A 112,505-nucleotide genomic window follows, 5' to 3' on the forward strand; every position below is an offset into this window, starting at 1 on the left:
ACCGTTCTCGGTGCACGGCCCATCGGCCAGCACCTGACCACGCTCCACCCGCTGACCCTCGTCCACAATCGGACGCTGATTCGAGCACGTGCCCTGATTCGACCGGTTGAACTTCCGCATCCGGTAGGACTTGCGCGTGCCGTCATCGGCCATCACGGTGACGTAGTCGGCGGAGACCTCCTCGACCACACCCGCCTTCTCGTTCACCACGACGTCGCCCGCGTCCACGGCGGCGCGCAGCTCCATACCGGTGCCCACGATCGGGGCCTCGGAACGGATCAGCGGCACGGCCTGACGCTGCATGTTCGCACCCATCAGGGCGCGGTTGGCGTCGTCGTGCTCGAGGAACGGGATCATCGCCGTCGCGACCGACACCATCTGACGCGGCGAGACGTCCATGTAGTCGACCTCGGTCGCAGCGACGAGCTCGTTCTCCTCGTTGCCCCGGCGGCACAGCACCCGGTCCTCGAGGAAGCGGCCGTCGGCGTCGACCGGCGAGTTGGCCTGGGCACGGACGTGCCTGTCCTCCTCGTCGGCGGTCAGGTAGCGGACCTCGTCGGTCACCCGGCCGTCGACCACCTTGCGGTACGGCGTCTCGATGAAACCGAACGGGTTGACCCGCGCGTACACCGACAGCGAGCCGATCAGGCCGATGTTCGGGCCTTCCGGGGTCTCGATCGGGCACATGCGGCCGTAGTGCGACGGGTGGACGTCACGAACTTCCAGGCCGGCGCGCTCACGGGACAGACCACCCGGGCCCAGCGCCGAGAGACGGCGCTTGTGGGTCAGGCCCGACAGCGGGTTGTTCTGGTCCATGAACTGCGACAGCTGGGAGGTTCCGAAGAACTCCTTGATCGCCGCGACGACCGGGCGGATGTTGATCAGGGTCTGCGGCGTGATCGCCTCGACGTCCTGAGTCGTCATCCGCTCGCGGACCACGCGCTCCATCCGGGACAGACCGACCCGGATCTGGTTCTGGATCAGCTCGCCGACGGTGCGCAGGCGACGGTTGCCGAAGTGGTCGATGTCGTCCACTTCCACCGGGACCTCGACGCCACCGGGGGCGGTCATGGCCTTGTCGCCCGAGTGCAGGCGCACCAGGTACTCGATGGTGTTGACGATGTCTTCCTTCGTCAGCACCGAACCGACGACCTGCTCGCCCACGTGGATGCCGAGCTTCTTGTTGATCTTGTACCGGCCGACGCGCGCCAGGTCGTAGCGCTTCTCCTTGAAGAACAGGTTCTCCAGCAGGGTCTGCGCGGACTCCTTGGTCGGCGGCTCGCCCGGACGCAGCTTGCGGTAGATGTCCAGCAGCGCCTCGTCCTGACCGGCGGTGTTGTCCTTCTCCAGGGTCGACATCATGATCTCGGAGAAGCCGAAGCGCTCGACGATCTCCTCGGTGGTCCACCCCAGCGCCTTGAGCAGCACGGTGACCGGCTGACGGCGCTTGCGGTCGATGCGCACACCGACGGTGTCGCGCTTGTCCACGTCGAACTCCAGCCACGCGCCGCGCGACGGGATGACGCGCACGCTGTGCAGGTCCTTCTCCGTGCCCTTGTCGACGCTGTGGTCGAAGTACACGCCCGGCGAACGGACCAGCTGTGAGACGACGACGCGCTCGGTGCCGTTGATGATGAACGTGCCCTTGTCGGTCATCATCGGGAAATCACCCATGAAGACCGTCTGGCTCTTGATCTCACCGGTGTTGTTGTTGATGAACTCCGCCGTGACGAACAGCGGAGCCGCGTACGTCATGTCCTTGTCTTTGCACTCGTCGATCGAGGCCTTGACCTCTTCGAAGCGTGGATCGGAGAAGGACAGCGACATGGACCCGGAGAAGTCCTCGATCGGGGAGAGCTCCTCGAGCACCTCCTCGAGGCCACCGACTAGGCCGACGTCGCCGCGAGCGGCCGCGCGCTCGCGCCAGTCGGGCGAACCGATCAACCAGGCGAACGATTCCGTTTGTAGGTCGAGAAGCCCGGGCACCTCCAAGGGTTCACGGATCTTCGCGAAAGACACCCGCAACGGGGCTCCGGGGATTCCGGCAACTGCCTTGGTCTGGGTGGAGACTGCCAAGATGCGTCCTTCCAGCACCTCACGCGCGTCGCGTGGTGGTCCGCGACCGTCGCTTGTCTGCTACGAATTCCGCTGGTTACGACCCGAACGAAACTCGAACAGGCACCAACGGAAGTAACACCGGAAGGGTGGGACTTACGTGTGCGAATCGAGGTATGGACAGGAGGCAGCCAGCGCAACGTCCAAACCTACACCCAAGTACACGGGGGTGTCAAAGTACCACCCGTGTGATCGTCCGCATGGCTGGCGCGCCGGGCCGAATTCGCTGGCTGCGTCGTGAGCCGCGGTGCGCTGGAAGCCACTGTGACAGCTGCCGCTGTTGTGAATAGCGTGACGGTTCGGGCGAAACTCGTCAAGTGGCAGGCCCGGCCGGAGCACCGACGAGATCGCCTGCCGCGCTGCGTCATCCCGGCCATTGCGGCGGCCGTTACTGGTCCACGATGTCGCTGGCCAGCCAGCGACCGTCCACCTTTTGCATGTGCAGGACCACGGGCCCGGCCACGCTCTGCTGCGCTACGCCGTCCTTGGTGGCGCTGACCACCAGATTGACGATCAGCTCCGCGCGATCATCGGTGAGCAAAGTCACAGCAATCGGATCGGACTTCGCGTCGGCGCTGGTCTGCGCCTGTTTCACCGCCGAAATAGTGGTGTCGGCGTACTTGTCCAAATCGGCGAGCATCTTTCCGGTGAGCACCTGCTTCGCGGTGTCCCGGTAGCCGTCGATGTTCTTCACGTCGTAGGCGTAGACGGTCCGCAGGGCATTGTCGGCGGCGGCCCGCACTTCCTGGGTGGCCTCGTTGTCCACATATGCCCGATTCGACGTGTCGACCCCGGGCCGCTGCGCGGCAACCCACGCGAAACCGCCCAGCAGGAGCGCCGCGATCAGCACGGCAGCGGTCACACCCCAGCGCGGGCGTCCCGCCTGCGACCGCTCGGGGCGATCGGTCTTCCGCTTCCGCGGCACGAACCCCCGCCGACGCGACGATCCGGCGGCGTCAGGGCGTCGATCGGTGCGTACGGCCCCCGGATCGGCGGCGGGCCGGGAGGAGCCCGCCACGCGTGGTTTACGGGCCGCCGCGGGCCGCTCGATCCGCGTGGACCCGGCCCGCGCCGGTTCCGTGGCGGGCCTGCGCTTGGAAGTGACGCGGTTGACCGGTCGGCGAGACGTCATGGTGTCCTCCTACGATCCCGGCTTCGGCGCGGCGGGCGGCTGGTCGGCGGGCGGGGCGGCCGCCTGCTGGGCGGGGCCGCCGCTCAACAGCACCGGCTGGCCGAGCGAGGAGATCTGCTCGGCCTTCCAGACCGCGCCGTCCTTGGCCAGGTCGACGGTCCAGCTGTAGCGATAGTCGGCGGGCGGCTTGTCCTTGCCGTTCTCCGTGACCTGCAGCACGACCAGCGCCGATGCCTTGTCCTCCTCGCTGTTGAGCGAGGTGAGCGCGGCTCCGAGCACCTTCGAGGTCATCCCGATCCCGGTCTGCTGGGCGAGCTTCTCGGCCTGGTCCTTGTTCTTCGTGGCCGAGTCCAGCAGCGGGCCGGTCATCGAGGACCTGGCCAGCGCCAGCGAGCCGGGCACGTCGTCCATGTTCATCGAGGTCATGTTGAGCGCGGCTTGACGCGCGGCGTCCAGAGCGGTGTCGCGGGCGTCGGCGCGCGGGCCGTCGGTGAGCGCGGCGCGCACCCAGCCGGCGCCGAACCACGCGGCAGCGATCACCGCGACCACCAGCAGTGCGGACGAGGCGGCCAAGGCCACCCGGCCGAGGGTGGACGTGCCACGCGGGTGCTCGGACTCGGCCCCGCCCCGGTCGGCAGCGGCCTTCCGATCGCCTGCGTCCGGCTCGGCGGAGGGGGCGGGCGTGTCCGCCGCTGCCTTCGCCGTGTTCGGCCCTGCCTTCGCCATGTCCGGTCCCGCCTTCGCCGTGCCCGGTCCTGCCTTCGCCGTGCCCGAGGCTTCCTCCGACACCGAATCGGATCGCTCGGTCGGATCGGCGGTCACGACAGCGCCCCGCCGTCGCTCGGCTCGGTCGCGCTCCAAGGCCACGTGCCCGTGGTTCGCTCGGTCCAGTCAGTCACGCGAGACACCCTAACGTCATTGCTCCTGGTCACCGCTTGGGCGTGACCCCCAGCAGGGTCGACAACTGCACGGCGACCGGAGTCAGGTTCAGCTTTTCCGGATCGGTTTTGGGGTTGGAGTCCCAGGGCTGCACGATGGCCGGGTCGGCGTACTCGGCTCGCTCGCCACCGCGGACGGCGGTCGGATTACCGAACGGCACCAGACATTTGGCGTCCTTGTTGAACGGGAATTCGTCGCGCGTGTCGTCGAAGTCCGGGTTCTGCGCCTTCATCTGTTCCAGAATTCGGTACGTGCCCTCGTAGCCCACGGTACAGGTGGGCGGATTGTTGGTCTCGAGCACCAAGCCGAAGTGGCTGGTCCCGTCGCCGGGCGCGGTGGAGGAGCCACCGATCGACAGCTGCGGGAGCATCTGCAGCAAGGGTTTGATCGCGTAGAACTTCGGCGAGATCGCCTGCAGCAACAGCCGCAGGTTGGCCAGGTCCTGGGTGAGCGAGCCGCCGCTCTCCTCGATCAGCGCGCCGAGTTGCTCGCCCGCGTCGGTCCCGGTGCCGATGAGCCTGCGCACGTCGGGATCGCTGGAGCGCAACTGGTCGGTGAGCCTGTCCAGGCCGTCGCTGAATTCGCGGATCGCGGTGGACTGCTCGGCCTGCGTGCCGAGGGCGACGCGGCCGTCGCGGATCAGCTGGATGGTCTGCGGCAGGGTGGCGTGGAAGGTCTCGGTGAACTGGTTCAGCGAGTCGATCAGCACTTGCAGATCGTCGCCCTTGCCGTCGAACGCCTTGCCGAGTTCGCGGACCGTCGTGTTGAGCGCGTTCAGGTCCACCGAACCCGAGAAGGTGTCCACACTCGACAGCAGCTCCTCGACCGACACCGGCAGGGTCGCCGAGGTGATCACGGAGTTGTCGCGCAGGTACGGGCCCGCTTCCGAGTCGGGCTGCAGGTCGACGTACTGCTCGCCGATCGCGGATCGGTTGGCGACCACGGCTTTCGCCGAGTCCGGGATCTTCGGCGAGCTCGAGTCGATGACGAGGTCCATCACGACGCCCTCGCCGGTGAGTTCCAGCGCGCCGACCCGGCCGACCGGCACGCCGCGATAGGTCACCTCGGCGCCCTTGTAGATGCCGCCGGTCTGCGCCGCCCGCAGCTTCACCGTGTACTCGTTGAGCCCGAACAAGTGGTCGAGCCGGATGTACTTGCCGCCGACGTACACCACGCCGAGCACCGCGATCACCACGAACGCGATGAGCTGCCACCGCACCAGACGGGTCATCGCGGACCACTCCCTACGCCGAGCTGCTCGAGGATCGCCCCGACCGGACCGGGCGGCACGCCCGGCGCGGGCGGCTGCGCCATCAGCGGCGGCAGCGGCAGGATCGACACCGTCGGCCAGCCCGGACGCGGGCCGTTGCCGTTGTAGTACGGATTGGTCGGGTTCACCGGCACGGGCGGACCCACCGGCGGGATGTACACCGGATCGGGTTTACCCACACCGAGATTTCCGAGCGTGACGCCGATCTGCTGGTCCACCGACAACCACGTGTTCACACTGCCGCCGAAGGTGCTCTCCAACGCCGAGTCGGGGAACGGGTAGGTCGGGATCAACGGAACGGCCGCGACCAGATCCGGCGCCGAACGGCCCAGCTCCTGCAGCGTCGGCCGCAGCGCCGTGAGGTCGCGGATCAGGTCGTCCTTCGAGGTGTTCAGCACGTCGAAGCCGGCCTCGCCGAGCCGGTCGAGCTGGGCGAGCAGGCCGACCAATTGCGGGCGCTGCTCTTCCAGGATCTTGATGCCCTGCGGCAACTGGTCGAGGATCAGGCCGATCTGCTCGGTCTGCCTGCTGACCCTGCTGCTGAGCACGTCCAGGCCGTCCAGCGCGCGGGTGATGTCGTCCACCTGCTCGTTCAGGCCGCCGATCAGCGTGTTGGCCTGCTCGATCAGCGAGCGCACCCGGTCTTCCCGGCCGCCGATGGTCTTGTTCAATTCGGTGACGATCGGCTGCAACTGCGCGACGCCACCACCGTTGAGCAGCAGCGACAGCGCGCCGAGCACCTGTTCGACCTCGGTGGCGTGCCGGGTGCGGTCGACCGGGATCACCGAGCCGTCGGCGAGCCGGGTCGGCTCCGGATCGGCGGCGGGCCGGGAGAGTTCGATGAACTTCTCGCCGAGCAGGTTCGACTGCCTGACCTCGGCGCGGGCGTTGGCGGGCAGGGCTACCGACGAGTTGACCAGGGTGCGCACAGTGGCGGTCCACTGGTCCTTGCCGATGCTGATCTTCTCGACCCGGCCCACCGGCACACCCTCGACCTTGACCGCCGACTGCGGCACGAGGTCGAGGACGTCGTCGAACTGGATGTCGATGTGCATCGGGTGCTCGCCCACCTCGGCGCCGCCGGGCAGCGGCACGCTGTAGATGCCGTCGGCGGCGCACGAAGTGACCAGCGCGGCGGACAGGCCCAGCGCCACAGCCGCGCCGAGCCCCCGTACGACGGAACGGACTCGAATGCTCATCGCTCCCCTCCCTGGGACGGCGGAAGCCGGTCCGACGGCGTACCGGGCACGGTGCCCGGCACCGGGTCGCGCTGCTGGTTCTCGCCGCTGAGGATGCCGAACGGCAGGTTCAGCGTCGGCGTCTGCACCCCGGCGGTGACCTGGTCGGTGATCTCCTTGCAGTGGTCGAGAATCGGCCGCATCTGCCTGCCGAGCGCCTCGAACTTGGGATCGCCCGGCATCAGCTTGGACAGGTCGAGCATCTTGCACACCGCACCGAACGGGTCCTGCAGTTCCGGGAAGTTGGCGCGCATGTCGAGGGTGCCCGATTCGGCGTTGTGCACGTTGATCAGGTTGCTCAGCGCCACCGGCAGGACCGGCAGCAAGGCGGCCACGTCGTTGCGCTGATCGGACAGCGTCTGGGTGAGCTGGATCAGCCCTTCGGCATTGCTCGCGATCAGGTCGCGGTTGTCGTCGACGAAGCGGGCGACGTCGCCCAGCGCGATCGACAGCAGATGCAGAGCCGCGCCGAGATCTCGGCGCTCGTCGGCGAGGAAGGTCGACAGGTCGGCCAGCTGGGTGTTGAACTGCCGCACCTGCTGGTCGTTCTGGGCCAGCATGGTGATGAAGGCCTGCAGGTTCTTGACCGTGTCGAAGATGTCACCGCGCGCGTCCGACAGGTAGCGGGCCGCCCTGGACAGCTGGGTGAGGCTGTTGGCAAGCGCCTCGCCGTTGCCCGCCAGGTTCGCCGCGCCGGTGCGCACCAGCTCGTTCACCGCGCCCTCGGCGTTGGCGCCGTTCGGGCCCAACGCGTCCGAGAGTTCGGTGATGCTCTTGTACAGCTGGTCGACCTCGACGGGCGTTGCCGTGCGCTCGCGCGGAATGGTCGCCTCACGCGCCATCTTCGGGCCGTCGGTGTAGGCCGGGGTGAGCTGGATGTAGCGGTCCGAGACGATGGAGGGGGTGATCTGGGCGGCCCGCGCGCCCGCGGGCACGTCGTACTTGCGGTCCACGCTCATCACGATCTTGACCTGATCGCCCTGCGGCTGCACCGAATCCACCGAGCCGACCGGCACGCCGAGGATTCGCACGTCCGAGCCCTCGTAGATGCCCACCGAACGATCGAAGTACGCGGTGATCTTGGTGGTGGTCATCCGGTTGAACAGCCACCACAGCACCACCGCCACCAGCACGGCGAGGACGACGACCAGCGCGATGCCCACCTTGGCGCCTCGGCCGGAGCCGCGCACCGCACCGACGGGATCGCTACGCCAGTTGTCCGCCACGTCAGTTACCTCCCAAAGTACGGATCGGCTGACGGTAGCCGGGGATTTCGGGCAGCGCGGGCGGCAACACGTTGACGATCACCGCGTCGAACCAGCGGCCGGTGCCGAGCACGCTGGCGTAGAGGCTGTAGAACGGCGCAGCGAGTTCCAGCGTCTTGGAGATGTTCTGCTGGTTGGCGTTGAGCAGATCGATGGCGGCGCGCAGATTCGTCAGCGCGGGCCCGATCTGTTCCTCGTTGTCGTGCACGAGCGCGCTCAGCTCCGCCGAAACCGTCTGGGCGCCGGACAACAACTGCTTGATGGACTGCTGCCGGATGTTCAGCTCGGCGAGCAGCTGGCCGCCGGAGGCAAGCAGCCGCTCGAACTCCGCGTTGCGATCGGCGAGAATCTGCGTGGTCTGCCTGGTCGCGGCGAACAGCTTCTTCAGCTCCTGGTCGCGTTTGGCCAGCGTCTCCGACAGCCGGGCGACGCCGTCGATGGAGCCGCGAATCTCCGGCGGCGTAGTCTCGAACGCCTCCGACAGCACCTGCATGCTCCTGGCCAGCTGGGCGGTGTCGATCTGATCGATGGTGCGCGCCGCATCGGTGAAGGCGTCCACCACGTCGTACGGAGACACCGTGCGCGAGAGCGGAATCCGCGAACTCGGATCGGCGGGCTTGGAGCCCCGCGGGTCGAGCGCGAGGTACTTCTGCCCGAGCAGCGTCTTGATCTGGATGGACGCGGTGGTCGCGTCGCCGATCCAGGTGTCCTTGGTGCGGAAGTCCACGAGCACACGGTTACCGGCGAGCCGGACATCGGACACCGAACCGACCTTCACGCCCGCGACCCGGACTTCGTTGCCCTTCTTCAGACCCGCCGCCTCAGTGAATTCGGCGGTGTACTTGGTCCCCGCGCCGATGATCGGCAATCGATCGAGGTAGAACGCCGAGATCGTCACCAATAGCACCACGGCGATGCCGAGCGCGCCCAGGAACGCCGGGCTGCGCTTGCCGAGCAGAGAGCGGTCGTCCATCAGCGAGCCTTCCCATGGCAGCGCGGCGCCGCGTTCGTGTACAAGGGCTGGTTGATCGTCGGCATGCCGGCGGGCAGGTTCAGCTGCGGTGCGTCGACCGCGCCCGGCCCGACGACGATGTCGATGCCGCACAGATAGAACTGGAACCAGGAGCCGTAACTGGCGGCGCGACCGAGCTTCTCCATCTTCAGCGGCAGGTTGTACAGCGCTTCGTTCACCTCGTCCTGACGCTCGTCGAGCGTGCCGGCCAGCTGGCTCAGGCCCGCGATCGAGCCCTGCAGCGTCGGGCGCACCGGCACGAGCAGGTCCGATGTCGCCGAGGTCAGGTTGGCCAGCGAGGTCACCGAGCGACCGATCGTGTCGCGTTCGGCGTTCAGCCCGCTGATCAGCGCCTCGGTGTTGACGATCAACTGGTCGAACTGGTCGTCGCGCTGATTGACCGTGTCCAGCACGGCGGTCAGATTGCGCGTCAGCTCACCGATCACGGCGTCCTTGTCCGCGATCTTGTTGGTCAGGTTCGCCGTGCTGGCGACCAGATCGCGGATGGTGCCCTGCTCGCCCTGGAAGACCTGGATGATCTCGAAGGACAGCTTGTTCACGTCCTCGGCGGTCAGCGTGCGGAACAGCGGACGGAAGCCGTTGAACAGCGTGGTCAGATTCAGCGCGGGCCTGGTGCGCTCCAGCGGGATGGTGCCGCCCTCGTTCAGCTTGCGACCCTGCTCCCCCGTCCCCTGCTCCAGCGCGATGTAGCGCTGGCCGACCAGGTTGCGGTACTTGATCGTGGCGGTGGTCGAGGCGGGCAGCCAGTCCCGATCGGTGAGATCGAATTCCACCTCGGCCAGGCGTTTGTCCACGATCGAGACGTCGGTGACCTTGCCGACCCGAACGCCCGCGATGCGAACCTCGTCGCCGGGGTTGAGCGCGGTGACGTCGCTGAACCTGGCCTTGAATCCCGTGCCGCCGCCGCTGTAGTTGGCGATGGACAGCGCGAGCATGGTGGTCACGAACAAGGTCACCACGACGAAGATGATCAGCTTGGTCAGCGACCCGCCCAGGCCGCGCAGATGCTCCTTCATCGGACGCTCACCTCGCTTCCGCGGAACGCGGGCGCGCCGGCCCGGGTCACCCAGCTCGGCACCTGATCCGGGGCGACGCCGTTGGCCGCGCCGTAGATCGCGCCGAGTGACTGCTGCTCCATCGGCGAACCCGCGATCGTCGGCATCTTGCTCGCCGGGTGGACGCCGAACTGCGGTGGCTGCAAGTGGCCGATCTCCTGGTCACCGGGGTTGCGGCTGGGGACGGCGTAGGAGCCGTCGTTGTTCGGACCGCCGGTGTACTGGCCGGGATCGACACCGAGCGGCATCTCCGGGATGCACCACGGCCCCCTGGTGTCCAGCCAGCGCGGCTCGTCCTGGTTGGGCAGGTACTTGCCGCGGGGGTTGGTGAGTTCGATGGTCACCCGGGAGCCGGGCTGGTCGGTGCCCTTGCCGAAGATCCGGTCGATGCGCGGCTTGAGCTGCGCGAAGTTCGCCAGTGAACAGGCGTAGTTCGGCGAGTAGTAGGCCAGTTGCTCCAGCGCGGGACGCGCGTCGGCGGCCACGTCGATGATGTTGTCGCGGTTGGCGATCAGGAACTCGGTGGTGGTGGCCGCGGTCGGCGTCAGCGTCGCGTACAGGAGGTCGATGTCGGTGCGCCGCTGCACGATCGTGGCGTTGGTGGTGCGCAGATTGTCCAGGGCCTGGATCAGCTGCGGCGCCGCGTCGGAGTAGGTGGCCGCCACCTCGGCGAAACTGCGCAGGTCCGCCTGCAGGTCCGGCAGCACGACATTGACCTGGCGGAAGGCGTCGTCCAGCTTGTCCACGGTCTGGCCGAGCGCGAAGCCCTGACCGGCGAGCGCCTGCGACAGCGCGCCGAGGGTGGCGGCGAGATCCTGTGGCGGGATGGCCTGCAGCAGCGGCAGCAGGTCGTCGAGCAGCTTGCTCAACTCGACGGCGTTGCCGCTGACGTCCTGGCGCAGCGTCACGCCGTCGGTCAAATGCTGCGGGCTGGGGTCCTCTGGGATCACCAAATCCACGTAGCGCTCGCCGAACAGGGTCTTGGGCAGCAGGCGCGCGGTCGCGTTGGCCGGGATCTGCTGCGCCTTGTCCGGGTTGATCGCCAGGTTCAAGGTCACCTCACCGCCCTCGGACTTGCTCGAGCGCACCTCGCCGACGTTGATGCCGCGCACCTTCACGTCCGCGTTGCGGGTGAGCGCGTTGCCCACGCTGTCGGTGATCAGGTCGACGTGCACCGTCCGCACGAACTGCTTGTTGTAGATCGCGATGGTGACCCACAGGAACAGCGCGACCACGACGAAGAAAGCGATGCCCAGCACTCGAGTTCGCAGCTTTTCGGTCGAGCGCCAGGTCTGGATGCGGCTCATCCGGCCACCCGCACCGTGGTGGTGGTGCCCCAGATCGCGAGGCTGAGGAAGAAGTCGAGCACGTTCACCAGGACGATCGCGGCGCGGACCGCGCGACCGACCGCGACGCCGACACCCGCGGGTCCGCCGGTGGCGTGGAATCCGTAATAGCAGTGCACCATGATGATCACGAACGCGAAGACCAGCACCTTGAGGAACGAATAGAGCACGTCCTCCGGTGGCAGGAACAGACTGAAGTAGTGGTCGTAGGACCCGCTGGATTGCCCGTTGAACCAGATGCTGATCATCCGCGACGCCAGGAACGTGCCGAGCAGGCCGACGATGTAGAGCGGGATCACCGCGAGGAACCCGGCGATCACCCGGCTGGTGACCAGGAACGGCACGCCGGGCACCGCCATCACTTCGAGCGCGTCGATCTCCTCGGAGATCCGCATGGCGCCCAGCTGCGCGGTGAAACCACAACCGACCGTCGCCGAGAGCGCGAGCGCCGCGACCAGCGGCGCGATCTCGCGGGTATTGATGTAGGCGGTGAGGAAGCCGGTGAGCACCGAGCTGCCGAGCGCGTCGAGTGCCTTGAAGCCCTGCAGGCCGACGACGACGCCGACGGAGCCGGACATGAACACGATGACGCCGATGGTGCCGCCGATCACCGCCAGCGCGCCGGTGCCGAAGGTGACCTCGGCGAGCAGCCGCATGACTTCCTTGCGGTAGTGCACCGCGGTCCGCGGGATCCACGCGATGGCGCGCGTGTAGAACGACATCTGCTCGCCGGCACGGTCGATGACGTTGAGCGGCATGCGAGCGACTTCACCCGCCCGGCGCAGAGACTTGGCGACCGGGGTGCGGTATGACGTGGCCATCGGTCAGGCGCCCTTGGCCGGGACGACCTGTAGGTACACCAGGGTCAGGATGAGGTTCACGAAGAACAGCACCATGAATGTGATAACCACGGATTGGTTCACCGCGTCACCGACTCCTTTCGGGCCCCCCTTGGGATGCAAGCCCTTGTACGCGGCGATGACACCGGCGAGCAAGCCGAAGACCGCCGCCTTGATCTCACCGATCCACAGGTCCGGCAGCTGGGCGAGGGCGGAGAACGACGCGAGGTAGGCGCCGGGTGTGCCGCCCTGCAGCAGCACGTTGAAGAAGTACCCGCCCGCGATGCCGACCACCGAGACCAACCCGTTGAGCAGCAGCGCGACCAGCATCATGCCGATCACGCGCGGCACCACCAGCTTTCGCACCGGATCCACGCCGAGCACTTCCAGTGCGTCGATCTCCTCGCGGATGGTGCGCGAGCCGAGGTCGGCGGCCACCGCCGACCCGGCCGCGCCCGCGATGATCAGGGCCGTGACGACCGGAGCCGCCTGCTGGACGGTTGCCAGCACACTGGTCGCGCCGGTGAAGGATTCCGCGCCCAATTGCTTGATCAGCGAACCGGTCTGCAGTGCCACGACCGCGCCGAACGGAATCGCGACCAGCGCGCTGGGCAGGATCGAGACACTCGCGATGAACCACGACTGCTCGATGAACTCCCGCCACTCGAAGGGACGACGGAATGTCTTGCGCAAAACGTCGATGAGCAGCGCAAATATATTGCCGGCCTGGGCAAACCCCGACTCCAGGGGAGTTCGCAATCGCGCCAGGGTCGAATTCACGATCGCAGATGTTACCCGTTAGTTGTGTTGTGTCGCACGGTGGTGTCGTACGTGCCGCCCTGATAATTAGCCAGGTCGCCGCTGTTGTACGCCATCACCTGCGTGTCGTCGTTCTCCGCAAGTGATTCGCGGATCGCGACCTGGGCGGCGTGCGGCAGCGTGTGCATGATCTCGCGCACGCGCTCCTTGCGCCGCAGCACCCCTTGGCGCACCGGCATACCCGGCGTCGCGCGCATCTGCGGGATGATCCCCTCGACCTCTTCCGCGCCGCCGTGATGGTGCCCGGCGTCCACCAACGCCTGCTCGCGCGCCATCTGCGCCTCGTCCTTCTCCTCGGACATGCCGATCGGGCCGATCATGCGGCCGTTGAGGAACTGCTTGACCACCGGCTCCTCGGAGGTGAGCAGCACCTCGCGCGGACCGAACATGACCAACTGGCGACGGAAGAGCATGCCGATGTTGTCCGGCACGGTGCGCGCGAGGTTGATGTTGTGCGTGACGATCAGGATGGTGGCGTCGATCTGGGCGTTGATGTCGATCAGCAGCTGAGACAGGTAGGAGGTGCGCACCGGGTCGAGACCCGAGTCGGGCTCGTCGACGAGGATGATCTGCGGATCCAGCACCAGGGCGCGGGCCAGCCCGGCGCGCTTGCGCATACCGCCGGAGATCTCGCCGGGCAGCTTGCCCTCGGCCCCGAGCAGACCGGTCAGCTCCAGCTTCTCCATGACGATCTTCTTGATCTCGGATTCGCTCTTCTTGGTGTGCTCGCGCAACGGGAAGGCCACGTTGTCGAACAGATGCATCGACCCGAACAGCGCGCCGTCCTGGAACAGCACGCCGAAGAGCTTGCGGATCTCGTAGAGCTCCTTGTTGGAGCAGGTGGTGATATCGGTGCCGTCGATGTAGATGGAGCCGCGTTCCGGGCGCAGAAGTCCGATCAGCGACTTCAGGAACACCGACTTACCGGTGCCGGACGGGCCCAGCAGCGCGCTGACCTCGCCCGAAGGCAACGTCAGAGACACGTCCTGCCAAATTCGCTGTGAACCGAAAGACTTGGTTACACTCTCGGTCCTGACCTCGACGCCCACGCCAACCTCCACAATTCTCAGCGAGCTGCCCCACCGGCGAACCGCGCGCTCGGTCATCGCGGTGCGTCACGTCACAGTGGGTTCGGTCACTGTAACTCATGGGACAGATCGGGCACACCCCAACCTGACTGCGTAGTAACTCCGCAATCCTTTCGGTATCGCCGATAGCGGCCAGGTTGCCAGAAAACGCAAACGGGCGGTCCCCCAAAGGAGACCGCCCGTTCGGCGTGTTTCGGTCGTGAATTACTTGACCGAGACCTTGGCGCCGGCCTCTTCCAGCTTCGCCTTGGCGGCCTCGGCGGCCTCCTTGGCGACCTTCTCCAGGATCGGCTTCGGAGCGCTCTCGACGAGGTCCTTGGCTTCCTTCAGGCCCAGGCCGGAGACGATCTCGCGGACCACCTTGATGACCTGGATCTTCTTGTCGCCCGCGCCCTCGAGCACGACGTCGAACTCGTCCTGCTCCTCGGCGGCCTCGGCCGGAGCGGCGGCACCGCCGACAGCGGCGACGGCGACCGGAGCAGCGGCGGTGACCTCGAACTTCTCCTCGAACTTCTTCACGAAGTCCGACAGCTCGAGCAGGGTCATGTTGCCGAAGGTCTCGAGCAGTTCGTCAACGTTGGCCATTGTTGTTTCCCTTTCGGTAGTCGATGTCTATGCGGGCGAGTCGTGCCGCCCGGTCTTACTCGGCGGCAGATCCGCCTTCTTCGGCCTGCTTCTTCTCCTGCAGCGCGGCGGCCAGGCGGGCCACCTGCGAGGCGGGAGCGTTGAACAGACCGGCGGCCTTCGCGAGGTTGCCCTTCAGCGCGCCGGCCAGCTTGGCCAGCAGCACCTCGCGGGTTTCCAGGTCGGCGATCCGCTCGACCTCGGACACGGACAGCGGAGCGCCGTCCATGTAGCCGCCCTTGATGATGAGCGCCTTGTTGTCCTTCGCGAAGGTCTTCAGGGCCTTGGCCGCGTTGACCGGCTCACCGGTGATGAAGGTGATCGCGGTCGGTCCGACGAACAGGTCGTCGAGGCCTTCCACGCCCGCCTCCGCGGCGGCCCGCTTGACCAGGGTGTTCTTGGCGACGGAGTACGTGGCTTCGGCGCCGAGCGCGCGCCGCAGCTCGGTGAGCTTGCCGACCGACAGGCCACGGTATTCCGTGACGACGGTGGCCGTCGAGCTCTTGAACTGCTCCGCGATCTCCTCGACCGCGGTGACCTTCTCGGGTTTTGCCATACTTCGCCTCCTCTCTGATTGGTCGGTTCGTATACGCGAACTACCGATCAGGGGCCGGCGACAAAACAAACGCCCCGAACGCAGAGCGTTCCGGGGCGCAACAGAAAACCGAGCCGGGACAGACCCGGATCAATTCCCAGCCTCGGCTCTCCCTGCGTGGGCCGCCGGCAATGTCGCCGGACCTTCGACCGAGCCCATACGGGATCGGCGACCAACGGTCTTCGGTAGAACGGATTGGGTAGCGATCGAACTCGTCGATAACTGCCGTCCAATGTACCTGCATGGGTTCCCATCTGCCAAAACGACCTCGGCGAAAACCGGATGGAAACCGGCCCACCGTTCGATCGCTGTGTCGCGACTCACATTCGAACGCAACTGTGGCCGACGTCGCCCAAGAAAAGTGTTACTCACAGTCACAGTTAGTGTTTAGGCTCCGAACTATGGCAACTTCCATAGTCGATCCACCGAAGGTGCTGGAACGACGCACCGCCCGCTTCGCCGCCTTGGCCGTGATCTGCCTCGCGGAACTCCTGGTCGTCCTCGACAACACCATCGTCAACGTGGCGCTGCCCTCCCTCGGCGTCGACCTGTCCACCGGCATCAGCGGCCTGCAATGGGTGGTCGACGCGTACACGCTGACCTTCGCAGGACTCTTGCTCGCTTTCGGCAACCTGGGCGACCGGTACGGCCGTCGGCGCGTGATGACGATCGGCCTGGCCGGTGTCGCCGTCATGTCGATCGGCGGCGCACTGTCGGACTCCATGGGAGCGGTCATCGCGGCCCGCGCCGCCATGGGCGTCTTCGCCGCCGCCGTCTTCCCCGCGACGCTCGCGCTGATCATCAATATCTTCACCGAACGAAGGGAGCGCGCGCTCGCCGTCGCGGCGTGGACCGCCATGGCGGGCTTCGCGATCGCCATCGGCCCCATCTCGGGCGGCTGGTTGCTCGAGCACTTCACCTGGCACGCGGTGTTCTGGATCAATGTGCCGGTCGCGCTGGCCGCCTCGGTCGCGACGCTGATCTGGGTGCCCGAGTCGCGCTCGTCCCGGGTGGGCAGACTCGACGTGCTCGGCATAGTGCTGTCCATCACCGGAATCACGTCGCTCGTGTGGTCGATCATCGAGGCGCCGCGACACGGCTGGCTGTCGATGACGACGCTGGGCACCGCCGCACTCGGCGCCCTGCTGCTCACCGGTTTCGTCGCCTGGGAATTGCGCACCGCCACACCGATTCTCGACCTGCGACTGTTCCGCGATCGCCGATTCTCCCTGCCCGCGCTGGCAATCGCGGTCGGCTACTTCTCGATGTTCGGCTTCCTGTTTCTCATCACCCAATATTTCCAAGGCGTACGGGAATACACCCCGCTCGAATTCGGCATCGCCTCGTTGCCGTTCGCGTTCTCGGTGGCCGCGGGCGCTCCCATCGCCACCCTTCTCGCACAACGGCTCGGCGCCACGCCCGTCATCGTGTTCGGTCTGCTGCTGACCGGAGTGGGTCTCTACCTCGGTGGTCAGGTGACCGTGGACAGCGGCTATCTGACCGACGTGCTGCCGTCGATGGTCTCGATGGCGCTCGGCCTGGCCATCGTGCAGGGCCCGGCCACCGAATCGATCATGAACTCACTGCCGTTGAACGAGGCGGGCGCCGGATCCGCGGTCAACGACACCACCCGGGAGATCGGCGGCACGCTCGGCGTCGCCGTGCTCGGCTCGATCGTGGCCTCGTACTACAGCAGTCGCATCGCGCCGCGCATCGACGCCGTGCCTGCCGGGCTGATGAACGACGACGAGAAGGGCCTGGTGAAGGCCAGCCTGCTCAGTGTCATCGAAATGCGTAAACGTCCGCTGCCGCCGTTCTTCGAGACCCAGCGCGAGAATCTGATCGTCGCGATGAAGACCGCGATGCTCGAAGGTTCGCACGCCGCGTCGCTGGTGGCCGCGGGCGCGGTCGCCGTGTGCGCCGTGCTCGTGGCGATCTTCCTGCCGTGGGGCGCGCAGCCCGGCGAGCCCATGCTGCTCGGATGGCGGAAATCACCCGATGCACAGGGTGAATCAGCACTGTAGCGCCGATCGGACATCGTCTCCGGGCCGGAGAATGCCGCGGCCCTCAGCCGGGTGCGGAGGCAGGGCGCGCCGGTACACGATCGACGTCGTGTGATCCGTGTACCGGCACGTGGCGTTCTCAGGGTCTCGCGCGCTCGGCATGCCGTACGAGCGCGCGCAGCACGGCGGAAGCACCGGACCGGAATTCGGCGGCGGCGATCAGTCCGTCCGGGCCGACGTCGTCGCGCAGCACCGGCACTCGCGCGCCGACGTCGGGATCGATGTCGGCGCCCACGTATCCCAGCACACTGCGCAGGGTCGCGGTCGCGCCGTCGCCACGCCCAGCGGGCGCGACGGTGAGCCACGAGACCGGCTTGCGGTGGAGGTCACCGGTGCCGACGGTCCAGTCCAGCAGGTTCTTCAGGCTGCCCGGCAAGGTGCCCGCGTATTCCGGGGTGCACAACAGCACGGCGTCGGCACGCGAAAGTTGTTCGCGGAGCGCGACGACCGACGAATGAGTGGTGCCGTCGTCGTCCGGGTTGAAGGCGGGCAACTCCGCGAGGCCGTCGTACCAGCGGGTTTCGACGCCTTCCTGGGCAATCGCCGCGACCGTCCGCAGAGCGGCGGAATTCGTGGAGGCGGCGCGAGTGCTGCCGGAGATCAACAGAACAACGGTCACACTGAGCCCAACGACGGCGCGGGGCTGTTTTAGTCCGTATACGCATTCAGTCCGTATACGCCTTCAGTCCGGATACGCATTTAGTCCGGATACGCACAACGGCGGGAACGCGTACGCGTTCCCGCCGTTGTGGTCAGCTCAGCTGCTACTACTTACGCTTCCTCTTCGAGGAGGTTGCGGGTGCGGTTCGGGTCCACCGGGATGCCCGGTCCGGTGTTCGTCGAGACCGTCACCTTCTTGACGTAGCGGCCCTTGGCGGTCGACGGCTTGGCGCGCAGGATCTCGTCCAGCGCGGCGCCGTAGTTCTCCACCAGCTTGGTGTCGTCGAAGGACGCCTTGCCGATGACGAAGTGCAGGTTGGCCTGCTTGTCGACGCGGAAGTTGATCTTGCCGCCCTTGATGTCGTTGACGGCCTTGGTCACATCGGTAGTGACCGTGCCCGTCTTCGGGTTCGGCATCAGGCCGCGCGGGCCGAGAACGCGCGCGATCCGGCCGACCTTGGCCATCTGGTCCGGGGTGGCGATCGCGGCGTCGAAGTCCAGCCAGCCGCCCTGGATCCGCTCGATCAGGTCCTCGGCGCCGACGGCGTCGGCGCCCGCGGCCTCGGCCTCGGCGGCCTTCTCGCCCGCCGCGAACACGATGACGCGAGCGGTCTTACCGGTGCCGTGCGGCAGGTTGACCGTGCCGCGGACCATCTGGTCCGCCTTGCGGGGATCCACACCCAGACGCACGGCGACCTCGACGGTCGCGTCGGTCTTGGTGGTGGCGGTCTCCTTCGCCAGGCGCGCGGCGGCCAGCGGGGAGTAGAGCTTGGAGCGATCGACCTTCTCGGCCGCGGCGAGGTACGCCTTGCTTCGTTTTGCCATGATTCTCTGTCCTGTTCGATCGGCGGTGCTACCGGGGCTCTCCGTGGTCACGCAGGCTTCCGCCTCCGAGCCCGTCGCTCGCGCCGCTGTGTTGGTAGTTCAGACGTGGTTATCGGGCCTGGCCGGCCCTCCCACCAGGGAGCGATTCCGCTCAGCCTTCGACGGTGATGCCCATCGAACGCGCGGTACCCGCGATGATCTTGGCCGCCTGCTCGAGGTCGTTGGCGTTCAGATCTTCCTGCTTGGTCTTGGCGATCTCGCGCACCTGGTCCATGGTCACCTTGGCAACCTTGTTGCGGTGCGGCTCCGCCGAGCCCTTCTGCACGCCTGCGGCCTTGAGCAGCAGCTTGGCGGCGGGCGGGGTCTTCAGCTTGAAGTCGAACGACCGGTCCTCGTACACCGAGATCTCGACCGGGATGACGTTGCCACGCTGCGACTCGGTCGCGGCGTTGTACGCCTTGCAGAACTCCATGATGTTGACGCCGTGCTGACCGAGCGCGGGGCCGACCGGAGGGGCCGGGTTCGCCTGGCCGGCCTGGATCTGAAGCTTGATGATCCCGGCGAGCTTCTTCTTCTTGGGGGGCATCTTTCTTTCCTAGGTGTTTGTTGTCCTTGCTCTTTGCAAGTCTGGTGTTGCGATCCTCGCCCGGGCAGATTCACCCGACCGCTGACAGAGCTGGTCTAGATCTTCGCTGGTCTAGATCTTCGCGACCTGGGTGAACGCCAGCTCGACCGGGGTCTCGCGGCCGAAGATCGACACGAGCACCTTGAGCTTCTGCTGTTCGGCGTTGACCTCGGAAATGCTGGCGGGCAGCGTCGCGAACGGGCCGTCCATGACGGTCACCGACTCGCCGACCTCGAAGTCGACCTCGATGACCGGCTTCGGCGCGACTTCGCCGCCCGCGGACTCCGCGGACGCCGAGGCGGCTGCCGCGGCCGGCTTCTTCTGCTGCTGCGCGGCGGGGACCAGGAACTTCACCACGTCATCGATGGACAGCGGCGACGGGCGCGAGGTGGCGCCGACGAATCCGGTGACCCCGGGAGTGTTGCGCACCGCGCCCCACGACTCGTCGTTCAGCTCCATCCGGACCAGGATGTAACCGGGCAGCACCTTGCGGTTGACGTGCTTGCGCTGCCCGTTCTTGATCTCGGTGACCTCTTCGGTGGGCACCTCGACCTGGAAGATGTAGTCCTCCAGGTCCAGGTTCTGCACGCGGGTCTCGAGGTTGGCCTTCACCTTGTTCTCGTAGCCGGCGTAGGAGTGGATGACGTACCACTCGCCGGGGGCGCGCCGCAGCGCGGCCTTCATCTCGGCGACGGGATCGGCGGGCTCGGCGTCGACGGCAGGGGCGGACTCAGCGGGCTCCGATTCCTCGACCGCGGGCTCGTCGGTCGCGAACTCCTCGACGGAGTCGGTGGGCTCGGCCACCGCGTCGTCGGCCGGGAACTTGTCGTGTGTGTCGTTCTCCGGGGTGCTCACTGGGGCACTCGCTTCCTGTGTCGTCACGTACATCCTCTGCGTGCCGGGCCGGGCGCGCGGCGAAATCACTGCCACCGTGTCCGCCCCGGGATCGGCTACCGGCGTCGGCGTTGTTCAGCTAGCCGAACAGCCAGTTGACACCCTTGATGAACGCCAGATCCAACCCGCTGATGAACGCGACCATGAAAATCACGAACACCAGAACAACGCTCGTATAGGTGACCATCTGCTTCCGGTTGGGCCAGATCACCTTGCGCAGTTCCGCGATGACCTCACGCAGGAACTTGATCAAACGCTTGAACGGATTACCCGACTTGCGTTCGGCCCGATCGGTCTTGGTTGCCTTTCGCGGACGGTCGAGCGTGGCGACCGTGCCCGTGTCGACCTGAGAAGACGCAGCGCGAGTCCGCCGAGCAGACCGCTTCCCGCTCGGCCGTGTCGCCGCGGCGGTGTCATCGCCTTCGTCGGCGGCATGTGCGCCGCGGCGAATGTCCCGCTCGTCGCTCACGCCTTCTCCTCGCTGCGCTCGGTGCCGCCGTGCGCGATGCGCGCTGTGCCAATGGCTCGCTCGCTACGCTCGCTCACGTCGATCCTCTCTCGTCGCTGGCAATCAGGGCAGGGGCGACAGGACTTGAACCTGCAACCTGCGGTTTTGGAGACCGCTGCTCTGCCAGTTGAGCTACGCCCCTTCGGTTGGACATGGTGGCCGTCGGCCGTCCAACCACTGTTCGTTATTCAGTTGTGCCCTGGTGTCACACAACACGCGCGCCACTCCGGCAGTTGCCGGCCCCGTCGGTGCTCCTCGCGGATCACCTGGAACCAGCCCCTCAGAGCAGCGCGCAGCGGCTGGCGACCCCAGAAACCTGAGTGTACGTTACCGTGCGCGCCATTAGCCAATCCGGGTCGCTGTAGCTGGTCAGGCCAGCTGCACCGTCGCGGTGGCGCGGCCGAAGATCTTCTTTCCCGCCGCCTTCGCCACGATCGCCACGACCGCGGTCCTGCTCTCCGGATCGACCGATTTCACCTTACCGGTGTACTCGACCTCGGCGGCCTCGTCGGTGCCCACGTAGACCGGGCTGGTGAAGCGGACGTTGTACTCCTTGACCGCGCCGGGATCACCGAGCCAGGAGGTGACGAATCCGCCACCGAGGCCCATGGTGAGCATGCCGTGCGCCACGACGTTCTCCAGGCCGACCAGCTTCACCACCTCGTCGCTCCAGTGGATCGGGTTGGCGTCGCCGGAGACGCCCGCGTAGTTCACCAGATCGCCGCGGGTGAGCCGGACGGTCCGCGCGGGCAGCTCGTCGCCGACCGAGACCTCCTCGAAGCGAATGGCGTGCTTGGTGCGTACCGCCTCCGCCACGGGCGCGACCGGTGCGGCCGCCTGGGTCGCCGCGGGCGTGCTGCGCGGGCGATGCCCCGGGGCCTCCTCGCCGATGCCGTGCATCAGCACGTTGCGGACGGCGGCGTTGAGGTTCGGGTCGATGTCGGCGCCGCTGCGGCCGACGAGGGTGGTGTAGGTGGTGAGTACCAGCTCGTCGTTCTGCGCGGTGACGATGTTCTTGGTGACCATGATGTCGCCGCCGAAGGCCTGGCGGAACGAATGCAGGTAGACATCGCAGGTGAGCTGGTCGCCGACCTTGATCGGGCGATGGAACTCGAGGATCTGGTCGGTCTGCATGATCTGGCTGAGGTCGTAACCGGTGACGACCTCCTCGAACAGCTTGCGCTGGGCCAGGATCCCGACCAGGGAGATGAAGGTGACCGGCGCGAGCAGGTTGTCGTACCCGTACTCCTGCGCCACGTCCTCGTCCCAGTGCACCGGGTGGTAGTCCTGCACGGCGCGGGCGTACTCACGCACCTTCTCGCGGCCGACTTCGTAGTAGTCGTCGACGCGGTAGTGGTGACCGACCATCGCCGCGGCGTTTCCGGCGGGGTCGAGGGCCTCGCCCGTCTGGACCGCTTCGTCTGTACCGGTGTTGATTGTCACGGGAGGACTGTACCTATCTGACCCCGTCACCCGGAGTCTGCGGAGCGCTCACCACCGCACCCGTACCGTGAAAATGCGTCAGGGCCGGACAACTGTCCGGCCCTCGCGGTGCCACGGCCCGAGATACCGGGATGCGACTCCCGGCGCTACACCACGCGGTAGTTCACGCGTGGGGGACTAGCGGGATTCGCGGTGTGCCCGGTGTGTGCCGCAGTTCGGGCAGAACTTCTTCAGTTCCAGCCGATCCGGGTCGTTGCGCCGATTCTTCTTGGTGATGTAGTTGCGGTGCTTGCACTGCTCGCAGGCCAAGGTGATCTTTGGCCGGACATCGGTGGACTTCGCGGCCACGATATGCCTTCTTTCCGGTACCTGATGGTCTTGTATCGGTTGTGGTAGCGATGGCCGGACTTGAACCGGCGACACAACGATTATGAGTCGTTTGCTCTACCGACTGAGCTACACCGCCACGGCGTCGCATTGCCATGGTGCCGAGCCCGCACTACGGGAGCGATGCCGAGTCGGTCACCACCGGCAATCCGGCGAGCCCCCTAACGGAATCGAACCGTTGACCTTTTCCTTACCATGGAAACGCTCTGCCGACTGAGCTAAGGGGGCATGACTACTTCCGCACCGAGCTCCGAACGCTCGACCCCAGCGCGGTGAAGTCTTGAACGAGGTTACACACTCACCGGTCTCAGCACCAAACCGCGTGGTCAAAGGGATGTTTTCGACCGCGTTGGCGCGGCATTTTCGCAGCCCGTCCGCGACTTACCCGCCAGCAGCCGATACTTGCGACTGCGAAACGACCACCACATGAGCGTCGGGCGACGAACACACTCGATCAGCGTGCGCCGACAAAACGCGCGATGGCCGTTCTGGACACTTGTCGATCCGATCGAAGCGACGCTCGGCGAGCCCGTCGGAATCGAAACCAACGTGACCAACGCAACCACAAGAGGGGCGAAGGACCGCCGGGCGGGGCGGGGAGGTCGGACCCCACGGGACGATACAAAGCGAGCCCTGTACGCGTTTTCTGCGTACAGGGCTCGCCTGGTGAGCGGAGTGGCAGGTGTAGGATTCGAACCTACGTAGGCTTTCACCGACAGATTTACAGTCTGCTCCCATTGGCCGCTCGGGCAACCTGCCGTTCGCGCATTGTTTCGCGCGCTGAGCAGAATACATCGAACCCGCACCCTGAATGCAAACCGGCTGGCTATCGGCCGTGCGGCGCGACTACCCTCGGGTCTCCGGGTAGAACTGACGGGGGCTGGAAGCGTCCGGTTCAGCTCACCCGTCGGACCGTCAGAACAGGAGCGCAGCGTGGCTGATTCGTCTTTCGATGTTGTGAGCAAGGTCGACCGGCAGGAGGTCGACAACGCCCTGCATCAGGCGGAGAAGGAGCTCAACACCCGCTACGACTTCCGCGGCACCGGCGCGTCGATCGAATGGTCCGGCGAGGACAAGATCGTGCTCACCGCGGAGGCGGAGGAGCGCGTCAAGGCCGCGCTGGAGGTGTTCAAGGAGAAGCTGATCCGCCGCGACATCTCGTTGAAGGCGTTCGACGCGGGCGAGCCGGTCTCCTCCGGCAAGGTGTACAAGATCACCGGTTCGCTGGTGCAGGGCATCGACTCCGAGCACGCGAAGAAGATCTCCAAGAAGATCCGGGACGAGGGCCCCAAGGGCGTGAAGGCGCAGATCCAGGGTGACGAGCTGCGGGTGAGCAGCAAGAAGCGCGACGATCTGCAGGCTGTCATCGCACTGTTGAAGGGCGAGGATTTCGGGATCGCGCTGCAGTTCGTCAACTACCGCTGACCGCAGGCACGCGGCGCGGCCGGTCGGTCGCGTTCCGTGGTCCACAGGGAGTTCTCCGCACGCTGCCGCTGATGCCATGCGGGGTCGGGCGGGTCGAGGCATGGGGCGTACTGCGAGAGCTGGAATCGTTCCCGAGGCGTCGGAGACGCCGGAGATTCAGTACCGGCGCGGACCGCCCGCCATCTCCTCCAGCCGGGCGATGCGTTCGTTCATCGACGGGTGGGTGGAGAACCAGCGGGTGACCTTCTCACCCGGACGGAACGGGTTGGCGATCATCAGATGCGACTGCGCCGCCAGCCGGGGCTCCGGCGGCAGCGGGGCGCCCTGGACGCCGCGCTCGATCTTCCGCAGCGCGGACGCGAGGGCCAGCGGGTCGCCGGTGAGCTCGGCGCCGGACTGGTCGGCCTGGAATTCGCGCGAGCGCGAGACGGCCAGTTTGATCAAGGTCGCGGCGATCGGGCCGAGCAGCGACACCAGCAGCACGGCGAGAATGTTCGGGCCGCCGCCATTGCGGTTGCCGCCGAACATGGACATGTACATGGCCAGATTGGCCACACCGGAGATGACAGCCGCGAGCGCGCCCGCGATGGAGGAGATGAGGATGTCGCGGTTGTAGACGTGCGAGAGTTCGTGACCGAGCACGGCCCGCAATTCCCGCTCGTCGAGAATCTGCAGGATGCCGCTGGTGCAACAGACCGCGGCATGGCGGGGGTTGCGACCGGTGGCGAAGGCGTTGGGTGCGTTCGTGGGGCTGATGTACAGCCGCGGCATCGGCTGGCGCGCGGCGGTGGCCAGCTCACGCACGATCCGGTACATGACCGGGGCCTCCAGCTCGCTGACCGGCTGCGCGTGCATCGCCTTCAACGCGATCTTGTCGCTGCTGAAGTACGCGTAGGCGTTCATGCCCACCGCGAGCACGATCGCGACGACCAGGATCGTCGGGTTACGGAACAGCGCACCGATCAGCACGATCAGGGCCGAAAGGCCCACCATCAGCCCGAAGGTCTTCAGTCCGTTCGCAAACCCGTGCCCGTGCATACGTCTCCCTTGCCGCTCCCCCGTTCACCGAGTCGCCTTACAGCAGCTCAACGATAGAAGCTTCAGGCAAAGTTCCGGTGAATCCCGCACCGCGACGAAACCGGCCCACGGAATTCGTCCTCGCCCGCATACGGCGAGCTTCGAGCCACTGCGACTCCGTGCATCCAGCGAGTCGCAAGCGCCTGCACACCGGACGAGGCGCATCGAACAAGTCCTACCGGCCCCGCACAGCGCGAGTCTTACGAGCGCGTTCGCGGCCCGGCTCGCCCACCAGTGACCGCGACGCAGTCGCTAGCGGCGGTCGCTCGGGCGCAAGCCACAGAGCGGCCGCGAACCCGCCGCGCCCGCGCGGCCGAGAACACAGCTCATCCCACGCGTTCGATGGTGTAGCGCACCAGCCGCTCGAGCGCGTCGTTGGCGGGGCCGCCGGGCAGCGCGGACAGCTCGGCGTAGGCGAGGTCGGCGTAGCCCTGGAGCTTCTCCTTGGCCAGTGCCATGCCACGCGAATCGGCCAGCAGGTCGATCGCCTCTTCGACCTCGTCGTCGGTTTCCAGCGGGCGGGCGAGCAGCTTGCGCAGGCGGTCGCCCTCGGCACCCTCTTCGCGCAGCGCGTACAGCACCGGCAAGGTGTGCACGCCTTCACGCAGATCGGTGCCGGGGGTCTTGCCGGACTGTTCGGAGGCGGAGGAGATGTCGATGATGTCGTCGGAGATCTGGAAGGCGGTGCCGACCGCGTCGCCGAGGCGGGCCAAGCGCTCGACGTGCTCGGGGTCCGCGCCGGAGAAGGTGCCGCCGAAACGACCGGAGGCGGCGATGAGCGAGCCGGTCTTCTCCCACACCACGCGCAGGTAGTGCTCGACCGGGTCCTGGGACTCGCGGGCGCCCATGGTCTCGCGCATCTGGCCGGTGACCAGTTCGGCGAAGGTCTCGGCGATGATGCGCACCGCGTCGGGACCGAGGGTGGAGGTGAGCCGGGACGCGTGCGCGAACAGGTAGTCGCCCGCGAGGATGGCGATGTTGTTGCCCCACCGCGAGTTGACGCTCGGGGCGCCGCGCCGCATCGGGGCCTCGTCCATCACGTCGTCGTGGTACAGCGTGGCCAGGTGCACGAGCTCGACCACGGTGCCCGCGGTGACGAGGGCGGGATCGGTGGGCCGCGGGCCGAGCTGCCCGGTGAGGATGGTGAACAGCGGACGGAATCGCTTTCCGCCGGCCTTGGCCAGGTGCAGCGCGGCTTCCTGGAGGAATTCCGCACCGTCGGACAGCTCGTCGACCAGGAGTTTCTCCACCTGGGCCAAGCCGGAGCGCACCGTGTCGGCTAGCCCGATGTCGCCGAGGTCGACCCCGGCCACGACCGTGCTCACGTCGCCTCCGGCTCCGCCGTGCCCGCCGTGCGCCGTGTCCATGATTCGCTCGCCGCGCTCGCTCATGGCCGATGTGCTCATTTCTTCTCCCAGCGATGCGTCCGACCCCACGGTAGAGAACCTAGCGTGTCCCCGTCGGATGGCCCATGAACACCGTCACTCTGTGGATATTCGGTCACGGTCGCATCGCCTCGCTCGTACTCGTCCGTGACGCGCGCGTGACCGCCGTCGACATGGGCGAGACGGCCCTGCGAGTATGGACCGCATGGGTTCACCGGAAGCGAGTCCCGCGAGCGACCAGGACGCGTTGCCCAGCCGGGCCGAGGTGCTGGTCGTCGGCGCGGGCCCGGCCGGATCGGCGTCGGCAGCCTGGGCGGCGCGGGCGGGACGAGACGTGGTGCTCGTCGATTCCGCCGTCTTTCCCAGGGACAAGACCTGCGGTGACGGGCTGACCCCGCGCGCGACCGCCGAACTCGAGCAGCTCGGCCTCGGCGAGTGGGTGCGCGCGCACATCGTCAACCACGGCCTCCGGATGACCGGCTTCGGCCGCGAGGCGCTGCTGAGCTGGCCGGGCGGTTCCTTCCCGACTTACGGGAGCGCGGTTCCCCGAACCGAACTCGACGACAAGCTGCGCGAGACGGCGGTGAAGTCCGGCGCGCGCATGGTGGACGGTACGAAGGTGGTCGATGTCACCCGCGAGGGTGACCGGGTCACCGGTGTGACGGTGCGAACGGCCGACGGTACGCGGACGATCGCGTGCCGCACGCTGGTGGTCGCCGACGGAGTGCGTTCGCCGGTCGGGCGGCTGCTCGGCCGCACCTGGCATCGGCAGTACGCCTACGGCACCGCCGCGCGCGCCTACATCAAGTCCGGCCGCAGCGACGACCAGTGGATCACTTCGCATCTGGAGCTGCGCGACGCCGCAGGTGAGCTGGTTCCCGGTTACGGCTGGGTGTTCCCGCTCGGCAATGGTGAGGTCAACATCGGCGTCGGGTCGCTGGCCACGGAGCGGCGGCCCTCGCATATCGCGTTGAAACCGCTGCTCGCGCACTACACGGCGCTGCGCAGGGAGGAATGGCAGTTCGAGGGCTCGCTGCGCGCGGTGGCCTCGGCGCTGCTCCCGATGGGCGGCGCGGTGTCGAACGTCGCCGGACGCAACTGGGTGCTGATCGGTGACGCCGCGGGCTGTGTGAACCCGCTCAACGGCGAAGGCATCGACTACGGCTTGGAGGGCGGTCACCTGCTGGCCGATCTGCTGGACGAGCCCGACCTCACCGAGATCTGGCCGCAGGTGCTGCGCGCCCGCTACGGACGCACGTTCTCCGTCGCCCGGCGGATCGCGGGCCTGGCCACCCATCCGCGCATGGTGCCGCTGGGCGGTCCCCCGGTGATGCGTTCGAAGTACTTGCAGCGCACGGCCGTCCGGGTGATGGGCAACCTGGTGACCGACGAGGACGTCGACTTGACCGCGCGGGCGTGGCGGATCGCGGGCCGGACGTCGATGCGCCTCGATGAACGTCCGCCGTTCGCTTAGGGAGGGTGACGGCGCGATGGGCGAACAACGAGCGCGCGGATTGCCCGCGCTGTATCTGCTCCCGCATCTGCGCCGAGCCAGAGACCTCGCCGACCGGCACTACGCCGACCCGCTGAATCTGGACGAGCTGGCCGCGGCCGCCGGGGTGTCCAAATACCACTTCCTGCGCGCGTTCGCCGCGGTCTACGGCCTGACCCCCGCCGCATACCTGGCCGAGCGGCGCATCGAACGCGCGCAGGATCTGCTGCGGGCGACCAACCTCACGGTCACCGAGGTGTGCATGCTGGTCGGCTACAGCAGCCTCGGCTCGTTCAGCAGCAAGTTCCGCCAGCTGGTCGGGGTCACGCCGTCGCAGTACCAGGGGAAATTCGCGGACGGCGCGCCGCGCATCCCCGGTTGTTTCGTCTTCATGCACGGGCTGTCGGACCGCGAACCGCCCAGCTGAGCGAACGGCGCAATTTCGGAGAAGCCCGCGGACCGGCGTCGGCCATAGCCTGGCCGCATGACGACGATTACGAACGTTTCCCTGGTCACGATCTACGTCACCGACCAGACCGCGGCCAAGCAGTGGTACATCGACAAGCTCGGGTTCGTCGAGACCAGCGACGTCACCATGGGCGACAACGGTTTCCGCTGGGTCACCGTCGCGCATCCCGCCCACCCCGAGCTGGAGATCACGCTGATGCTCCCGGGCCCGCCGCTGGACGAGAACTACGCCGAGGCCGTCCGGCGCGCGCTGGCCAACGGCACGCACGGCTCACTCGGCCTGCGGACCGAGAACTGCCAGAAGACCTTCGAGGAGCTCACCGCCAAGGGGGTGGAGTTCGTGCAGCCGCCCGCCGAACGGCCCTACGGGACCGAGGCGGTCATCCGGGACAATTCCGGGAACTGGCTGGTCCTGGTGGAGCGGAAGGAGTACTCGCCGCAGGATTTCGCCTAGGACGCGGCGGCGTTGCCCCGGCGCCAACCGGGGCAACGCGCCTGCTCAGGCGGTCGGCTTCGCCGACAGCCACTCCTCGATGAATTTGCGCTCGCTGTTGAGCACCCGATGGTGCAGCTGTTCGGCGAGCGGCTCGATCGCGCCGCCGACCAGGGGTACCTTCACCTGCACGGTGCCCACAACCTCGAGTTCGGAACCCTCGGCGGTGGAACGGATCTCGTAGGCCCCGGACATCGCGGTGTTGATGCCACCGGTGCTCGCTTCGAAGCTGCCCTTGGCGACCTCGCCGACCAGCGGCTGCCAGTTGTCGGTGCGGGAGAAGGTGAGCTCGCTCTTGAGCACCTTGCGGACCAGGGTGGGTACCTTGTCTTCCGCGGCCTTTTCGGTCATATGGATACGAATGGTGCCCGCGCCGTCGGGATGGGACAGGTCCAGCGTCGCGGTCGGGGCGTCGGCGAAACGGGCCCGCCAGACGTCGTCGGTGGTGAGTGCCCGGTGGAGATCTTCGACCGGGACGGTGTAAGGCACGGTGAAGCTGAATTTTCGGGACATGGCCGCCACCGTATCCGAGCCGCTGGGTAGCCTGTGGCGGTGTCGGAAACCAGTCAGTCCAGCGGGCGGCCGATCCGCCTGCGGCGGGCCGGGATCGGAGTGCTGATCGCCGCGACGGCGGTGAGCGTGCTCGTCGGCCTGCTGGTGCTGGCCGCGTGGCGCAACGACTATCTGATCAGCTCCGACAAGGGCAGCACCACGGCCGAGGTGCTCTCGGCGGGGCGGCTGCGCTCGGCGGTCATGTACGTCACACCGGACGGCGAGACGCACAACCCGAAGGTCGGCGTCCTGTATCCGACCAATCTGACCGCGGGTGAGCGGATTCGCGTGGAATACAGCCGCAGCGATCCCGACCTGGTGCGCGTGGAAGGCCGGGACGTGCGCGTGGCCATTCCGCCCGCGTTGTCGGTCATCGTGGTGGTGTGGCTGCTCGCGCTGCCCACGCTGTGGTTGCTCTCCCGCGCGAACAGACGCGCAACCGCGCCGGTAGGCCGGCCCGCTCCGCAGGGCTGAATTCCCCATTCGCCTTCCTCATCCGCGCGGGAGTCGTCGAACAGCCCGGTCTGCCGCCGCGCGCCCCCGACAGTTCGCCGGATCTTTCCATGTCCTTCACTTCGGCGTGAGGACGCGGCGCGGTGCGCCGTTCAGGCTGGGAGCGTGCGTGTAGCGATCGTCGCGGAGTCGTTTCTGCCGAACATGAACGGCGTCGTCAACTCCGTGCTGCGGGTGCTGGAGCATCTGGACCGGCACGGGCACGACGCGCTGATCATCGCGCCGGACACGCCGCGCGGGCAGCCCGCCGCCGCGCGCGACTACGGACGTTTCCCCGTCCACCGGGTGCCCGCGGTGATGGTGCCGAAGGTCAGCTCGCTGCCGGTGGGGCTGCCGCAGCCGGGCATCGTCTCGGCCATCGAGGACTTCGACGCCGACGTGGTCCACCTGGCCTCGCCGTTCCTGCTCGGCGCGGGCGGTCTCGGCGCGGCGCTGCGACTGGACTTGCCGACCGTCGCGGTGTACCAGACCGACGTCGCGGGCTTCGCCAAGAGCTACGGCCTCGGCCTGGCGAGCCGCGCCGCCTGGGGCTGGACCCGGCGCATCCACGAGGGAGCCACCCGCACGCTCGCACCCTCCCGGGCCGCGGCGGAGGACCTCGCGCGGCACGGCATCCCGCGCGTGCACCGGTGGGGGCGCGGGGTCGACATCGCGCGGTTCACCCCGAGCGCCCGCTCCGAGGAGCTGCGCGCCGCCTGGCTCGCCGGCCGGGACCGCCTGCTGGTGGGCTTCGTGGGGCGGCTCGCGCCGGAGAAGCACGTCGAGCGGCTCGCGGTGCTGGGCGCCGACCCCGACATCCAGCTGGTGATCGTCGGCGACGGGCCGGAACGTCAGCGGCTGGCGCGCCGCATGCCGACCGCCGTGTTCACCGGCGAACTCGGCGGCGACGAGCTGGCCCGGGCGTACGCCAGCCTGGACGTGATGGTGCACGCCGGCGAGCACGAGACGTTCTGTCAGGGCGTGCAGGAGGCGCTGGCGTCGGGCATCCCGGTGATCGGCCCGGACGCGGGCGGTCCGCGCGACCTGATCGCCCACTGCCGCAACGGCTATCTGCTTCCGGTGGATCGGTTCGAAGAGTTGCTGCCCAGCGCCATCGGGGGACTGCACGATCCACAGCTGCGCGCCCGGTTCGCCGGGGCGGCCAGGAAGTCGGTGCTGTCGCGGACCTGGCCTGCCATCTGCACCCAGCTGATGGGCCACTACGCCGAGGTGACCGGGACGCGGATTCGGTTGCCGCATACGGCCTGAACCCCGTCGGGCGTGATGCGCGCCACGCTCGGTTCGTAACAGACCGCGAGTTAGGGTCTTGGCGTGGCGAAAACGCAATCGAACCGGGCCTCGTTGGACAAGCAGCCGCGGGAAGTCGCGTCGATGTTCGACGGCGTGGCCCGGCGATACGACCTGACCAACACGGTGATCTCCGCGGGGCAGGATCGCTACTGGCGCTGGGCCACGCGCAAGGCCCTGGCGCCGCGGCCGGGCGAGCGATTGCTCGATCTCGCCGCCGGTACCGGCGTGTCCACGCTGGAGCTGCAGAAATCCGGCGCCTGGTGCTTGGCGGCCGACTTCTCCAAGGGCATGCTCAGCGCGGGCCGGTTCCGGGACGTGCCGATGGTGGCGGCCGACGCGATGGCACTGCCGTTCGCCGACGACTCCTTCGACGCGGTGACCATCTCGTTCGGACTGCGCAACGTGGCCGACACCGATCTCGCCCTGCGTGAGATGCTGCGGGTCACCAAGCCCGGCGGCAGGCTGGTGGTGTGCGAGTTCTCCGCGCCGGTGCTCCCGGTGTTCCGCACCGTCTACCTGGAGTACCTGATGAAGGCGCTGCCCAAGGTGGCCCGCGTGGTGAGCAGCAACCCCGACGCCTACGTCTACCTCGCCGAATCCATCTCCGAATGGCCGAACCAGCGCAGGCTGGCGATGCGGATCGCGGCGAACGGGTGGTCGTCGGTGAAGTGGCGCAACCTCACCGGGGGCGTTGTGGCCCTGCACCGGGCCTACAAGCTCGGCTGAGCGGAGACTTCCATCACACCTCACCGCCGGTTTCGGGAGCGGTGAGGAGGAATGTCACCTGGCGATAACGCGAGGTAAATCCGGCGCAATCGGCGGTCCGCATGATCGGAGGCATGACCGATCCAGTCACCGGCCGCGGCGACGGCACTGCCCGAACGGCGTGCTCGTACTGCGGCGTGGGCTGCGGGATGACGGTGTCGACCGCCGCCGACGGCGCGGGCAAGCCGGTTATCGCCAAGGTCAGCGGCGACAAACTGCACCCGGCGAACGCGGGCAGGCTGTGCACCAAGGGGGCGACGCACGCGGAATTGATGCGCACCCCGGGGCGGATGGAGACCGCCTACCGGCGCTCCGAGCGCGGCCAGGTCCCGGTGCCGTTCCCGGTCGACGAGGCGGTGCACGAGGCGGCGACCCGGCTGCGCGCGATCCTGGACGAGCACGGGCCGGACGCGATCGCGCTGTATGTCTCCGGGCAGATGTCGCTGGAAGCGCAGTACCTCGCGACCAAGCTCGCCAAGGGCTATCTACGCACGGTGCACATCGAGGCCAACTCGCGGCTGTGCATGGCCAGCGCGGGGACCGGATACAAGCAGTCGCTCGGCGCGGACGGGCCGCCTGGCTCCTACGACGACTTCGAGCACGCGGACCTGTTCTTCGTCATCGGCGCGAACATGGCCGACTGCCATCCGATCCTGTTCCTGCGAATGGCCGATCGGCTCAAGTCCGGGGCAAAGCTGATCGTGGTCGACCCGCGTCGCACCGAGACGGCCGCGCGCGCGGACCTCTTTCTGCAGATCGCTCCCGGCACTGATCTCGCGCTGCTGAACGGACTGCTGCACCTGCTGGTTGCCAACGGTGACATCGACGCGGAGTTCATCGCCGAGCACACCGAGGGCTGGGACGCGATGCCGGAGTTCCTGGCCGACTATGCGCCGCAGCGGGTGGCGGAGATCACCGGGCTGGCCGAGGCCGACATCCGCACCGCCGCCCAGTGGATCGGCGCGGCGGGCGAGTGGATGTCGCTGTGGACGATGGGACTCAACCAGTCCACGCACGGCACCTGGAACACCAACGCGCTGTGCAATCTGCACCTGGCCACCGGAGCCATCTGCCGTCCCGGCAGCGGGCCCTTCTCGCTCACCGGGCAGCCGAACGCCATGGGCGGGCGTGAGATGGGCTACATGGGGCCCGGCCTGCCCGGCCAGCGCAGCGTGCTCTCCGCCGAGGACCGCACGTTCGTGGAGACCGTGTGGGAGCTGGAGCCCGGCACGCTGCGCACCGAAGCAGGGCCCGGCACGGTGGAGATGTTCCGCGAACTGGCCGAAGGGACGATCAAAGCGGCCTGGATCATCTGCACCAACCCCGTGGCCACCGTGTCGAACCGGAAGACGGTGATCGCGGGGCTGGAGGCGGCCGAACTGGTGATCGCCCAGGACGCGTACACCGAGACCGCGACCAACGCCTACGCCGACCTGCTGTTGCCCGCCACGCTGTGGGCGGAGGCCGACGCGGTGATGGTGAATTCCGAACGCAACCTCACCCTGCTGCAGCAGTCGGTGCCGCCCACCGGTGACGCGCGACCGGACTGGCGGATCATCGCCGACATCGCCACCGCGATGGGTTTTCCCGGTTTCGAGTTCGCCACCAGCGCCGAGGTGTTCGCCGAGATCAAGCGGTTCGCGAATCCCGCCACCGGCTACGACCTGCGTGGCGTGAGCTACGAGGCGCTGCGAGACGGGCCGGTGCAGTGGCCGTGCTCGGATCCGGAGCGCAGGCGCAATCCGATCCGGTATCGCAACGACGGGGTCAGCCAGACGCTGTTCGTGGACGAGAACGGCCACCGGCCCCGGCTGGCCTTCGCCACACCGAGCCGCCGCGCGGTGTTCTGGCCGCGACCGCACCTGCTGCCGGAGGAGATGCCGGACGAGGACTACCCGTTCCTGCTGAACACCGGCCGCCTGCAGCACCAGTGGCACACGATGACCAAGACCGGCAAGATCGACAAGCTGACCAAGCTGAACGGCACGCCGTTCGTCGAGGTGCATCCGGCCGACGCCGAACGGCTCGGGCTGCGCGAAGGCGACCAGCTCGAGATCGCCTCGCGCCGGGGTCGGGCCGTGCTGCCGGTGCAGATCAGCGACCGCGTGCGGCCGGGCGATTGCTTCGTGCCGTTCCATTGGAACGACGAGCAGGGCGAATACCTCACCATCAACGCGGTCACCAACGACGCGGTCGATCCGGCCTCGCTGCAACCGGAGTTCAAGGCGTGCGCGGTGGCGCTGCGCCGGGTGGCCGCCGTACCGCGACCCGAGACTCCCGCCGAGCGGCCCGCGGGGTCGGCGCACCCGTTGGCGGCGGTGCTCGGCCTCGACAGTCACACCGCACCGACGCTCAGCGAGACCGAGCGGATCTACCTCAGCGGCTACCTGGCCGCGCTGCAGGCGATTCCGGTGACCGGCCTGCCGGTGCTGCCGGAGTCGGCGCCGATGTCCGCGCACAGCAGGCTGTGGGTCGACGGGCTGCTGGCAGGCATGTACTCGCGCGGTGCGACGGGTCCGGCGCCCGCGGTCGACGAGGGCGACACCGCCCGCGCCGTCACCGTGCTGTGGGCCTCGCAGACCGGCACCGCGGAGGAGTTCGCGGCCACCGTCGCGGCGCATCTGGCCGGGCACGGCTTCGCGCCGCGACTGCTGGACCTGGACTCCTGCGAGCCGAGCGCTATCCACGGCGACGTCCTGGTGGTCAGCAGCACGTTCGGCGACGGCGGGCCGCCGGACAACGGAGCCGATTTCTGGGAGAGCCTGGCCGACGGCGCCGTGCGGCTGACCGGCGTGCGATACGCGGTGTTCGCCCTCGGCGACTCCTCCTACGACGACTTCTGCGGCTACGGCCGCAAACTCGACGAGAAATTCGCCGAACTGGGCGCGACTCGGTTGCTCCCGCGCGTCGACAGCGAACCCGACTACGAAGACGCGGCGCAGCGCTGGCTGGATGAGGTGCTCACCGCGTTCGGCGACGGGCATGCCGAGCAGCCGGTCTCTCCGGTGGATCTTCCGCACGGTGGCACCGGTCCGCGGCCGGCCGCGCCCCGTGGTGGAGTCGCCACGATGGAATTGCCGAGCGCCGCACCGGCACTCGGCCGTCTCCGCACCGCGGCGCCGTTCACCCGCACCGCGCCGCTGCGCGCGCCGCTCGTGCGCAACGATTTGCTGTCGGCCGGAGGCTCACCGAAAGAGGTGCGCCGCTTCGGATTCGATCTGCGCGGCCTGGACGCCGCGTACGAGGTGGGTGATTCGCTGGGCGTCTGGCCGGTGAATTGCACCTCGTTGGTCACCGAATGGCTGGCCGCCACCGGGCTGGACGGTCGCCGTGTCGTCGAGGTCGACGAGCGCGAGATACCGCTGGCCGAGGCGCTGCGTACGCACTACGACATCACCAAGGTCGGTCAGGACCTGCTCGGCTTTCTCGCCGAACGAAACCACAGCGGCAAGCTCGCCAAACTGCTGCGCCGGGACAACCGCAACGAGCTGGCGAATTACCTGTGGGACCGGCAGGCGGTGGACGTGCTGCGCGACTTCCCGGTGCGGGCCGATCTGGTGGAGTGGCTCGGCACGCTGAAGAAGTTGCAGCCGCGCCAGTATTCGATCTCGTCGAGCCCGCTGGTCAGCCCGGATGAGGTGGAGCTGACCGTCGGCATCGTGCGCTACGGCGACCCGGCGGCCACCGGATCGGCCGCGCGGCGCGGCGGGGTGTGCTCGACCTTCCTCGCCGACCGGGCCCATACCGACGTCACCGACGCGGCCGTGCCGATCTTCCTGCAGCGCGCACCGCATTTCCGCCCCCCGGCCGACCCGACCGCACCGATGATCATGGTGGGCCCCGGCACCGGCATCGCCCCCTTCCGCGGGTTCCTGCACGAGCGCAGGGCCCTCGGCTGCACCGGGCGCAACTGGCTGTTCTTCGGCGATCAGCATGCGACGCAGAACTTCTACTACCGCGCCGAGCTGGAGGACATGTTCCGTTCCGGTTTCCTGACCCGGCTCGACCTGGCCTTCTCCCGCGACCAGCGGGAGCGGATCTACGTGCAGCACCGCATGATCGAACACGGCGCCGAGCTGTGGTCCTGGCTGCGCGAGGGCGCCCACTTCTACGTCTGCGGCGACGCCAGCCGCATGGCCAAGGACGTCGACGAGGCGCTGCTGCGGATCGCGCGCATCCACGGCAAACTCGACGAGGACGGCGCGCTGGCGTTCAAAAAGCAGCTCGTCGCCGAAAAGCGTTACGTCCGAGACGTCTACTGATTCAGCGAGACCACCGCTCCCCCCTGACAACTCGATGATGTGATCGCAACCACAGCAGGGAACCAGGCCACAGCTAGCGCCGTCGAACCTATTGATCGAGCTGGAGAGTTCTGTTCATCGACTACAGAACGGGCCTGCTTCTACGGTCACCTCGAGTTCCGGTCTCGACATCGCCCGTTCGGCGGGCGTCTATCAACACGATCAGGGGGGTTCCATGAATATCCGAGCTTCGCTCACCGCACTTGCCGTCACTGTCACCATGGCAGGTTTCACCTATGCTTCGGCGACGGCACACGCGGCACAGGTGTGGGGTGCCTGCGGAGTGTCGTCCGGACAGGGCAAAGTGGAAGCGACCTACACAGCAAGGCAACACTGAAGTGTGGCACGGATGGCTGGGGGTTCCGCCACATCCAGGGGCGACACCTGCAAGACTGGCAAAATAATCTAGCCGACGTCGAGCGGAAGAATTGGCGCGATATCGCCGATCTCGCGATTGCTAAATCCCTCGACACACCCGACCGGACCGGCCCGGCGGGAGGCGGCAAGACCTGCTACTCAGGTCAGATCTATCTTGTCAACCACGTCACCGGACAGATCGCGAAAACTGTCGAACCCACCATTATCGTTGGCAGTGACGGAGCGATTATCACTGCCTCCCCGGGAGGGAAAGCTTGCCGTGGATGAGCCGACATACGACGAGCTGACGGGTTCTGTCGTTCGAGCAGGGGCATGGGAAGGATTGACAATCACAATGCGGGATGGCGTCCCGTACATCGTTGAACGCGACGGCACCGCACTGACGCCGCCGGTCGCCGTGCAATTCACTCCGGACACACTGCTCCGGTACTACCGGAAGATCGCGGAGGCCGCTTCGCACGGAAGGCCGGAATCCCCTTGGGAGTGGTGGATGGACTTGATGTCCACCCACCTCGGCGAGGCGATATACGACCTGGACCGCGTGGGCGGTCCGGCCGTGATCACGATCGGTGAGTTCGGCTTCACCGCAATGCCGATACAAGTGGATTGAGGGGTTCCCGGCCACCCGCGCTCACACCGCGGGTGGGTTCAGGCGGGTGAAGTCCGGGAGGCGGTAGTACGGGTAGTAGGGGTAGGGCGGGGTGGTGGCACTGGCTTTGTCCAGGCGGGCGATCTGGTCGGCGTCGAGTTCCCAGCCGATCGCGCCGAGGTTCTGGCGCAGTTGCTCCTCGTTTCGGGCGCCGACGATGACGGTCGCGACGGTGGGGCGGCGCAGCAGCCAGTTGAGGGCGATCTGCGCGACGGTCTTCCCGGTTTCGGCGGCCAGCTCGTCGAGCACGTCGACCACGTCGTAGAGCTTCTCCTCGTCCACCGGAGGGCCGGCCTCGGCGGTCCGGTGCAGACGGCTGCCCTCCGGAAGCGGTTGGCCGCGCCGGATCTTTCCGGTGAGCCTGCCCCAGCCCAGCGGACTCCAGACGACCGCGCCGACGCCTTGGTCGCGGCCCAGCGGCATGAGTTCCCACTCGTAGTCGCGCCCGACCAGCGAGTAGTAGACCTGGTGTGCGACATACCTGGTCAGACCGTTTCGATCCGCTGCGGCAAGGGATTTCATCAATTGCCAGCCCGCGAAGTTCGACGCGCCGACATAGCGGATCTTGCCCGCGCGCACCAGATCGTCCAGCGCGGCGACGACTTCCTCCACCGGGGTGCCCGCGTCGAAGGCGTGCAGCTGGAACAAATCGATGTAGTCGGTGCCCAGCCTGCGCAGCGACCCCTCCACCGCGCCGATCAGCCTGGCCCGGCCGGAACCGGCGTCCCACGGGCCCGCGCCGGTCGGCAACGTCGCCTTGGTGGACAGCAGCACCCGGTCGCGCCTGCCCTTGACGGCCGCACCCAGCACCTCCTCGGACGCGCCGTCGGAGTAGACGTCGGCGGTGTCGAACATGCTCACGCCCGCGTCCAGGCTGAGGTCGACCAGCCGTCGCGCCTGCTCGGCGTCGGTGTCGCCCCACGCGCTGAACAGCTCGCCGCGACCGCCGAAGGTACCCGCGCCGAAGCTCAAGGCCGGGACGTGCAGACCTGATGCGCCGAGTCGCCGGTACTCCATTTGCGTGTCTACCGTCTGAACGTTCACAGGACGGCCCTCCTAAAGGGTCTATAGTTCCATTAACAATTGGAACAGTACACCCGGCCACGCGTAAATGAAACTGGAGACCCGTTATGGAACACGAAGAGTCCGCGCCAGGCTCGGTTCGCCCTGGCGGACGGACCGCACGGGTCCGCGAGGCCGTCTTGCGCGTCGCGGGCGACCTGCTGGCCGAACGCGGCTTCGCCCACCTGGACCTCGCCGAGGTCGCGGCGCGCGCCGAGGTCGGCAAGACCACCGTCTACCGCCGCTGGCGCACGCCGACCGGCCTGATCGCCGACCTGCTGGTCGACATGGCCGAGCAGTCGCTGCCGCACGCCGACACCGGCTCGCTGCTCGGCGATCTCACCGCGAACGCACGCCTGGTCGCGCGGACACTGTCCGAGCCACGCCAGGGCAGGCTCTTCCGCGCCGTGATCGCGGCCGCCACCTGCGACGAGTCCGCCGCGGTAGCCCTGCGCCGCTTCTACGACGTCCGGCTCACCGAATGGTCGGCCTGTATCGAGGCAGCCATGGCGCGCGGCGAAGCACCGGATGGCACCGACGCGCGCGCGGCACTGTCCGCGGTGTCCGCCCCGCTCTACTACCGGCTGCTCGCCAGCGGCGATCCCATCGACGACGCCGCCGCGGATATGGCGGCCCGCGCCGCGGTCGATGCCGTGACCGCAGGCACCTTCGTGACTCCGGAGCCTTGACCCGGACTACCGGCTAGCCCAGCACCGCTCCTCGATCTTCCGCGGTCCAGTCGGCGCGGCGGCCGGTGAAAGCGAGCACCCGCTCCAAGACGGACGCTTCGGCCGTGACCGGCTGCACCGGCCCGAAGAGACCGGGCACCCCTTCGGCGGGTGTGTCGCGCAGCATGTCCAGCAGGATCGCCAGATCCTCCGCGGCGCAGGTGAACGGCCGACCTGTGGCCTTCGCGAGATCCCAGCCGTGCACGACCACCTCGTCCAGGGCGATCCTGGCCATCACCGGAGCGGGCTCGCTCACCCCGCCCGCCTCCGTCACGCCCTCCCAGGCCGCCGGCTCCCGCCACGCCGCTACCAAGGCATCGAGCTGGGCGGGAATGCGCTCGCGCCAATCCGGCGACAGCGTGCGCTCGGACGGGGGAGCCGGTGGGACCGAACCGCCGACAGCCTCTTTGGTAGCAGCCTGGCGAAAAGCTTCGGCCAAGTCGCTGACATGCGCGAGCAGCTCGCCCACAGTGGTGTCGGCGCACGGCGTCGGCGCCGTGAGCTGATCATCGGTGATGCGGCCGACCACGGACGACAACGCGGTCGCGGCCGGTTCGAAATCGAATTCCGGATTCATCGAATCTCCTGAGCCGGGAACGTCTTCAAACGTGCAGACGCCCCGGCGCCGCGGAATTCATCGGTATCGAGTGAACGCGCCGCCGAACCCGCACCGCGGGGTCGAAGCGCGGGTCAGCCGTTCGATGCGATGCGGTCGGCTTGCCCGCGATGAACGGCGAGCGCGATACGCAGGAAGTCGAGGATCAGCGCGAGCTGGTCGGTGTCGTAACGATCGAGAGCCCGCGCTCCCGCCCGGCCCACCGGCTCGAAGATCCGCTCCGCCATCTCTTCCGCGGCGGCGGTGGCGGTCACCAGCACGCGGCGCCGATTGGCCGGATCCTGGCCGCGCGCGACGAATCCCGCACGCTCCAGGCGATCGATGACCGCGGTGGTCGCCGCGGGGCTGAGTTTCAACGCGGCGCTCAGTTCTCCCGCGGGCAGCGGGCCGCGACCGAGCACCACGTCCAGGCACCGCAAGTCGGTGCGGTTCACGCCGAGGTGGGCGGCGACCACCTCATCGAAGACGTCGAAGCTCTGCTGGAGCAACCGCAAATGCGTACCGATTTCGCCGACGAGGTCATCTTTCGACATTCGAAACTTTCTGTTACCGTACATTTCGTTGATCGAAATGATAGCACGAACGGGGAACCACCATGAACGAAACCATCCGCCGCACCGCCACCGACGAGGCCCGGATCCGAGCCCTGTTCGAGGACCTGATGCAGGCGTGGACCGACAATGACGCCGAGGCCTACGCCGGGTTGTTCACCGACGACTCCGACTACGTGTCCTACGACGGCACGCGTGCGACCGGCCGCGCCGAGCACCAGCACAATCACGACAAGCTCTTCCGAGGCGTGCTGGCAGGCTCCGCGCTGGTCGGCGAACTGGAATCGATCCGCTTCGTCACCCCGGACGTGGCGATCCTGCACGGCACCGCGTCGGTACTGATGCCGTGGCGCTCGCGACTGCCCGAACGCAGGCGTTCGCGCCAGACGCTGGTGCTCGTACGCGCGTCCGAGGGGTGGCGGGTGACCGCGATCCACAACGGTCGGGTCCGGCCGGTCACGGTTCCCGAACCGGACTCCTTTCCGTCCGCGATGTCTCGACTGATGAGCCGCGTCGCGCGCACGATGGGGCTTGGCCGTCGGTCTGCTCGGTAGCCGCGCGAAATGGCGCCGCTGTTTCCGCAACCAACTCGTAGCGGTGAAAAGCCCTGGAAAAGCGGACAATTGAAAGATGAAGGGTGATCGAGTGGAGATCGTCGTCGACGTCGGCGACGGGTCTCGCAGTTACGAGATCGCGGCTACCCGGGCGGGGCGGCGGGTCGAGGTACGGATCGCGCGGGGCGTGGTCGAAGTCAGCGAGGTGACGCGATCGGGGACGGCGGTGCGAACCGCGCGGTTCATGGCCGGGCGAACGCTCGCGCTGGTCGAGCATCCCGCGAACGGCACGGCGGCGCAGGACGACGAAGTCCGGCAACACTGACCCACAGATGCTTGCCGTGCGGCCCGGCCGCGGGCATCCTCGATGCTGTCGGAGTCGATCGTCCGCCTCGATTGCGGCGTGCCACGACGGGTATGCCGAGCGAGAGGCCTACGTGGAGAGGAGCGCACGATGTCAGATCCCCTTGCCGACGCGGTCCCTGAGGCCGATCTCGCCGAGCAGTCCGTTCCCGCCTATCCGGAGCAACTGGTGCCTGCCGACGACTTGGCGGAACAGGAGGACACCGTCGGACGGGCGATCCTGGAGCGTGACATCTTGGAGGCGAACCCGGCGGACGTGATCGAGCAGTCCATCGCGGTGCCGATCGATGACGACCCCGAGGACGAACTCGGGTACTGACCGCTCGCTCGGTCAGGGCTGGATCTTCGCCCGCACCGTCGCGTGCAGTTCGCGCAGGCTGGACCGTTCGGTGGCCACCTCGAGCACTCGCGTGCCATGGGCGTGCCCGGTCAGCTCGACGGCCAGCTGCTGTGGATCCACCTGCCGGTGCGGGATGCGGTAGGCGGCGCACAGCGCGGCGAGATCCATGCCGTGCGGTGTGCCGAAGACCCGCTCGAACACACCCGCGTACTGCGGGTCCCCCTGCTCGAGCAGCTCGAAGATGCCGCCGCCGTCGTCGTTGGCCACCACGATGGTCAGATCGGCAGGCCGCGGTTCACCGGGCCCGATGAGCAGGCCGGACGCGTCGTGCAGGAAGGTCAGGTCACCGATCAGCGCGATGGTGCGCCCGTCGTGGTGCAGCGCGGCGCCTACCGCGGTGGACACCGTGCCGTCGATGCCTGCGACGCCACGATTCGACAGCACCTTGACTCCCGGCCGCGGGTGCGACACCAGCGCGGCATCGCGCACCGGGTTGGAGGCGCCGAGCAGGAGCTGATCACCGTCGTGCAGCGCGTCCATCACGACCGCGGCGACGTGCAGCCCGGTGGGTTTCGGGTGCCGTGCGAGTTCGGCACGCACCACCTGATCGGCTTTCGCGTTCAGTTCGCGGCAGTGCTCCAGCCATCGCGCGCTGGGTGTGCCGGTGGTGACCGCGCGGGTGCCGGTGCCGACCACGTTGCCGGACACATCGGGCCAGCGCGGCCCGGTGGTCAGCGCGTACACGCGGATGTCCGGATCGGCGAGCACCTTCGATACCTGACGGTGCAAGGTGGGGCGGCCGGTGATGATCGCCTGTTTCGGCCGCAGCAGCGGCAGGGCGAGCGGGTGCAGAGCGGGACCGTGCATCGGCGCGGTGGGCTCCGCGACGGTCGGCAGATCCGCCAGCTCCGGCCGCAATCCGGCCCCGTGACCGGAGATGACGACCGTGTCCGGGGTGAGGTCCAGATCGAGCGGCACGTCCAGGGTCGCATACTGGGTCTCGGTCCAGGCGCACTCGCCCGCGCGACCCGTGGGAGCCGACTCCCCCGGCGCGAGGTCGGGGACCAATGGCTCACGCAGCGGCACGTCGAAATGCACCGGGCCCGCGTTGCCGGAGCGGGTGCCGCGCGCCGCGGCGAGCACCCGGCAGACCGCCGAGCGCCACTGGCTGTTCTGCTGACCGTAGGGCGGATGATCCGCGTCGCCCGCTTCCTCCTCGGCGAGACCGAGCGAGATCGTGGCGCGGACCTGGCTGCCGAACAGGCCGAACTGCTCGATGGTCTGGTTGGCGCCGGAGCCGAGCAGCTCGTAGGGCCGGTTGGCGCTGAGCACCACCAGCGGAACCCGCGCGTAGTTCGCCTCCAGCACGGCGGGCCCGAGGTTGGCCACCGCGGTGCCCGAGGTCATCACGACCGGGACCGGGAGCCGGCTCGCGATCGCGAGCCCGACGGCGAGGAAGCCCGCCGTTCGCTCGTCGATGCGCATGTGCAGTCGCAGCCGCCCGGCCGCGTCGGCAGCCTGCAGGGCGAAAGCCAGCGGAGCGTTCCGGGAGCCGGGGCACAGGACGACATCACGCACGCCCCCGCGCACGAACTCGTCGACGACGACCTGCGCTTGGGCTGTAGACGGGTTCACATCTCCAGACTGGCAGACAGTCAACTAGAAGTCCCCGCCGGGAGGCTCGCAATCACACTGTGTCCTCGGACACTGCCCATGCCCGCACACAGTGGCGGGCCCGCAGCGGCGATCAGTCGCATACGTCAGCAGGGGCAAAGCTTCAGCAGACACGGACCCACCCCACGCAACCACACCGGCTCGACCACCGGTTTCGAGCGAAGCCGGACTGCGCAGTGATCGTTCGCGGCCCGGCTCGCGTTCGAGTGGCCACGGCGAAAGTCGGGTCACTCGAACGCGAGCCATGAGGGGCCTCGCGAACACGCAGCGCCGCAGGCGCCGCGGAAATCAGCCGGCGTGCTTCTCGATCAGGTCGCCGACCCGCGGCAGCGCCTCGACGACGTGCTTCTTCGCCGAGGAGCGCATCGAGGAGTACACCTTCTGCAGGGCAGGGCGAGTGGACGACTCGGCCCGAGCGTCGGTGACGGCGAGCAACGCCTCGGCGACCTCGTCGGACTTGGCGACGAGCAGATCGGCGAACTTGCCGGAGCCCGACGCGGCGTACTCCTGCCAGAACGGCTCCAACTGTGCGACGAGCTTGGGCGCCAACGACTCCAGCGCATCGGGCACGATGGACGGGCTGATCTTCTTGACCGCCGCGTAGCCACCCTTCACAGCCAGGCCGGACGCACCACCCTTGTCCGAGACCTCGGCGTCGAGAACCTCGACGGCGTCGGCAAGGAAAGCCGGGCGCTTCGCGTCGTCGAGCAGGGATTCAGACAGTGCTGCAACCACTTTCAGGTTCCTCCGGATCGGGTATCGATGAACGAGCGAGGGCAACTATACGCACCCGCGCCAGCATTCACCCGGCTATGGCTGCCACGGCAGCAACTCCACCATCAGACCTTCACAGTCGGCGAGCAAATCGCCCTGCTCATCGAGCAATTCGGCGGTGATGAAAGTCTTGCGCCCTTCGATCCGGTCGACCCGCCCGCGAACGGTCAGCTGCGTTTCCAGCGGAGTGATCTTGCGGTAGTTCACGTGCAGGTACGCGGTGCGGCTGATCGGCCGGCCCGCGTAGTGCACGATCATGCCGAGCAGGTCGTCGAACAGCAGCGGCAGCACGCCGCCGTGCGCGGCTCCGTTGCCGCCGAGATGGAAGCGGCGGAACACACCCGTCATCTCGATACCGTCCGGCCCCGCCTCGACCACTTGCCACGGCAGCAGCAGAAGACTTCCGCGGCCCGGCAATTCGACGGCCCGGCCCGCCGGTCCCTGCAACTCCGGTGCGCGGTAGGGCTCGAGCAGCTCGATCAGCTCGCGAGCTTTGGCCTGCGCGGCCCCGAAGACGTCGTCCGGCGCGTCCACGGACACCGCGAGATCCTGCAACGTCCGCATGGCGTCCACGAATCCGCCGAAGTTCGGCCCGACCCGCGCGGGCGTGACCTTCGGAAACCCGCCGTGCTTCTCGTACCGGGACCCGTCCACCGCACTCCGGTCGATAACCCGTTTCACTCGCTCGCTCATACCTGCACGGTAACGCGTAGTTTTACACCGTCAAATCGAAGGTCCGCACCCCCACCGTCCAACCACCGGCGGGCGCGGCGAACACTCGATCCCACCGGCCGACTCCCCCCGCAACCACATCGGCCCAACCCCGAATCGCGGGCGAGCACGCCCCGTTCGCGGCCCGGCTCCCTCCGAGCCCCCCGCGTAGGCGATAACCGCAGATCCCCGACCTGACGGTCAGCCTCCGGCTGCCGGGCCCGACACCCGAGCCCGACCACTAACGCGCCCGGCTCACCCAACCCAGGTTCGGGCGAAGTGAGACCGAGCATGCCCCGGCTCGCGGCCGAGCAGCCACCGCGTAGCCGGAAACCGCGAGCACCGACCGACCTGAGCGCCGACCGACCTGACGATCACCCTCCGGCTGCGTGCCCGATGCCGTGAGCTCGCCTACCGACGCGCCCAGCTCACCCCCACCCCAGGTTTCGAGCGAAGCGAGACCGAGCATCCGCCGTTCGCGGCCCGAGCCACAAGGGGGCCGCGAACACGCCGCGCGAAGGCGCGGCAAATCAGACCCAGCAATAATCACAGGCGTGACGTTCAATCCGAAGCTGTGGCGGCCCGTTCCGGGATTCGAGAATCTGACCGACATCACCTATCACCGGCATGTCGAGCAGGGCACCGTGCGTGTCGCTTTCGATCGGCCGGAGGTGCGCAATGCCTTCCGCCCGCATACGGTCGACGAGCTCTACCGGGCTCTCGACCACGCCAGGATGACCCCGGACGTCGGTGCGGTCCTGCTCACCGGCAACGGGCCGAGCCCCAAGGACGGCGGCTGGGCCTTCTGCTCCGGCGGTGACCAGCGCATCCGTGGCCGCAGCGGCTACCAGTACGCCAGCGGCGACACCGCGGACACGGTCGATCAGGCCCGTGCGGGCCGACTGCACATTCTCGAGGTGCAGCGGCTGATCCGCTTCATGCCGAAGGTGGTGATCGCGCTGGTGAACGGCTGGGCCGCGGGCGGCGGGCACAGCCTGCACGTGGTCTGCGATCTCACCCTGGCCAGCCGCGAGCACGCCCGCTTCAAGCAGACCGACGCCGACGTGGGCAGCTTCGACGGCGGCTACGGCAGCGCGTACCTGGCCAAGATGGTCGGGCAGAAGTTCGCCCGCGAGATCTTCTTCCTCGGCCGCCCGTACACCGCCGAGGAGATGCACCAGATGGGCGCGGTGAACAAGGTCGTCGACCACGCCGAGCTGGAGGACGTCGCCCTGGAGTGGACCGCCGACATCAACGGCAAGTCTCCGCAGGCACAGCGGATGCTGAAGTACGCGTTCAATTTGCTGGACGACGGACTGGTGGGCCAGCAACTGTTCGCGGGCGAGGCGACGCGGATGGCCTACATGACCGACGAGGCCGTCGAAGGCCGCGACGCGTTCCTGCAGAAACGCGAGCCGGACTGGACCCCCTACCCCTGGCATTTCTGACATGGACATCCTCAGCAGCCGGATCATCCTGCGGCCCGCCGATTACGAGGCCACGCTCGCGTTCTATCGGGAGGGGCTGGGGCTGGCCATCGCGCGGGAGTATCCCGGCGGAACGGTCTTCTTCGCCGGACAGTCGCTGATCGAGGTGGCCGCGCACGGCGGTTCGGGAAGATCGTCGTCTTTCGAGGGCGCCATCTGGCTCCAGGTGCGCGATGTGTCCGACGCCGCGGCCGAGCTGGCGCTGAAGGGCATCAGGATCGAACGAGCCCCGGTCGAGGAGCCGTGGGGCCTGCACGAGATGTGGGTGCGCGATCCCGACGGTGTGCCGATCGTGCTCGTCGAGGTGCCGCCGTCACATCCGATCAGGCGAGATTCGCGCTGGTCACCACCGGAGTGACCGTTCCGTTCGGTAGTTCGGCGAGCCGCGCCGAGTTGCCAACGCGACACCCGGCGAGGACGATAACGCTCGGACGGCCACCCGACCGCCGACGTCCGGGCCGGCTGTGTCCGTGTCCCGTCCGACGAGTGAATCGCAGTCTCGATGCCTGTCGTACTTGAGCCCCGATCCGTCCGAGTGGCCGCTGCGTGGTTGCGCGGCTCCGGCACACCGACCCGTTCCGCGCGCGGCGGCGCGGGCATGACACGATCCCTACCGTGAGGGAGCGCACCGAGCGAGCCATGGGCACAGCGGCTCTGGGCACGACCGAGCCGGGCGAACGGCGAGGCACGGCATGAGTAAGACACTGCGAACGTTGCTGATGCCGACGGGGTCCGGTCTCGGCGACGTCATGCCCCATCTCAGAGGGGCGCTGGAAGGTAACGGGGCCGCCTGGCTGCCCATTCCCGCCAGCGACCGGCGCGAGGCGAGACGACTGAGCGACGCCCTGTCGCCCGGCGAGCCGATCGATGACGAGATCGCTCTGGTGGTGACGACCTCCGGCACCACGGGCGTGCCGAAGGGCGCGATGCTCAGCACGGCGGCCCTGCGCGCGAGCGGCACCGCGACACACGAGCGGCTCGGCGGCCCCGGCAACTGGTTGCTGGCCCTGCCGACCCATCACATCGCCGGTATCCAGGTGCTGCTGCGCAGCATCCTGGCCGGGACCGAACCCACCGTGCTGGACGTGTCCGGCGGATTCCTGCCCGAGGCCCTGGCGGGCGCCATCACGGGTATGCGCGGCGAACGGCGCTACACGGCCCTGGTGCCGACCCAGTTGATCAAAGCGCTCGAATCGCCGGTCGCCACCACCGCGCTGGCCCAGCTGGATGCCGTGCTGGTCGGCGGCGCGGCCACGCCCCTGCCGGTCTACGAGCGCGCGCGAGCCGCCGGCATCACCGTGGTACGCACCTATGGCATGAGCGAGACCTGCGGCGGTTGCGTATACGACGGCGTGCCGCTGGAGGGCGCGAAGGTCCGGATCGAAGAGGGCCGGGTCGTGCTGGGCGGCGCCATGATCGCCTCGGGCTACCGCAATCAGCCCGACCATCCCGCCTTCGCCGAACCGGGCTGGTTCCGCACCGAGGACGCGGGCACCTTCGACAACGGCGTGCTGAGCATCACCGGACGGCTCGACGAGGCGATCACGACCGGCGGCTTGCTGGTGATCCCGCAGGTCGTCGAGGCTGTGCTGATCAACCACCCGGCGATCAGCGAGGTCGTGGTCCTCGGCCTGCCGGACGAACGCCTCGGCCAGCGCGTCGCCGTAGCGGTGATCCCCGCCCCCGGCGCGACGCCCGACCTGGCCGACCTGCGCGAATACGTGTCCGCCGAACTGGACTCCATCGCCGCCCCCCGCGAACTCGCCGTCCTCGCCGAGTTCCCCCTCCGCGGCCCGGGCAAGCCCGACCGCGCCAAACTCCGCGAATACCTATTGGCCGAATCGACCCACTAGCGCCCACCGAGCAGACGTGACCCGCTCGGCCCCACGCCCATAGGAGCGACGAAGCGGCGACCGCGCGTACGCGAGCCATGAAGGTGCCGCGAACGCCCGACACCGAGGCACTGGCAACTCCAACACGCCCTGCCTCGCGTCCGAGCAGCCACCGCGCAGCCCGACTCGACCGTCAGCGGCTCCGGGCCAGGCACCCTGAGCCCCGAGCCCGGACACGACGCGCCCCGCTCACCCCAACCCAACTTCCGAGCGAAGCAAGCCGAGCAACCGCCCCAGCCCGACCCACCTCGAGCCGCCACCACGCAGTCGGCAACCAACGATCACCGATCGCCCTGGCAACCCTCCGCCCCGCGCGCGACACCCCCAGCTCAACGACACACTCGACTCACCCCAACCCCGAATTCCAAACCAAGCGCGACCGAACATCCGCCCCCGCCCAACCCACCTCCGGGCAGGCGGCAACCGCCGATCAACGCTCGAACTGACGATCAGCCCTCCCGCCGCGTGCCCGATGCCGCGAGCTCGCCTACCAACGCGCCCGGCGCACCCCAACTCCAGGTTTCGAGCGAAGCGAGACCGAGCATCCGCCGTTCGCGGCGCCGCAGGCGCCGCCAGATGACAGAGCCGTGCAAGAGCTGTGCAAGGCCGGGCGGCCACTGTTGTCGGCATGACTTCATTCGCACCAACTTCAGCGCTCGCCGTCGAGGCGGACGGCCTGGTCAAGGTGTTCGGGGAGCAGCGGGCCGTCGATGGGGTGAGCCTGGCGGTGCCGCAGGGCTCGGTGTACGGCGTGCTCGGTCCGAACGGCGCAGGCAAGACCACGACCATCCGCATGCTGGCGACGCTCCTGCGACCGGACGGCGGCAGCGGTCGCATCTTCGGCCACGACGTGGTCGCGGAGCCGACGGCGGTCCGCTCGCTGATCGGCGTCACGGGCCAGTACGCCTCGGTCGACGAGGACCTGACCGCCACCGAGAACCTGATCGTCTTCTCCCGCCTGCTCGGCCTGAGCCGGGTCGATGCCCGCCGTAAGGCGGTCGAGCTGCTGGAGGAGTTCGATCTCACCGAGGCGGCGAACAAGCCGCTGCGCAACTTCTCCGGCGGTATGCGCCGCCGCCTCGACCTGGCGGCCAGCCTGATCGCGACGCCGCCGCTGCTGTTCCTGGACGAACCGACCACCGGCCTGGACCCGCGCACCCGCGCCCAGATGTGGGAGACCATCCGCCGCTTGGTCCGCGAGGGCGCGACGGTGCTGCTCACCACGCAGTACCTGGACGAGGCCGACCAGCTGGCCGATCGGATCGCGGTGATCGACCGCGGCAAGGTGATCGCCGACGGCACCGCCGACGAGTTGAAGGCCTCGGTGGGCGGTTCCTCACTGCACCTGACCCTGGTCGATCGCGATCAGCTGATCGAGGCACGCCGCATCATCGGCGATTTCCTCGGTGTCGAAGCGCAGATCACCCCGGAGGCCGGGCGGCTCACCGCTCCGTTGACCGATGCGGGCGTCACCGCCGATCTGCTGATCCGCCTGCGGGAGTGGGAGATCGGCGTGGACGAGATCACCGTGACCAAGCCGAGCCTGGACGAGGTCTTCCTCACCATCACCGGTCACCCGGCCGAAGACTCCTCCGACGAGTCCGAGCAGAGCGCGGCATGAGCGTCAGGCCCGGAGGCGGCAGCTTGCGTGACCACGGAGGACCCGCTCACGCCGACAACGAACACAGCATGAACCTCAAGCCCGGAGGCGGCAGCCCGCGTGACCACGGAGGACCCGCTCACGCCGACAACGAACACAGCATGAACCTCAGGCCCGCAAGCGGCAGCCCGCGTACCCACGCAGGGCCCACGCAAGCCGAAAGGAACAGAGCATGACCACCATCACCGCGACCGAGGCGCGCCGTGCGACGCCGAAGGCGATTCCCGAAGCGAGCAATCGCATACCGCCCGGCCAGGCCGTGTCGAATTCGTTCACCATGGCCTACCGCGGCCTGTTGAAGATCAAGCACAAGCCCGAGCAACTGTTCGACGTGACGATCCAGCCGATCCTGTTCACCGCCTTGTTCGCCTACATCTTCGGTGGCGCGATCGGCGGCAGCGTGCAGGACTACCTGCCGGTCCTGATCCCGGGCATCCTGGTGCAGACCGTGGTGCTCACGTCGGTCGTCACCGGTACCCAGTTGCGCGAGGACATGGACAAGGGTGTCTTCGACCGATTCAAATCCCTGCCGATCGCGCGGATCTCGGCGCTGGCGGGTGCGCTGCTGGCGGACATGGTGCGCTACGTCATCGCGACCGTGCTGACCATCGTCGTCGGCGTCGCCATCGGCTACCGCCCGGAGGGCGGCGTGCTCGGGGTCGTCGCTGCGGGCCTGGTCATCGTGGTCTGCTCGTTCGCGATCAGCTGGATCTGGGCGTTGGTCGGCGTCACCGGCAAGAGCGCGGCGGGCGTGCAGGGCATCTCGATGATGATCATGTTCCCGCTGACCTTCATGTCCGGCGCCTTCGCGCTGGTGAGCACGATGCCGGGTTGGATGCAGGGGCTCAATCACGTGAATCCCGTGTACTACATGGTGAACGCGTGCCGAGGACTGATGAACGGCGCGGCCTTCGGCGGTGACCTGGCCTGGTCGCTGATCGGCTCGCTGGTCGTCATCGCGATCTTCGCACCGCTCACGGTCAAGGCGTACATGCGGCGGGCCTGATCCCCACGCACGAGAGCAGGCCGGGTAACTGTGGCTACCCGGCCTGCTCGGGCGGTATCCGGCCCGACAGCTCCACACCTCGCAGTACAGCCTTCGCGAAACACGAGCACGAGCACGAAGACCGTCCGGTGGTGGTCAGTGGCGATCGGCCAGTCCTTGGAGCATTCGCATGATGCGGTCCGCGGAGTCGCTCCGTCGCAGGTGAACGACGTGGCGGCGGGCTTCGGCGACTCGGTCGGCGCCCAGCTTCGCGGTGGCCGCGTCGAAGTGCCGTCGCCAGCGCAACGACGGGAAATCCTGACGGCCGAAGACGTTCGGAGCGAGCACCAGCAAGTCGAGCCCCACGGCGGCGTCACGGTCGACCGCGATGAGATACGAGCCGATCGCGCAGGCGACGGCGCCGATCTGCGGCAGGTCCCGGTATTGGGTCATCATCGGCACGGTGAGTTCGGCCACCTGCGCGGACAGCGTCGCGCTCGTGTCGGTGCAGCCATGGAGCGCCTGCGCGGCGAGTGCCGCCGCGGCCAGCATCAAGGCGCCGGGGCCGGGGCCGAGGGCGCTGTCGGGCCAGCCGAACAGTTCGAGCGCTCGCTCGTAGCAAGCGAAACCGCCCGCGGCGTCACCCGCCGCGAATGCGACTTCGGCCGCGCTCTGCATCACGGTGGACAGCGTGCGATTCTGTCCGAGGGACGAGCTGTCCAGGTCGGACGTGCCGAACGCGAGGTCGAGTTCGCGGCGGGCCTGCTCCAGCTCGCCGATGCCGACCAGCGAGGCCACCAGCAGGCTGCGGATCTCCACGGTGTCCTCGTAAGCGCCGAGCCGCTGCAGCAGGTCGAGCGCCCGGCGGTAATAGGTCACCGACTCGGCGTACTGGGCGATCTGTCCACAGGCCTGTCCGAGGTGCCTGGACACCATGGCCACGCTCCAGACGTTCTCGTGCCCGAAAGCGTCCAGCGCCTTGACCGCGTCGATGGTGGAGCCGCGCACGTCGCCGTTGTTCTCCCGGATGTTGGCCCGCAGCAACAGCGCCGTGGCCCTGGTCTCCGGATCGGCCGAATGCGCCGCCTCGGCGAACAGTCTGCTGAGCCCGCGCCCGTCGGCTCTGGTGAGCACGACCCGGCCGACGAATAGGTTTCTCTCGCTGATTTCGGCCTGGTGAAGGAGCAAACGGCGCACCCGCAGACGCAGCTGGGCGAGTTCCCGCACAGTGCCGTTGGTGTAAGCGAGATGCAGGAACATCATCTGGTAGGTGACGAGCACGAGGTCCGGACGCGGACCCTCCGGGCCGAAGCCGACCGCCTCTACTTCGATGACCCGCTCGGCCCAGGCGATCACTTCCAGGTGCGATCCGCGGATCATCCACAGCGTGGCCACGACCGGGAACACCGTGTACGCCGTTGCGGCGTCCCGCCGTTCGATGCCACAGCGCAGCGCGGCGAGCAAGTTGTCCAGCTCCGCCGCCACGGAGAGCGCGAGGCGGACTTGATCACCGGTCGCATACCGGCTCGCGGCGTCATCGCCGTAGTTCCTGGCCCACCGCATCATCCGGGTGTCGACCGAGTCCGGCTCGCCCGCGATGGCGGCCAGCTGTTCCTCACCGAATTCTCGAACCGTCTCCAGCATGCGATAGCGGGTGCCGAGCATTTCGTCGTCCAGCACGGTGAGCAGCGATTGGTTGACCAGACCATCGACGGCCGCGGCCACATCGGTCACGTCGGCTGCACCCGCGACCGCCTCGGCGGCCGACAGGGTGAAACCGGCCGGGAATCGGCACAACCGGCGCAGTGTCGCCTGCTGCTCGGTGTCCAGCAGGTTCCAGCTCCAGTCGATCACCGCGTGCAGCGTGCGGTGCCGTTCGGGCGAACTGCGATCCCCGTGGCGCAGCAGCGCGAACCGATCGGCCAGCCGCTCGTTGATCTCCTCGACGCTCATCACCCGGACTCGGGCGGCGGCCAGCTCGATGGCCAGCGGCAGCCCGTCGAGGGTGTGGCAGAGCTGGGCGACGACCTCCGGGTCCAGCCGGACCGTGGGGCGAACCGCTCTGGCGCGCGCGGCGAACAACTCGGTGGCGGGTGAGCCTGCCGGATCGATGGTCAGCGGCGGCAAGGGATACACGGTCTCGGCGGTGATCGTGAGCGGCGAGCGGCTCGTGGTGAGCACGGTCAGCCGGTGCGCTGCGCCGATCAGGTCGGCGACCACCACGGCGACGGCGTCGATCAGGTGCTCGCAATTGTCCAGGATCAGCAGCATCGAGCGCGCCGACACCGCGTCACGCAACCGCTTGCGCAGATCGATGGTGTGCCCCGAGCGCAGCGCCGCAGTGTCGAAGGTGACCTCGCTGAGCCCGAGCACCGCGGCGATCGCCGCCTCGATCTCCACGCGGGCGTCGCCGCCCTCGGCACGTACCGACGCCAGCTCGACCAGCGCCACCGGGCGGGCGCCCGCCACCCGCGCACCGAGCTCGTTGACGACCCTGGTCTTGCCCGCGCCGCCCGGGCCGAGCACGGTCACCACTCGGGAGTCGCGCAGCAGGGCGGTCAGCGCGGCGAGATCGTCCGTCCGGCCGAGCAGCGCGTTGGGCGCGGCGCGCAGACCTATCGCGGTGGCCTGCGGTTCCGCCGCGACGGTGGCACCGGCCAGAGGCGTCGAATCGGCCGCGAACCCGCTGCGCGGACCTCCGTTCGCCGACGGCGGCACGACGCCACCCACTGCGGGTCGCGACCGCCCGATCGGCTCTCCGCGCAGGATCGCCGTGTGCGCCGCGGAAAGCGCCGGGCCCGGATCGGCGCCGAGCTGGTCGGCCAATCGGGAGCGGAAAGCCGCGAAGGATTCCAGCGCCTCGTTGGCCCGTCCCGCAGCGGCGAGCAGACGCAGCAGGGACAGCTGCGCGGGCTCGTCCAGGGAATCGGCGGTGACCCGCCGACGAGCCAGGCGCAGCGCACCGTCGATATCGCCGCCGTCCTCGCGTGCGGCGAGTTCGAGTTCGTCGAGTTCGGCGAGCCGCCGCCCGGCCGCGGCGCGCAGCTCGTCGGCGAGGTCGCCCGACGGCAGATCGGCGCCGGGGTCGCCGCGCCACAGCGCACGCGCCCGCGCGATCTCCGCCAGACACCCGGGAAAGTCGGCCGCGGCGTGCAGTCTGCGCGCGTGCGCCGCCCGCTCGCCTACTGAGGACAAGTCGACCTGGTCGGCGCCGAGGGTCAGCCGGTAGCCCGCAGGGCCGATTTCCAGCGCGCCCTCCGGCAGCGCCGACCGCAGCCGGGAGACCTGGGTATGCAGCGCGTTCATCGGCGACCGCGGCGGCTGTTCGCCCCAGACCTCCTCGATCAGGGCGTCCGCGCCACGGCTGCGACCGGGTCGCAGTGCGAGGGCGGTGAGCAGGAGCCGGGAGCGAGCGCCCGGCAGCGGTGTCAGAGCACCGTCGCGGCGCAGCGCGACCTCGCCCAGCAAGGCCACCACGACCGATTCGCCTGCGGGCGTCGTCACTGCTCGACTGTGGCCGTGCGGGCCGTTGTGCTCCGGAAACATCCCGCGGTCATCGTAGGCGAGCAGGCCCGACGGGGCCGACACGATTTCTTTGCCGCGATCAGGAGCGGTCGGTCGCATAGTCTGACCCCCATGGCTGAGTTCGAGGTGGTCCGGTCGGCTGTGATCACGGCCGCTCCCGAGCGCGTGCACGGGCTGATCAACGATTTCCACGAATGGGTCAAGTGGTCGCCGTGGGAGGACCTCGACCCGCAACTGCAACGCAGCTATTCCGGCGCGGACTCCGGTGTCGGCGCGCGCTATGCCTGGAGCGGCAACCGCAAGGCGGGGGCGGGCAGCATGGAGATCATCGGCAGCGCCGACCGCGAGATCGGCGTGCGCCTGGAGTTCCTGAAGCCGATGAAGGCGACCAACATGGTGACCTTCGCCCTGGACCCGGTCGAGACCGGCACCGAAGTGACCTGGCGGATGACCGGACAGCAGACCGGCCTGATGGGCTTCATCGGCAAGATCATTCCGATGGACAAGTTCATCGGCAAAGATTTCGAGAAGGGACTCGCACGGTTGCAGGAGGCGGCGGCCACAGAAACGGCCTGACCGCCGCGCGCCCCATCAGGCGTACCTCCGCCTACGCTCCGGCCATGCGCGGACTGACGACGGACTACGTCCGACCGCGCCCATTATGCGTACCTCCGCCTACGCTCCGGCCATGCGCGGACTGACGACGGACTACGTCCGACCGCGCCCATTATGCGTACCTCCGCCTACGCTCCGGCCATGCGCGAACTGACGACGGACTACGTCCGACCGCGCCCATTATGCGTACCTCCGCCTACGCTCCGGCCATGCGCGGACTGACGACGGACTACGTCCGGCTGGGCCGATTATGCTGCGGACATGGCTACTGCAGCGCAATGGATCGAGGGCGCGCGACCCCGTACCCTGCCGAACGCGATCGCCCCGGTGCTCGCCGGGACCGGCGCCGCCGCGTCCGTCGGCGGTGCGGTGTGGTGGAAAGCGATTCTCGCGCTGCTCGTTTCCCTGGCGCTGATCATCGGCGTGAACTACGCCAACGACTATTCCGACGGCATCCGCGGCACCGATGACGTCCGAGTCGGCCCGTTGCGTTTGGTCGGGCAGAAACTGGCCTCGCCCGCCGCGGTGAAGACCGCCGCGATCGTCAGTCTGGTCATCGCCGCCGTCCTGGGTCTGGTGCTGGTGTTCACCAGCGCGTGGTGGCTGCTGCTCGTCGGCGCGGCCTGCCTGGCCGGGGCCTGGTACTACACCGGCGGCAGCAACCCGTACGGCTACAGCGGATTCGGTGAAGTGGCGGTGTTCGTCTTCTTCGGCTTGGTCGCCGTGCTCGGCACCCAGTTCGTGCAGGCGGGCCGGATCGACTGGGTGGGTGCGCTGCTCGCGGTCTCGGTGGGCGCGTTCTCCAGCGCCGTGCTCGTCGCGAACAATCTGCGCGACATCCCCACCGACACCGACTCCGGAAAAGTCACGCTCGCCGTGAAACTCGGCGACCCGCGCACCCGCACCCTGCACCTGGCGCTGCTGACGGTGCCGTTCCTCGCGACGCTGGTGCTGGTGGCCCGCACGCCGTGGGCACTGGCCGGGCTGCTGGCGATCCCGCTCGCCGTGCGCGCCAACGCGCCGGTGCGCGGCGGCAAGGGCGGCCTGGAACTGATTCCGGCCCTGCGGGATTCCGGCTTGGCCCTGCTGGTGTGGTCGGCGGTCACCGCGCTGGCGGTCGGGCTGGGCTAGCGCAGGCGAGTCCGGCCTTCGACCGACGCGACCACCTCGGCCCGAACGCGGCTTTCGCGCGAAGCGAGACCGAGCGTGGTCCGTGCGCGGCGTGGGGAATCAGTCCGCGTCCGGCACCAGAATGCCCAGCACCCAGTTCACGATCGAGACGATGATGCCGCCGAGCACCGCGGCCCAGAAGCCCTCCACGCGCAGGCCGTAATCGGTGAACGCGTCGGTGATCTCGGCGGTCAGCCACAGCATGAACGCGTTGATCAGCAACAGGAACAGGCCGAGCGTCACGATCACCAGCGGTAGTGACAGCAACTTCACAATCGGCTTGACCAGTGCGTTCACCACCGTGAACACCGCGGCGACCGCGAGGACGACGGCGATCTTGGCGCCGGTGCCGCCTTCGGGCGCAAGGATGTCGATCTTGTCGACCCAGAAGGCGGCCAGCCAGATGGCCGCCGCGTTGATGATCAACCGAATCACGAGCTGCATGGGCCAATGCTAGGCCCAGGGTGCGAGGACGCGCCGCCGGAAAGACCGACTGGGACAGTGCATGCCCGCTCGCTCAGGCCGCGCGGTCCAGCAAAGTGTGCACTTCAGGGCGCAACTGGTCGATCGCGGCTGCTCCGCCGAACAGGCGCTCGGTGGTCTGGTTGGGCGCCCGCAGGATACCGAGCAGGATGTGCCCGGATTCGATGGTCTTGTCCTTGCGGCCGAGCGCCTCGCGCAGCGACAGCTCGAGCACCTTCTTCGCGTCTCTGGTGAACGGGATGTGCCGGTAGTCCCCGGCACGGCCCCAGCCGAACAGCCCGCGCCTCGGCTCGGGTGCGGCGCGCTCGAGCGCGTCCTCGCCGAAGTGGGCCTCCAGCGACTCCCGCACCGCGTCGAGGTCGATACCGATGGACCGCAACGCCTCGGCGTCCTCGGCGCCGAGCGGATCGCCCTTGCCCTGCTCCGCGAGCGTGCGCAGCACGCCTGCATGGGTGAGTCCCGCGCCGGCCAGCAGTGCCGTGAGCTCCGGCTCGCCCTGCGCGAGCAGCCCGAGCAGCACGTGCTCCACATCGATGGTCGACGAGCGCAGTTCCCGCGCGTCCTCCTGGGCGACCACGATCGCCGTGCGCGCCGACCTGGTGAACCGTTCGAACATCAGCGGCTCCTGTCTCTCCGGTTGTATTTCTGGTGGACCGCCTGCTTGCTGACCTCGAGCGCTTCCGCGATCGCCTGCCAGGACCAGCCCTGGGCACGGGCGTTGGCGACCTGGATCGCTTCGAGACGTTCGAGCAGCCTGCGTAGCGCGAGCACCGCGCGCAGCCCGACCTTGGGATCGGGGCTGCCCGCGGCGGCCGCCAGAGTGGTTGCTTCCGTCATGACGTCAATTTTGATTGACGCGCCCGCCTGGTGTCAACAAAAATTGACGAACCAGGACGCGGCACGGCCCGCTTCCACTCTCCGCGAACAAAGAAGACGCGCCTGGGCGCGGCAGGTCAGCCGTCCCAGACGCCGGTCGCCAGGAACTTCTCCAAGATCGCCGTCGGCTCGGCGAGGTTCAGCCCCTGCGAGGCGACCCACTCGTCGTCGAAATACGTTCCGGCATACCGATCGCCGCCATCGCACAGCAGCGTGACCACGCTGCCGCTGCGTCCTTCGGCGATCATCTCGGCGATCAGGGCGAACACGCCCCACAGGTTGGTTCCGGTCGATCCGCCCACTCGCCGGCCGAGCCGCCCGCTGGCGAACCTCGCGGCGGCGATGGACGCCGCGTCGGGCACCTCGAACATGCGGTCCACCACCTGGCCGACGAACGACGGCTCCACCCTGGGGCGGCCGATGCCCTCGATCCGGGAGGGCATTCCGGTCTGGTAGGCCGCGTCCCCCGTCTCGTATCCGCCGAAGAAGGCGGAATTCTCCGGATCGACCACGGCCAGCTTCGTCGCGTGCCTGCGGTAGCGGATGTAGCGGCCGATGGTGGCGCTGGTGCCGCCGGTGCCCGCCCCGACCACGATCCACTCCGGCACCGGATCGCTCTCCAGGGCCATCTGCTGGAAGATCGATTCGGCGATGTTGTTGTTGCCGCGCCAGTCGGTGGCGCGCTCGGCGTGGGTGAACTGGTCCATGTAGTGGCCGTCGCATTCGGCCGCCAGCCGCGCCGCCTCGGTGTACATGTCCGGCGGGCGCCGCACGAAATGGCAACGTCCGCCCTGCGCCTCGATCAGCGCGATCTTCTGCGGCGAGGTGCTCGCGGGCATCACCGCGACGAAATCGAGGCCCAGCAGCTTCGCGAAGTATGCCTCGCTGACCGCGGTGGAACCGGAGGACGCCTCCACCACGGTCGTACCCTCGGTGACCCAGCCGTTGCAGATCGCGTAGAGGAACAGCGAGCGGGCCAGGCGGTGCTTGAGGCTGCCGGTGATGTGGGTGGACTCGTCCTTGAGATACAGCTGGACGTTCCACTCGGCGGGCAGCGGGTAGCGCAGCAGGTGGGTATCGGCGCTGCGCTGGGCGTCGGCGTCGATCAGCCGCACCGCGTTGTCGACCCAGTCGCGCGGCGCGGCGTGATCGCAGGATTTCACGAAGGCGTGCCCGAGCCGGGCGAGCTGGGCGGCTGATCACCGCGCAGCCGCGCGCGCAGTTCGGCCTTGTCGCGCCGTCTGCGCTCGTCGACCAGGGCGATGTCCTCGTTGACCTTGACCCGCAGCCGTTTGAACAGGGTCAGCGACAGCGGCATCGCGATGATCAGAGCGAACAGGGCGGCGACCACCAGCGGGATGTCCACCGACACCAGTCGCGCGGCCAGCACGATCACCGCGGTGAGCACCACCACGAGACCCAACCTCGCGACGGTGTACAGGGCTAGATTGCGGGCCAGCCTGCGTCCTGCGCCAGGGGTTTGCTGTCCGGAAGCACCTTTTGGTGGAGTTGCGTCACGCACATCCCTCAGCCTATGCGAAGCTGTTGCCCGCCCCCGGTGCACGCCCATAGCCGAGGGTGGGGCGCACATCCGTTTTGTCTATTACCTCCCCTTTACCAACTGTAGGTGGTTCGAGTACCTAGGGGTTTCAGTGCGACGATGGCGCCATCTGATGAGGGAACTGTCGAGAACGGAGAGGTTTGCTATGACTGCGATCACCGTCGGCGGCCAGGACACCCTGCTGACTCCGGGCCAGGTTGCTGCCCTGTTCCACGTCGACCCCAAGACCGTGACGCGCTGGGCTCATGCCGGGCGCCTCGGGTCGTTGCGCACACCGGGCGGACATCGCCGGTTCCGCGAATCGGAAGTACTCCAGCTGCTCAAGTCGCTGACCACCGAGGCGACCGCACGCTGATCGCAGGCCGCGCGGGCCCGTCGTGCTCGGGTCCGCGCTCGCCCGCAGACCATTTTCGCGTCTGCGGTGTGCTGGAGTCACGTCCGCGACTACCCTCGTAACCAGGAGGTGAGCGACGTGACGTACCTGTTGGCACTCATCGCGGTGGTGGCAATAGCGGTGTTGTGCTGGAAGGCGTTCGGCCCCGAGCGGACTGGACCCACTGCCCCGCAGACGCGTTCACCAGAGCGCAAACGCGTCATCGGACCCGACGACGACCCGGAGTTCCTCTGGCGACTATCTCGCCAGCACCGAGACGGCGAGTCCGGTTCCGCCGAGCGCTGATCGTTCGCATCACCCGCGCGAAAGCACGCGCCGAGCGGCATCCGGCGCTCGCGCGTTCTCCGCTCAGCACGTTGTGCCGAGCATCCGGTCGTGGCGCCGTCCTGGCGGCACGACGATCGAGACCCCGGTACGTGTGGGGCAGGCGCGCTGCGGTGCGCCTGCCCCACACGATCCGCGAGCTATCGATCAGGGCTCGCCGTTGACGACCGCCATCAGCGCGTCCATGAACGGTTGCCCGCCCTGGATGGCTCCACCCGCGATCGCGCCGACGACCAGGCCGATCGGGCCGGTGATGATGCTGAAGAAGCCCAGGCCGATCAGGGCTCCGAGCAGGCCGCCGAGCAGTGCGCCACCGACCACGCCGACGACGTTCTTGTTCAGTTCCGCGATCAGCCGGTTCATCGAGCTGATCGGCTGCATCTCGCCGATCTCCTTGGCGTCGGCCACCGGGGTGAGCGCGAGACGCCGTCCGCTGTCGCTGATTTCGTGCGCGACAGACAGCTTGCTGCCGGAAACCTCGAAGGTCAGCGGCACTTCCGCGACCACGGCTCCGGTCTCGGAGGTCAGCTTGATCTTGGTGCCGTCATCGACCACCGCGAAGGTGCCGTGCTCGACGGCGGTGCTGATCGCACCGGTCTCGCGGGAGACCGTGGTGCGGTAGTCGACTCCTTGCTCGACACCAACTGTCGTGATCTCTCGATCCGGTTCTACGGGTTGCGCGTTCGCGGCGCCCGCGGTGATGCCCACTGCGGCAACCGCACCGAGCGTTATGGCGGCAATAGTGCCGAACTTCATTCTGGAATTCCTTCTCAGCAGACACCCGGCTCCGGAGGCCGGATGGCGTGTGACTGTACAGCGCCCGTGACTTGTTTCCAGACCTGGCGGCCGGCACACACGATCGAGAAGGTTCGTTATCCGATTGTGATCACTCCTGCCGATGGCGGGGCCACGCAGGTGAATTTCCGGGACGGATCACCGGTTCCGGGAAGGAGAACTCGACGCGGACGCGCCCCGTAGTGTATGCATGGCGTGGTCTTCAATCCGCAAGATTCACAACTTCGGGTCGCTAGGTGGGTTCGAAGGGTTACAGCTCTGGAGGACGTGACGTGTCGCGCCAACGTGTCCGTGCCGGTATCACCCTGGCCGCCTTCATGGTCGGGACCGGACTGGCGGCCGCCCTCGTGGTCTTCGCCGCGGTATCGATGACCGACCCCGCCGACGAGCCCGCCAAGGCCGCCCAGACCGCTGACGCGCCGATCGCATCGGCGCCCCCGTCGACCACCGAGGAGCCGCTGCCGACCACCACGGAGGCGCTGCCGACCACGTCGGCGATGCGCGGCGCGTCGAACAAGAGCGCCACCAGCCTCCAGGTGAACATCGGCGACTGCGTGTCGTTCGGCGGCGCGGGCGGGATCGACAAAACCGCTTGTGGCAGCGGGAACTCCCTGTACAAGGTCATCGAGAAGGCGCCGGCGAACAGCACGTGTCCCACCGACGCCGACCGCACCTACAACGACACCTTGCACGGCGCGGTGCAGGCAGCGCTGTGCCTGGATATCGACTGGGTGGTCGGCGGCTGCATGGAGCTGACCCCCGACCATCCCAAGCGACTGGACTGCGCCGCCCCCACCCCCGGCGCGGTCCGGGTGATCGACGTCAAGCAGAACACCGTCGACGTCAACGCCTGCGGCTCGGCCGACAGCGGGATCGTCTACCAGCAGCGCCATTTCGTCGTCTGCGTCGCCCGGCTCTGACCTTGCCGAGGACTCGTTCGCACACGCCGTTTCCAGCCGCCGGACGCGAGGTGCCGCGCGACAGTCCTTAACAGACTTGCGAACCCCGCGGCAAGGTTCCGCGTGACAGCCTCACTGCCACCGGGTTTTTCGGCGCGTAATCAGCGTGATGATTGCGTGTCCGATCACGGCGCGGATCGATCGCGCTGTCGCGGCCGAATTTCGAAGCGTAGCCCGATAACGTTCGCGCCGATCGGTTTTGGCGCTGTTCCGCTAATAAAAATCAAATAGTTCCGCGAAATAACGTTCGGGCGCGTGTCGAGGCGGCGCCAGCTGTCCGTTTCCGGTCGTGTCGCCGGGCGGGTTGGCCGATACTGGGAGCGTGCGGAACAAGCTGTGGGGTGGGGTTCTGATCGTTCTCGGTATCACCGGGATCGGGCTGGGGATCTGGCTGTTCATGTCGCTCGGCTTGGACGAGGGTGACAAGCTGGCCAGCGTCGTCGGGATGTTCGTCGGGGTCGTGGCGCTGGGTGTTTCGATCTATGGCGTGGCCCTGGCCCGCCGCGATACCGGAGCGGCGGCAGCCCGATCGACCGGCGGGACCTCCATCACCGGGTCCGTCATCGGGGGCGGCGTTTCCACGATCACCGATGTCGCCGGGCCGGTCACCATCCGCCGACGCACACCTCCGCCCGGGGCGGTACCGCCGCCTGCTCCCGGCGCACCAGGCCGCCCGAGGAGGCAACCGGCTGACGATCTGACGATCACCGACAGCACGGTGGCCGGCCGGGTCGACCGTATCCGTGGTGCGGGTTCGGTCGAAATGGACGAATGAAGCTGCGCTGGTGGCGCGATCGTCACCCGGGGCAACAGCTCGCCAACAGCAGCGTCGGCGGCAGCGTCATCGCCATCCGGCATGTCGTCGGTGACGTCACCATCACCGATCGTGCCGTGGACTCCGGCCACCGGTACTGGTGTGAGCCGTTTCCCCGCGCGGAGAAGCTACCGGTAGGCCAGGCGCGGGCCCAGCCGTCGCTGCTGCTGCAGCCGCGCTACAGCGTGGTCCGGTTCCTCGGCCGCGACAGCGAACTCACCGAGCTCGACCGCTGGCTGGCCGCACCCGAGCCCATCGCGGTACATCTGGTGCACGCCGCGGGCGGTGAGGGAAAGTCCCGGCTGGCCGGTCGATTCTGCGAAAACGCCACCGCCGCCGGGTGGGCCGCGTGGCGGGCGATCCACACCACCGAAGCGAGCGGACTGCCCGGCGCCATCGCGTTGACCGACCGCAACGCGGTGCTCCTTGTGGTCGATGACGCACACCGCTGGCCGGTCGCCCACCTGGACTCGCTGGTCACCAATCTGCGCGCGGTCACCGCCACCGGCGGTGTGAAGGCGCGGGTGCTGTTGCTGGCACGCGCTACCGGGTACTGGTGGTCGACCCTGTCTTCTCGCTTGCTCGAACTCGGCGTCGCCGTCGGCGTGACGGCACTCGCGCCCTTGGGGTTACGGTTCGACCGCGCGTCGGTCTTCGATAGCGCGGTCACCGGATTCTCCCGAGCGTTGCAGCTGCGCGACTTGCCCGCCAACCGCTACCGGGTCGGCATCGATCTCGGCGACCCCCGGTTCGATTCGGTGTTGTCCATCCATATGGCGGGGCTGGCGGCCATCCATTCCCGCATCCGCAACGTCTCCCCTGGCCACGACCCCGCAGCGGTGTCGGCCTACCTGCTGGGTCTGGAATACACCGACTGGGCCGACCGATTCGCGCGAAAACTCATCACCACCAGCCCCGAGGTCATGCGCCGCGTGGTCCACCTGGCGACCATCACCGGCGGTATGTCCCACTCCGACGCCCGCGCCCTGCTCCTCTCGGCCGGGCTGGCGGTCGATGAAGCTCACGCCGGGCGGATCGTCGACGACCACAGCCTCTGCTATCCCCCGACGACCAGCGTGCTGACCCCGCTGCAACCCGACCGGCTCGGCGAGGACTTCCTCGCGCTGAACACCCCGGGTAAACCGGACCGCACCGGCGACGCACTACCCGCCGACCCCTGGACCGTCGACGCCGCACACCAGCTCATCCGCCGCCGCGACGGCGCCGTCACACCGTGGGTGAGCGCCGGGATCGTCCGACTGGTCGAAGCCGCGGGCCGCTGGCCCCACCTCGCACCCACACTGCTGTACCCGAGCCTGCACCGCGACCCCACCCTCGCCGCCACGACAGGAGGCGCGACGCTGACCCGGCTGGCCGACCTCCCCGGCATCGCACCCGACATCCTGACCGCCATCCAGCAGTACCTCACCGACAACCCCGGCCTCGACACCACCACCGCCGCACGAGCACTCGACATCGCGCTGCTTCCGCACCGCATCACCTCGACCACCGACCCGGCCGAGCGAGCCGACCTCTACCGGCGGTACTCCTGGCAGCTGCGCGCCGCCCATCGATACCACGAGGCACTCAGCGCCGCCGAGCACGCTGCCGAGCTCTACCGATCGTTGAACGACACCGACCCCGACCACTACGTGCCGTTCCTCGCCGCAGCGCTCTCAATTCTCGGGACCCGACTGGGTGATGTGGGTCGCCAGCATGAGGCACTCGGCGCGGCGCAGGAAGCTGTCGCCCTTTACCGGCGCCTGGCGGAAGCCCGTGCCGAGACCTACCTGCCCGAACTCGGGAACGCGCTGACCCAACTCGGGATCCGTTTGGGTCGGCTGGGGCGCAACCACCAAGCACTCGGTGCCGCACAGGAGGGCGTCGACCTCTACCGACGCTTGGCCGAGGCCGACCCCGCCCGCCACCTGCCCCGCCTCGCCAGCCCGCTGAACAACCTCGCCTCCCGGTTGGGTGCGCTCGGCCGCCACTACGAGGCACTCGACGCGGTTCAGGAAGCCACCACCCTCTACCGGCAAATCGCCGAGGCCGACCCCGACACCTTCTTGCTCGATTTCGCCAGGTCGCTGAACAACCTCGGGATCCGGTTGGGCGAACTGGGCCGCCACCAGGAGGCACTCGACGCGGCACAAGAAGCCGTTTCCCTCTACCGGCAGCTGGTCGAAGCCGATTTCGACGCCCACCTGCCCGGCCTCGCAGAGGCATTGATACAACTCGGAATCCGTTTGAGCCGGCTTGGCCACCACCACGAGGGGCTCGAAGCCTCGCAGGAAGGCGTCGGCCTCCACCGACGCCTGGCGAATGCCAACCCGGAGACCCACCTCGCCAAACTCGCGGAAGCCCTGACAGAACACAGCTTGGGGTTGGGACGGCTGGGCCGCCATCACGAAGCACTCGAGACCGCGCAGGAGGGGGTCGTCATCTACCGACGGCTGGCGGAATCCAGCCCGGACACCCATCTATCGGATCTGACCAGCGCGCTGAACAATCTCGGAATCCGGTTGGGCGAGCTCGGCCGCCGCCACGAGGCACTCGATGCCGTCCGGGATGCCGTCGCCCACTACCGACAACTGGCCGCAGCCGCCCCCGACACCTACTCGCAGAATTTCGCCAGGTCACTGAACAATCTCGGAATCCGGTTGGGCGAGCTCGGCCACCACCACGAGGCACTCGAAGCCACACAGGAAGCCGTCTCCATCAACAGACGCCTGACCGAGGCCAACCCGGACACTCACCTACTCGAACTGGCCAAGTCGCTGACCAACCTCGGAGTCCGGTTGAGCCGGCTGGGCCGTCACTACGACGCACTCGAGACCGCGCAGGAAGCCGTCACCATCAACAGACGCCTGGCCGAGGCCAACCCGGACACTCACCTGCCAGAACTCGCCGAATCACTTCTGTTCTTCGCCGAGAACACGATCAGAGCCGAAGAGCAGCTACAGCACGGGCTCTCCGCCGTCCAGGAAGCGGCCACATTGCTCGAGGCTCAGGTCGATCAGGTGCCCGAGGCATACCGATCCCGGCTCGTGCAAGCCCGCCGAGCCCGCAGCGATCTGCTCCAGCAGCTGTCCACCGAATGGCGCGCGCCGTAACCGTCGGAAGACACGCCGCGCGGCCTCGATCTTCTTCCCCGCTTGCCACCTGCACGACGGAAATCACCAGGTACCGTCGCAAGTGGGTAGCCATCGGCGGAGGAGTACGCCATGAACGACATCCCCCCTAACGAAGTCGGGCGCAGGCTGCGTGAAATACGCGCGTGGCGCGGGCAAAGTCTCGAGGTGGTCGCGGGGCTGGCCGGTATCAGCTTCGGATACCTCGGTCGTCTCGAGCGCGGGGAGCAAGCGCTATCCAATCGCGCCACGCTCGAGGCGCTGGCGCGGGCGCTGCGCGTCTCACCGTCGGAGTTCTATCCGGCAGCCGGACAAGCTGGTTCACGTGCCGAAGGGAACGAGTCCGCCCATGCCGGAGTTGTCGCGATCGAACGCGCGCTCGATGTCTACGAACTCGGCGACGACCCCGGCGGCGTGGTTCGTGAATGGCCTGCCATCGCCGCCGATCTCGAGCGCTTGGCCGAAATGGCGCAGGTGACCTCGGACTTCACCGGACAAGCTGAACTCGTGCCCGCACTGTTGGGCGAGCTGCACGCGGTCTACGCCCGATCGCCGGAATACCGTCGCAACGTCCTGCTCGGCCTGATCACTTGCTACGCCTCGGCCATGTGGGTGACCAAGCGTCTCGTGGGCCGTGGTCTGCCGTTGCTGGCTGCCAAAGCCGCGCAGGAGTGCGCCGCCATGCTGGAATCCCCGGCGTGGTCCGGGTTCACCGTTTGGCTACGCGGTGATGCTACGGGCGGTCTGTCCCGGCCCGAGCAGTATCGGCGCGCGGTGCGCTGCATAGATGAACTCAGCCCGCGGCTGGACGACTTAAACGTGTTGCAAACGTCCGGGATGTTGCATTTGTCGGCCGCACTCGCCTCGGCGGTGCAGGGCGACCGGTCCACCGCCGACACGCATCTGGACGAAGCCTCCGCCTTGGCCGCGCGCATGGACACCGAGACCGGGTCGTTCGGGCGCTTGTGGTTCGGCGCACCGAACATCGGAATCTGGCGCGCGTGCATCGGCATGGAGTTCGGCGACGGCGTGAAGGTGGCCGAGCAAGCGCGCGGGGTCGATGTGCGCACGATCCCCAGCAGGTCCCGACAAGCCGAGTTCTACATGGAGATCGGCCGCGCATTGCTGACCGATCCCGCCAAGCGTGAGCAGGGTGTGCGACTACTGCTCCGAGCAGAAGACCTTGCACCGCAACGTGTCCACGCCGATCTCCTGGCCCGCGAAGCTGTGGCCGACGTGCTACGGGCCGCACGCCGCGACGCCGGAGGACGTGACCTGCGCGGCCTGGCATGGCGTCTGGGAATCGCTCCCGACCACGCACCAACGAACTGATCGAAATCCTGCGGTTTGTCCTTGATGGACAAAACCGTTGTGGCTCAGCTCATAACGTCTCCCCCGGCCCCGACGCCGGGGTGAGCGGGCCGATTCCTCATCTCGGCCGCGCCAGCGCAGTAGGGACCGCTGGCTGGGGTTGATGCCCTCGGCGTCGGGTGCTTTCCAATCGGATGGCAGGGAGGCGCAGGGGAATGAATGCCGGCAGGGGGCAAGGATTGTATTCGGCGGGGATGGCCGAGCTGGAACGGATGGCGGCGTTCCTGAAAGACGAGTCGACGCAGTTCCGTGGGGCGTTGACGGACGCGCGAGGTCCGCTGGCGATCGGATTGCGGTGCTCGGCGGTCCCGGGTGCCGATGCGGTGGGCGATCAGACGACGATCGAGACGTTGGCGCGGCGGCATGGGTACACGCTGGCTTCTACGTATGTGGCTGCCCCGCAAACGGTGCCGTTGGTTGTCACCGCGAGTGTGTTGGAAATGGTGCACGTGACCCGAGCGGGCGCGGTGATCGTTCCTGGGATGGCGCATCTGGGCGGGTCGGTCCCGGTCGAGTTCACCCGGGTGTGCAGTGTGATCATGCCGGGGCATGTGATGCTCGGCCGAACTTTGTATCCGCCTCCACCAACGTCCGACGACAACACGGACGCGGAGGCGCAGAGGTGAGCGCGACGGGCGTAGGGAGCTTCGATCTTACGACCCCGCACGGGCGATGCGCTTTCTACAAGATGGTCTGTCAGCTCCCGGCCGAGATCGAACCCGAAGCCCTCGGCCGAATCGTCGTGCGGGCGGGTTCGATTGTCTGGGGTGTGTCGGCGCCAGAGCCATTGGGGCGGGCCGTGAGCGACCAGCTACGCAGCGGCGGGCACAGCCTCGGCCCGATCATCACGCACCCGCATTCCCGGACCTGGACCTTTCTCGTGCGGCCCGACCTGCCCGACGACCCCCGAATCTTCGCGGGCCTGTTCCGGGATCGAGTGAAAGTGATCCGCGACGGCGGCTTGATCGCGCTCCCGTCCCCGGCCGTCAGCACCACCAGCTACCGGACGTGGCTCGAGGCACCCCGCGACACCTACCGGCCCTCGGGACGGCTGGTCGTCGAAGCGGCGCGCGCATGCCTGCTCACACGAGCGGTCAGGACAAGCAGATGAACCGGCGCGCAGCTCTGGACAGCTCTCCCCGCTGCGGTTCCAGCCACCGCACCGGGATCGGCCCGATCACACCAGCAGCCACCCGAATCGCGGTGTCATGAGCGGCCACACCCGATCTCCGCACCCAGAGGAACCCGACGTACACCTGTCGGTATACCTGCACGACCAGCGAATGGACTTCGCAGCATGCCTGACCGCCGCACTCGTATTCGTCCAAGACTGGAACGCCCGCCACCGCCCCGGCGCGGTAACCGTCCTCCCTGGCAACCCGACCGGCCTCCCCCGCCTCCCCAACGAACGGCTCTACCTCGAATCCTGACCAGCCCGGTCCGAGGCGGCCCTCGGTTCATCCCATTCGTTTCAGCGCGCCCTTGCGCCCTTGGTCCCCACAGCGGGGGAGCGAAGTGGCCAGCGTCACTCGAGAAAACCGATCGAGGTGGAACCGAAATCGTGACCGATCCGTCGAAGAATGTTGAGAGCACACCTTGGAAGACATGGATGGTCCTGATGTCGACTCACCTCAGCGAGGCCGTCTACAAGGCGGGGGTACTGGACCAGCCGTGCGTCATCGTGATCGATAAGGCTGGATTTTGGGCCGAGCCAGCGTAGCCGCACGGGTACCACGCTTTTCGCCGATCACCCGTGATGGCCTCGCCGAGCGGCCTCATGCAGGTCGCGGCGTTCAGGGGCAAGCCATGAGTGCCGCGTCCCACAGCTCACTGTTGCGGCGTCGGTACTAGACACTGATCATTGCCATGTTTCGGGGGAGTGTGCACATTTACGGCACGATGAGCGACGCGGTTCGGATCGTCGGGATCTATGCCAAGCGGATGGCGCTGCAAATCGGTGACGAGCCGACGTATTTCGCGGTCGATGAGGATTGGTTCGACTCGTTCCGACTTGTCGCGCAATGGCTGGAATACAACGAAGACCTGACGACCGATGATCTTCCGGAGGGGCGGAAGGTGCTGGAGATCAGTTGTATTTTCCGGTCGGCAGTGGACAGGCAGCCGAATCGGTTTGTCGAGAGGACGATCGACGCCGTGGTCGAGGAGTTCTTTCGCGACGGTGGGCGGCCGGAGTCGGGGAATCCGGAATCGATTCCGTGGGCGAGTTCGTCGGGTGAGCTGGACGAGGACGAAGTCGAGCGGTTTCGGAAGCGCTTTCCGGGTGCGCAATTGGGTTGAAGTCGCTTAGCCGAGGCTGGTTTTCGAAGGTCCCACCCACACCGAACAACCTCACCAACGCTTTCGACCGCGATCCCGGCGCGGCTCCCTCCGTCCCCGGAGAAGCGCTGATCCAGGAGGGCTCAGGATGAGGAGAGACCTACAAGCACCGGTTCAGGCATGAACATCGGCGACGACAGGCCCCTACGGCGGAATAGGGCGGCGTCCTGCTCGCGATTCGGCTTCACTTCGATCGCACGCACGTGTCCATAGCGACCGCTGGTCTCGTCGCGGAACTGGTAGGTCGGCACCACCTGGAGATCATCCGCAGTTGCGAATGTCGTACCGCCCCAGCTCAGGACGACGAGATCGGTTTCCCCGACGGTTCCCTCGACCCGGTACAGCGGCGCGAACCTGTGGGCGAACATACCCCGCCGAACGGACACCGATGTGACTTCGAACAGGCCAGCGGCGCGACCGCTGTCGATGGTCGATAGCGCGGCGGGCCACGGCTCAGTAGCGCCGATGGGCGTGAAGTCGTGGTTCTGCCGGAAATCATGCCTGTGGTCGAACTCCGCGAGGGACGCCTGCCTGTCGACCACGCCACAAATCTGCGTCAGGTCGGGGCGGGTGAATCCACGTGCGGCCATGTAGAAACCGATCAGGTTCGACGGTAGATCCTCCTGGGCGTACGACGACTGTCCCACCAGGTCGGTCCACGCCTGCTGCGCCTCGAAGTCGACCGACAGCCGCTTGAATATCGCCAGCGCGACCTGCAGCACTTCCTCACCGGACAGTGCGCGCAGCAACCGCACCTGTACCGAGGCGCTCGAAAGAACCGTTCCGAATTCGGACACCATGGTGGGGCTGGAGAATTCTCCCCTGGATGCGGTGCCGAACGCGTCCGAGGCTTGGCGTACTCGGCCGATCAGATCGGCTGCCAGGTGCGGCGATGCGTGGTCCCAGTCGATCCACCCGCACCGCGTCGAGAAGTCGTACCGGCCTTGTTCGACCCCGGTTCGGCGCGGCACTCGCTGCACTACCGGCACCGCCGCGCTGAACAGGCCCGCGGTGGCCCGGTTACCAACGGCACGCTGAAGCCCGGCTACCCAGTGCTGCCGGCCGACGGGATTGTGTGCGACCTGAGGGTCGGTCAGGCGATCAGGCGCAGACCGCCGCCTCGCACGCTCATGGGTCACGGGTGAAATGTATGTGCATTCGCCCATCGCCGCAGGTACCCGATAGCCATGCAGGTGGACAACGATCTCTGCCCGATCGGGCGACGATGATCGACGTTCACGGAGTCTGCCCTAGAGGGGCCGCAGCCCAGCTCCATCAAAATTCGAGTTCGGTCCAGGGGATGGTGATCGGGAACGGGAAGTCGAACTCGATTCCCTCCGGGTTCTGGTGGGTCCACTCGGCGGCGAGAATGTAGTTGGCGGCGCGGAGTGGGTGGACCCCGTCCGGGAGCTGTGCATGGCCGGCGTCGAGGCCGTAAGCGCGAACGGTGGCGATCGCGCTGATCTCGCGGGCCAACGTCACCGAACGGGTTAGTTCAACCCCGCGTACGAGTGCAACCCGCTGATCACCATGTTGATGATGAACAGGTTGAACAGCATGGCGACGAAGGCGGCGATGTTGATCCAGGCGGCCTTGGTGTCGCGCCAGCCAGAGGTGGCGCGGGCGTGCAGGTAGGCGGCGTAGAGGACCCAGGCGATGAAGGAGCAGGTTTCCTTCGGGTCCCAGCCCCAGAAGCGGCCCCAGGCGGCCTCGGCCCAGATGGCGCCGAGGATGACGCCGGCGCCGAACAGCGGGAAACCGATGATGGTGGTCTTGTAGGCCAACCGGTCCAGGGTGCGGGCGTCGGGCAGGCGGCGGGCGATGGCGCCGAGGATGTTGTCGGACTCCTGGCCGTCCGGCTGGCGCAGGCGGTACAGGAAGAGCATGCTCGCCACGCCCGCGAACAGGAACACACCGCTGCCGATCGCGACGATGGTGACGTGCAGCGGCAGCCAGAACGACCGCAGCGCGGGCACCACGGGCGCGGCGTCCGCGTAGAGCACGGTGCCCGCGAGGAACAGCAAGAGCAGCACCGGCACCAGCACGAACGCCCAGATACCCCGGTAGCGCTGATCGCGCAGGAACACCACGCCCACGACCACGGCGGCGGCCGTGGCCATGGTGACGAACTCGTACATATTGCCCAGCGGGAAGCGGTCGGTCGCGAAGCCGCGCAACACGATCGCGCCCACGTGCAGCGCGATGGCGACCATCAGCACCGAGAACGCCATATTGCCCAGCCGCTCCGACAGCGGCCGCCGCGCGGGCTCGGCGACGCGTCCCGGCCCCTGCGGGGTCGACCCGCCGCCCACGGTCACCAGCTCGCGCTCGGCGACCTGGCGGCTGCGCGCCGTCGCGTACTGCCAGATCAGCAGCACCAGCACCAGCGCGTACACCACGATCGCCGTCTTGAACGCGAAATCGCTGTACCTGGCGATGGTCTCGTCGATCGGCATGGTCACTCTCCCGTGGTCTCGGCGCCCCGCGCCGCAGTGGTCCCGGCGTCCGTGTCGAGCAGGCGGGCGCGCAGCCGGTCGAACTCGCCGCCCCAGCCCGCCTGGTCGGTCCTCGCGAGCCCGCCCATCTCTACTACAGTGCGTCGTTTGTCAACGGTACCGGCTGCGTCCTCGGCCGGGTACACCCGCACCCAGATCCGGCGGCGCTTGACCAGCAGCGAGACCAGCAGGCCCGCCATCATCAGCAACGCGCTCACCAGCACCCACTGCTGGGCGGGGTCGTGCGAGACCTGCAGATTCACGAACTCCTGCGCGCCGTCGAAGGCGACCTTGGTGCCGTTCGGCAGGGTGGTCGACTCGCCGGGGCGCAGATTGACCCTGGCCTCCTTGGTCAGGCGCCCCTGTTTGACCTGCTCCGGGTCGAGGGCGAACAACGACTGCGGCTTCCCGGTGTCCAAGCCGGTGTCACCGCGATAGATGTCGACCGCGACGGCCGGATCGTTCATCGCGGGAAACGCCGAGGTCAGCAGCGATCCGTGGAACATCGCGGTGGGCGCGAACAGCCCCTCGATCGCGATCTGGTTCTTGCGGCGCTCCTCGTCGGTGGCGTACATGCCGCCGGGCGGGTCGATCCGCAGCACGCCGCTGGACAGGAACGTCGACGCGTCGTCGGGACGCCACTGGATGGACTCGGTGCGGGTCTGGCCGTTCGGGAAGGTGACCGTGAAGGTCGGTGCGTAGCCGTGGCCTTGCAGGTAGAGCCGGTCGCCCGCGACGCGCAGAGGGTGGTTGACCTGCACCTGGGTGTCGCGCCAGATGTTGCTGCGCAGGTCGTCACCCGCCTGGTAGGCGAGGTTCGCGGTGAACATCTCGGCTTGCCCGTTGGTCAGGTAATCGGCCTGGAAATCCTTGACCCGGACACAGATCGGCGTCATGCCGGTGCCGTCGTTGACGTTGCCCGCCTTGAACGAGTCGAACACCGCGGGTGACGTGGTGCAGAAGCCGGGTCCGTTGTTCGCCAGCACGATGACGCTGCCCTCGTAGCCGAACAGCTTGCCCGCCGCGATGGCGACCAGCAGTCCGACCAGTGCGAGGTGGAACACCAGGTTGCCGAGTTCGCGGCTGTAGCCCTTCTCCGCCGACAGCGCCACTTCGCCCTCGCGGGGGCCGGGACGGACCTCGGTGCGCCAGCCGCGCAACTGCGCGCGAGCGTGATCGATCACCGCCCCGGGCGATTGCTCGACGCGGTCCGAGTAGTGGTGCGGCAGCCTGGTCAGATTGCGCGGCGCCCGCACCGGCGGGGTGCGCAGGGCGCGGTAGTGGTCGACCGTGCGCGGCAGGATGCAACCGACCAGGGAGATGAACAGCAGCACGTAGACGGCCGTGAACCAGAAACTGGAGAACACGTCGAACAGTTCGAAGCGGTCCATCCACGGGCCGAGCGTGGGCCGGTCGGCGATGTACTGCTCGACCTTCTGCTCGTTGAGGTTCCGCTGCGGCAACAGCGCGCCGGGAATCGCGGCCAGGGCGAGCAGGAACAGCAGCACCAAAGCGGTGCGCATGCTGGTGAGCCCGCGCCATGTGTTGCGCAGGAACGCCCAGGCCCGTCCGGCGAGTGATCGGCGCGGGGGCCGCGCGGGCGTGTCGATCGTGGGCTGGTCGGTCACGGTCATATCGGCAAGGTCACCTCGGAGACGAACGCATCGCGCACCCAGGCGACGAACAGGTCCCATGCCCCGGTGACCAGCGCGGCGCCGACCGCGACGAGCAACATGCCCCCGACGATCTGGATGGTGCGGGAATTGCGGCGCAGCCAGCCGACCCCCCGCAGCGCGCTCGCCGACCCGAACGCGAGTACGACGAACGGCAGACCGAGACCGAGGCAGTAGGCGACGATCAGGGCGACCCCGCGCACGGCCGTCGTCCCGTCGGTGCCCGCGGCCACCGCCATGACGCCCGACAGCGTCGGGCCGAGACAGGGGGTCCATCCCAGCGCGAACACCCCGCCGAGCAGCGGCGCGCCCACGATGCTGGTGAGCCTGCGCGGCTCCATCCGGGTGTCGCGCTGCAAGGCGGGCACCAGGCCGATGAACACCAAGCCCATCAGGATCGTCACGACGCCACCGATGCGTTGCAGCAGTTCCCGATTCACGTTGAGGGTCTGGATGACGCCGAACACCGTCGCGGTGGCGAGCACGAAGACCACCGTGAAACCGGCGACGAACAGCCCCGCCGCTGCCGCGACCCGCATCCGTCCGGTGCGCAGCGATGGGGCGGCGGTCACCGCGCCCGCCCGCGCGGAGCCGGTTGCGGTGGCCTCGGCGACGGTGGCGGGCGGCGCCTCCGCACCGACCAATCCGGCCAGATAGGACAGATATCCGGGCACGAGCGGCACCACGCACGGCGAGGCGAACGACACCAGACCCGCGAGCAGGCACGCGCCGAGCGCCAGCAGCAGCGGCCCGGAGGCCGCCGTCTGCTGGAACGAATCACCGACTCCGGCGAGCACCATCACAGGTCCTCACCGGTACACAGCGCGGTGTGCTCGGTGTGCTCGCAGGTCACACCGATTCCTCCCGCGTGTCCTCCGCCGATCGGGCGCCGTGGCGCAACGACACCTTCCGCTCGGTGGCGGCGGGTTCCTCGGCCCCGTCGAACACGGCGAAGTCCAGCAGGGAGTCGGCGGCGACGCTGCGCGGCACGGTGGCGATACCCGCCCACCGGTCGTCGACGGCCCATCCGCCGCCGATACGTCGGGCGCCCTGCCGTGGCCGACAGGCGCGCAGGTGGCGGGTACGGCGGTCGCGATTCACTGTGATTCCTCCGCGGCGATGCTTTCGATTACTGGTTGTAGATCCTCGGCGAGCAGGGACCGCAGGAAGACCGCGGCGACCCGGTGTTGCCGGTCGAGGACGAGCGTGGTGGGGATGACACTGGTCGGGAAGTTCCCGCCGAGCGCCAAGAGCGTGCGCATCGACGGGTCGTAGATGGACGGGTAGCCGACCTTGTTGTCGACCACGAAATCTTGGGCCTTGTCCTGTTGCGGATCGCGGACGTTGATCCCGAGGAAGGCGACACCCTTGTCCTTGGTCGCCTCGTAGACCTTCTCCAGGGCGGGCGCCTCCGCGCGGCACGGACCGCACCACTGGCCCCACAGGTTGAGGACCACGACCTTGCCCGGGTAGTCCGCGACCGAAATCGTCTTACCGGCCGTCATCAAGTCCGGACCGGCCAATTCGCCGATGGTGCCGCGGGCGGCGGGCGGGTCGTAGCGGATGTCGGTCTTGCCGCCGGGCGAGACGAATTCGAAGGTGCCGCCCGAGGCCACCGCGTCCGAACCGGTCGAGCAACCCGCGAGCGCGGCGACGAGCGCCACGCACGCGAGCAGCACCGGCAGCACCCGCCCGGTGCGTTTCACGGGCGGGTCACAGAACGCGGTGGAGCGGATCATGCGCCGTGTACCGAGGGGTCCGAGCCGCCCGCGGGCTCGGAGTAGACGATGTCGACGAGGGTGTCGCCCTGGTAGACCAGCGAGGTCAGCGACGCGAGCGAGCACTGCCGCTGGCGCGGATCGTGCCACAGGCGCTGCCCCTGGAGGAATCGCCGCAGCGTCCACACCGGCAGCTGATGCGACACCAGCACCGCCTCGCGCCCGGCCGCTTCGACGCGGGCTTTGTTCACCGCCGCCAGCATGCGATGCGCGATCTGCAGATAGGGCTCGCCCCAGGACGGGGTGAAGGGGTCACGCAGCTTCCACCAGTGCCGCGGCTTGCGCAGCGCGCCGTCGCCGACGGAGACGCGCAGGCCCTCGAAGGTGTTGCCCGCCTCGATGAGGTTCTCGTCGGTGCGCACGATCACGTCGTGCTGGGCGGCGATCGGCTCGGCGGTCTCCTGGGCGCGCTGCAGCGGGGAGGCGATGACCAGCGCGATGTCGTGATCGGCCAGGGTCCGCGCGACCGCGGCGGCCTGCGCCCGCCCGGCCACCGAGAGGCTGAAGCCGGGCAGGCGGCCGTAGAGGATGCCGTTCGGGTTGTGCACCTCGCCGTGCCGCAGCACGTGCACGATGGTCTCGACCGGTGCGGTGCCGCCGTCGTGCACCCGCTCGGTGGTGTGGGTCCGGCCGTCGGCGCGTTCGACCGGTTCGGTCCCGCTGGCCTCGTCAGCGGCCGAAGCGGTCCTGTCCCCCTTGTCCCCCTTGCGCGCCGCGACGACCTGCGCGTCCGAGGCCGCGGCGGCCGCGGCGAACTGAGCACCCGCGTCGACCAGGCTCGATTCCGCGAGTTCGGCGGTCGCGGTCCGAGCGCCTGCGCTCGCGGCGGCGAATTGCTCACCCGCGTCGATCACGGTCGCGTCCGCGCCGGGATCGATGGCCGGCGCGGCGGCCACGGCGGTCGCGCCGTTCGTCACGGGCACATCCGGCTCGGCGGACGGCTTGGCTAGCTCGCGCCGGGCGGCATCGGGCTGATCGAGGTCGGAGGTCACGCGCGGGATCCTTCGGGGGTGGCGGCCGCCGCCGCGTGCGCGGCGGCGGGCAAGGCGGCAGCGATACGGTCGAACGCGTCCTCGTCGAGCGCCGCGGAAACGAACCATGCTTCGAACGCGCTCGGCGGCGCGTACACGCCGCCGTCGAGCAGGGCGTGGAAGAACGCTGGGTAGCGCCAGGTCTCGCTCGCCTTGGCGGCGGCGTAGTCGGTGACCGGGCGTTCGGCGAAGAACACGCTCACCATATTGCCCGCGAACTGGACCTGGTGCCGGACCCCTGCGGTGGTCAGTGCGGAGGTGAACAGATCACCGAGCCGCTGTGCGTTGTGATCCAGCGCCGCGTAGACCGCGTCGTCGGCCGCGCGCAGCGTGGCGAGGCCCGCGGCCACCGCCACCGGGTTACCGGACAGCGTGCCGGCCTGGTAGACGGGCCCGAGCGGCGCGAGGTGGTTCATGATCTCGGCGCGTCCGCCGAACGCCGCGGCGGGCAGGCCGCCGCTCATCACCTTGCCGAAGGTGTAGAGATCGCCCGCGACGCCTTCCCGGCCGAACCAGCCCGCACTGCTGACGCGGAAGCCGGTCATCACCTCGTCCATGACGAGCAGCGCACCGTGCTCGGCGGTGAGCGCGCGCAGGCCCGCGTTGAATCCGGGCAGCGGCGCGACCGCTCCCATGTTGCCCGCCGCCGCCTCGGTGATCACGCAGGCGATCGCATCGGGGTTCGCGGCGAACGCGGCGGCGACGGCGTCGAGGTCGTTGTAGGGCAGCACGATGGTGTCGGCCGCCTGCGCGCCCGTCACGCCGGGTGAGGTGGGCAGTCCGAGCGTGGCGACGCCGGAGCCCGCGTCGGCGAGCAGCGCGTCGACGTGGCCGTGGTAGCACCCGGCGAACTTGATGATCTTGGTGCGGCCGGTGCAGCCACGGGCCAGCCGGACCGCGCTCATGGTGGCCTCGGTGCCGGAGTTCACCAGCCGGACCCGTTCCACCGGGGCGACCCGCCGCACGATCGCCTCGGCGAGCTCGATCTCGGCCTCGGTCGGCGCGCCGAAGGACAGGCCGCCGCCCGCCGCGCGGCGCACCGCCTCGACGACCGCGGGATGCGCGTGGCCGAGGATCATCGGCCCCCAGGAGCAGACCAGGTCGACGTACTCGTTGCCGTCGGCGTCGACGAGCGTGCAGCCCTCGGCCGAGGCGATGAATCGCGGTGTGCCGCCGACGGATCGGAATGCCCGCACCGGAGAGTTGACGCCTCCCGGAATCACCGAACTCGCCCGGTCGAAGAGCTGAGCGGAAACCGGCACCGCTGCACTGGTCACGCGCGGAGAAGAACTCACGTGTTCCAGTCTCTCAGCACCTGGAAATCGATTCGACGACAGGGTGTAGTGCAGTGATGCAGGCCGCAGCCGCCCGGCAACACGCCGAGGTGAGGTTCGCGCGAATTTCGATCGCTGAACGGTTGCCGGTGCGTAGTCTCAGCTCACATTCGTCCATCGTTCGGGAGGGTCTGCATGCGGATTGCCATCGTCAGCGTGGGTGTGCTCACCGTCGTCGCGGGGGCCGTCGTGGCACTCGGCGCCGGGTCCGCCGCCGCGCAGCCGTTCGATCAACTCGATCAGGCGCGGCTGGCCATCCCGCTGGACCACACGGCGACCACCGCGCTGGCAGGCGGACCCATTCCGGCGCTGATCACCATGGTCGTCCCGCCCAACCGGATCGGCGCCGGGCTGAAGAGCGATTCCGTGATCCACCGCGACGAGCGCGGGGCGGTGCACGCCACGTTGCGCCAAGTGGTCCTGGAAGCGGCCGGCCATCCCGACGGGACGGTCACCGTCTATCTGAACGCGCCCGGCGCCCGCAACGGTCGCGTGCTGGACATTTACCAGCACTGGAACTGAGCGGGCGCCGCGCGGCTACCTCAGGCGTACATGCAAGGGACCTGCGCCGACATGGTGTGCAGGAAGCACATGAACCCGTTGTAGGGGCCGGCGGAACCGGTATCCGGCACGAGGATCGGCGCGTCGACCGGGCTCACGTCCTCCAGTGGCAGTCCCGGGCTCGCGCCGGCGGGCCCGGCCCCGATCCCGAGGGCGGCAGCCACGGCAAACGCGGCACAGATCTTCACGGCGAACCGGTTCATCAAACACTTTCCTTCATCGACGCACGTTCCAACTACGGCCGAAATACTAACGGCCACAGGGCCATTCCAGCCAAAGCGCGCGGTCGACGGGCGTCGGGCACCGGACGGCGCGCGGTTGCACGGTAACCCGTCGGCGCGCCGGACGCAGCGGTTCGCAGGCAATCCGTGGCTACGTGATGCCCAGACAGAATGCGGCGAACCCGGTGGTCACCAGGCACGCCAGCGGCGCGGGCAACGCGTGCAGCAACGGTGCGGGCGGTGTGGCGGCGAAGACCGGTGTCACCGGGACAGGCTCTGCCGCAACGGCTTCGGCGGACGCGGTGGCGGGTGCGAGCGCTGCCGCGCCGACCACACCGGCCGCCACCGCGCCGAAAAGTGTTCGCTGGACAGTTGGTTTCATGTGATCGGCGTTCCCGCCATCCGCCGGATCAAACGGCTCGGGCGGACTCGCGCCGAGTGGACTCCCGCCGATCAGGCGACAGCCCGGGCACCACGCAGACCGCGCACGAGCCGGGCTGCCGCGTCGATGGCCAGGACCCCGGCCACCGCGACGAGCACAGTGGCCAGCAGCCACCAGGGCGCTACGTAGCGGGTGGCGGTGAAACCAGGCGCGTCGCCCAACGGCGGGAAATCGGTGGTGTGCACACCGGCGCGTGCGCCGAGTACCGCCCCCACGAGCGCGAGCACGATCAGATCCAGTTCCACGAACACCGCGACTACCCAGCGTCTCAACGGTCCACTCCGTCCGCACTGCGCTCGAGGGCTTCGGTCAACGCCGTGCGCAGCGCCCGGTGGTCTTTCGCCCAGGCCTGCACCAGGCTGCCGTCGGCCAACCGCAGCCCGATTCCGGTGCGGCGGCGCGGCACACCGGTCAGCTCACCGAGCGCCCGCGCCGACTCCCACTCTTCGTCGTCCCAGGAGTCCTCGTCGCGTTCCGGAAGGACGTCGGCGATCGAGCTCAGCGGCAGCGACTCGGTGCCCGAACGCAGCGTCTCCGGCGTCAACTCGACGCTGACGTGCCGCTTGCCCGCAACCACCTGCAGCGCGACGAAGCCCGCGATCAGCGCGGCGCAGAACAGCAGGGCGAACCAGTGCATGGAACCACCCGTGACGAGTTCGAGAGCGAGAACGGCCAGGCACAGAATCGGCCCATAGGCGACCGCGCGCCAGCGGGCGCCCGGTTCGGTGAACAAGACGGTCACGCCGGCCCCTCGGCGACAGCGGGCGGCAGCACGACGGAAAGCGAGATCAGCGAGTCAAGCCGGGCAGCAACAGCACGGCGACGGTCAGCACGGCGAACAGAATCAGCAGGCTCAAGACGGCCAGGTCCCGCCGAATGCTGTGCGGCTGCTGGATCACCACTCGCATCGATGCCTCCGATCCTCCGGAGCCATCTGCCGAGTTCCCGCACGTAATGCGAGACAACGCATGACAAACGACTACCGGTTCCCACGTCCACTGTGACAACCCTCACCATACATGCCGGACTGTCTCGGACAAACTGAGAACGCGTTCCATCCGCGGCTCAGGGCCTGCCCGGCAGGAAGTACTTGGTGGCCTCCGGCCGATGGGACAGATAGATGGCGCCGACCGCGAGCACGGCCTGCACGATCGATGCGCCGCCCGCGACGAGCGAAGCCGTTCCGGTCACCGCGTCGATGGCGAACAGCGCACCGACGCCGATCACCAGGACCCACGCGCCGACCACCGTGAGCACGGTGCGCGCCCACGGCTTGCCGCGTCCGAACTGGTGCACGACGACCAGCGCGAGCGCCGCGACGCCCAGCCCGAGCAGCACGACCACCACGTAGACCAACGACACCATCAGCTCGGCGCTGGCCAGCGTGACCTGCGGATCCTGCACTCTGGCCTGCTCGAAGACCTCCTCGGCGAAGGTGCGCCGCCGATCCAGCGCGGCGATGATCGAGGCGATCAACTGCACCACGCCGAACCCGATGACACCCCACCACAGCTGCCGCGCGGTACCCACGTCCTCCGGCATCGGAGGCCGAACCGGGCCCGCGGCGAACGGTCCCGCCATATTCGTCACGACAGCCAGTGTGCGGCCTCGGTCGCCCAGTAGGTGAGCACGATGTCCGCACCCGCCCGGCGGATACCCAGCAGCGACTCGAGAATGGCGCCGCGGCGATCGATCCAGCCGCGCTCGGCGGCGGCGGTGATCATCGCGTACTCGCCGGAGATCTGGTAAGCGGCGACCGGGACCGTCGAGTGATCGGCGACCTCTCGCAGGATGTCCAGATACGACATGGCGGGCTTGACCATCACGATGTCCGCGCCCTGGGCAAGATCCAGCTCCAGCTCGCGAAGCGCCTCCCGGCGATTGGCCGGGTCCTGCTGGTAGGTGCGCCGGTCGCCTTCCAGCGAGGAACCGACGGCCTCCCGGAAGGGGCCGTAGAACGCCGAGGCGTACTTGGCGGAATAGGCCAGGATGCCGGTGTCGATGCGACCGGCCGCGTCCAGGCCCTGCCGGATCGCGCCGACCTGGCCGTCCATCATGCCGCTTGTGCCGAGCAGGTCGGCGCCCGCCTCGGCCTGGGCCAGCGCCATCTCGACGTAGCGGTCCAGTGTCGCGTCGTTGTCCACCGCGCCGTCGGCGGCCAGTACGCCGCAGTGGCCGTGGTCGGTGAACTCGTCCAGGCAGGTGTCGGCCATGACCACCGTCGAGTCGCCCACCTCTTCGGCGAGCGCGCGCAGGCCGCGGTTGAGGATGCCGTGCGGATCGGACGCGGCGCTGCCGACGGCGTCCTTGTCCTCCGGACGTGGCACGCCGAACAGCATGATGCCGCCGACGCCCGCCGTGACCGCCTCGACAGCCGTCTTGCGCAGCGAATCCAGCGAGTGCTGCGCCACGCCCGGCATGGAGCCGATGGGGCGCGGCTCCGCCAAGCCGTCGGCCACGAACATCGGCAGCACCAATTGCCGTGGTTCCAGTGTGGTTTCGGCCACGAGACGACGCAAAGCCGGGGTACGGCGCAACCGCCGCGGGCGGTCCATTCCGGTCATGAATCGCACGATACGCCCGGTCCGGTCGGCTGTCGCGAGCACCCGGGGCCTGCGCCGGAGCCTCCGACCCAGCCCTCTGGGACAGCTGTCGCGCGGCGGGGCGGATATGGCGCTCGCCGCCTTCGTTCACCCGGACGCTGCCGTTGTCGGCCTGGTGCGCGTCGACACGTGGAACTCCGTCCTGCGCGATGCGGAATTGCACGGTGCCCGCCGTCGCCGATCGGCCATGTCATCCGAGTGATAACGGTGTGTGAAATCACACTTGGTCCCCCGCCCGAAGGCGCATACTCCGACTAGGGGCGAGACCCGCTGGGGGACAGCATGACCGATCCACACATCGATATCTCGCTCGCCAGAGCCGCCGACTTCGAGTCGTGGGTGGCGGTACTGCTGGCGGACTGGTGGCCGGTGCTGACCGCCGGTGTGCCCCCACCCCCGGCCGCGCTGCGCGCCTGGCGCGCCACCGACGCCACCGGGAGGAACTTCAGTGTGGAGTTCCTCGCGCGGCAATCGGCCGAGCCCGAGGTGATGCCCGGCGCGCACGTCGCCTTCGCCACGCTCGGCATCCGTCCCGACGAGCCGGAATGGATGCGCAGCCGGGGCACGCACCTGGTCGGCGGCACCGAGGACGCCGTCGTCCAACTGCGGTACTCCGACACCGCCCGGACCGTCTTCGTCCGCCTGCAGAGCAGGCCGTGCCAGGTGACCGAAGAGGCGGGCCTACGGCTGCGCGGCGGGGCGCAGATCAGCGTGCCGTTCCCGAACACCACCTCGGGCCCCCTGGACGTGCGGGTGGCCCGCAACAGCGCGCGGCATCTGCTCGCCCGGCACAGCGCACGGCATTCCACCCCCGCCGACCCCTTGCAGCTCGGGCCGCCGCAGCGGGTCGCCGACATCGGCTGGGCCTTCATCTTCCCGTGGTCGACCACCAGCTGGTATCTCGACGGCTCCGTTCCCGTCCTCCCGCCGGGCAGCCGTGGGCCGATCGTGGTCGTCAAGGACACCGGACACACCTGGCTGCTGGACAGCCTCCGCAACTACGACGCACAGCTGACCGACTACGCGCACGAGTACGGGTACCGCGCCCCGGTCGAACAGGCGCGATGATGGGCGGCGTGATCGTCGCGGAGTCGCGAGGCGGGGTGCTGACATGACCGAGCCACCGAGCGAGATGGAACTGCTCGCCATGCAGCGGCGCGCCGAGGCGCTGTGGGACGCGGGCGACGCGGCGGGCGCCGAACACTGGCTGCGCCGGGCCGCGGCGGGCGGCAGCGTGCCCGCCATGGGGATGCTCGGAGCGCTGCTGGGGGCCGACGGCCGGGTCGGCGAGGGCATCCGCTGGCTGGAGACCGCCGCCGCGCGGGGCAACGAGCCCGCGGGTGTGCAGCTGGGGCTGCTGCACGTGGAGCGCGGCAATCTCGACGAGGCGGAGCGCTGGTTGCGGCCCGCCGCCGAGCGGGGGTTGCCCGAAGCCCTCTGCAATATGGGCGTTCTCGCCAATCGGCGCGGGCGCGACGAGGAGGCCGAGCAGTGGTACGAGCGCGCGGCCAGCGCCGGAAACCCCACGGCCATGCGCAGTCTCGGCCTGTATCTGGCGCGCCGCGGCGAATTCGACCGCGCGATCGACCTGCTCACCGAGGCCGCGCGCCGTGGAAGAACGGACGCGATGGCGGTGCTCGGTGCGCTGCATCTGGACCGCGGCGAGCAGGCCGAGGGCGAGCGGTGGCTGCGCACGGGCGCCGAAGCAGGCGACCCGGACTCGATGTTCCACCTCGCGCTGTTGCTGCGGGCAACGAACACGCCTTACCTGGCAGGTGATTTCGCCGATCCCGAGGTGCTGCGCGCCGCGGCCGCCATCGCGACCGGCCGTACGCCCGCGCAGCGGGAGGCCAGGCAGTGGCTCGAACGCGCCGCCGCACTCGGGCATCCACAGTCGCTGCGGCTACTGCACGATCTGTGAACCGACGGCTGCGGGGCAGGCGAAAACCTTTGTGGCCAGCCGAATTTGTCGGTGCCCCCGAGTAGAATCGAAGGTACGTTCGAGGGGGCTCGTCCGCCCCCGATCGCCACGGGAGGGATGCCAATGCGCACACCGCAAACCGTTCTCATCGACCGCCCCTACACCCCGCTGCAGAAGCGCCCGCTGCCCGCGGGCCGTCCCCGGGCGTGGTACGTCCTGCACAACCGGCGGCTCAAGGCGATGCGCCTGGCGATCGCACTGCTCGACTCGGGCGTCTACGCACCGAGCTACGCCACGAACAAGCGGATCAGGCACACCGCCGAGGTGATCGGCATCCGACCGCCCTCCGACGCCACCTGCACCATGGTCCGCACGCTGATGCGCAAGCGGTACTGAGATCCGCTGGGGCCGCCGCCCGCTGTGTACCGCACCGAAACGCCCGGACCGGGCGCAGTCGGATCCAGATCAGCGGGCGGCTGCGCTCAGCTCCGGGTGGGGCATGGCACGGCGGCAACCCCCACCAAGGCAGGATTCACCCCAACCCGCGTACCGGTCCCGTCACGGGGATCTCATCAGCGCATACCTGGCGGACCTCATGTCGTACGTAACCACCAGCGGCAGCCGCCGTACACGAGCGACCCGGGACGGCATAAGCCGTACACGGCAGCCACCTCGGATCCCGACCACACCGGCACCACCACGTCTTTCGAGCGAAGCGAGACCGAGCATGCGCCGTTCGCGGCCCAGCTTGCGTCCGAGTGGCCGTCGCGTACGCGACGAAGGAGCAAGCGGCGGTCGCTCGGACGCAAGCCATGAAGGGGCCGCGAACACCCAGCGCCGCAGGCGCTGGCAAAATTTACCGACTGCGGCGGCTCTTCTTGCGCGGAGGCGGCAGGAGCCCTTCGGCGCGCAGCCGGGCCGCGTGCTCGGCCAGTGCCTCGACCAGAGGACCGACTTGGGCCACCTCGGGCTGCACGTCCACGCGCAGGCCGAACTCGATGGCGGTCTCGGCGGTCTTCGGGCCGATGCACGCCACGATGGTGCGCGCGTGTGGCTTGCCCGCGATGCCGACCAGGTTGCGCACCGTGGAGGACGAGGTGAACAGGACCGCGTCGAAGCCGCCGGTCTTGATCATCTCGCGGGTCTCCGCGGGCGGCGGCGAGGCGCGCACCGTGCGGTAGGCCGTGACGTCGTCGATCTCCCAGCCGCGGTCGCGCAGCCCCTCGGCCAGCGTCTCGGTGGCGATGTCGGCGCGCGGCAGCAGCACCCGGTTCACCGGGTCGAACACGTCGTCGTAGGGCGGGAAGTCGGCCAGCAAACCTTCGGAGGACTGCTCACCGCTGGGCACCAGTTCGGGGTTGATGCCGAACGAGCGCACCTTGTCCGCGGTGGCCTCGCCGACGCAGGCGATCTTCACGCCGGAGAAGGCCCGCGCGTCCAGACCGAACTCGGCGAACTTCTCCCACACCGCGCGCACCGCGTTGGTGGAGGTGAACACGACCCACTGGTAGCGTCCGTCGACCAAACCCTTGACCGCGCGCTCCATCTGAGCGGGGCTGCGAGGCGGCTCGACCGCGATGGTCGGCACCTCCATCGGGATGGCGCCGTGCGTGACCAGTCGCTCGCTCATCTCGGCGGCCTGGTCCTTGGTGCGCGGCACCAGCACGGTCCAGCCGTACAGCGCGCGCGACTCCCACCAGGACATCTTCGAGCGCTGCGCGACCACCTTGCCGATGGTCACCACCAGCGGGCCGACCAGCTCGGAGGCCGCGCTGTTCAGCGTGGCCAAGGTGGCCTCGATGGTGCGCTGCTGGCGGGTGGTGCCGCGCACCGTCACCGCGACCGGAGTCTGCGGCGCCATGCCGTGCTCGACCAGGGCGCTCGCGGTCTCGGCGAGATGCCCCGAGGTCGCGTGCAGTACGAGCGGGCCGGGAGCGGCCGCCAGCGCCGCCCAGTCGACCTCGCCGCGCACGTCCGCTTCGGTGTGCCCGGAACCCAGCGCGATGCCCGCGTAGCTGGGCACCGCGGAGCCGTTGGGCAGGCCGGGCAGCACCTCGAAGACCATGTGCGACCGGGTGACGGCGTTGACCTCGGCGATCACCGAGTCGGTGGTCAGCGGGTCGCCCGCGACCACGCGCACCACGTCGTGCCCGGCACGCGCCTCGGCGATCAGTGTCTTGGCCACTTCGGCGGGCTCGCCGAGCGCGGGGCGCACGTCGACGGGGCGCTCCCCGTCGGGACCCGGCTCGACCGCGGTGCCGATCAGGGCGAGCACGCCCTTGTCGACGTCCGGATCGGTGAACGCCAGCGTCGCCCGTCCGATCACCTCACGGGCCCGGACCGTGAGCAGCGCCGGGTCACCCGGACCCGATCCGACGAAAAGGATGCGACCGGGGTGCTTCTTCGTCACTCGGCTCATGCCTGCACCTCGCTTGCGTTCGGCTCCGGCATAACCGAGGGCACGGTGCCTGTGCTTCGCTCGCTCATGACTCCGTCACGAGCGAGGGCTCGGCTGTGCCTGTTGTTCGCTCGCTGGCGCTCGCTCATCGGCTGTTCTCCATTGGGCTGGGGTTGGGCAAGTCTGTGGCGGGCGAACTCACCGCCCGGGTGGGGGAACCGTCGTCCGGTTCGGCGGCGAGCAACTCGCGCGCACCCATGTCGAGCAACTCGCGGGCAAGCGCGCGGCCGAGCTCCGCGGCGTCGGCCGGGGCGCCGACCACCGACGCCCGCAGCACGTCGGATCCGTCGACCGCCGCCGCGCACGCGCGCAGCGACAGTTCGTCCACGATCCGCCCTTCGTCATCGAGTGATTCGACGACCTCGGCGAGCGCACCGATCGGCGCGGTGCAGCCCGCCTCCAATTCGGCCAGCAGCGACCGCTCGGCGATGACGGATGAGCGGGTGGCCGCGTCGTCCAGGCCGGAGAGGATCTCCACCAGCGCGGTGTGGTCACTGCGGCATTCCACCGCGAGAGCGCCCTGGGCGGGCGCCGAGAGCATCTGCACCGGCTCCAGCGACTCGGTGACCGCGTCCAAGCGGTCGATGCGCGCCAAGCCGGCTCTGGCCACCACGACGGCGTCCAGTTCACCCTCGCTGACCTTGCGGAGGCGGGTGTCCAGGTTGCCGCGGAGGGGGACGACGTCCAGGCCGAGCCCGAGCGCCCGCAACTGGGCCGCGCGGCGCGGCGCCGAGGTGCCGACCTTCGAGCCTGCGGGCAGTTCGCCGAGCACCAGCCCGTCGCGCGCTACCAGCGCGTCGCGCGGGTCCTCCCTGGGCGGGATGGCGGCGATGGTGAAGCGCGGGTCCTGCGCCGTCGGCAGATCTTTGTAGGAGTGCACGGCGATGTCGATCGCGCCCGCCGCGAGTTCGTCGCGTAGCGCGGAAGTGAACACGCCGACGCCGATCGTCTGCACCGGGTCCGACGACAGGTCACCGGCGGTCTTGATCACGACCAGCTCGGCAGGCTGCCCGGCCGCGATCAACGCGTCGCGCACCGTGCCCGCCTGGGTGAGCGCGAGCAGGCTCCCCCGGGTGCCGATCCGCCACGGCGTGCGGGTGCCGTCCGCGGTCGCGTTGCCTTCTTGGTGCACCATGGTCATGCCGTCTGCCCCTGTTCCTCGCCACGATGGCCCGCGGTGAAGTCGTCGGCCAGCGCGATGTCTCCGTCGGCCAATGTGATCTCGGCGCGATCGCCCGCGAGCGCGGTGATCTCCATCGGCGCGGCGACCGCCTGGGCCGCACCGGGCTTCAGTTCGAACAATTCGCGCAGCGCCTCGGCGTAGCTGTCGCCGCCCGGCGTCGACGCGAGCTGCTTGACCCGCACCGTCGGCGCGTGCAGCAACTTGTCGACCACCCGGCGCACCGTGCGCGCGACCTCGTCGCGTTCCGGGTCGGCCAAGCCGGGCAGCCGCGAATCCAGCCGGAGCAGTTCGGCCTCCACCACCTCCGCGGCGCGCTGGCGCAGCGCGGCCACCGTCGGGGTGACCTCGGCCATCCGCTGTCCGGCAAGATATTTGGCGAGCTCGTCGGCGACGATCGTCCGGGCGGCCGCGGTGTCGTCGGCGGCGGCGCCCGCCGCCGGATCCCGCTGCAACGTCTCGATGTCGATGAGGGTGACGCCGGGCAGCCCGGCCACGGCGTGCTCGACATCGCGCGGCAAGCCGAGATCGCAGAACACCAGCGGACGCTCCACGGTGGCGAACTCCTCGCCCCGCTCGCGCTCGGTGAGTGCGCGGTGGGTGTCGGCCAGCGTCACGACCGCGCCGACCGCGCCGGTACAGGTGACCACCACGTCGGAGGCGGCCATCGCCTCGGTGAGCCGCGACAGCTCCATGACCTCCGCCTCGACGCCGTGCGTCCGCGCGGTCTCCGCGAGTCTGCGCGCTCGCCCGATGGTGCGGTTCACCACGATGATCCGGCCGATCCCGGCGCGCGACAGATGCGCGACGGCGAGACCGCCCATCGCGCCCGCTCCGACCACCGCGGCGGTGCGGCCGGCCAGCGGGCCGAGCACGTACTGCGCGCGATCCAGCGCGACCGACACCACCGACGCGCCAGCGCGGTCGATCCCGGTTTCGGCGTGCACCCGCTTGCCGACCCGCAGCGCGTGCTGCGCCAGTTCGTGCAGGGTCCGCCCGACCGCCTGCTGCGCGTCGGCGGAGGCGTAGGCGCCGCGGATCTGGCTGAGCACCTGCTGCTCGCCGATCACCATCGAGTCCAGCCCGCTGGCCACCGCGAACAGGTGCTCGGCGGCGGCCTCGGAGTAGCGGACGTAGGCGTGCTTGGTCAGGTCGGGCATCGGCAGCCCGGAGTGCTTGGTGAGCAGGTCACCGATTTCGGCGAGACCGCCGTGGAAGGCGTCCACCACCGCGTAGACCTCCACCCGGTTGCACGTGGAGACGATCATCGCCTCGGACACGTGACTGGAGGCGAGCAGACGGTCGATCAGCTTGGGCCGGTCGGCATCGGTGACGGCCACCTTCTCCAGCACCGGTACCGGCGCGCTGCGGTGCGAGATGCCGACGAGGAGAACGCTCATGGTGTGACCACCGATCCCTTGCTGCTTGGCTCCGTTGCCGTATGCGGGGTTGTCGAGTGCTGGAGTGCCGGATGCGCGGGCGCGGCGTGCGCCGTCGGCAGTCGGTGCGCGATGCGACCCGAGCCGGCGTGCGCGACTTCCGGCAGCGGGGCCTGCTCCGCGTTGCGCACCCGCTCGAACGACAGCATCTGCATCTCCACGGCCAGGTCGACGCGACGGACCTCGACCGTCGCGGGTGCGACCAGCTCACAGGGAGCGAAGCTCAGGATCGACTGGAGCCCGGACGCGACGAGCCGGTCGCAGACATCCTGGGCCGCGTCGTCGGGAACGGTGATGACCGCGATGGTCGGCTCCAGCTCGGCGACCGCGTCCGCCAGCTCGGCGACGTCGCGCACCACCAGACCGGCGACCGGCATGCCGATCACCTCGGGGTGGCTGTCGAACATGCCGACCACGGTGAAGCCGCGCCGCCGGAACCCGCCGTAGCCGACCAGGGCCCGGCCCAGATTCCCCGCGCCGACCAGCACGACGCGGTGGCCCTGCGACAGGCCGAGCACGGCTTCGATCCGGGAGCGGAGCTTGGCCACGTCGTAGCCGACGCCGCGAACGCCGTTGGGACCGAGGAAGGAAAGGTCCTTGCGCAATTTGGCCGAATTGACACCCGCCGCGACAGCCAGTTCCTCACTAGATACGATGGCAACACCGTCGTCGGCCAACATGGCGAGAACCCGAAGGTAGGTAGCCAGCCGCGCGACGGTGGCCTGCGGGATGTCCTTCTGCAGAGCCCTGCCGGAGACGCCGCCTGGCGCCTCATGCTGCTCTGTCACGTCGTCGGCTCCTCGTTCCGGGCCTCGGCACCGGTTCGTCGCTCGACCCCTCTGACCCGCGGGCGGTCCGGTGCCATGGTGTCGAAGTTTCGGATTTCGGGGCGGCTCCGCAGCCTCGGCATGCGGGTCGCGTGCCACCACCGTAACTGCTTGTGAAGCCCTGCACAAAGTCGGTGAAATTGGCCTCATTTTCCGCTGCGACCAGCACAGCGGCCGAATCGGACGGAAAACGCCGTACCTCAGCGCGTCAGGTCCACCCGCAATCGGGTCTCGTCGACATCGAAATAGCTGTGTTCGCGGCCGTCGAGCAGGACGACGGGAAGCCGGTCGCCGTACTCGGCGCGCAGGCCAGGGTCGGTAGCGGCGGCTTCGTCGACGTCGACGGCGCCGGGTTCGATACCGAATTCGGCGCAGATCACGCGCAGCCGTTCCAGTGCCGTCGCACACAGTCCGCAGCCCGCGCGAGTCAGCAATGTCACCGAATGTGTGGGATTGGTCATGACCGATATTTAATCCGCACCGCGGAGATCACACCGCCTCGGTGCGCGCCACGCGAATGTGTCGCGCGCCGCCTTCTGCCGTGACTGTCACCCGATCCGGCTACTGTTGACATGGTTCGCGCGACGGGCGGAGGTACTGGTGCCGGAACGATCGAAGGTGGCGAGGGCCGGATTCATCGCGGGACGATTCGGTGAGTTTCCGGCGCGATGGAATCTGAGCCAGATGGGCCAAGGTCTGCAGGACCAGCTCGCCCGTATCTCGCGCAGCCCCTTCGGCCCGAGTGAAGAGGAATTGCGGGCCAATCTCGCCGGTGAGGCGAGCGCGGACGCCGCGCTGACCCTGCACGACGCGGAACTCGCCGCGGGCGAGGCGGCGCCACCGGGCCCGGAGGCGCCGCGCGACTTGACCGCCGCCGCGTTTTTCGACGTCGACAACACGATGGTGCAGGGCGCGTCGATCGTGCATTTCGCGCGAGGTCTGGCGGCGCGCAAGTACTTCAAGACCTCCGATCTGGTGGACGTCGCCTGGAAACAGGTGAAATTCCGGGTCACCGGCAAGGAGAGCAGCACCGATATGGCCAGCGGCAAGGAGAAGGCGCTGGCCTTCATCGCCGGGCGCTCGACCGCCGAACTGGCCGCGCTGGGCGAGGAGATCTACGACGAGATCATCGCCGACAAGATCTGGCCGGGCACCCGCGCGCTCGCGCAGATGCATCTGGACGCGGGCCAGCAGGTGTGGCTGGTGACCGCCACCCCGGTGGAGCTGGCCCAGGTGATCGCGAAGCGGCTCGGCCTCACCGGCGCGCTGGGCACCGTGGCCGAGAGCGTGGACGGCACGTTCACCGGGCGACTGGTGGGCGACATCCTGCACGGGCTCGGCAAAGCGCACGCCGTGCGCACGCTGGCGATCCGTGAGGGCCTGAACCTCAAGCGGTGCACCGCGTACTCCGACAGCCACAACGACGTGCCGATGCTCTCGCTGGTCGGCACCGCCGTGGCCATCAACCCGGACTCGGACCTACGCGAAGTCGCCAAGAACCGCGGCTGGGAGATCCGCGACTTCCGGACCGGCCGCAAGGCCGCCAAGATCGGCGTGCCCACCGCCCTGGCCCTCGGCGCGGCAGGCGGCGCGGTCGCAGCCGCGGTCACCCGCCGCCGCGACGGCCACTGACCAGGCGGCCCCAGCAACCGAGCATGCGCCCGTTCGCGGCCGCGCGGCCGAAAACCCAACTCAACCTGTGAAGACGTTGCGGCGCTTGGTGAGCAGCTTGTAGAGCGTCTGCTGGATCGTCTCGCGCACCTGATCGGTGACCTCGAACATGGTCATCGGGTCGTCGGCGGCTTCCGGCTCGTAGGGCGTGGTGGGGATCGGAGTGCCGAACTCGATGTGCCACTTGGACGGCAGCGGTACCGCGCCTAGCACGCCCAGGTGCGGGAACAGCGGCGTCACCGGGAAGTACGGGAGGCCGAGCAGCCGGGCCAGCGGCTTCAGATCGGCCAGCTTGGGGTAGATCTCCTCGGAGCCGACGATGGAGCACGGGATGATCGGCACGCCGGTGCGCACCGCGGCGGCGACGAAACCGCCGCGACCGAAGCGCTGCAGCTTGTAGCGATCGGTGTACTGCTTGCCGACGCCCTTGAATCCTTCCGGGAACACGCCGGTCAGCTCGCCGGAGCGCAGCAGCCGTTCGGCGTCCTCCCGGCAGGCCAGCGTGTGGCCGGCCCGGCGAGCGAGCACACCGAGCACCGGCGTCTCGAAGATCAGATCGGCGGCGAGCAAGCGCAACGCGCGCTGTTTGGGGTGCCGGTCGTGCACGGCCAGCTGCAACATCAGCCCGTCCAGCGGCACAGTGCCCGCGTGGTTGGCCACGATCAGCGCGCCGCCCGCCTCGGGGATGTTGTCCATCCCGCTTACCTCCACCCGGAACCACAGCTCCGACAGCGGACGCAGGGCGGGCAGGATGACCGACTCGAGCAGGTGCTCGTCGAAACCGAATTCGTCGACCTGGTAGTCGCCGGTGAGCCTGCGGCGCGCGAAATCCGCGGTCTTGGTGATCTGCTTGCCCAGCGCGCCGCGCAGCATTTCCGACAGCGACTGCGGCGGGGCGGGCGCTACCGCCGCGCGCCGTTCCGTCAGCGAGGTCACCGGACTCGGGGCGGCCAGGCGGCGTGGCACCGGCCGCTGGCGCGCCTCGATCTGCAGATCGTGGAGTTGGATGACTTTCGCTACGTCGTTCATTGGTGTGCTCCCGTACCGGCCCCGAGCAGGCCGAGCAGTTTGTGTTCTGCGGCGTCGATCCACGCTGGATCGACCACGGGCCGCAACGCTGCGCCCCCTATGAAGTCGTCGAACGCCTGCACCGTCGTCCAGCGCGGCTCGAACCCGAGTTCGGTGCGCATGCGCGTGGTGTCCAGGCCACATCCGAAGTGGAAATAGTCGAGCTGTTCGGCGGAGAACTCCCGCATGACGGGGCCCATGAGCAGGCGCCCGGCGGTGCGGAACACAGTGAAGGGAATCGGCAGCTCGATCCGGCCTGCCCGCCGGACCGCCTGCGACAACGACAGCGCGCCGTCGCCCGCGATGTTGTACGTGCCGCTCGCCGCGGTTCGTGCCGCGTGGGTCAGCGCGGCCACCGCGTCCTCTTCGTGCAGCAGCTGCATCCTGGCGTCCCTGCCGAATACGGTAGGGGTGACCGGCGAACGCAGATATTGCACGCCGCGCGCGGCCAGCCGCGGACCTACGATCGGCGCGAATCGCAGAATTGAGGTGGCGATATCGGGACGCCGCCGGGCGAGGCCACGAACGTAACCCTCTATATCGATCAGGTCGCGTGCAAACCCACCGCGCGGTGGGGTGCGCGCGCTCATTTCCTCACTGAATTTCGCGGGGTCCTTCGCACTGCAACCGTACACCGCCGACGAGGAGCGCAGCACGACCCGGCGCACCGAGGACACCTTCTGGCACACCGCGAACAGCTGCATCGCGCCGAGTACGTTGTGATCCTTCATCACGGGGCGGCCGCCGCCCGCGGGTGGACGCGCCAGCACGGCGGTGTGCACCACGGTATCCACCTCGCCACCATCGATCACCTTACGGATCAACGGGTTTCGGATATCCGCTCGCACGAACTCCGCGCGGCCCATGCGCCGCTGCAACTCCCGCCCCGGCGTCATCGTGTCGACGGCGAGAATGCGCTCGATCCCGGGCTCCTGGGCGAGCCGGGCGACGACCGTGCCACCGAAGAAGCGGCTGGCCCCGGTGACCAGCACGACCCTCGGTGTGTGACCTTCCCGACCCTCAGAACCCACCGGCACCCGCTTCCCTTGCCAGTCGCCTTTGTGATTATTCCCAGTGCCTAGCGTAGCGGGTGCCTACCCGCTCACCGAGAGTATTAACCAGGATCTAACGATGACTTCAGTCACGCGATACAAATGAGAATTTTCAAAATTTCAAGTTTCAAACAAAAGGCCCGTCACCTATTGGTGACGGGCCTCCGCAGCTAACACGCAGCGATGCCTTACTTGCCGAGTTTGCGCCGCTGGACACGCGTGCGGCGAAGCAGCTTGCGGTGCTTCTTCTTCGACATGCGCTTGCGGCGCTTCTTGATCACAGAACCCATAGGGTTGTCCTCGCGTTCTCTCTACTCGGCGCGCACGCTGCCCGTGCGCGATTGCCGGACGCCCGTCGGCCGGGGCCCCGGCCGACCGGCCGGGGTCGCTCGGCTGGCCTCACGTCCCGTGCTCGCGCCGCCGGATACCACGGGGCAACCAACAGCGATGCCACCGGCGGGCGAACACGAACCGAGGGACTATCGTACCGGCACGCCCCCGCGGTCTCGAAACCGCCTCATCCAGCGTCGAAATAAGACGTTTCCAGATAGTCGTGCACCGCCTTGGCGTGCACCCGGAACGATCGGCCGACGCGCACCGCGGGCAGTTCGCCCGAGTGCACCAGCCGGTAGACCGTCATCTTGGACACCCGCATCAGACTCGCCACTTCGGCGACGGTGAGAAACTGGGTGCCGCCGAGCACAGGTTGCCCCTGTGTCGCGGCCTCACGCTGGGTACGGGAATTCCCCCGATTACCTGCGGGACCGGAGCCGCCGGACGCTCCGGAATTCGCAGACATCTTGTTCGAAGACATCATTGCACCATTGACCTCCGGCACGTCCGCGCCGCCGGCTTCCCCACCGGCGGAACAGACACGCACGTGCTCCTTGAAGCTTAGCGGGACCAGTGGTGTTACTGCGACGGGAGTGAGAAATCGGGTTTTCCGATTTGAAACAGACCGGTCACTCCGCTGACGCGCCCTGTTCGGCGGACCTTCGCTTCGCTGCGAAGAGGCCCTCCCAGAACGCCGAGCGTAGTCCTCCGCGCTCCAGCTCGCGGATCGCGGCCGCGGTGGTGCCCGCGGGCGAGGTGACCGCGGCGCGCAGTTCCGCGGGGGTCTGGCTGGAGCCGTCCAGCAGGGCGGCCGAGCCGACCATGGTCTGCACGACGAGCCGGGTGGCCACGTCCCTGGTGAGCCCGAGCCCGACGCCCGCGTCCACCATGGCCTCGACGACCAGGAAGAAGTAGGCGGGCCCCGATCCCGACACCGCGGTGACGGCGTCCATCTGGCTCTCCGCCACGGCGACCACCTTGCCGACCGCGTCGAGCACCTCGGTCACCAGTTCCAGATGCTGCTGGCGCGCGTAGCGGCCCGGCGCGATGACGCTCATGCCCTGCCCCACCAGCATGGGCGTATTCGGCATCACCCGGACCACCGGGAAACCGGCGGGCAACTTGCCCTCCAGCCGCGCGGTCGGCACGCCGGCCGCCAGCGAGACCAGCACCTGATCCCGATCGCTACCGATCTCCGCCTTGCCCAGCGGGGCCAGCACGGCGTCCACGTCGCCCGGCTTCACCGCGATCACCAGCAGATCGGCGCCGACCGCGGCATCCGCGATGTCGTCGGTGACCCGGATGCCGAAGCGATCGGCGATCTGATGGGCCCGTTCCCGATGGGTCTCCACGACGACCAAGTCCTTGGTCAGCCGCCCCGACTCCAGCAACCCGGCGACCAGCGCCTCCCCGATGCGCCCGCCACCGATCACCGCAATTCTCGTCATGGGGCTCAAGGCTAGACGGCGCGCGCCGACGCTCAGCGCTGGGGAACGAGCGCCAGCTGACGACTCTGCGCGACGACCGCGCCGGTCGAGTCGAGCACCAGCTGGTCCTCGTCGAACATCCGCCCGCCCACCTCGTGGGTGGTGGCGATGATCCGCAGCCAGCCCGGCGCGGGCCTGCGACGCAGGTAGGTGGTCATCTGCACGGTGGGCGCCCAGCCGAAGTGGCCGAGGTTCATCGGCACCGGCGGACTCATGTCGGCGCTCATCATGGCGAAGTACATCGCGACGTCGGGATCCTGTTCGTCACCCGGGCGCGGGCGCATCCACAGCCGCAGGCGCGGTTCGCCCTTCGCGCCGTCGAGGAAGCGGGCCCACTCGCGATCGAGATAGATTTCGGCGCCGCGGCCCACGTGCACGATCTCGCCCATCGAGGAGCCGGGCTCGTAGCCGATCGCGTCGGCGGGCGGCTGCGCGGGCATGTCGGCGTGCTCCGGCGCGTAGATCGGGTCGGCGTCGTCGAGGCGGCTGAAGGTCAGCGCCGTGCGCACCAGGACGCGGCCGTCCTGGACGAGGTCCGCGTCGGCCAGGCAGATCTGCCGGCCGATCTTGCGGACGCGCACCTCGTATTCGACCTCGCCCGGATTGGGGGCGCCGAGGAAATCGGAGCTCGCGGCGATCGGGGCCATGCCGACCAGGGCGGGATCGGACGCGCGCAACCAATTGGTCGCCGCCGCCGCGCTGGCCGCGACCATCGTCCCGCCGTGCACCTTCGGGCCGATGGTCCAGATGTCATCGATGACGCCGAGGTAGCGCCCGGTTCCCTGGGTCGACGGGCGCGCTTCGGTCAGCGCACAGACCTGGCTGAACGGTGCGTCGGTCGTGGCGGCCCGGCCGAGATCGGTCAGCTCCGTCGTCATCCTCACTCCTGTCCTTCGTCGGCCGCACCCGATGGCGTCGTTCGCGGCGATGTAGCGCGCGCAGCTGCCGAGCGGCGTTCGTACAGCGTACAACGCACCGCTCGGGCAACCGCATCTCGCCATGGCGAAGGAGCGACCAGCGTCACATCGGCGGCTCGGACGACCCGCGGTGCGCGCCGCTGGGCGTGGGCGCGGCAGCGGCGGTCAGGTGCCTGCGGGCGAAGGCCAGCGTGCGGTGCAGCATGGCGGCCCGGTCCTTGGTGGTTCGCGCGTTCTGCGTGTTGATCTCGGCGACGGCCTGGCCGGAGAAGCCGGTGTCGACCAGGTTCGCGCACACTTCCACGCACGGCTGGGTGCCCTCGCCGGGAACGAGATGTTCGTCGTGCGCGGCGCCCCGGCCGTCGGCGAGGTGCAGATGGGCCAGGCCCGGGCCCATGCGGGCGGCCAGGGCCAGCGGATCGGCGCCCGCGGTCGCGGTGTGCGAAAGGTCGAGGGTGTAGTGCCGGAAGCCCGTCTCGGTCGGGTCGTAGGACGGGCTGAACGCCGTGAGCGCCGGACCGGGGCCACCCCTGCGCTCCAGCCGTTTCACCGCGCCGTCGCGCCGGCCGAACAGCGTGTCCGCACGCATCGGGAACATGTTCTCCACCGCGACGATCACGGGGCTGTTCTCTTCCAGCTCGGCCACCTGCTCGGCGAACCCCGCCGCGTAGCGGCGCTGCCAGCGGAACGGCGGATGCACCACCACCGTGCTCGCGCCGAACGCCTCGGCGGTGCGCACACTGCGCGCGAGTTTGGCCACCGGGTCCGAGCCCCACACCCGCTGCGAGATCAACAGGCACGGCGCGTGCACGGCGAGCACCGGCACGTCGTACCTGCGGGAGTAGGCCTGCACGGTGGCGATGCTCTGACTGGCGGGCTCGGCCCAGACCATCAATTCGATGCCGTCGTAGCCGAGCTCGGCGGCATAGCGGAACGCCGCCTCCGTGTTCTGCGGATACACCGAGGCCGTCGAGAGGCCGACCTTGATCGGCTTCGGATCGGGCGCGCTCCCCCGGTCTCCCGGCGAGCCCGCGCCCGTGCGCGACCCCGCCTCCGGCGTGTGCCGCACTCCGGTCTCGTTCGCCTGCCCGATGTTGCCCACAGCCGCTCCCAACTCAGTTCGTACTGAGAAGAAAGGCTAGTGGCCCCAGCGTGACGAAGATGCCCACGACGACGGCGATCACAGTGCTGAGGATGTCGTCGGTCCTGCGCAGAATCCGCACCAGGGCCACCAGGCCCAGAATCACTATCATCGCCAGCGCCAGCGCCACCCAGGGGAGCATCTCCCACATGCGCTCGAAGCCCTTGAACAGCAACATGCCCGCGACAGCCGCGCCGGTGCTCTGACCGCCGAGGATCATCCACTGGCGCCGGTTGGCGTCGTCCTCCGCCTTCTTGGCCGCCCGCGACCGGCGCGGCGCGGTGGCCCGGGTCGCGGCGCGCGGCTCGTCATCGATGTCGTCATCGTCGTCCAGCGCGATCGGCTCGTAGACGTCGGTGACGCCGTCCAGCTCGGCGACGTCGGCGGCGGCCCGCCCACCACGCCCGCCGCGCTGCGCCGTCCCGCGCTCGGCACGGTCGACGCCGTCGCGCAGCAGGTCGCCCGCGACCGTCTGGCCGGAGAGCAACTGCTGGTCCTGGCTGGCCAGCGACCACGCGGAGGTCGGGATGCCGCCGGATTCCGGCGCCGGATCGGCCTGTGGCTTGTGCCGCCGGGCCGACCAGGCGGGCAGACCGTTCTCGCCCGTACCGTTGCGCCGGGCTGGTCGTCGCTGCGCCTCCGGCTGCGGCTCGGGTGGAACGGGCCTGCCGGGTTTCGGTCTCGGATCGGGCGGCGGCGGGAGCGGAAGCGGCTCCGACTCCGGGGCGAAACCACCGGTGGACGGTGACCAGGCCGCGGTGGACGGGCCGAGATCCTCGGCCGCTTCCGCGGCCTCCGCCGCCCTGCGCCTGGCCGCGCGACCGCCTCTGGCGCCGTTGCGCTCGGGAAGGGACGAGCGGCCGTAGCCGGGCTCGTCGAGTTCCGCGTGGCCGTTGCGGCCCGGTTCGGCGACCCGGCGATCGGACAGCGCGTCCCGGCCGAACGGCTCGGGCTGGATTTCGTGCCAGGACCGGACCTGGGTGGCCTCCTCGTCGGGCTCCTCCCGCCTGCGCCTGCGTCCCGAACGCGGGGGCGTCTCCGCGACGCCGCCACCCAGCGGGTCCGGCGCATACGGGCCGGGCGCGGCCGAAAACAGGTCCGACACCGGGGTATCCGGCGAGAGCGGATCGTAGGTGCCGTGCCGCGAGGAAGGCATCTCCCGGCCGGGCATGACGCGGCTGGATCGCCCAGGTGGCGGATCGGCCCGCGGCGGGTCGGGCTGCGCGTAACCGGCCAGCGGGTCGTACATCGAAATCGGGCCCGACATGGGCGAATACGACGACGGGTCGGGCTGCGGCTCCGGCGCGTAGGAAACCGGCTCCGGGGCCGGAGGATCGAACGAGGGCGGCGCGTAGGCCTGCTCCTGCGCGCCGGTATCGGGCGCGGCGTGCGCGGAATGGCCACCGCCCTCCCGGATGACCGGCAGGTCACCGGTCAGTTCGGCGACGGAGATGCCCCTGCCGCCCCGGCGGCGCCTGCCGCCACCGGAGGAGCCGCCCTGCTGGCCGTTACGCGCCAGCAGTTCCGCGACCGACAGCTGTTTGGAGTCCTCACTCATGACGACACCGTCCCGATCGAGCCAGGCAGCGGCACGCCACCGCCGGGCGCGGGCCTACCGTCTCCGGCCGCCGCGCCCGCTGAGTACGTTGCTTCGGGTCCACCATTCATATCGGTATCCAGTTTGCGCAGGATCAGCCCTTCGCGCAGCGCCCACGGACAAATCTCCAAGGAATCCAGCGAAAGTGCCCGCATACTCGCCTCCGCGACCAATGCGCCGGCCACCAATTGCTGTGACCGATCGGAACTTACGCCTTCCAATTCTGCACGGTCCGACGCCGTCATCCGCGAGATGAACGCAATCAGTTGGCGCAGACCCGAGCTCGTGAGTGTACGGCGCACCCGCGGACCTGCCCCCGAAGGCGCCGCTCCGGTCAGCCGGGCCAGGGAACGGAATGTCTTCGAAGTGCCGACGGCCAGATCGGGCTTGCCCGGCTCGAGCAGCTTCTTCGCCGGAACCACCAGCTCGGCGTCGAGCCAGTCGCGCAGCACGGCGACCCGGCGCTTGCCCGGCGGGTCCTCGCGCAGCCATTCCCTGGTCAACCGGCCCGCGCCCAACTGCAAGGACAGCGCGACGTCGGGCTCCTCGTCGCCGCCGTTGGTCATCTCCAGCGATCCGCCGCCGATGTCCAGATTGAGGATGCGCCCGGCGCTCCAGCCGTACCAACGGCGCACCGCGAGAAAGGTCAGCCGCGCCTCGTCGACGCCGGACAGCACCTGCAGGTCGACGCCGGTCGCCGCGCGCACACGGCCGAGGACCTCTTCGGAGTTGGCCGCCTCGCGTAGGGCCGAGGTGGCGAACGGCATCAGCTCGACGCACTTGGACGTCTCGGCGATGCTGGCGAATTCGGCGACCGTATCGATCAGCTTCTGCGCGCCCGCCTCGGTGATGCAACCCGCCTCGTCGATGTTCTCCGCCAGGCGCAAGGTGGCCTTCGTCGAGCTCATCGGCAAGGGGTGACCGCCACGATGCGCGTCCACCACGAGCAGGTGAACGGTATTGCTTCCGACATCGAGTACCCCAAGCCGCACATGAACACGGTACTGGGTGATGCGGCACTTCAGCCCAGGCGACTGAACTGTTAGCGTCGTCTTTCGTGACGGTAGGCGCATCCCCGAGCAGCCCGACCCGGCCCCGACCAGCGGCGAAGATCGACCCGGCTCCCGAAGTGGATCCCGACTTTCCCCGCGAGTGGATCGAGTTCGTCGATCCGGCAAACGACGAGCATCTGATCGTCGCCGATCTGACCTGGCTGCTGTCCCGATGGACGTGCGTGTTCGGCACGCCCGCCTGTCAAGGCATCCTGTCCGACCGGCCGGATGACGGCTGCTGCTCGCACGGCGCGTTCCTCTCCGACGACGACGACCGCAAACGACTGGGCCGCGCTGTGAAAATGCTCACACCCCAGGACTGGCAGCTGCGCGACAAGGCCGTCAACGAGCAGGGCAAGATCACCAAGAGCGGCTATCTGGAACTCGACGAGCTGGACGACGAGCCCGCCTTGCGCACGCGCCGGTTCGAGGGTGCGTGCATCTTCCTCAACCGTCCCGGTTTCGCGGGTGGCGTCGGCTGCGCCCTGCACACGATGGCCCTGCGGCGCGGCATCGAGCCGCTCGAGGTGAAGCCGGATGTGTGCTGGCAGCTGCCGATCCGGCGCACCCAGGACTGGGTGGACCGGCCCGACGGCGTGCAGATCCTGCGCACCGTGATCACCGAATACGACCGCCGCGGATGGGGGCCGGGTGGAGCCGATCTGGACTGGTACTGCTCCGGTTCCCCGGACGCCCACGTCGGCAGCAAGCCGGTCTGGCAGTCCTACGGCCCCGAGCTGACCGAGCTGATCGGCGCGCCCGCCTACGCGGAGCTGGCCCGGCACTGCAAACGCCGCGAGGGCCTCGGTCTGATCGCCGTCCACCCGGCGACGGTGCACGCCGACCGGATGCGGGATCCCGCGGGTCCGGTCGCCTGATCGTTTGCTGGTCGAGCGCCCAGTCGGGTCGCCGCTCGCCGTCCGGCCGAGCGGGGGTTCACCCTCTCGCCATGCGAGCTTCACCCGGATCGGGTTTGATGTGCCGTTATGTCCAAGAAAGTTCTCACCGCGGCGACCATCGCACTGGGCGCTGCCCTCTCGCTGACCGGAGTAGCCCACGCCGAGCCGAACGGCGACCCGCACAAGTTCTACGACTTCACCACGGAGTTCGTCTCGGCCACCGATCCGGCCGCGGTCAACGCCAAGGCCGCGGGCAAGCTCCTGATCGCGAGCCCGTACGGCACCTCGCACACCATCGCCTGCCGTGGCACCAACACCGCGGACCTCTACGACTGCATGCAGGAAGACGATCTGGGCTGGATCACCCTGCAGAAGACCGAGACCCCGCTCGGCACCACCTGGATCTACTTCCCCTGATGTACGCCGACAGAACGGCCGAGTGCACCGCAGTGCGCTCGGCCGTTCGTGTTCTCCGCGCTGCGCGGGCGGTCATGCCTCCAGTTTGTAGCCCAGCCCGCGCACGGTGACCAGGTGTTCCGGCTTGGCCGGATCCGCCTCGATCTTCGAGCGCAGCCGCTTGACGTGCACGTCGAGGGTCTTGGTGTCACCGACGTAATCGGCGCCCCACACCCGGTCGATCAGCTGTCCGCGGGTGAGCACCCGTCCGGAATTGCGCAGCAGGTATTCGAGCAGGTCGAACTCCTTGAGCGGCAGCGTGACCGGCTTGCCGTTGACCATCACGGTGTGCCGGTCGACGTCCATCCGGACCGGACCGGCTTCCAGCACGCCGCTCTCGTTGGAGCCGTCCAGCTCATCGCCCGCGCCGCGGCGCAGCACGGCGCGGATGCGCGCGATGAGCTCGCGAGCGGAGTACGGCTTGGTGACGTAGTCGTCGGCGCCCAGTTCCAGGCCGACCACCTTGTCGATCTCGCTGTCGCGCGCGGTGACCATGATCACCGGCACGCCGCTGCGGGTGCGCAACTGCTTGCACACATCGGTGCCGCTCATGCCGGGCAGCATGAGGTCGAGCAGGACGATGTCCGCACCGGACCGGTCGAACTCGGCGAGCGCGGACGGCCCGTCACCGACCACGGTGACCTCGAAACCCTCCTTGCGCAGCAGGAACGCGAGCGGATCGGCCAGCGACTCCTCATCCTCGACGATCAGAACACTCGTCATCTGCGTGCCTCCACACCATTCGGTCGGCCCGGTCCGGTGGGACGCGGGCTTGTTTCTTTCGTGCCAACCACGGCGCCGTCGTGGTCGTCGTCGGCGCCTGCTTCGTGGTGGGCGGGTATGCGCAAGGTGAACGTCGAGCCGGTGCCCAACTTGCTCCACAGGGTGATCTCCCCGTTGTGGTTGGCGGCCACGTGTTTGACGATAGCCAGGCCTAGTCCGGTGCCGCCCGTCGAGCGCGAACGCGCCTTGTCGGACCGGAAGAATCGCTCGAACACCCGCTCCTGGTCTTCCTTGGCGATGCCGATGCCGCGGTCGGTCACCGCCATCGCCACGTGATCGCCGCGCAGCGAACGGCTCACCGACACGTGCGAACCCGCCGGCGAGTAGGCGATCGCGTTCTCGACCAGGTTCGACAGTGCCGTGACCAGCAGGGTTTCGTCGCCGAGCACCTCGAGCCCGCTCGGGCGGTCGGTGCTCACCGTGATCCCGGCGGCTTCGGCGGCGGTGCGGGAACGATCGACCGCCTGCATCACCACGGTGTCCACGTCCACCACCTCGAGCTCGGGCAATTTCTCCGCGCCCTGCAGACGGGAGAGCGCGATGAGCTCGGTGACCATCTTGCCGAGGCGGCGCGATTCACCGAGCACGCGCTGACCGAAGTGTCGCACGGCCTCCGGGTCGTCGGCGGATTCCAGGAGAGCTTCGGCGAGCAAACTCATCGCGCCGACCGGAGTCTTGAGTTCGTGGCTGACGTTCGCGACGAAGTCGCGGCGGGTGGCCTCCATCCGGGCCTGTTCGGAGTCGTCGTCGGCGAACAGCACGGTGAAGGTGGTCTCCTCGCGCGACAGCTGCCTGGCGACGCCGCGCACCGCGATCCGGCCGCGGCCGGGGACCGGATTCTTGGCGGTGAGGTCGAACTCCGCGGACTCGCCGGTGGCGAGCACCTTCTCCACCGCGGCCCAGGCGCGCTCGTCGAGCAGGCGATTGCGGACCAGCCCGAGTTCCTCCGCGCGCGGATTGACCAGCACTACGTCGCGATACTCGTCCACCACCGCGATGCCGCTCTCGGAGGCGAGCACGATCAGATCGAGGACCTGGGACATGGTGAGACCGGACTCGGCCTGCCTGCGTGCGGCCTGCCTCGCATTCACATACGGGATCAGTAGCCCGCCGACTGCCAGACCGACGACAGCCGCCAAGACTGCCAGCAGCACGGCCTGGGGAACACTCACACTTGAATCGTACGGTCGCCGACCGGTTGGCCAACGCCGGGTACATGAAGTTTCGCGCAGGTCACAGGCCCTTCCGGCCGCGTTAGCCGCATGTTTACGCACTGTTCGACATGGCGTACTCGCGGCGTATTCACCGGGCGGTCAGTCTGCTTCGTCTGTTCCGGCAAGCGCCTCGTTCACCGCGCGGCCGTGTTTGTCCACCCACTCGCCGAGGGCGTAGATCGGGAGCAACAGGTCCGCGCCCGCGGCGGTCAGCTCGTATTCGACCCGGGGCGGGGCCTGGGCGTAGCGACGACGGCGCACCAGCGTCATCTGTTCCATCCGGCGCAGCGTCTGCGTCAGCATCTTCTGGCTGATCCCGCCGATGGCCGTACGCAGCTCGCCGGGACGCATGGGCCCCTCGCGCAGCATGTACACGATCACCGGCAGCCAGGAGTTGCCGAAGATGTCCACACCCATCCGGGCAGGGCAGTCGGATTCGAAGTCGCCGTATGGCGCGAAATCCACCTGCTCTGCCGAGACCGGTTCGATCGGTGCCGTGCTCACGGTTCCAGCTTGCCAGCGCCGTTGCGCACCCCGGAGTGCCCATCGGGATTCCTAGCGTCGTGGTCGAACACTTTTCGAGTCAGGAGTTGGTATGCGAATCGGAATCATCGGTGCGGGCGCAATGGCGCGGGCACTCGGCGGCGGCTGGAGCGCGGCGGGTCACGAGGTGCTCGTCGGCGCCCGGTCCGCCGACGCCGCAGGGAAACTGGCCGACGCGATCGGCGCGCGGGCCGCGACGATCACGGACGCTGCGGGTTTCGGCGATGTCGTCGTGCTCGCGCTGCCGGTCCCCGCGTTGTCGCAGGTGCTGCCCGCCGTCGGGAACCTGCTGGCCGGTCGCACGGTTGTCGACTGCACGAACGCCTTCGCCCCGGACGCTTCGGCGCCGCAGGGAGTCACCGCGTTCGTACTCGCCGAGGACGCTGTCGCGGAACGGGTCGCGGCGCAGGCGCCCGGGGCGCACGTGGTGAAGGCGTTCAACCTGTGTGCCGCCGAGGTGTGGGAGGCGAACGGGCGGATCTTCGACGGCCGCCGCTTGGCGGTGCCGCTGTGCGGTGACGACGAGGCCGCGGTGCGGGCGGTCGCGGCGCTGGCCGAAGACCTGGGGCTGCAACCGATCCCGGCGGGCGGGCTGCATCGTGCCCGCTACCTGGAGGCGATGTCGGTGTTCACCGTCGGTCTCTGGTTCGCCGGACACGATGCCCGCGCGATGTTCCCGCCCTTGGAGGCAGCGTTCGCCGTCGCCGACTGACCGCACACGCATCAGGCCGGGTCGAGTTCGGCGAGCTTGCGCTCCAGCACCTCCCGTTCGCGCTGGTTGCCGCACATGCCGATGGCGCGCTCCAATTCGCCGCGCGCCTCCTGCGTGCGCCCGAGCCGGATCAGCAGTTCCCCTCGAACGCTCGGCAGCAGGTGCGAATTCGACAGCGGCCCGGCGGCCGCCAGCTCGTCCACGATCGGCAGCGCCGCGGCCGGTCCCTGCGCCATGGAGACCGCCACCGCGCGGTTGAGGTCTACCACCGGCGACGGCGCGAGCCGGCCGAGCGCCTCGTAGATCAGCACGACGCGCTCCCAGTTCGTCGTCTCGACCGACGCGGCGACGGCATGGCACTCGGCGATCGCCGCCTGCAACCCGTAGGCGCCCAGGCCCCGGCCGACCTGCTCGGCGCGGGCCAGGGCGGCCTGTCCCCGGCGGATCGCGGCGCGGTCCCAACGGCGGCGGTCCTGGTGCTCCAAGAGCACCGGAGCGCCGTCCGGCCCGGTGCGGGCGGGAAAGCGGGCCGCGGTCAGTTCGAGCAGCGCCAGCAGGCCGTGCGCCTCGGGCTCGTCCGGCACGAGCCTGGTCAGCACCCGCGCCAGGCGCAACGCTCCGCTCGCGAGGTCGAGCCGGATCAGATCCGCCCCGGAGCTGGCCGAAGACCCTTCGGTGAAGATCAGATAGACCACGCTGAGCACCGAACCGAGGCGCTCGGTCCGCTGCTGCGCCGGTGGCACCTCGAACGGCACCCGGGCCGCGGCGAGGGTCTTCTTCGCCCGCGTGATCCGAGCCTGCACGGTAGCGGCCGGAACGAGGAACGCCTTGGCGATCTCGTCGCTGGTGAGACCGCCGACCACCCGCAGCGTGAGCGCCACTCTCGCCTCCCGCGACAGCACGGGATGGCAGGAGATGAACATCGACGCGAGCAGATCGTCATCGATCCGGTCCGGGTCCCACAGCAGGTCCTCGGTGTCCCGGGCCGGATCGGCAGGCGCGCCTCCCGAGACGGCGCCACCCTCGCCCAGGTCCCGGGCAAGGGTGGCGTACCTCTCGTCGAGGGCGGCGCGCCGACGGAAAGCGTCGATCGCGCGACGGCGGCCGACGGTGAGCAACCACCCCGCCGGATTGCGCGGCACGCCTTCCCGCGGCCAGGTCACGAGCGCCTCGGCCAGCGCCTCCTGCGCCAAGTCCTCGGCCAGCGCGAAGTCGCCCGTGTACCGCGCCAGCGCACCGACGATCCGTGCGGACTCGATCCGCCAGACCGCGGCTACGGCTTCACGGCCGGTGTGGTCGGCCATCGCCCCTCGATCCGTTCAGAGCTGACCGGTGGCCTCGCGCCACGCCCGCTCCTTCTGGATCCACTTGTTGTCCTGCGGAAACTCATCGATCGTCGGGACCCGGCGGATCTCGGTCTTGAACCCGGGGCCGACCACCGGCATCCGCTTGGCCCACTCGATCGCTTCTTCCTTCGACGCCACATTGAGGATGTAGAACCCGCCGAACAGCTCTTTCGTCTCGCCGTACGGTCCGTCGGTGACGACGGGCGTCTCGGAGGAGTAATCGACCACCACACCCTCGGCGGCGTCCTCCAGTCCCTCCGCCGCGACCAGCACGCCCGCCCGGATCAGCTCGTCGTTGTACTTACCCATCGTTTCGAGCATCTGGTCGAAGTCGATATTCGCCATCCCTGCGAAGGCCTCGTCGGTGGCACGCATGATGAGCATGTACTTCATGGTTGTCTCCCTGGTTGTTCGGGTCCCTCTCTGGACCCTCTCACCCATAGGTCGAACGGGGGGTCGCGAAGATCGACACACGCGCCGAAATTTTTTTCGACCCGCTTCGGAGCCGCCGATCGGAGCGTGCACCCTCGCCCATACCCCGCGGCGTCGACCATGATGCGCGACGGGTGCACGCTCGGACCGCGCCCCAGCTCTACCAGCCCGGATTCCCGCGGACCGGGATGTTGACGAAGCTCGGACGGGCGGGATCCAGCTCCAGATGCTGTGGACGCATGCCGGTGTCGATCAGCATCGGCAGAATGGGCAGGCCCTTGGGGAAGTTGCCCGCGTACACGTCGACGCGCAGGCGGTGGCCAGGCTGCAGGAGTGCCTCGGTGGCGGGCAACGCGATGTCCAGCGTGGTCACCTCGCCCGGGACCGTCGGCTGCCGCTGCTCCAGCGAGGTGAACGGGCGCGGGTCGGTGTAATCGCCGTTGGCCGACTTGCTGCTGTTCGCCTCATCGATCGCCCGCAGCGACGCCATGATCTGCCCCGATGACAACACGCTCGACTGCCCGTCCGGCGCGACGTCGTTCACGGTGACCACCCAGTACCCGTCGGCGGCGTCCTGAACCGTATTGAGCCGCACCGCGATCCGCCCCGAGATCGAGGTCGGTTCGGCGACCGGGGCGCTGGTGAAGGTCAACCCGTTCAGCTCCTGCACCCTGGAGTCCTTCGCGCAGCCGTCGATCACCGACAGCACGCCCGCGCTGCCCTGGGCGGCGTCGTTGGAGCACAGACTGGTCAGGCCGGGTGCGACAGTGAGACGCGCGGGCTCGCCGCTGACCTGCGCGTCGAGCGAACCGTCGTAGAGGCTGCCCGCGGTGCCGCTCGGCGCGGCGGACAGGTACATCCTGCGGTGCACCGCCTGCTGCGCATCCGCCGCAGCGGTCGGCGCGGCGAAGGAGTCGGTGGTGATCCAGCCGCCGCCCTGCTGACGCAAGGTGATCGGACCGTAGCGGTCGATGCCGTTGTCGATGTCCTTGAGCCACTTGTCGAACCACGCGCGCTGCAACACGTCCAGCCGCGGCGGCAGGCCCGGCTTGCCGTACTCGTTGCCCGAGTTGAGGTGATAGGTGTTGCCCATCAGCAATTGCTTCTGGCCGGGCGGCAGCGGAATCTCGTTGTAGATCTTGGATTCCGAGTAGGCGAACAGGTCGTGCCAGCCGCCGGTGACGAAGGTCGGCGTCCGGATCCCGCTCGGATCACCGAGCCAGTCCTTCCGCGGCCCGGAACCATCGGTCAGCAGTTCCTTGGCGCGGGGGTCGAGATCCTCGAGGCGCGCGGTGGTGTAGACGTTGAGCAGGACGTCCATGAAGGTCAACGGATCTCGGGCGCGGTCGGCCAGCCACCTGGTGTCCAGCTGCCCGTTGAGCACCGAGGCCAGGTCGGGAATCAGCTTGAGGCCGTTGATCGCGGTCAGCCACAGCGGAATGAAGTTGAAGCCGAAGCCGCCGCCGGGCGCCAGCACGTCGTTGACCAGATCGCTGCCCGGCACCACCGGGAAGATCGCCTGCAAGGCGGGTGGGCGCTGCTCGGCGGCCTGCACCTGATTGATGCCCGAATAGGAGATGCCGTTCATGCCGATCCGCCCGTTGGACCACGGCTGCCGGGACGCCCAGTCGATCACCTCGAGCGTGTCCTGCTGCTCGCGTCCGCGCAGCATGTCCCAGACGCCCTGGGAGAAACCGGTGCCGCGCACGTCGACGACCAGCTGCGAGTAGCCGCTCTTGATCAGCTGCCGGTCGACGGTGAAGTTGCGCAGTTCGCCGCCGCCGAACGCCTTGGTCAGGTCGGTGACGCCGGACAGCGGGGTGCCGCTCATGTCGATCTGGCGGAACAGCTCGATCAGCGCGTCGGACAGGCCGGGAATCGACTGCGCGTGATCGGCCAGATTCGACACCAGCTTGGTGTAGGGCGTCAGATTGACGACCGTCGGCGTGGGGCTTTCGATGGGCCGGCCGGAGGCGTCCGCGGGACGGTAGACGTTCCCTTTCAGGACGGTGCCGTCACTCATCGTGATCGGGACGTCCCAGGTGATGTGGATGTTCGGGTACTGCTGTGTGGCGTCCTGAGTGGCCGCCCACTCCGCTCCGGCTGCCCCACCGTCGGGACCGGTCGGCAATGGCGCGGCCGCCGCGCCGCTCGTCAGAAAGGGGGCGAGCACCGCGGCGGCGGCGACCGCCACTGTGACCCGCAACGCGTACTTCATCGGACGTGTTCCACCTCTCGTACTGGTCAGGCGACCAAGTATTACTTTCCTACCCGTCGGTAGGAACTAGGGGTAACATACACTGGCCCTCGAAACATCGGTTCACATAAGCCGATCGAGCAGCAGATTTTTCCGCGTCTGCGCTGGCCACACCAGTCTGGACCCATTTACAGCAACGGAATCATGGCTCACCGACCGGTCGCGGACCGGCGTACCGCCGTCCGGCGTGTCGCCCCACCGCCTCGACGAACGCCCGACGCTCGATGATCGCCCTTTGCGGCCGGACACGACGACGCGCTGCCACCCCTGATGAGTGACAGCGCGTCGGGTTCGCGTTCGGGGCTTACTTCCCGCCCTGGCCCGCGACGGCGGCAGCGCCCGCGGCGGCCGCCTCCGGGTCGAGGTACTCGCGCGGACGCACCGGGCGCAGGTCCTCGTCGAGGTGGTAGACCAGCGGGATGCCGGTGGGGATGTTCAGGCCCGCGATGTCCTCGTCCGAGATCTGGTCGAGGTGCTTGACCAGTGCGCGCAGCGAGTTGCCGTGCGCGGCGATCAGCACGGTCCGGCCGGACAGCAGGTCCTTGGAAATGGTCGACTCCCAGTACGGAACCATCCGGTTGACCACGTCGAGCAGGCACTCGGTCTTCGGGACCTCGATGCCCGCGTAGCGCGGATCGCCCTCCTGGCTGTACTCGTTGGTCGTGTCGATGGGCGGGGGCGGGGTGTCGTAGCTGCGACGCCACAGCATGAACTGCTCGTCGCCGTACTTGTCGCGGATCTGCGCCTTGTTCTTGCCCTGCAGTTCGCCGTAATGGCGCTCGTTGAGCCGCCAGTCGCGGATCACCGGAATCCAGTGCCGGTCGGCGGCGTCCAGCGCGATGTTCGCGGTGGAGATGGCCCGGCGCAGCAGTGAGGTGTAGACGACGTCCGGCAGGATGCCGTGCTCGGCCAGCAGTTCCCCGGCACGCTTGCCCTCGGCGATGCCCTTGTCGGTCAGATGCACGTCCACCCAGCCGGTGAACAGGTTCAGGGCGTTCCATTCGCTTTCGCCGTGGCGCAGCAGCACGAGGGAGTACGTCATGCGGTCATCCTCCCATGCGCGCTCGACCGGGTCGCATCGGTTCCCGCCACGCCGCCACGGCCGGTACCGGGAAAGCGCGAAGTCAGACCGGTTCGTCCGCGGCGTGCTCGGCGGCGAGCACGCCCGCGCCCGCCAGCGTCGCGCCGTGGGTGATCGCGGACAGCTCCACACGCAGTCCGCCCAGGAACTTCAGCCCGGCGTGCTCGGACACCGCGGAGCGCAGCGGATCCCACAGCGGCGCACCGGATCGCGCGAATCCGCCGCCGATCACCACCCGGTCGACGTCCAGCAGGGCGGCGGCCGAGGCGATCGCCGCGCCGAGAGCGGTGCCCGCCCGGTGCAGCGCGGCGAGCGCGATCTCGTCGCCCGCGTGCGCGTCCGCGGCCAGCCGCACACCCGTGCTGCCGGACCAGCCCTGCTCACGAGCCCAGCGCACCGACGACATGCCACTGGCGACCGCCTCGACGCAACCGCGACCGCCGCACCCACAGGGCGTGTCCCAGCCCGGCACGACGATGTGCCCGACGTGCCCGGCATTGCCGGTGCGCCCGAGCAGCACCTTGCCGCCCGCCACGATCCCGCCGCCGATCCCCGACGACACGGTCATCGCCAGCGCGTCGGGCACCCCGCGCAGGGCGCCGAGGCGGTGTTCGGCCAGTGCAAGGCAGGCGCCGTCGATGGCGAAGCGAATCGCGGCGGCGGGAAACAACTCCTGCACGGCGGCGACGACCGGGAATCCCGATTTCCATTCGGGGATGTTCAACGGACCGGTGACGCCGGTTCGCACGTCCACCGGACCGGCCGCACCGATCCCCACGGCGCTGACCGGTTCCGGCCCGGCGACCTCGAGCAGCAGTCCGCGACAGGCGTCCCACACACTCGTGTCCGGCACGTCCACCTGGCGTACGTCGCGCACCTCGGGACCGGGGTGCACCACTCCGGCCGCGAACTTCGTCGCGCCGATGTCCAGAGCGAGAATCGCCAACGCCGTGTCTCCTTCGCCGAACCGAGCCACCCGCGATTGTCGCCCGGGCCGGGGGGCCGGATCCAGCTACCGGCTAGGGCTTGTCGGCCGAGTCGACCAGATGCTCGAACGCGCGCAGGTTCTGCAACGACTCGCCGCGCGAGACGCGCCACTTCCATTCCCGCCGAATGGATTCGGCGAAGCCGAGTTCCAGCAGCACGTTGAAGTCGGCGTCCACCGCTTCGAGGATCTGCCCGAACACCCGGTCCAGTTCGTCCGGGGTGACGGCGTGCGCGGACATGCGGCCGACCAGGTAGATGTCGCCGACCCGGTCGAGGGTGTAGGCGACGGCGTAAAGCCTGCGATTGCGACGCAGCAGGAACTTGTAGACGCCTTCGAAGTTCTCGTCCGGCTTGCGGCAGACGAACGCTTCGACGCGGACCCCGTGCTTGCCCACCGTGAGCATCACCGTGGTCTTGAGCTTGCGCTCGCCGGGCAGGACGACGACGAAGGTCTCCTCGCCCGGCCGGGTGTACTCGATCTCCCTGTCGCGCAGCGTCTCGTCGATGAGCTGCGCGGTCGCCTGCATCTCGTTCACCGGCGTACTCCCATCCGGCGCCGCCACAGCGCCCGCGATCTGGCCTGGCTGCTCTCGGCGAGCAGGGCCGCCGTCCGTTCTCCGGCCAGGTTAGTGCGGTCGGCGGCCGCGCGGTCGTAGGCGTCGTCGCGCACGAGGCTGTGCGCCAGGCCGCGGCCGCCGAGCGCGGAGCGCTCGTCGCGGAAACCGGCCAGGGCCGCGGCGTAGCTGGCGAGCAGCCCGTCGGCGGTGTGCGCCCAGGAGAAATTGGCGGCGTGCGCGACGGCCCGCTCGCCCATCCGGTGCAACCGACCGGGGTCGTCCAGCAGGTGCCGCAGCGCGTTCGCCCAGTCCGAAGTGCGGTGGCCCGGGACCAGCAGGCCGGACACGTCATGCCGCACGGCCGTGCCGAGACCACCCACATCGGCGGCCAGCACGGGAGTGCCGCTGGCCTGCGCCTCGATCGCGACCAAGCCGAAGGACTCGTTGTAGCTGGGCACCGCCACCAGATCGGCGGCGCGATAGACCAGCACCAGCCGCTGCGGCGGCTGCGGGGGCAGGAAGCTGACCCGCGCGGCGATGCCCAGTTCGGCGGCCAGCTCGATCAGCGCGTCGGGCCGGTCCAAGCCGCTGCCGGAGGGCCCACCCACGATCAGCACGCGCAACGGGCGCTCCGGGTCGGCGCGCAGCACCTCCGCCGCGGCCCGCACCAGCACATCGGGCGCCTTCAGCGGCTGGATGCGGCCGACGAACGCGACGATCTGCTCGTCGGCGCTGAGGCCGAGCGCCGCGCGGGCGGCGGCTTTGTCACCGGGGCGGTAGAGGGTCAGGTCCGCGCCGGGCGGTACGACATCGATGCGCTCCGGGTCGGCCCCATAGAGCTCGACCAGCTGACGGGCTTCCTCGGCGGTATTGGCGACGAGCCGATCGGATTCGGCGATCACCTGCTTCTCGCCGATCTCGCGGGTCGCCGGTTCGGGGCAGTCGCCCTCGGCCAGCGCCGCGTTCTTCACCGCCGCCAGCGTGTGCGCGGTGTGCACCAGCGGCACCCGCCACCGATCCCTGGCCAGCCAGCCGACCTGGCCGGACAGCCAGTAGTGCGAGTGGACCAGATCGTAGTAGCCGGGCAGATGCCGAGCCTCCTGGCGCAGCACCTCCGCGGTGAACGGGCACAGCTGGGTGGGCAGATCGTGCTTGTCCAGCCCTTCGAACGGGCCTGCCACCACGTTGCGCACCAGCACGCCGGGCGCGGCCTCCTGGACGGGCGGAAGGTTGGACGCGGTGGCCCGGGTGAAGATCTCCACTTCGGTACCGCGCCGGGCCAGTTCGACGGCCGTTTGCAGGACATAGACGTTCATGCCGCCCGCGTCGCCGGTCCCCGGCTGAGCGAGTGGTGAGGTGTGCACCGATAACACGGCGATACGGTTCGGCCGTAGGTCCAGGCGCTGACTCACACTATCCATAGTGCACGTTGCGTTCCCCGGCCCAGACACGCTATCCGTGGCAAGTGAGAGCTATCACAGAGCAGACATGACGCCGATCACAGACTGTCGGCGAACGCGCTGACCTCGGCGACGAACCGGGAACGGTCCTCGATGAACAGGCCGTGCTGGGCGTCTTCCCAGAACGACGCACGGGCGTTCGGGACGGTGTCGGCGATGAAGCGCCCGTTCTCGATCGGCACGACCTGATCGGC

Annotated in this window: 116 protein-coding genes and 4 tRNA genes (1 of these 120 running past the window's edge); 39 read left to right on the forward strand and 81 right to left on the reverse strand. The window is 68.7% G+C overall.

Annotated features, from left to right (window positions below; all coding sequences use genetic code 11):
* The 14 genes from IU450_RS00005 to rplJ form a co-directional block, all read right to left on the reverse strand.
* Window positions 1-2,094: DNA-directed RNA polymerase subunit beta (locus IU450_RS00005; protein WP_195034612.1), on the reverse strand; the 2,094-nt coding region annotated here is incomplete at its 3' end.
* Window positions 2,095-2,503: 409 nt separating this feature from the next.
* Entirely contained in the window at window positions 2,504-3,247 is a 744-nt protein-coding gene (locus IU450_RS00010; RefSeq protein WP_195147751.1) for a hypothetical protein, read from the reverse strand.
* A 9-nt stretch (window positions 3,248-3,256) separates the two neighbouring features.
* A complete protein-coding gene (locus IU450_RS00015; RefSeq protein ID WP_195147752.1) occupies window positions 3,257-4,069 on the reverse strand; it encodes a hypothetical protein in 813 nt (270 codons plus the stop codon).
* Window positions 4,070-4,175: 106 nt separating this feature from the next.
* The gene (locus IU450_RS00020; protein ID WP_195147753.1) at window positions 4,176-5,417 is read right to left on the reverse strand and encodes an MCE family protein; all 1,242 of its coding nucleotides are present in this window, start codon (window positions 5,415-5,417) and stop codon (window positions 4,176-4,178) included.
* Window positions 5,414-6,655 (reverse strand): MCE family protein, encoded by a 1,242-nt coding sequence (locus tag IU450_RS00025; protein WP_195147754.1) that lies wholly within the window; start codon window positions 6,653-6,655, stop codon window positions 5,414-5,416. Before IU450_RS00025 ends, IU450_RS00020 begins: the two co-directional genes overlap by 4 nt.
* On the reverse strand, window positions 6,652-7,884 hold the full coding sequence (locus tag IU450_RS00030; RefSeq protein ID WP_324197535.1) for an MCE family protein: 1,233 nt from the start codon (window positions 7,882-7,884) through the stop codon (window positions 6,652-6,654). The genes IU450_RS00025 and IU450_RS00030 overlap by 4 nt, the downstream gene beginning before the upstream one ends.
* Before the next feature lie 37 nt (window positions 7,885-7,921).
* On the reverse strand, window positions 7,922-8,932 hold the full coding sequence (locus IU450_RS00035) for an MCE family protein (RefSeq protein ID WP_228833876.1): 1,011 nt from the start codon (window positions 8,930-8,932) through the stop codon (window positions 7,922-7,924).
* Window positions 8,932-10,008, reverse strand: coding sequence for an MCE family protein (locus IU450_RS00040; protein ID WP_195147756.1), 1,077 nt, complete (start codon window positions 10,006-10,008; stop codon window positions 8,932-8,934). The genes IU450_RS00035 and IU450_RS00040 overlap by 1 nt, the downstream gene beginning before the upstream one ends.
* Window positions 10,005-11,354, reverse strand: coding sequence for an MCE family protein (locus IU450_RS00045; protein WP_195147757.1), 1,350 nt, complete (start codon window positions 11,352-11,354; stop codon window positions 10,005-10,007). Before IU450_RS00045 ends, IU450_RS00040 begins: the two co-directional genes overlap by 4 nt.
* Window positions 11,351-12,214: an MlaE family ABC transporter permease gene (locus tag IU450_RS00050; RefSeq protein WP_416382821.1), complete on the reverse strand. Its 864-nt coding sequence runs from the start codon at window positions 12,212-12,214 to the stop codon at window positions 11,351-11,353. Before IU450_RS00050 ends, IU450_RS00045 begins: the two co-directional genes overlap by 4 nt.
* A 3-nt stretch (window positions 12,215-12,217) precedes the next feature.
* The gene (locus IU450_RS00055) at window positions 12,218-13,012 is read right to left on the reverse strand and encodes an MlaE family ABC transporter permease (protein ID WP_051046989.1); all 795 of its coding nucleotides are present in this window, start codon (window positions 13,010-13,012) and stop codon (window positions 12,218-12,220) included.
* Window positions 13,013-13,023: 11 nt separating this feature from the next.
* Window positions 13,024-14,157, reverse strand: a complete 1,134-nt coding sequence (locus IU450_RS00060) for an ABC transporter ATP-binding protein (protein ID WP_228833877.1) — start codon at window positions 14,155-14,157, stop codon at window positions 13,024-13,026.
* Window positions 14,158-14,343: 186 nt separating this feature from the next.
* The gene (gene rplL / locus IU450_RS00065) at window positions 14,344-14,724 is read right to left on the reverse strand and encodes a 50S ribosomal protein L7/L12 (RefSeq protein ID WP_043733084.1); all 381 of its coding nucleotides are present in this window, start codon (window positions 14,722-14,724) and stop codon (window positions 14,344-14,346) included.
* Between the two features lie 55 nt (window positions 14,725-14,779).
* Window positions 14,780-15,319: a 50S ribosomal protein L10 gene (rplJ, locus tag IU450_RS00070; protein WP_043698931.1), complete on the reverse strand. Its 540-nt coding sequence runs from the start codon at window positions 15,317-15,319 to the stop codon at window positions 14,780-14,782.
* Between the two features lie 440 nt (window positions 15,320-15,759).
* On the opposite strand from rplJ, the gene IU450_RS00075 reads away from it, so the two are divergent.
* Window positions 15,760-17,382, forward strand: coding sequence for an MFS transporter (locus tag IU450_RS00075; RefSeq protein WP_195147759.1), 1,623 nt, complete (start codon window positions 15,760-15,762; stop codon window positions 17,380-17,382).
* Between the two features lie 118 nt (window positions 17,383-17,500).
* Here IU450_RS00075 and IU450_RS00080 read toward each other — a convergent pair whose 3' ends face one another.
* The 11 genes from IU450_RS00080 to IU450_RS00130 all read right to left on the reverse strand — a co-directional run bounded on the left by IU450_RS00080 (window position 17,501) and on the right by IU450_RS00130 (window position 23,522).
* Window positions 17,501-18,040, reverse strand: a complete 540-nt coding sequence (locus tag IU450_RS00080; RefSeq protein ID WP_195147760.1) for an NADPH-dependent FMN reductase — start codon at window positions 18,038-18,040, stop codon at window positions 17,501-17,503.
* Between the two features lie 152 nt (window positions 18,041-18,192).
* Window positions 18,193-18,906: a 50S ribosomal protein L1 gene (rplA, locus tag IU450_RS00085; protein WP_195147761.1), complete on the reverse strand. Its 714-nt coding sequence runs from the start codon at window positions 18,904-18,906 to the stop codon at window positions 18,193-18,195.
* A gap of 151 nt (window positions 18,907-19,057) precedes the next feature.
* Window positions 19,058-19,492, reverse strand: coding sequence for a 50S ribosomal protein L11 (rplK, locus tag IU450_RS00090; RefSeq protein ID WP_043733097.1), 435 nt, complete (start codon window positions 19,490-19,492; stop codon window positions 19,058-19,060).
* A 111-nt stretch (window positions 19,493-19,603) separates the two neighbouring features.
* A complete protein-coding gene (nusG, locus tag IU450_RS00095; RefSeq protein WP_195148590.1) occupies window positions 19,604-20,386 on the reverse strand; it encodes a transcription termination/antitermination protein NusG in 783 nt (260 codons plus the stop codon).
* Window positions 20,387-20,504: 118 nt separating this feature from the next.
* Window positions 20,505-20,894 carry a preprotein translocase subunit SecE gene (secE, locus tag IU450_RS00100; protein WP_195147762.1) on the reverse strand — a complete coding sequence of 130 codons (390 nt, stop codon included), beginning with the start codon at window positions 20,892-20,894 and terminating at the stop codon, window positions 20,505-20,507.
* 108 nt (window positions 20,895-21,002) lie between these two features.
* Window positions 21,003-21,075, reverse strand: a tRNA-Trp gene (locus IU450_RS00105).
* Window positions 21,076-21,302: 227 nt separating this feature from the next.
* The gene (locus IU450_RS00110; RefSeq protein WP_195148591.1) at window positions 21,303-22,370 is read right to left on the reverse strand and encodes a fused (3R)-hydroxyacyl-ACP dehydratase subunits HadA/HadB; all 1,068 of its coding nucleotides are present in this window, start codon (window positions 22,368-22,370) and stop codon (window positions 21,303-21,305) included.
* 183 nt (window positions 22,371-22,553) lie between these two features.
* Window positions 22,554-22,724 carry a 50S ribosomal protein L33 gene (gene rpmG / locus IU450_RS00115; protein WP_011211653.1) on the reverse strand — a complete coding sequence of 57 codons (171 nt, stop codon included), beginning with the start codon at window positions 22,722-22,724 and terminating at the stop codon, window positions 22,554-22,556.
* A 42-nt stretch (window positions 22,725-22,766) separates the two neighbouring features.
* Window positions 22,767-22,842, reverse strand: a tRNA-Met gene (locus IU450_RS00120).
* A 76-nt stretch (window positions 22,843-22,918) separates the two neighbouring features.
* Window positions 22,919-22,991: transfer RNA gene (locus tag IU450_RS00125), tRNA-Thr, on the reverse strand.
* A 448-nt stretch (window positions 22,992-23,439) separates the two neighbouring features.
* A tRNA-Tyr gene (locus tag IU450_RS00130) sits at window positions 23,440-23,522 on the reverse strand.
* A 174-nt stretch (window positions 23,523-23,696) separates the two neighbouring features.
* Here IU450_RS00130 and IU450_RS00135 point away from each other — a divergent pair.
* Entirely contained in the window at window positions 23,697-24,188 is a 492-nt protein-coding gene (locus tag IU450_RS00135) for a YajQ family cyclic di-GMP-binding protein (RefSeq protein WP_039802015.1), read from the forward strand.
* A gap of 156 nt (window positions 24,189-24,344) precedes the next feature.
* Here the strand turns inward: IU450_RS00135 and htpX are convergent, their stop codons facing one another.
* Entirely contained in the window at window positions 24,345-25,226 is an 882-nt protein-coding gene (htpX, locus tag IU450_RS00140) for a zinc metalloprotease HtpX (protein ID WP_195147763.1), read from the reverse strand.
* Between the two features lie 365 nt (window positions 25,227-25,591).
* Window positions 25,592-26,632, reverse strand: a complete 1,041-nt coding sequence (locus IU450_RS00145; protein WP_195148592.1) for a polyprenyl synthetase family protein — start codon at window positions 26,630-26,632, stop codon at window positions 25,592-25,594.
* Between the two features lie 223 nt (window positions 26,633-26,855).
* On the opposite strand from IU450_RS00145, the gene IU450_RS00150 reads away from it, so the two are divergent.
* The 3 genes from IU450_RS00150 to IU450_RS00160 are packed head-to-tail and all read left to right on the forward strand — an operon-like array spanning window position 26,856 to window position 29,064.
* Complete coding sequence (locus tag IU450_RS00150) at window positions 26,856-28,124, forward strand: geranylgeranyl reductase family protein (protein WP_195147764.1); 1,269 nt, start codon at window positions 26,856-26,858, stop codon at window positions 28,122-28,124.
* A gap of 16 nt (window positions 28,125-28,140) precedes the next feature.
* On the forward strand, window positions 28,141-28,569 hold the full coding sequence (locus IU450_RS00155) for a helix-turn-helix transcriptional regulator (protein WP_195147765.1): 429 nt from the start codon (window positions 28,141-28,143) through the stop codon (window positions 28,567-28,569).
* A 57-nt stretch (window positions 28,570-28,626) separates the two neighbouring features.
* A complete protein-coding gene (locus IU450_RS00160) occupies window positions 28,627-29,064 on the forward strand; it encodes a VOC family protein (RefSeq protein WP_195147766.1) in 438 nt (145 codons plus the stop codon).
* Window positions 29,065-29,109: 45 nt separating this feature from the next.
* Here the strand turns inward: IU450_RS00160 and IU450_RS00165 are convergent, their stop codons facing one another.
* Window positions 29,110-29,616 carry a DUF2505 domain-containing protein gene (locus IU450_RS00165; protein WP_195147767.1) on the reverse strand — a complete coding sequence of 169 codons (507 nt, stop codon included), beginning with the start codon at window positions 29,614-29,616 and terminating at the stop codon, window positions 29,110-29,112.
* 39 nt (window positions 29,617-29,655) lie between these two features.
* Between IU450_RS00165 and IU450_RS00170 the strand changes: the two genes are divergently transcribed.
* From IU450_RS00170 to IU450_RS00190, 5 genes are all read left to right on the forward strand, one after another.
* Window positions 29,656-30,129 (forward strand): DUF3592 domain-containing protein, encoded by a 474-nt coding sequence (locus tag IU450_RS00170; protein WP_181724770.1) that lies wholly within the window; start codon window positions 29,656-29,658, stop codon window positions 30,127-30,129.
* A 144-nt stretch (window positions 30,130-30,273) separates the two neighbouring features.
* Complete coding sequence (locus tag IU450_RS00175) at window positions 30,274-31,416, forward strand: glycosyltransferase family 1 protein (RefSeq protein WP_324197474.1); 1,143 nt, start codon at window positions 30,274-30,276, stop codon at window positions 31,414-31,416.
* Window positions 31,417-31,479: 63 nt separating this feature from the next.
* Window positions 31,480-32,184, forward strand: coding sequence for a demethylmenaquinone methyltransferase (locus IU450_RS00180; RefSeq protein ID WP_181724772.1), 705 nt, complete (start codon window positions 31,480-31,482; stop codon window positions 32,182-32,184).
* Window positions 32,185-32,297: 113 nt separating this feature from the next.
* Window positions 32,298-36,485, forward strand: coding sequence for a bifunctional nitrate reductase/sulfite reductase flavoprotein subunit alpha (locus IU450_RS00185; RefSeq protein WP_228833878.1), 4,188 nt, complete (start codon window positions 32,298-32,300; stop codon window positions 36,483-36,485).
* Window positions 36,486-37,236: 751 nt separating this feature from the next.
* On the forward strand, window positions 37,237-37,512 hold the full coding sequence (locus IU450_RS00190; RefSeq protein ID WP_195147769.1) for a hypothetical protein: 276 nt from the start codon (window positions 37,237-37,239) through the stop codon (window positions 37,510-37,512).
* Between the two features lie 21 nt (window positions 37,513-37,533).
* Here the strand turns inward: IU450_RS00190 and IU450_RS00195 are convergent, their stop codons facing one another.
* On the reverse strand, window positions 37,534-38,568 hold the full coding sequence (locus IU450_RS00195) for an aldo/keto reductase (RefSeq protein ID WP_195147770.1): 1,035 nt from the start codon (window positions 38,566-38,568) through the stop codon (window positions 37,534-37,536).
* Window positions 38,569-38,681: 113 nt separating this feature from the next.
* On the opposite strand from IU450_RS00195, the gene IU450_RS00200 reads away from it, so the two are divergent.
* Window positions 38,682-39,302, forward strand: a complete 621-nt coding sequence (locus tag IU450_RS00200) for a TetR/AcrR family transcriptional regulator (RefSeq protein WP_195147771.1) — start codon at window positions 38,682-38,684, stop codon at window positions 39,300-39,302.
* A gap of 13 nt (window positions 39,303-39,315) precedes the next feature.
* Here the strand turns inward: IU450_RS00200 and IU450_RS00205 are convergent, their stop codons facing one another.
* Together IU450_RS00205 and IU450_RS00210 are read right to left on the reverse strand one after the other, a co-directional pair.
* Window positions 39,316-39,918, reverse strand: coding sequence for a TIGR03086 family metal-binding protein (locus IU450_RS00205; RefSeq protein WP_195147772.1), 603 nt, complete (start codon window positions 39,916-39,918; stop codon window positions 39,316-39,318).
* A gap of 113 nt (window positions 39,919-40,031) precedes the next feature.
* A complete protein-coding gene (locus IU450_RS00210; protein WP_195147773.1) occupies window positions 40,032-40,490 on the reverse strand; it encodes a MarR family winged helix-turn-helix transcriptional regulator in 459 nt (152 codons plus the stop codon).
* Window positions 40,491-40,552: 62 nt separating this feature from the next.
* On the opposite strand from IU450_RS00210, the gene IU450_RS00215 reads away from it, so the two are divergent.
* From IU450_RS00215 to IU450_RS00225, 3 genes are all read left to right on the forward strand, one after another.
* Window positions 40,553-41,062, forward strand: coding sequence for an SgcJ/EcaC family oxidoreductase (locus IU450_RS00215; protein WP_195147774.1), 510 nt, complete (start codon window positions 40,553-40,555; stop codon window positions 41,060-41,062).
* A gap of 76 nt (window positions 41,063-41,138) precedes the next feature.
* A complete protein-coding gene (locus tag IU450_RS00220; RefSeq protein ID WP_195147775.1) occupies window positions 41,139-41,387 on the forward strand; it encodes a hypothetical protein in 249 nt (82 codons plus the stop codon).
* Between the two features lie 129 nt (window positions 41,388-41,516).
* A complete protein-coding gene (locus IU450_RS00225; RefSeq protein WP_195147776.1) occupies window positions 41,517-41,744 on the forward strand; it encodes a hypothetical protein in 228 nt (75 codons plus the stop codon).
* A 12-nt stretch (window positions 41,745-41,756) separates the two neighbouring features.
* On the opposite strand, the gene menD is transcribed toward IU450_RS00225, so the two are convergent.
* From menD to IU450_RS00240, 3 genes are all read right to left on the reverse strand, one after another.
* A complete protein-coding gene (gene menD, locus IU450_RS00230; RefSeq protein ID WP_195147777.1) occupies window positions 41,757-43,400 on the reverse strand; it encodes a 2-succinyl-5-enolpyruvyl-6-hydroxy-3-cyclohexene-1-carboxylic-acid synthase in 1,644 nt (547 codons plus the stop codon).
* Window positions 43,401-43,727: 327 nt separating this feature from the next.
* Window positions 43,728-44,174 (reverse strand): DUF6918 family protein, encoded by a 447-nt coding sequence (locus IU450_RS00235; RefSeq protein ID WP_195147778.1) that lies wholly within the window; start codon window positions 44,172-44,174, stop codon window positions 43,728-43,730.
* 75 nt (window positions 44,175-44,249) lie between these two features.
* The gene (locus tag IU450_RS00240) at window positions 44,250-44,906 is read right to left on the reverse strand and encodes a PaaI family thioesterase (RefSeq protein ID WP_051169356.1); all 657 of its coding nucleotides are present in this window, start codon (window positions 44,904-44,906) and stop codon (window positions 44,250-44,252) included.
* A 572-nt stretch (window positions 44,907-45,478) separates the two neighbouring features.
* Here IU450_RS00240 and IU450_RS00245 point away from each other — a divergent pair.
* From IU450_RS00245 to IU450_RS00265, 5 genes are all read left to right on the forward strand, one after another.
* Window positions 45,479-46,372: a 1,4-dihydroxy-2-naphthoyl-CoA synthase gene (locus tag IU450_RS00245; RefSeq protein WP_195034591.1), complete on the forward strand. Its 894-nt coding sequence runs from the start codon at window positions 45,479-45,481 to the stop codon at window positions 46,370-46,372.
* 1 nt (window position 46,373) lies between these two features.
* Window positions 46,374-46,769, forward strand: coding sequence for a VOC family protein (locus IU450_RS00250; protein ID WP_195147779.1), 396 nt, complete (start codon window positions 46,374-46,376; stop codon window positions 46,767-46,769).
* A gap of 334 nt (window positions 46,770-47,103) precedes the next feature.
* Window positions 47,104-48,264, forward strand: a complete 1,161-nt coding sequence (gene menE, locus IU450_RS00255) for an o-succinylbenzoate--CoA ligase (protein WP_195147780.1) — start codon at window positions 47,104-47,106, stop codon at window positions 48,262-48,264.
* Between the two features lie 667 nt (window positions 48,265-48,931).
* Window positions 48,932-49,924 carry an ATP-binding cassette domain-containing protein gene (locus tag IU450_RS00260; RefSeq protein ID WP_195147781.1) on the forward strand — a complete coding sequence of 331 codons (993 nt, stop codon included), beginning with the start codon at window positions 48,932-48,934 and terminating at the stop codon, window positions 49,922-49,924.
* A 211-nt stretch (window positions 49,925-50,135) separates the two neighbouring features.
* Window positions 50,136-50,969 (forward strand): ABC transporter permease, encoded by an 834-nt coding sequence (locus IU450_RS00265; protein ID WP_195147782.1) that lies wholly within the window; start codon window positions 50,136-50,138, stop codon window positions 50,967-50,969.
* Window positions 50,970-51,104: 135 nt separating this feature from the next.
* Here the strand turns inward: IU450_RS00265 and IU450_RS00270 are convergent, their stop codons facing one another.
* Window positions 51,105-54,452, reverse strand: a complete 3,348-nt coding sequence (locus IU450_RS00270; RefSeq protein WP_324197475.1) for an AfsR/SARP family transcriptional regulator — start codon at window positions 54,450-54,452, stop codon at window positions 51,105-51,107.
* A gap of 132 nt (window positions 54,453-54,584) precedes the next feature.
* Here IU450_RS00270 and IU450_RS00275 point away from each other — a divergent pair, with 132 nt between their 5' ends.
* Together IU450_RS00275 and IU450_RS00280 are read left to right on the forward strand one after the other, a co-directional pair.
* The gene (locus IU450_RS00275) at window positions 54,585-55,049 is read left to right on the forward strand and encodes an SRPBCC family protein (RefSeq protein ID WP_195147783.1); all 465 of its coding nucleotides are present in this window, start codon (window positions 54,585-54,587) and stop codon (window positions 55,047-55,049) included.
* A gap of 300 nt (window positions 55,050-55,349) precedes the next feature.
* Window positions 55,350-56,219: a 1,4-dihydroxy-2-naphthoate polyprenyltransferase gene (locus tag IU450_RS00280; protein ID WP_195147784.1), complete on the forward strand. Its 870-nt coding sequence runs from the start codon at window positions 55,350-55,352 to the stop codon at window positions 56,217-56,219.
* 99 nt (window positions 56,220-56,318) lie between these two features.
* Here the strand turns inward: IU450_RS00280 and IU450_RS00285 are convergent, their stop codons facing one another.
* The 5 genes from IU450_RS00285 to IU450_RS00305 all read right to left on the reverse strand — a co-directional run bounded on the left by IU450_RS00285 (window position 56,319) and on the right by IU450_RS00305 (window position 59,139).
* Entirely contained in the window at window positions 56,319-56,702 is a 384-nt protein-coding gene (locus IU450_RS00285) for a phage holin family protein (RefSeq protein WP_195066476.1), read from the reverse strand.
* 73 nt (window positions 56,703-56,775) lie between these two features.
* Window positions 56,776-57,357 (reverse strand): Clp protease N-terminal domain-containing protein, encoded by a 582-nt coding sequence (locus IU450_RS00290; protein WP_195147785.1) that lies wholly within the window; start codon window positions 57,355-57,357, stop codon window positions 56,776-56,778.
* Window positions 57,357-57,578 carry a hypothetical protein gene (locus IU450_RS00295; RefSeq protein ID WP_043699011.1) on the reverse strand — a complete coding sequence of 74 codons (222 nt, stop codon included), beginning with the start codon at window positions 57,576-57,578 and terminating at the stop codon, window positions 57,357-57,359. Before IU450_RS00295 ends, IU450_RS00290 begins: the two co-directional genes overlap by 1 nt.
* A gap of 116 nt (window positions 57,579-57,694) precedes the next feature.
* A complete protein-coding gene (locus tag IU450_RS00300) occupies window positions 57,695-58,780 on the reverse strand; it encodes a PLP-dependent cysteine synthase family protein (protein ID WP_195147786.1) in 1,086 nt (361 codons plus the stop codon).
* Window positions 58,777-59,139: a DUF4229 domain-containing protein gene (locus tag IU450_RS00305; protein ID WP_324197476.1), complete on the reverse strand. Its 363-nt coding sequence runs from the start codon at window positions 59,137-59,139 to the stop codon at window positions 58,777-58,779. Before IU450_RS00305 ends, IU450_RS00300 begins: the two co-directional genes overlap by 4 nt.
* A gap of 184 nt (window positions 59,140-59,323) precedes the next feature.
* On the opposite strand from IU450_RS00305, the gene IU450_RS00310 reads away from it, so the two are divergent.
* Both IU450_RS00310 and IU450_RS00315 read left to right on the forward strand, forming a co-directional pair.
* Window positions 59,324-59,533 (forward strand): BldC family transcriptional regulator, encoded by a 210-nt coding sequence (locus IU450_RS00310; protein ID WP_040783886.1) that lies wholly within the window; start codon window positions 59,324-59,326, stop codon window positions 59,531-59,533.
* Window positions 59,534-59,650: 117 nt separating this feature from the next.
* The gene (locus tag IU450_RS00315) at window positions 59,651-59,857 is read left to right on the forward strand and encodes a hypothetical protein (protein WP_195147787.1); all 207 of its coding nucleotides are present in this window, start codon (window positions 59,651-59,653) and stop codon (window positions 59,855-59,857) included.
* 186 nt (window positions 59,858-60,043) lie between these two features.
* Here IU450_RS00315 and IU450_RS00320 read toward each other — a convergent pair whose 3' ends face one another.
* On the reverse strand, window positions 60,044-60,652 hold the full coding sequence (locus IU450_RS00320; protein WP_195147788.1) for a hypothetical protein: 609 nt from the start codon (window positions 60,650-60,652) through the stop codon (window positions 60,044-60,046).
* Window positions 60,653-60,963: 311 nt separating this feature from the next.
* On the opposite strand from IU450_RS00320, the gene lppU reads away from it, so the two are divergent.
* From lppU to IU450_RS00360, 8 genes are all read left to right on the forward strand, one after another.
* Window positions 60,964-61,611 (forward strand): LppU family putative lipoprotein, encoded by a 648-nt coding sequence (lppU, locus tag IU450_RS00325; protein WP_195147789.1) that lies wholly within the window; start codon window positions 60,964-60,966, stop codon window positions 61,609-61,611.
* 361 nt (window positions 61,612-61,972) lie between these two features.
* Entirely contained in the window at window positions 61,973-62,425 is a 453-nt protein-coding gene (locus IU450_RS00330) for a hypothetical protein (protein ID WP_195147790.1), read from the forward strand.
* A complete protein-coding gene (locus tag IU450_RS00335; protein WP_195147791.1) occupies window positions 62,422-65,577 on the forward strand; it encodes a tetratricopeptide repeat protein in 3,156 nt (1,051 codons plus the stop codon). The genes IU450_RS00330 and IU450_RS00335 overlap by 4 nt, the downstream gene beginning before the upstream one ends.
* A 111-nt stretch (window positions 65,578-65,688) precedes the next feature.
* Window positions 65,689-66,927: a helix-turn-helix domain-containing protein gene (locus IU450_RS00340; protein ID WP_195147792.1), complete on the forward strand. Its 1,239-nt coding sequence runs from the start codon at window positions 65,689-65,691 to the stop codon at window positions 66,925-66,927.
* 233 nt (window positions 66,928-67,160) lie between these two features.
* Window positions 67,161-67,592 carry a hypothetical protein gene (locus IU450_RS00345; RefSeq protein WP_195147793.1) on the forward strand — a complete coding sequence of 144 codons (432 nt, stop codon included), beginning with the start codon at window positions 67,161-67,163 and terminating at the stop codon, window positions 67,590-67,592.
* 173 nt (window positions 67,593-67,765) lie between these two features.
* Window positions 67,766-68,077 (forward strand): hypothetical protein, encoded by a 312-nt coding sequence (locus IU450_RS00350; RefSeq protein WP_228833879.1) that lies wholly within the window; start codon window positions 67,766-67,768, stop codon window positions 68,075-68,077.
* Window positions 68,078-68,249: 172 nt separating this feature from the next.
* A complete protein-coding gene (locus IU450_RS00355; protein WP_195147795.1) occupies window positions 68,250-68,396 on the forward strand; it encodes a hypothetical protein in 147 nt (48 codons plus the stop codon).
* 469 nt (window positions 68,397-68,865) lie between these two features.
* The gene (locus IU450_RS00360; RefSeq protein WP_195147796.1) at window positions 68,866-69,264 is read left to right on the forward strand and encodes a hypothetical protein; all 399 of its coding nucleotides are present in this window, start codon (window positions 68,866-68,868) and stop codon (window positions 69,262-69,264) included.
* Window positions 69,265-69,386: 122 nt separating this feature from the next.
* Here the strand turns inward: IU450_RS00360 and IU450_RS00365 are convergent, their stop codons facing one another.
* The 9 genes from IU450_RS00365 to hemL all read right to left on the reverse strand — a co-directional run bounded on the left by IU450_RS00365 (window position 69,387) and on the right by hemL (window position 77,557).
* The gene (locus tag IU450_RS00365) at window positions 69,387-70,442 is read right to left on the reverse strand and encodes a hypothetical protein (protein ID WP_195147797.1); all 1,056 of its coding nucleotides are present in this window, start codon (window positions 70,440-70,442) and stop codon (window positions 69,387-69,389) included.
* Window positions 70,443-70,578: 136 nt separating this feature from the next.
* Window positions 70,579-70,785: a hypothetical protein gene (locus IU450_RS00370; protein WP_195147798.1), complete on the reverse strand. Its 207-nt coding sequence runs from the start codon at window positions 70,783-70,785 to the stop codon at window positions 70,579-70,581.
* A gap of 8 nt (window positions 70,786-70,793) precedes the next feature.
* Window positions 70,794-71,759 (reverse strand): c-type cytochrome biogenesis protein CcsB, encoded by a 966-nt coding sequence (gene ccsB / locus IU450_RS00375; protein ID WP_195147799.1) that lies wholly within the window; start codon window positions 71,757-71,759, stop codon window positions 70,794-70,796.
* Between the two features lie 2 nt (window positions 71,760-71,761).
* Entirely contained in the window at window positions 71,762-73,432 is a 1,671-nt protein-coding gene (gene resB / locus IU450_RS00380; RefSeq protein WP_195147800.1) for a cytochrome c biogenesis protein ResB, read from the reverse strand.
* Window positions 73,429-74,271, reverse strand: a complete 843-nt coding sequence (locus tag IU450_RS00385; protein WP_195147801.1) for a cytochrome c biogenesis CcdA family protein — start codon at window positions 74,269-74,271, stop codon at window positions 73,429-73,431. The genes resB and IU450_RS00385 overlap by 4 nt, the downstream gene beginning before the upstream one ends.
* Before the next feature lie 49 nt (window positions 74,272-74,320).
* The gene (locus IU450_RS00390) at window positions 74,321-74,572 is read right to left on the reverse strand and encodes a hypothetical protein (RefSeq protein WP_195147802.1); all 252 of its coding nucleotides are present in this window, start codon (window positions 74,570-74,572) and stop codon (window positions 74,321-74,323) included.
* Complete coding sequence (locus tag IU450_RS00395) at window positions 74,569-75,210, reverse strand: TlpA disulfide reductase family protein (RefSeq protein ID WP_195147803.1); 642 nt, start codon at window positions 75,208-75,210, stop codon at window positions 74,569-74,571. The genes IU450_RS00390 and IU450_RS00395 overlap by 4 nt, the downstream gene beginning before the upstream one ends.
* The gene (locus IU450_RS00400; RefSeq protein WP_181721560.1) at window positions 75,207-75,857 is read right to left on the reverse strand and encodes a histidine phosphatase family protein; all 651 of its coding nucleotides are present in this window, start codon (window positions 75,855-75,857) and stop codon (window positions 75,207-75,209) included. Before IU450_RS00400 ends, IU450_RS00395 begins: the two co-directional genes overlap by 4 nt.
* Window positions 75,858-76,237: 380 nt before the next feature.
* Entirely contained in the window at window positions 76,238-77,557 is a 1,320-nt protein-coding gene (hemL, locus tag IU450_RS00405; RefSeq protein WP_416382822.1) for a glutamate-1-semialdehyde 2,1-aminomutase, read from the reverse strand.
* Window positions 77,558-77,749: 192 nt separating this feature from the next.
* On the opposite strand from hemL, the gene IU450_RS00410 reads away from it, so the two are divergent.
* Window positions 77,750-78,136 carry a hypothetical protein gene (locus IU450_RS00410; RefSeq protein ID WP_195147805.1) on the forward strand — a complete coding sequence of 129 codons (387 nt, stop codon included), beginning with the start codon at window positions 77,750-77,752 and terminating at the stop codon, window positions 78,134-78,136.
* A gap of 20 nt (window positions 78,137-78,156) precedes the next feature.
* Here the strand turns inward: IU450_RS00410 and IU450_RS00415 are convergent, their stop codons facing one another.
* The 6 genes from IU450_RS00415 to hemB all read right to left on the reverse strand — a co-directional run bounded on the left by IU450_RS00415 (window position 78,157) and on the right by hemB (window position 81,402).
* Window positions 78,157-78,378, reverse strand: a complete 222-nt coding sequence (locus IU450_RS00415; protein ID WP_195147806.1) for a hypothetical protein — start codon at window positions 78,376-78,378, stop codon at window positions 78,157-78,159.
* A 169-nt stretch (window positions 78,379-78,547) separates the two neighbouring features.
* The gene (locus IU450_RS00420) at window positions 78,548-78,778 is read right to left on the reverse strand and encodes a hypothetical protein (RefSeq protein WP_195147807.1); all 231 of its coding nucleotides are present in this window, start codon (window positions 78,776-78,778) and stop codon (window positions 78,548-78,550) included.
* Between the two features lie 71 nt (window positions 78,779-78,849).
* Window positions 78,850-79,110, reverse strand: a complete 261-nt coding sequence (locus IU450_RS00425) for a hypothetical protein (RefSeq protein WP_195147808.1) — start codon at window positions 79,108-79,110, stop codon at window positions 78,850-78,852.
* A complete protein-coding gene (locus IU450_RS00430) occupies window positions 79,107-79,580 on the reverse strand; it encodes a hypothetical protein (protein ID WP_195147809.1) in 474 nt (157 codons plus the stop codon). The genes IU450_RS00425 and IU450_RS00430 overlap by 4 nt, the downstream gene beginning before the upstream one ends.
* Window positions 79,581-79,903: 323 nt before the next feature.
* Window positions 79,904-80,419, reverse strand: a complete 516-nt coding sequence (locus IU450_RS00435; RefSeq protein WP_195148596.1) for a hypothetical protein — start codon at window positions 80,417-80,419, stop codon at window positions 79,904-79,906.
* 5 nt (window positions 80,420-80,424) lie between these two features.
* Window positions 80,425-81,402, reverse strand: a complete 978-nt coding sequence (hemB, locus tag IU450_RS00440; RefSeq protein WP_195147810.1) for a porphobilinogen synthase — start codon at window positions 81,400-81,402, stop codon at window positions 80,425-80,427.
* Between the two features lie 321 nt (window positions 81,403-81,723).
* Here hemB and IU450_RS00445 point away from each other — a divergent pair, with 321 nt between their 5' ends.
* From IU450_RS00445 to IU450_RS00455, 3 genes are all read left to right on the forward strand, one after another.
* Window positions 81,724-82,509, forward strand: coding sequence for a hypothetical protein (locus tag IU450_RS00445; RefSeq protein WP_195147811.1), 786 nt, complete (start codon window positions 81,724-81,726; stop codon window positions 82,507-82,509).
* Window positions 82,510-82,552: 43 nt separating this feature from the next.
* Window positions 82,553-83,362, forward strand: coding sequence for a tetratricopeptide repeat protein (locus IU450_RS00450; RefSeq protein WP_195147812.1), 810 nt, complete (start codon window positions 82,553-82,555; stop codon window positions 83,360-83,362).
* A 123-nt stretch (window positions 83,363-83,485) separates the two neighbouring features.
* Complete coding sequence (locus IU450_RS00455; RefSeq protein ID WP_195147813.1) at window positions 83,486-83,758, forward strand: hypothetical protein; 273 nt, start codon at window positions 83,486-83,488, stop codon at window positions 83,756-83,758.
* Window positions 83,759-84,218: 460 nt separating this feature from the next.
* Here IU450_RS00455 and IU450_RS00460 read toward each other — a convergent pair whose 3' ends face one another.
* The 5 genes from IU450_RS00460 to IU450_RS00480 form a co-directional block, all read right to left on the reverse strand.
* On the reverse strand, window positions 84,219-85,781 hold the full coding sequence (locus IU450_RS00460; RefSeq protein ID WP_195066449.1) for a uroporphyrinogen-III synthase: 1,563 nt from the start codon (window positions 85,779-85,781) through the stop codon (window positions 84,219-84,221).
* 124 nt (window positions 85,782-85,905) lie between these two features.
* Window positions 85,906-86,961 (reverse strand): hydroxymethylbilane synthase, encoded by a 1,056-nt coding sequence (hemC, locus tag IU450_RS00465; RefSeq protein ID WP_228833880.1) that lies wholly within the window; start codon window positions 86,959-86,961, stop codon window positions 85,906-85,908.
* Window positions 86,958-88,400 carry a glutamyl-tRNA reductase gene (locus IU450_RS00470; protein ID WP_195147814.1) on the reverse strand — a complete coding sequence of 481 codons (1,443 nt, stop codon included), beginning with the start codon at window positions 88,398-88,400 and terminating at the stop codon, window positions 86,958-86,960. The genes hemC and IU450_RS00470 overlap by 4 nt, the downstream gene beginning before the upstream one ends.
* Window positions 88,397-89,227 (reverse strand): redox-sensing transcriptional repressor Rex, encoded by an 831-nt coding sequence (locus tag IU450_RS00475; protein ID WP_195147815.1) that lies wholly within the window; start codon window positions 89,225-89,227, stop codon window positions 88,397-88,399. The genes IU450_RS00470 and IU450_RS00475 overlap by 4 nt, the downstream gene beginning before the upstream one ends.
* Before the next feature lie 239 nt (window positions 89,228-89,466).
* Window positions 89,467-89,727: a glutaredoxin family protein gene (locus IU450_RS00480; RefSeq protein WP_195147816.1), complete on the reverse strand. Its 261-nt coding sequence runs from the start codon at window positions 89,725-89,727 to the stop codon at window positions 89,467-89,469.
* 223 nt (window positions 89,728-89,950) lie between these two features.
* On the opposite strand from IU450_RS00480, the gene IU450_RS00485 reads away from it, so the two are divergent.
* The gene (locus IU450_RS00485) at window positions 89,951-90,898 is read left to right on the forward strand and encodes an HAD family hydrolase (RefSeq protein ID WP_051169392.1); all 948 of its coding nucleotides are present in this window, start codon (window positions 89,951-89,953) and stop codon (window positions 90,896-90,898) included.
* A gap of 60 nt (window positions 90,899-90,958) precedes the next feature.
* On the opposite strand, the gene IU450_RS00490 is transcribed toward IU450_RS00485, so the two are convergent.
* The 9 genes from IU450_RS00490 to IU450_RS00530 form a co-directional block, all read right to left on the reverse strand.
* Window positions 90,959-91,966, reverse strand: coding sequence for a lysophospholipid acyltransferase family protein (locus IU450_RS00490; RefSeq protein WP_195147817.1), 1,008 nt, complete (start codon window positions 91,964-91,966; stop codon window positions 90,959-90,961).
* Entirely contained in the window at window positions 91,963-93,036 is a 1,074-nt protein-coding gene (locus tag IU450_RS00495; RefSeq protein ID WP_324197477.1) for an NAD-dependent epimerase/dehydratase family protein, read from the reverse strand. Before IU450_RS00495 ends, IU450_RS00490 begins: the two co-directional genes overlap by 4 nt.
* 209 nt (window positions 93,037-93,245) lie before the next feature.
* Window positions 93,246-93,347: a 30S ribosomal protein bS22 gene (locus IU450_RS00500; RefSeq protein WP_003402602.1), complete on the reverse strand. Its 102-nt coding sequence runs from the start codon at window positions 93,345-93,347 to the stop codon at window positions 93,246-93,248.
* A 227-nt stretch (window positions 93,348-93,574) separates the two neighbouring features.
* Window positions 93,575-93,874 (reverse strand): helix-turn-helix domain-containing protein, encoded by a 300-nt coding sequence (locus IU450_RS00505; protein ID WP_416382823.1) that lies wholly within the window; start codon window positions 93,872-93,874, stop codon window positions 93,575-93,577.
* 145 nt (window positions 93,875-94,019) lie between these two features.
* Complete coding sequence (gene proC, locus IU450_RS00510) at window positions 94,020-94,838, reverse strand: pyrroline-5-carboxylate reductase (protein ID WP_195147818.1); 819 nt, start codon at window positions 94,836-94,838, stop codon at window positions 94,020-94,022.
* A 32-nt stretch (window positions 94,839-94,870) separates the two neighbouring features.
* Window positions 94,871-95,755 (reverse strand): thioesterase family protein, encoded by an 885-nt coding sequence (locus tag IU450_RS00515; protein ID WP_195147819.1) that lies wholly within the window; start codon window positions 95,753-95,755, stop codon window positions 94,871-94,873.
* A 142-nt stretch (window positions 95,756-95,897) separates the two neighbouring features.
* Window positions 95,898-96,782, reverse strand: a complete 885-nt coding sequence (locus IU450_RS00520) for a sugar phosphate isomerase/epimerase family protein (RefSeq protein WP_195148599.1) — start codon at window positions 96,780-96,782, stop codon at window positions 95,898-95,900.
* Window positions 96,783-96,909: 127 nt separating this feature from the next.
* On the reverse strand, window positions 96,910-98,493 hold the full coding sequence (locus IU450_RS39430; protein WP_228833882.1) for a hypothetical protein: 1,584 nt from the start codon (window positions 98,491-98,493) through the stop codon (window positions 96,910-96,912).
* On the reverse strand, window positions 98,490-99,524 hold the full coding sequence (locus IU450_RS00530) for a Ppx/GppA phosphatase family protein (protein ID WP_324197478.1): 1,035 nt from the start codon (window positions 99,522-99,524) through the stop codon (window positions 98,490-98,492). Before IU450_RS00530 ends, IU450_RS39430 begins: the two co-directional genes overlap by 4 nt.
* A gap of 65 nt (window positions 99,525-99,589) precedes the next feature.
* On the opposite strand from IU450_RS00530, the gene IU450_RS00535 reads away from it, so the two are divergent.
* Window positions 99,590-100,462: a hypothetical protein gene (locus IU450_RS00535; protein ID WP_324197479.1), complete on the forward strand. Its 873-nt coding sequence runs from the start codon at window positions 99,590-99,592 to the stop codon at window positions 100,460-100,462.
* 108 nt (window positions 100,463-100,570) lie between these two features.
* On the forward strand, window positions 100,571-100,900 hold the full coding sequence (locus tag IU450_RS00540; RefSeq protein WP_195034552.1) for a hypothetical protein: 330 nt from the start codon (window positions 100,571-100,573) through the stop codon (window positions 100,898-100,900).
* Window positions 100,901-100,972: 72 nt separating this feature from the next.
* Here the strand turns inward: IU450_RS00540 and IU450_RS00545 are convergent, their stop codons facing one another.
* From IU450_RS00545 to IU450_RS00555, 3 genes are all read right to left on the reverse strand, one after another.
* A complete protein-coding gene (locus tag IU450_RS00545) occupies window positions 100,973-101,662 on the reverse strand; it encodes a response regulator transcription factor (protein ID WP_174183472.1) in 690 nt (229 codons plus the stop codon).
* A complete protein-coding gene (locus tag IU450_RS00550; protein WP_195147820.1) occupies window positions 101,659-102,894 on the reverse strand; it encodes a sensor histidine kinase in 1,236 nt (411 codons plus the stop codon). The genes IU450_RS00545 and IU450_RS00550 overlap by 4 nt, the downstream gene beginning before the upstream one ends.
* Before the next feature lie 141 nt (window positions 102,895-103,035).
* A complete protein-coding gene (locus IU450_RS00555) occupies window positions 103,036-103,440 on the reverse strand; it encodes a helix-turn-helix domain-containing protein (protein WP_324197480.1) in 405 nt (134 codons plus the stop codon).
* Window positions 103,441-103,531: 91 nt separating this feature from the next.
* Between IU450_RS00555 and IU450_RS00560 the strand changes: the two genes are divergently transcribed.
* On the forward strand, window positions 103,532-104,191 hold the full coding sequence (locus IU450_RS00560; protein ID WP_195147821.1) for an NADPH-dependent F420 reductase: 660 nt from the start codon (window positions 103,532-103,534) through the stop codon (window positions 104,189-104,191).
* Window positions 104,192-104,202: 11 nt separating this feature from the next.
* Here the strand turns inward: IU450_RS00560 and IU450_RS00565 are convergent, their stop codons facing one another.
* From IU450_RS00565 to IU450_RS00600, 8 genes are all read right to left on the reverse strand, one after another.
* Window positions 104,203-105,495 (reverse strand): RNA polymerase sigma factor, encoded by a 1,293-nt coding sequence (locus IU450_RS00565; RefSeq protein WP_195147822.1) that lies wholly within the window; start codon window positions 105,493-105,495, stop codon window positions 104,203-104,205.
* Window positions 105,496-105,510: 15 nt separating this feature from the next.
* Window positions 105,511-105,930, reverse strand: coding sequence for a YciI family protein (locus IU450_RS00570; RefSeq protein ID WP_195147823.1), 420 nt, complete (start codon window positions 105,928-105,930; stop codon window positions 105,511-105,513).
* A gap of 199 nt (window positions 105,931-106,129) precedes the next feature.
* The gene (locus tag IU450_RS00575; RefSeq protein ID WP_195147824.1) at window positions 106,130-108,187 is read right to left on the reverse strand and encodes a CocE/NonD family hydrolase; all 2,058 of its coding nucleotides are present in this window, start codon (window positions 108,185-108,187) and stop codon (window positions 106,130-106,132) included.
* Window positions 108,188-108,530: 343 nt separating this feature from the next.
* The gene (locus tag IU450_RS00580) at window positions 108,531-109,268 is read right to left on the reverse strand and encodes a phosphoglyceromutase (RefSeq protein WP_195147825.1); all 738 of its coding nucleotides are present in this window, start codon (window positions 109,266-109,268) and stop codon (window positions 108,531-108,533) included.
* An 82-nt stretch (window positions 109,269-109,350) separates the two neighbouring features.
* Window positions 109,351-110,253, reverse strand: coding sequence for an ROK family protein (locus IU450_RS00585; protein ID WP_195147826.1), 903 nt, complete (start codon window positions 110,251-110,253; stop codon window positions 109,351-109,353).
* A gap of 73 nt (window positions 110,254-110,326) precedes the next feature.
* Window positions 110,327-110,821: a YbjN domain-containing protein gene (locus IU450_RS00590; RefSeq protein WP_195097665.1), complete on the reverse strand. Its 495-nt coding sequence runs from the start codon at window positions 110,819-110,821 to the stop codon at window positions 110,327-110,329.
* Between the two features lie 5 nt (window positions 110,822-110,826).
* A complete protein-coding gene (mshA, locus tag IU450_RS00595) occupies window positions 110,827-112,272 on the reverse strand; it encodes a D-inositol-3-phosphate glycosyltransferase (protein WP_195147827.1) in 1,446 nt (481 codons plus the stop codon).
* Between the two features lie 77 nt (window positions 112,273-112,349).
* Window positions 112,350-112,505, reverse strand: the end of a protein-coding gene (locus IU450_RS00600; RefSeq protein ID WP_195147828.1) for an alpha/beta fold hydrolase. The gene runs 666 nt beyond the window's last position; 156 of the gene's 822 nt are visible here — the last part of the coding sequence; its start codon lies beyond the right edge, outside the window — the gene reads right to left on this strand; it ends in the stop codon at window positions 112,350-112,352.

Origin of the sequence: Nocardia abscessus, assembly GCF_015477775.1 — a bacterium.
GTDB classification, from domain to species: Bacteria; Actinomycetota; Actinomycetes; order Mycobacteriales; family Mycobacteriaceae; genus Nocardia; species Nocardia abscessus_A.

Bases quoted from the DNA above. Each gene is read 5' to 3' on its own strand.
- htpX (WP_195147763.1), bottom strand. From the start codon at position 25,226: ATGCACGGGCACGGGTTTGCGAACGGACTGAAGACCTTCGGGCTGATG.
- IU450_RS00590 (WP_195097665.1), bottom strand. From the start codon at position 110,821: ATGCAGGCGACCGCGCAGCTCATCGACGAGACGCTGCGCGACAGGGAG.
- IU450_RS00505 (WP_416382823.1), bottom strand. From the start codon at position 93,874: ATGATGTCTTCGAACAAGATGTCTGCGAATTCCGGAGCGTCCGGCGGC.
- IU450_RS39430 (WP_228833882.1), bottom strand. From the start codon at position 98,493: ATGAGTGAGGACTCCAAACAGCTGTCGGTCGCGGAACTGCTGGCGCGT.
- IU450_RS00210 (WP_195147773.1), bottom strand. From the start codon at position 40,490: ATGTCGAAAGATGACCTCGTCGGCGAAATCGGTACGCATTTGCGGTTG.
- IU450_RS00260 (WP_195147781.1), top strand. From the start codon at position 48,932: ATGACTTCATTCGCACCAACTTCAGCGCTCGCCGTCGAGGCGGACGGC.
- IU450_RS00410 (WP_195147805.1), top strand. From the start codon at position 77,750: ATGCGGATTGCCATCGTCAGCGTGGGTGTGCTCACCGTCGTCGCGGGG.
- IU450_RS00050 (WP_416382821.1), bottom strand. From the start codon at position 12,214: ATGGCCACGTCATACCGCACCCCGGTCGCCAAGTCTCTGCGCCGGGCG.
- hemB (WP_195147810.1), bottom strand. From the start codon at position 81,402: ATGACCGGAATGGACCGCCCGCGGCGGTTGCGCCGTACCCCGGCTTTG.
- IU450_RS00560 (WP_195147821.1), top strand. From the start codon at position 103,532: ATGCGAATCGGAATCATCGGTGCGGGCGCAATGGCGCGGGCACTCGGC.
- IU450_RS00545 (WP_174183472.1), bottom strand. From the start codon at position 101,662: ATGACGAGTGTTCTGATCGTCGAGGATGAGGAGTCGCTGGCCGATCCG.
- IU450_RS00160 (WP_195147766.1), top strand. From the start codon at position 28,627: ATGACGACGATTACGAACGTTTCCCTGGTCACGATCTACGTCACCGAC.
- IU450_RS00060 (WP_228833877.1), bottom strand. From the start codon at position 14,157: ATGACCGAGCGCGCGGTTCGCCGGTGGGGCAGCTCGCTGAGAATTGTG.
- IU450_RS00195 (WP_195147770.1), bottom strand. From the start codon at position 38,568: ATGGAGTACCGGCGACTCGGCGCATCAGGTCTGCACGTCCCGGCCTTG.
- IU450_RS00250 (WP_195147779.1), top strand. From the start codon at position 46,374: ATGGACATCCTCAGCAGCCGGATCATCCTGCGGCCCGCCGATTACGAG.
- IU450_RS00575 (WP_195147824.1), bottom strand. From the start codon at position 108,187: ATGAAGTACGCGTTGCGGGTCACAGTGGCGGTCGCCGCCGCCGCGGTG.
- IU450_RS00310 (WP_040783886.1), top strand. From the start codon at position 59,324: ATGACTGCGATCACCGTCGGCGGCCAGGACACCCTGCTGACTCCGGGC.
- IU450_RS00395 (WP_195147803.1), bottom strand. From the start codon at position 75,210: ATGATCCGCTCCACCGCGTTCTGTGACCCGCCCGTGAAACGCACCGGG.
- IU450_RS00215 (WP_195147774.1), top strand. From the start codon at position 40,553: ATGAACGAAACCATCCGCCGCACCGCCACCGACGAGGCCCGGATCCGA.
- mshA (WP_195147827.1), bottom strand. From the start codon at position 112,272: ATGGATAGTGTGAGTCAGCGCCTGGACCTACGGCCGAACCGTATCGCC.
- IU450_RS00480 (WP_195147816.1), bottom strand. From the start codon at position 89,727: ATGACCAATCCCACACATTCGGTGACATTGCTGACTCGCGCGGGCTGC.
- IU450_RS00485 (WP_051169392.1), top strand. From the start codon at position 89,951: ATGGGCCAAGGTCTGCAGGACCAGCTCGCCCGTATCTCGCGCAGCCCC.
- IU450_RS00450 (WP_195147812.1), top strand. From the start codon at position 82,553: ATGACCGAGCCACCGAGCGAGATGGAACTGCTCGCCATGCAGCGGCGC.
- IU450_RS00415 (WP_195147806.1), bottom strand. From the start codon at position 78,378: ATGAACCGGTTCGCCGTGAAGATCTGTGCCGCGTTTGCCGTGGCTGCC.
- IU450_RS00075 (WP_195147759.1), top strand. From the start codon at position 15,760: ATGGCAACTTCCATAGTCGATCCACCGAAGGTGCTGGAACGACGCACC.
- IU450_RS00295 (WP_043699011.1), bottom strand. From the start codon at position 57,578: ATGACGGAAGCAACCACTCTGGCGGCCGCCGCGGGCAGCCCCGATCCC.
- IU450_RS00185 (WP_228833878.1), top strand. From the start codon at position 32,298: ATGACCGATCCAGTCACCGGCCGCGGCGACGGCACTGCCCGAACGGCG.
- menE (WP_195147780.1), top strand. From the start codon at position 47,104: ATGAGTAAGACACTGCGAACGTTGCTGATGCCGACGGGGTCCGGTCTC.
- IU450_RS00010 (WP_195147751.1), bottom strand. From the start codon at position 3,247: ATGACGTCTCGCCGACCGGTCAACCGCGTCACTTCCAAGCGCAGGCCC.
- proC (WP_195147818.1), bottom strand. From the start codon at position 94,838: ATGACGAGAATTGCGGTGATCGGTGGCGGGCGCATCGGGGAGGCGCTG.
- IU450_RS00435 (WP_195148596.1), bottom strand. From the start codon at position 80,419: ATGGCGGGACCGTTCGCCGCGGGCCCGGTTCGGCCTCCGATGCCGGAG.
- IU450_RS00165 (WP_195147767.1), bottom strand. From the start codon at position 29,616: ATGTCCCGAAAATTCAGCTTCACCGTGCCTTACACCGTCCCGGTCGAA.
- IU450_RS00515 (WP_195147819.1), bottom strand. From the start codon at position 95,755: ATGACGACGGAGCTGACCGATCTCGGCCGGGCCGCCACGACCGACGCA.
- IU450_RS00155 (WP_195147765.1), top strand. From the start codon at position 28,141: ATGGGCGAACAACGAGCGCGCGGATTGCCCGCGCTGTATCTGCTCCCG.
- IU450_RS00280 (WP_195147784.1), top strand. From the start codon at position 55,350: ATGGCTACTGCAGCGCAATGGATCGAGGGCGCGCGACCCCGTACCCTG.
- IU450_RS00455 (WP_195147813.1), top strand. From the start codon at position 83,486: ATGCGCACACCGCAAACCGTTCTCATCGACCGCCCCTACACCCCGCTG.
- IU450_RS00240 (WP_051169356.1), bottom strand. From the start codon at position 44,906: ATGAGCGAGCGAGTGAAACGGGTTATCGACCGGAGTGCGGTGGACGGG.
- IU450_RS00040 (WP_195147756.1), bottom strand. From the start codon at position 10,008: ATGAAGGAGCATCTGCGCGGCCTGGGCGGGTCGCTGACCAAGCTGATC.
- IU450_RS00145 (WP_195148592.1), bottom strand. From the start codon at position 26,632: ATGGACACGGCGCACGGCGGGCACGGCGGAGCCGGAGGCGACGTGAGC.
- IU450_RS00035 (WP_228833876.1), bottom strand. From the start codon at position 8,932: ATGGACGACCGCTCTCTGCTCGGCAAGCGCAGCCCGGCGTTCCTGGGC.
- IU450_RS00220 (WP_195147775.1), top strand. From the start codon at position 41,139: ATGAAGGGTGATCGAGTGGAGATCGTCGTCGACGTCGGCGACGGGTCT.
- IU450_RS00340 (WP_195147792.1), top strand. From the start codon at position 65,689: ATGAACGACATCCCCCCTAACGAAGTCGGGCGCAGGCTGCGTGAAATA.
- IU450_RS00420 (WP_195147807.1), bottom strand. From the start codon at position 78,778: ATGAAACCAACTGTCCAGCGAACACTTTTCGGCGCGGTGGCGGCCGGT.
- IU450_RS00190 (WP_195147769.1), top strand. From the start codon at position 37,237: ATGCGGGATGGCGTCCCGTACATCGTTGAACGCGACGGCACCGCACTG.
- IU450_RS00290 (WP_195147785.1), bottom strand. From the start codon at position 57,357: ATGTTCGAACGGTTCACCAGGTCGGCGCGCACGGCGATCGTGGTCGCC.
- hemC (WP_228833880.1), bottom strand. From the start codon at position 86,961: ATGACCATGGTGCACCAAGAAGGCAACGCGACCGCGGACGGCACCCGC.
- IU450_RS00205 (WP_195147772.1), bottom strand. From the start codon at position 39,918: ATGAATCCGGAATTCGATTTCGAACCGGCCGCGACCGCGTTGTCGTCC.
- IU450_RS00320 (WP_195147788.1), bottom strand. From the start codon at position 60,652: ATGAAGTTCGGCACTATTGCCGCCATAACGCTCGGTGCGGTTGCCGCA.
- rplA (WP_195147761.1), bottom strand. From the start codon at position 18,906: ATGGCAAAACGAAGCAAGGCGTACCTCGCCGCGGCCGAGAAGGTCGAT.
- IU450_RS00355 (WP_195147795.1), top strand. From the start codon at position 68,250: ATGGACTTCGCAGCATGCCTGACCGCCGCACTCGTATTCGTCCAAGAC.
- IU450_RS00490 (WP_195147817.1), bottom strand. From the start codon at position 91,966: ATGAACGACGTAGCGAAAGTCATCCAACTCCACGATCTGCAGATCGAG.
- rplL (WP_043733084.1), bottom strand. From the start codon at position 14,724: ATGGCCAACGTTGACGAACTGCTCGAGACCTTCGGCAACATGACCCTG.
- rplJ (WP_043698931.1), bottom strand. From the start codon at position 15,319: ATGGCAAAACCCGAGAAGGTCACCGCGGTCGAGGAGATCGCGGAGCAG.
- IU450_RS00500 (WP_003402602.1), bottom strand. From the start codon at position 93,347: ATGGGTTCTGTGATCAAGAAGCGCCGCAAGCGCATGTCGAAGAAGAAG.
- IU450_RS00020 (WP_195147753.1), bottom strand. From the start codon at position 5,417: ATGACCCGTCTGGTGCGGTGGCAGCTCATCGCGTTCGTGGTGATCGCG.
- IU450_RS00540 (WP_195034552.1), top strand. From the start codon at position 100,571: ATGTCCAAGAAAGTTCTCACCGCGGCGACCATCGCACTGGGCGCTGCC.
- IU450_RS00275 (WP_195147783.1), top strand. From the start codon at position 54,585: ATGGCTGAGTTCGAGGTGGTCCGGTCGGCTGTGATCACGGCCGCTCCC.
- IU450_RS00045 (WP_195147757.1), bottom strand. From the start codon at position 11,354: ATGAGCCGCATCCAGACCTGGCGCTCGACCGAAAAGCTGCGAACTCGA.
- IU450_RS00200 (WP_195147771.1), top strand. From the start codon at position 38,682: ATGGAACACGAAGAGTCCGCGCCAGGCTCGGTTCGCCCTGGCGGACGG.
- IU450_RS00570 (WP_195147823.1), bottom strand. From the start codon at position 105,930: ATGAAGTACATGCTCATCATGCGTGCCACCGACGAGGCCTTCGCAGGG.
- IU450_RS00470 (WP_195147814.1), bottom strand. From the start codon at position 88,400: ATGAGCGTTCTCCTCGTCGGCATCTCGCACCGCAGCGCGCCGGTACCG.
- resB (WP_195147800.1), bottom strand. From the start codon at position 73,432: ATGACCGTGACCGACCAGCCCACGATCGACACGCCCGCGCGGCCCCCG.
- IU450_RS00360 (WP_195147796.1), top strand. From the start codon at position 68,866: ATGAGCGACGCGGTTCGGATCGTCGGGATCTATGCCAAGCGGATGGCG.
- IU450_RS00265 (WP_195147782.1), top strand. From the start codon at position 50,136: ATGACCACCATCACCGCGACCGAGGCGCGCCGTGCGACGCCGAAGGCG.
- IU450_RS00445 (WP_195147811.1), top strand. From the start codon at position 81,724: ATGACCGATCCACACATCGATATCTCGCTCGCCAGAGCCGCCGACTTC.
- ccsB (WP_195147799.1), bottom strand. From the start codon at position 71,759: ATGCCGATCGACGAGACCATCGCCAGGTACAGCGATTTCGCGTTCAAG.
- IU450_RS00025 (WP_195147754.1), bottom strand. From the start codon at position 6,655: ATGAGCATTCGAGTCCGTTCCGTCGTACGGGGGCTCGGCGCGGCTGTG.
- IU450_RS00460 (WP_195066449.1), bottom strand. From the start codon at position 85,781: ATGAGCCGAGTGACGAAGAAGCACCCCGGTCGCATCCTTTTCGTCGGA.
- IU450_RS00335 (WP_195147791.1), top strand. From the start codon at position 62,422: ATGAAGCTGCGCTGGTGGCGCGATCGTCACCCGGGGCAACAGCTCGCC.
- IU450_RS00565 (WP_195147822.1), bottom strand. From the start codon at position 105,495: ATGGCCGACCACACCGGCCGTGAAGCCGTAGCCGCGGTCTGGCGGATC.
- IU450_RS00225 (WP_195147776.1), top strand. From the start codon at position 41,517: ATGTCAGATCCCCTTGCCGACGCGGTCCCTGAGGCCGATCTCGCCGAG.
- IU450_RS00150 (WP_195147764.1), top strand. From the start codon at position 26,856: ATGGGTTCACCGGAAGCGAGTCCCGCGAGCGACCAGGACGCGTTGCCC.
- IU450_RS00580 (WP_195147825.1), bottom strand. From the start codon at position 109,268: ATGACGTACTCCCTCGTGCTGCTGCGCCACGGCGAAAGCGAATGGAAC.
- IU450_RS00345 (WP_195147793.1), top strand. From the start codon at position 67,161: ATGGCCGAGCTGGAACGGATGGCGGCGTTCCTGAAAGACGAGTCGACG.
- IU450_RS00285 (WP_195066476.1), bottom strand. From the start codon at position 56,702: ATGCAGCTCGTGATTCGGTTGATCATCAACGCGGCGGCCATCTGGCTG.
- IU450_RS00385 (WP_195147801.1), bottom strand. From the start codon at position 74,271: ATGGTGCTCGCCGGAGTCGGTGATTCGTTCCAGCAGACGGCGGCCTCC.
- rplK (WP_043733097.1), bottom strand. From the start codon at position 19,492: ATGCCCCCCAAGAAGAAGAAGCTCGCCGGGATCATCAAGCTTCAGATC.